Consider the following 115,343-nt stretch of genomic DNA (forward strand, 5'->3'; position numbering starts at 1 on the left):
ATACTCGCCGCTAATTGCCTAGCCAACATCCATTTGGCTCCCCCTGAATCCATTCCCCCGGATACAGGCGTACCTGAGGATGTAGAAGAATCAAATGAAGATGTTGAAGTTCTTGCGTTCATAGATGCAGAACAATCCACATAGATGCTGACCATCAGCTCCTGCTCATCCATGAATTGTCGTACAAATGCTTTGCCTGTTCTGGAATAGACACCCCAATCAAACCTGCGCACATCATCACCGGGTGCATAAAGACGATAATCTGCGAACTCAAGCGATGAACCGAGACGGCGGGAACGCCGCTTTCCTTGCAGCGTGCCGGCCACTCTGGTTCTTGCCCCCAGGCTGAGCCGCTCTAGGCGAGTCAGCCACTCGGGCGGAAGCAGATGTCCGGCCCCGCTCACGCTGATCCCTCCAGCTTATCCAACACGGCCTGAATGACATTGTCTGTCGTGATGCCCATCGCTTGCCCTTCAAAGTTTAGGAACAACCGATGGCGAAGCGCAGGCAGCGCGGCAGCGCGAATATCGCCTGTAGATAGATGCATTCTTCCGCTGAGCAGTGCACGTACCTTGCCAACGGATATAATGGATTGAACTCCCCGCGGACCAGATCCGAAGCGGACATATTTACGCACCTCCTCAGGTGCGGATGTTTCTTCCGGATGGGTCATCATTAACAGTCTGACTGCATAATCGAGAATTTCCTCAGCGACCAGAACCTCTTTAGCGCCGTGCTGAATTTCCAGAAGCTCTTCGGCGGACATCTGTTTCTGAACTTCTGCCTCGTGCGAAGACGTTGTTCGTTTGACGATTTCCTTCAACTCATCCGCACTTGGATACGAAACTTCAATCTTCAGCAGGAACCGGTCGAGCTGTGCTTCCGGCAGCGGATAGGTCCCCTCGTTCTCAAGAGGGTTCTGGGTTGCCAATACGAAGAATGGCTTTGGCAGCCGATGCGTCTCACTGCCTACGGTAACCGTCTTTTCCTGCATCGCCTCAAGCAGCGCACTCTGTGTCTTTGGTGTGGCACGGTTAATCTCGTCAGCAAGCACGATGCTTGCGAATAAAGGCCCTTTTTGGAATGACATTCCTGTGCTTCCCTGTTGGCCGAAAGAGAGAATATTCGTCCCTGTAATATCGCTCGGCATCAGGTCTGGTGTAAATTGAATACGTGAGAATGACAGATCAAGTGCTTCAGACACCGTCCGCACGAGCATCGTCTTACCCAGTCCAGGGATACCTTCGAGCAAAGCATGACCTCCGGCAAAAATACACCAAAGCATCTGCTCCACAACTTCCTGCTGGCCGACGATAACTTCACCGATCTGCTCTCTCAGCTTTGATATTTTCTCCACCCATTCCTGCGGTTTAACTGTGATTTCAGACATGGACCATCCTACCTCTCTTTAAATGATTCTAAAATTAATGAAGTTACGGATTAGGATTGATCTGAGTGAAGTAATCCTCCACCAGTCCCTGCATCTGTTCCGGCAGCTGATTTCGACCCAGAGATTTCCGGGCTTCAGCGGCATAATCCTTATATACCTCTTCATAAGGCCGGGAGGCTCCCGGTACGGTCGGTGAAACACCGCCCTTCTGAATTTCGCCGCCTTTGCCGTTCAGGGCACCGGAATCATTTTTCACGTTTCCACTCCCCTCATACTCACGAGGGGTCGTTACCAGCTCACGGCCTCCGGAGCCTAATCCAGCACCGGGACCTTGACCAGATCCCGAACCACTTCCTGATCCAGAACCGCCGGAACCCTGTCCGCTGCCAGCTCCCTGACCTCCTGCTCCTTGTCCCGAGCCCTTCCCATTACCTGTACCTTGGCCTTCCCCGGAAGAATCTTCGCCGTCACTGTCTTCCCCGTCATCCGATCCTTCGCCAAGTCCTGCCTGAGCCAGTGCTTCCGCAGTTCCTCCTGTGCTCCATGTGTCTGACACAGACATTCCTGCAGCGGCCATTTGATCAGCAAGACTCAAGCCCTGAGAAGCCAGTGCGGCTGCCAAATCCGATGCTTTTTTTGAAGCTCCGTCCGAAGCATTTTTGGCTTCCGCCGCTTTGGCAAGCTCCTCGGCAAGTTTTTGAAGCGCTTCTTCCTGCTCTTTTGTCAATTTGCCATTCTTTAGCGAATCCGCCGCTTTTTGAAGAGCTTCCTTCAATTTGTCCGCATCTATGTTTTTAGCCACTTCATCGGCCATTTTCTTTAAAGCGTCGGAAAGCTGTTTCTTTTCATCCTCTGACATCTTCTTGACCTGCTCCGTCAGCTTCTTCATTTCCTGCTTCAGTTGCTCCGAATTGCCTTCCTGAAGACTTTTTCCTGCGTTCGATAACGACTTATTATTCTTCATCTGCTTCGCAAGCTCAGAGATGGCTTTTGCCTGTTCTTCTTGTTTCTTTACCGTTTTCTCCAGCTGCTTCATAACCTCTTCCAGCTTTTCAAGAGCCTTCTCTGGGTTCTTCTCATTCTCCAACTGCTTCTTCAGTGCATCAATCTGTTCCTGTAGTTTTTGCTTATCCTCCGGCCTGAGAAGATCTTTCTTCAGCTCCTCGGCCAGCTTTTCCGTTTCTTTCACTTGTTCCTTAACCCAGCTTCGCTGCTCTTTGGCAGCTTCGACCTTCTTATCCATCGGATTAGGAATGAACACCATAATCAGTACAGCAGCGAGGCCCGCCAAACATATCAGCAGCTGCTTTTTGCGCTTAGGTGCAGGCAGCCGCTGTTTAAGCGCTGCTATGAAACGACCACCGTAACTTTCCGCTTGTGCCCGCTGAAATTGTGCAGCAGGTGACTTATCCTCCTTGAAGGAAAGAGCGGTAACCATCATATCGCTACGCTCTGCCCCTTCGGGAACACTATCCATGACGGAAGCGGCGTCTTTAACGGGTACACGGCGAAGCAGTCCCCACAGTAGCCCAGCTGCAGCACTAGCTACTGGAAGGGATGCGGCTGCGATATCAAGCCACGGGATAGGCACAAACCTTCCTATAATTAGCAGCAGCACAGCAGCTGTGAAACCGGCAGTGAGCCCATACAGCATAAAGGCAACCATGCGGAACCGTTGCAGTCTGCGACGGGCCGTTTCAATGAAGCGCATAATATTTTCCATCTAGTACTACCCTCCGGTCTTTTACGGCTTAAACGCCTGAATCCTCCGACATGACCTCCCTAGGCTTCGATGCCTTCGGCTTGCCGAACAGCTTCCCTCTGCGCACAGGACGGATTCGGCGGATGGCTATCCATAACGAGACGACAATGACGACCGAATAAACGATAACGAACTCTTGCCACAGCTCAATCGGAGCCTTGCTGTTTAACGTCCCTCCCTGCACCATGAACATTTCCTTGGAGAATGAAGGCTCGAACAGACTGATCATCGCTCCCGCAGGATTCAGACCGAGCAAATAGCCTATCCATGAATAACTTTGGGTTATTGGCGGCGTGCCTGTCGAATACATATTCCGCACTTCAATTCCTACAAAGAATATATACAATAGACCCGTAACCAGGAAAATGACCAATCCAACTCCATACGTTACGATAATCGCTATGATTGTCCGTTTAAACAAGGTAGAGAACAATACCCCCAGCGATCCGAGCAGCAGCATAACAAATAGATAGAATAAAAATACCGATATGAGCTGTTTAGGCGAAATACCTCCATAAAGAAACACAATGCTATAAATCGGAAGCGTAGCAAGCACGATCAGTGTCATAAAGCTGAGAGACGATACCAGCTTGCTGAGAACGATGGTTGACGAGCTCTGCTGAGTTGTAAGCAGCATGCTGAGCGTCTGCTTTTCACGTTCACTGCTGATTACTCCCGCAGTCAGTGCCGGCGCCATAAATGCAATCAGTATCAGCTGGGCAAAGCTAAGCACATAAAACATCATCTGGCTTCTTGTGGGATCGAAACGCTGGGAACCATTCTGGCCCAAATACAAAAAGATATAAATAAAACCCATTGCCACAGCACCGAGTGCCAGTACATAAAACAGGACTGACAGCATGGAGCGGGGCGACCGCATACGCAATCGGAATTCCTTATCCATTACAGGATTGATCCATTTTCTGCTCCAATTCATGCTCTTGGTCCCCCTTTGGTTATTTCCAGGAACACATCTTCAAGATTACTTTGCGCTTCCTGGAAGGATACAACGGGCACATCCCAAGAGATAACCTGACGCAGCAGAGCACTCTGCTGAATATCATCACCGCTGAAATGGACGTGAACGCCTGTATTATCCGTCAAGACGGACGTGACAAACGGCTCGTCTCGCAGTTTCTGGGCAAGCTGTTCCTCATGCTCTAGAGTACGAATATGAATGATCTTTTTGACCCTCAGCCGGTTTTGGATATCGGATACTTTTCCTTGAGCAATCATCTCGCCGTGTTCGATAACGCCGATCTCATCCACCATCTCTGCGAGCTCCGGCAGGATGTGTGATGAGATGATAATCGTTTTACCCATCAGCTTTAATTCCTTCAAGATTTCACGCATTTCAATACGTGCTCTCGGGTCAAGACCAGAAGCCGGTTCATCCAGAATCAGAACATCCGGGTCATGGACCAAGGACCGTGCAAGACAGAGACGCTGCTTCATTCCCCGAGAAAGGCTGTCGACATACGCATCCGCTTTATCGCTTAAATTCACCAGCTCCAGCAACTGGGGAATCAATTTTTCCCGCTCCTGCCGGGTGATGCCGTAACTCGCTCCATAGAAATGGAGATACTCTGTCGCCTTCAGCTGATCATAGACACCAAAGAAGTCTGGCATATAGCCGATCCGCTTTCGCACTTCTTTCGGATACTCCGTCACTTCATATCCGCCCACCTTAGCTGTACCTGAGCTCGGAAGCGCAAGTGTTGCCAATATAGACATCGTTGTGGATTTCCCAGCGCCATTCGGTCCTACAAATCCAAACACGGTTCCTTTATCGATATCAAGGCTGATGCCTTTCAGCGCTTCAAAGGTTCCGTAATGCTTGCTTAAATCTCTGATTTCGATCATTCTATAACTTCCCCCTTCAGCGACAGCTCCGGCATCTGGAACATGGCCTGATCCTTAGCGGTAACGGAGAACCGGATCCGCTTATCCACAATATATTTTTCAGTATTGCCCTTCACCGTAAAGACATTGTTATTATCAGGTATCGGTTCCCATGCATTGTCGGCAGCATTCCATATTTCCATGGTCATTCCTCCGCCCAGCTTGGTCCCTTTAATAGAGAACTCAGAATATTTTGCATCCGTCTCTGACATCAGCGGAAACTCGGCAATCATCGTTCCCTGTGCAATCTCCACTCCGTGCGGACTCACATAGAACGTCGGAGCGTTCGACTGCGTTACCTGAGGAACCAGGAAACCGTATGGAATGTTTACCGTACCATTCTGGTTCCAATCGATACTCACAGGTTGTGTCCAGAAATTCAGCTGGTCACTCTGCACTTCCTTGCCCTTTAGCTTATAATTCGTCATGGTGTCATCGCTCCAGCCGAATATAAAAGCATCTTTGACCGTGTTACTCCTTCTGTAGCTGTAGGTGGATAATATTTCCCGCTGTCGACTATACTGATCATTTGAGCTATAAGGATACAGAATATTGCTCAAATCCCCAGCCATAACCTTCACAACCGATTTTCCAGAGACCGGAACATCTGCCGAGCTCTTGCGGGCAATATCCCCCATCTTGTGAGCCTTACCACCGATGACGAGTACAACTTCTTTAAGGTCATTCGTCGTTTCATTGATCACTTTACCTGCCAACTGCCCCTTGTCATCCAGCTTCAGATCTACTTTTAATTGACCCGTCTCTTCATTTACCGGATTCTCAGCCCACATTTTAGCTAGTGACCACTGCGGCATATTTTTTAGCTCCAGCTTGGTTTGTTCCTCTCCAACACGGATATAGCTATTATTGTCTGCCGATCCCCTGCCAAAAGCACCGTTGGAGTTTTGGGTCTTCAAATAAGTGTTCTTAGGAAATTCAAGCTCATAATCACCGCTTCTTGGTGTGAAGAAAGCAGAAGCTGTTGATTTAACCGCACTTCCCTTTCCGTCCAGCTCCATAATATTTATCGTATGTGCCATTTCTTCGGTCTTATCGGATGAACCGATCATATATACGGTACCGCTGGCAATGATTGCGATAAGAGGGATCAGAAACCAGGCCCATTCGCGCTTATCAGTCTTTTTCAAAATGTAATAGAGAATCGGCGCCACAATCAGCGCATAAACAATGAGCAGCCACATCAGCACTTGAAATGAAGGCATTTTCAGTGATGGAAAATAATCCAATACATAGCTCAAATTATCGATCATGGATCCGTAATACACGTTGTTAGACAGCGGGAGATCACTACGTAAAATTGAAGCCCAGACATCGCTGTGTCCCCCCCAGGAACTAACGGGCTCCATTGCTACATCATAAGCCGCATACCACACTTTCCCCTGTTCCACATTACGTGAAGCGAAGAGCGGAACTCCTGAAGTCTGGCTTTCAACAACAGCATCTTTCACTGGTTCAGCCGTAGAAATCGTAAATTCATCTTCCAGCTTCAGCGGCTTCCCTCCAAGCTTTTGCAGCTCGGGCAGTGACTCCACTGTTGTGGTCCCGTTCAGCTTAACCGGAGCGATATTTTCGAATGGAGCTGCTGTCTTGGCGTATCCTGCTCCGCCAGATAATACTAACGTTCCACCGGACTTAACCCAATTCGTAATCGACTCTTGTTTTGGCTGGGAGAGGGTATCGGATGCAAAATTGTTAATAACCAACACATCCAGCCCGTTCAGAAGCATGGAATCATTCGAAATGTCCTCTTCTTTCAAAGGGATAACGATTAAACTGCTTCCCTTACCGTTCAAAGCACTGAGGAAATTCATCGTGTCCTGATCATCGGACAGAACCCCGACCAAGCCACCCATCATTGCTGATTTCTGTATATAGTTCTTCCCTGTGGAAAAAGATATCGGTTTTCCATTCTTGTACGAGCCTTCATAGAACGTAATTTCGTTATTGTCTTTACTGTAAGAAAATCCGGGGATGCCTACGGTAATTTCTTTTGGCGTATCCTTGGGCAGCTCCACATGCTGTACATAAGCTGCCTCCTGCCCCATTCCGTTCGTGTTGTTTACTCGCAACACGATATCTCCTGAAATGTCGCGGTCGCTTGTGAGTATCAGCTTCAGCGGGTTCCACTTATCCTGCTTGATATTTCCTTTATAGCCCAGCTCTGTCTTAATTCCGATTTGCGGACCATCGGCATAAGCCGTATCACCCTGGAACGGATACGGAAGCACTGCTGTAAGCAGCAGCACTATAGATAACACCATAATCCCCGTTAGTTTTTTATAAAACGACAAATGATGATTCCCCTCTCCCTTAAATAATAGCCATCTAAACATAACGTTTTTCCCTTTGGCTTGTTTACCGTTTCTTTAACAATCTCCTATTAATGACGAGCCTTAGGAATTAAAAGTTTGCCGTAAAGACCTTTTTTGACAAAAAAAACCCCACTCCAAAAGTGGAGCGGGATGTATAATCCTAATTGCAGCAATTTCGGCTGCTCCAGTAAACTCATATGAATATCACAGAAATACTTATATTTTAAAAAACTACGGTTTTGTTGTTATGGACGAGAATACGGTCCTCGATATGCCATTTGACTGCTCTCGCAAGAACAACCCGTTCAATAGTGCGCCCGATGCGTTTCAACTCATTAACGTCATCACGGTGGCTGACCCGCTGTACGTCCTGCTCAATGATTGGTCCACCGTCCAGCTCCTCTGTCACGTAATGCGCCGTAGCGCCGATGATCTTCACACCGCGCTGATAAGCCTGGGCATAAGGTTTACCTCCGACAAACGCCGGGAGGAAGGAATGATGGATATTGATAATCCGGTTCCGATAATGCTTGATGAAGGTTGGCGATATGATCTGCATATAACGAGCCAATATGATGACATCGATGTCATCGCCGATCACTTCGAGCTGACGCTGTTCGGCTTCCGGTTTCGTATCAGCCGTGACCGGAATATGATGGTACGGAATACCAAAGGATTCGACATATTCCTTCATATCGAGATGGTTGCTGACCACAAGGGCGATATCTGCATCCAGATCTCCAGCCTGCCACTGCCAGAGCAATTCTACCAGGCAGTGATCCTCCTTCGATACGAAAATAGCAAGCCGCTTCTTACGAGCGACATGATGTATGTTCCATTCCATCTGGAATTTATCGGCTATATCGCGGAAAGACTTCTGCAGCTCAGGAAGTTTGTTAGCAAGCTCAGGCAAATCGAATTCGATCCGCATGAAAAACATACCGCCTGACGGATCCATCGTATACTGATCCGACTGAACGATATTTGCACCATGCTGATGCAGAAATTGCGATACCGCTGCTACAATCCCTGGTCCATCTGGACAGGCAATGAGCATACGAGCCCGATTTAGATGTTGATCTGCCGCGGAAGGCAGGTTTTTTTTCGTGTGAATATCCATACGCGTACAAACTCCCCCTCATTAACTGCTTATTCTTGCGTCTAAGCCTTCTGCCCTTTGCCGGCCAGCCAGGCGATAATACGCTGGTTGATTTGTTCTTCAGTGCAATCCTGCAGCAGGCCTGCAGCTACGACCATGTCGTAAAGGCGCTCCATAGGCTCGCGAGGATCTGCCTTTTTCGCTTTGGCATCATTCTTCAATATAGCCCATGTGTCCAGTACGAATGACCGCCCTTCAATTTCCTCTTTTGCAAAAAACTGTCCCAGTTCCTCAACCTGAGCTATAAACTCAGAACCATAACGCGCCTCTACCTCATCACGCAGCAGCGCAATTTCGATCTCGTACATAGGCCGCTGGGTTTTTGCATCCTTACCGATCCAAGGCGTCTCCAAAATGAATGGACGGCCCTGCAGGCGGTCGTTATGAACGATGTTATTGATCGTTTCGAATCCGATCCAGCCTGTTCCAAGCGGGGTGTGACGGTCTTTCGCCGCACCGCGAGGATTTTTGCTGTCGTTGATATGAACAACTGTAAGACGATCCAACCCGATCAGCCTGTCAAACTCGTCCAGTACGCCATCGAGGTCACTGACAATATCATAACCCGCGTCGTGAATGTGACAAGTGTCCAGACAGATTGCGAGACGGTCGTTATATTTAACCTTGTCGATGATTTGGGCAATCTCCTCAAAGCTGCGGCCCATTTCTGTGCCTTTGCCTGCCATCGTCTCCAGCGCAATTTTGACTTCCGTCTCGTCCGTACCGCCGAGAACCTCATTCAGCCCTTCAGCGATCCGTTCGATTCCGTACACCGCATCCTTATCTGTATATGCACCCGGATGCAGCACAATATTCTTCACACCAACAGCATGGGTACGGCGGATCTCCTCCTGGAGAAAGCTTACCCCAAGCTCATAGGTATTGGGCTTGTACGATCCCAGGTTGATAATATATGGTGCGTGAACGACAATTTCGTCGATCCCACACTCTTGCATCATTACTTTACCTTCTTCCAAAAACATCGTGTCAATTGGCTTGCGGCGCGTATTTTGCGGTGCGCCGGTATATATCATAAACGAACTGGAGCCATAGGATTTGGCTTCCGTCGCTGCACTCAGCAGCCCCTGTCCTGAAAAGGACACATGGGAACCGATTTTCAGCATGTGGCATCCCCCTCTTTCACACAATTATCACTTATTTTAGCGTGTATATCGAAATAAATCTAGGCGGGATGGAAAGCGGAGGATGATTTTAGAGAAAAGAGAGAAATAATATGACAAAGACCCTACCGATGTGTGCTGATAGGGTATTCGTATCTTTAACAATAACGGGGTCTTCACCCGCTAAACGCAAGTCAGCCCAGTTAAAGTAGCGGTATAGGGATTTTCCATTTGCAGAGATTCGGGAGTTCCCTCTTTAATATCCACGAGATCGGGCATTTCAAATAAATTACACATGCCTTACACAACGGTCTGACGTTTAGGGTTGTACCGCTTCGGGCTCAGGCAAAACCGATGTACATTGGGAGCAGCGGGTAGCAGCTTTGGGAATTTCAGAGAGACAGTAAGGACATTCCTTCGTAGTCTTCTCTGGCGCAGGCTCTTCGGTGCGCTCTCTATTTTTTACCCAATTGATGCCCTTAACAAGCATGAAGATACAGAATGCAATGATCAGAAAATCAATCATTGTGTTAATGAATTGTCCAATAGCAAGGACAGGAGCGCCTACCGCATTAGCGTCTGCTAAAGTGGAGATCTCACTTCCATCCGGCATCTGCATATCCGGCTTTAACTTAATGATGAGATCTTTAAAGTTAACGCCACCGAGTAATACCCCAATCGGAGGCATGATGATATCGTTCACGATGGAAGTGACAATCTTTCCAAATGCTCCCCCAATAACAACACCGATGGCCAGATCGATGACGTTACCTCGCATCGCAAATTCCTTAAACTCTTTAATAAAACCTTTCAATAAATATCCTCCTCATATGGACTCATTCATTCTATCTACCCATATTAGAGAGTCCTATAATTTGTCCTTTCACATTATATCCACACTAAACAAACAGCTACAAGTCTTTTTTGATGAAAAAGCTTGGAAATATTCATAACCTTTCAGAAATCCATAGTATATTTCATAGGTTTTATATTTGCTGCACTCTCGAAATAAATCTGGAATTGCGTTATAATTCTCATGAACGTATCCTGTGATAAAAATCATTGAGGTGATATAAAGATGCTGAACACTGCGGTCGTCCTTAAGACTTTGACATCCAGTGCGCCACCGTCATGGTTCATGAACTCCATTGCTTTTTGGGGATGGGTCATGCTTGGGCTGATGTGCATCGGCGGATTTTTCATGTTCCGCAAGTTTCTAAAGGTACTGCCTAAGGCTGACGGTAAGTCCAAGCTGGACTGGCAGAATTATTGGGTGGAGAAGAGCCGTCCGCTCTGGACAGAAGACTCCAAGCAGTTTCTGGGTGAGCTTGTTATGCCGGTACCCGGTCCATTCCGGGACATCGCCAAACACTCGATCGCAGCCGAAATCGGTAAGATTGCAGTGGAAACCGGATCCAGCGAGGTAACCAGAGATCACTGCATCAAGGGTTATATCATAGCAACCCCTAAACGCGATTATCAGTTCCTGATGGCCTTTCTTCACAAGAAAGGCATCGATTATACGCCTTACGAACATTTAATTAATAAGTAATAACACATCATTATGTTCCTACATAATAAATCTAGCTTCTCCGTGTAATAAAAATAGCCCCTTGCCTTCCAGCGTAATTGTCCGCCGGATTCTTGGCAAGGGGCTATTTATCTCTGCGATGCCTGTCTGTTACATGGTTACTCATTACAGTTACTACGACAGACATCTGGCCAACCGTTATCCAAAAATCTAACGACTCAATACCCTGCCCAAATATCATGAAGCGCGAAACGTATACCTTCCGCCTGCGATCAGGAAGGTATCACCTTCCTGCAGCGGATATTCCTTATAAGGAACCATGGGTTCGCCTTTCAAGATGGTTCCGTTTTTGGAGCCCAGATCTTTGATGATGTACCCCTTCGGTCCACGGGACAATTCCACATGTGCACGTGAGGTGCCAACGACCTGGGCTACGAACTGGGAGACCTCGGCCGACCGGCCAATAATAAAATGCGATTGATTCAGTTCCACCCGTTCCGGCACTCCGTCATTGTTCACTCCAATCACTTCCAGGAAAGCACTCGGAACAGGAGCAGCTCTTTCGGATCCATACTTCAGTGTATCCGTCTTAGGTTGAAGAAGCACGGTTCCTCCGTCTCCAGCTGAAGACAATACTTCGGTCCGGCTTGGCAATTGATTGTAATAATCTCCGGCAGACGGTATCTCCGCCTCGTCCTCCTGGACATGCCGACTTATGATATGCTCCCTTGGAGGTTGTTGTCTCTCACGGGTTGAAGTTGGAGGTTTCGCCCATCGCCAATCCTCACTAGGCGCATCTTCCTCTTCGTGAGTTTTATCTTTGGCCCTACCTGCAAACCATCCGGTCAATTTGTCCGCCTGAAACCCGAGTGATTTAGGATTCCGTGGCTTTTTATGTTCTAGCTCAACCGAATCAAACATAGGCAAAGAATCTGAATAATCTTCCGACTGATCAGCCGATTTACCGATCTTCCCCTTCCAGCCCATCAGTGACAATGCGCCGAGTGCTACCGTACATACAATTGAAGCTGCCATCATTACTCCGGTCGGGTTGTTCAAATAAAGGAATCTCCATACTACGGCCGCTGCAAGAAGCCCTCCCAACAACCAATAGGTTCTTAACGAGGAACTCCCTCTCCCTTCCTCTAATTCCGAATCCGGCGGCATATCCCATTCCGGCTGGCTTCTTGAAGGAAACAGTGGCTTTAAAGACTTTCCTTCCAATGACTCGGGGCTATTGGTAATCCCTCCTCGCTTATTGTGTTCGCCATGCCCAGCGTTAAGTTGTACACCTCCCGCTTCTGCAAGCCCTCCCTGAAGGAAAGAGTTTGAATCCGCTTTCGCAATATTATTTCCTATGCCAATCACACGGTGGCTCAACCGATTTACAGATTCCATTGCCCCATGTCCTGCCGGAGTACTTGATGTACTTGAGCGAGTTTCTTGGGCTCTATCGTCACTCCTGCCTACAGGGTTCATCTTGGCTTCGCCAGCTTTTGAGACCATAGAAACAGAACCTGTCTGGCAGCCGTTCAACTGACCTGATGCTCCTTGCTCCCGGTGACCATCGTCCTCCTCACCCGCTAACAAATCAATGAGCAGCCGTTTGAGTCCGGCCAGACTAAAGCCCTCATCATTGCAGTAGTGCATCATGGCCTGTACACCGCCGCCTCTCAGTTCAGAGACGGAGGACATTAGACGAGTCATCAGATCCTTGACCGACGTCCTTATTTGTTCAGGCACAGCTTCGGCCTTATCAAGTGGTACATAAGTCAGGTGCAGCTTTCCCAGATGAAGAGGGCCTTCAATGAACATATAGTTCTCATCCAAAATATACTGCTCCGGTCGAAGCATATACATAAAGCTGTCATTCAAAGCCGTGGCGATTTGCAGCAGCAAACTATAAAACTCCGTAAGAGACAGCTTTTCACTTTTCAGTGCCTGTGACAGCATTTTCTTGCCTGTAATGTTGTATTCCAACGTAATGCGAAAATCCACTTCCTTCGTATGGAGCGGTAAAAAATGGGGGATCCGGGAGGAGCGGATCATTCCCATCTGAACCTGGCTGAGATGGCTGGTCATCAGACCTTCCGGCCGGTCCAGAATCATAAAAGTTCCCCCACTTTGAACAAAATCTCGTGTTAGGCCGTACAAACTCCATCCCTCCTACAGGTGATAATAAATATAAGTACAGATTACACCGGGCAGAACAGCGATCATAAAAGGAAATCTCAAGTGTTCCTCTTTACTATTGCTCCATGGAGAAAGACTTCTAAGTATGAATACACCTGCAGCGTTGCCTGCCATTCTTCTCAGCCTTTTGAATGTTTCTCTGCGCCAGATCAGAATGAACAAGCCGATCAAGCCAGCGAATAATACCGAGTAAACCACTGCCTGGAGTGTAAAGCCTAGCCCGCACCAAGCTCCTATGCCTCCAAATAATTTGACGTCTCCCGCGCCCACTGCTCCTATAAAATACATAACCAGCACAACAAGGAATCCGCCGACCAACCCTTTAACTGAAAAAAGAATCCCTTCCCATCCGCTCGTCATTCCGTGATAAGCCAAGCCGATTATCATCGCCGGCATTGTAAGTAGGTTCGATATTTTCATGGAGCGAATATCGGTATAAAATGCTGCAGCCAAAAAGACCGCACATACTGCATAGGCAAAATCCATCAATCCTATCTCCTTCATTAACACGTGTACAGTTCTTACTGCCGCTCTACCACCGTAAACATCACTTCCAAACGTTCGCCATCAGCGGTTTCAATAATAAATGGCCAAGTGCCCGGAGTTGTATTAAAGCCCACGTTCCACTCCCATTCGATATAACCATTCTCATCTGCTGTCTTCCAGCCCAAATACTTCGCCGTGCTTTTTCCGGTTTTGTAGTACACTGACATATTGGCGGAAGCTCCAGGCTCCACTTTCACCTTAACTTTTGCCTGTTTACTTGCAATTGCCGGATCAGGTTTTTCCAGCAACTGGATGCTTCCTTCCTTTCCCTCGCCTTCATTTGAGCCGTTGCCCCCACCCTCGCCGGTGTCTCCAATCCAAAGCCTTTCCTGTGATTTAGCTTGTAGTACGATCTTCTTATTCATAAATGGAACACGGATTGGTAGCTCATAGCTGACCTCAATTCCAAAGTATGGGTTTTCCCCACTCTTTAGATTGGGAACCGAGACATTGGATACATGAATGCGGTCGTAATCCAAAAGGCCTTTGGGCATAAACGGCTTTAAAATCGGCTTGATGACGGGATCAAGTATTGCCTCTGCAGCCTGATTTTTTAGCTGCTGAAGCGGTTCGTCACCAGCTGCGGCTGCATCTGCTACCCATTGATTTAGGGGTGATGGAAGGGAAGAACTGTACTGTGAAACCCAGTCCTTAAGAGACAACTTCGGAATCTCCCAATGTGAAGCTTGACCTTCCTTTCCTTCCGCTCCGCTGTCCTCGTTCCCCTTATTAACAGCTAGAGATACAGGATATATATGGGATGTAACTGTTTTAACGGCATCCGACACTGTACTCTGCAGCGCTGTTGAAATGAGTGTCATCTGAACAATATAAATGAGAAATATAACAAAAAACATGAACAAGGGCAGTACAATCGATGCTTCAACAACCATACTGCCCTGTTCAGACGCAGGAACCTCCCGCCTCCTCTTTAATTTCATAAGCATGGTTCGTTTCATTTATGAACTCCTAATAGGAAAAATCAGCATTACGGGTTACAAAGTATCGGTTGCCCTCCACTTGGTCGGTGCCGCTGTCAAACACGGAGCCAAGCGCTTTCGTAATCCCTGGCAGGAACCACAGCCGTATTCCCGTAACGATTTCACCGGATGCATAAGTTCCCCTGTCGGCCGGATTCACTCCTGTATTTAGCCGGATTAGCGCCAGCATACGGGACATCTTTTTCTCATTATTGCTGTGGATAAACAGAAACATTCTCAAGTGGTCCCTGTACGTTATCTCTACAGGTACGTACTTCGATAGCTGAATTGAACCTTTCTGACAGAGCAGGATCATATCCTCTATAGCCTTTTCAATGCCGTATAGAATAGCTGCCGCTAAAATGAGCAATGGGTTGCCCATTTTACTGTTCACCACAAAGCCTTCCATAGTACGTATTGCAAGCCTTGATGCGAAAATTTCAGCATAAGCAGCTGCAACATTACCTGCAGGATTATGAAATCCGTATAGTATATACTCCACTTCCTGTTTACCTACTGCAAACTCCTCACTTAATTGGTCAACGGCTGAAGGATTTCTAACGATCTCTTCCAGCCGGGTAATATCAAAATGCTGAAAATAATGGACCGCATATTCATTTTGAAATAGCTCATCCCTTATACCGTTTAACATATTCCCCATCGAGCCATAAGCGCCGTCCATTTCATCCATTGATGATTTCCCCGCATCATAAGGATCATTGTCCAGCCCTTTGCCTTTAAACGGAGCCTCACCAGATCCTCCTTGTCCTTCGTTAAACGTGAGGCTTTCATCGTAATAACGCTGAAGTTTACGAAACTGCTCCTGTACTTCATTACTCTGCTGACTTGATCCACTGATCGCATCGATAACCTTGGCGGCCTCTTTCAGTTTCACTTGAGCCTTCTTCTCCGTCGCTTTCCGCTCTTTATCCGATGACCGAAACTGCTCCAGCATAGCAAGCTCACGATCCAGAATATTGTCATTTCCCGGTATGCCGTACTTCCGAAGATAATCCTGAACGCTGCTGCTGGCGCTTATTGTGCTCCCCTTCATACCGCTTCCACCCATTGATGCGAGAAGTCCTGAAACTTGGCTATCTACCGCATCCCATCGGCTTTTCTGCGCTGAAATTTCACTCTTCAAACCGTTCAACAACTCTTCCGAATGAATGAGCTTTTCCGCCTGCTGTCGTATCGACATAATCATCTCCGCATCACCGGCACTCGAACCATCTGACCCAGGGGTGTTATCCCTTGTCACTTGATCATATCCTTCGGTTTCGGAACGGTTTTCCGCATCTTTAATAACCTGTTTCATTTCTTCATTTAATTGCCGGGCTTCTTCCCACCGTTCGTTCGCATCATTCAACAGCTTGTCCTGTTCCTTACGGATCTTCTCCACTTTGAGTGAGATGGTAATACTCATGAAAGAAACTCCATCTAAGTAGGACTGAATGAGATCAGTGTACAATTTCTCTTCATCTGGTGGGCGTGCAGCATCCTCCTCAGATTTGATCACGTAATCGTTATATTGTGCCGCAGCATCCGCAGCTGTACGGATACTCCCCCCCAAAGAGGTATCCGTAATAGATGAACCCGGCGGATTCATGATCAACTTTGACAATGCCTCTGCAATTTCACCTGCTTTTCGCTGTTTCGCCAGCATGTCATCGAGTGCTTCTTCCCTTTTGTCATACAACTTCCTAAGCTTTTTCAAGACGTCCACCGCGTTAGATGCCTCTTTCATTGACTGTGACAGCGGTTTGAATTTATTCACTAGCTCCAGCGTAAAATCTATGGGTGCTTTGTACTTCATATCCTCACTGATTTGACGGTTAAAAATGTTATACTTCCCTAACGGGCGCTCTAATGAAAGGCCCGAGCTGTCGAGTTCCAGCGGCAGCAGATGGAAGGCATCGCCTCTTTTTCCTGGGCTCAGGCTTTCGTTAAGCATCTTACCCATAATAAAATCTCCGCTGCTATCCCCGAACGCATATAGACCATACTCCTGCTGCAGCTGGGGATCATAGGATGACATGACGGACCGTACAGCGGCACGGGCCAAACGCTCACTTTGGACCTTCATTGCTGCTACCCGCGCGTAATCAATAAATACAGCGACGAACATAAACACCATGGACAGAGCAATGATTAAAAATATAGAGACAGATCCATCAGAAGATCTTAATCTGCCCATTATCCTATTTTTCTTGTTGCGCCGTTTCATTGCTATCGACGCCTCCCATACTTCTGAATTACTTCGGAAGCACTACCGGGATCGGTTCGGCTTCCACCCGCACCCTTAAATTTCGAGCCGTAATAGCGCATAAGCTCAACGGTTCGGATAAACTCGACCGGATCCACAATAACAGACTGTGAGCTGACCTGAAGATCAGTTCCGCCGGACATCACCTTTTCCAGTGGGGAGATCGTTACAGGCCAAGATAGTTCTGTGTTCACTTTTCGTAAGAGCACTTTATTGTCATACATCATCTCCCCCTGCATCCCATCCGGTACAGCAGAGGCTCCTTTGGTCATTTTCACCTCCGGTAGTTCAGTCTGATCTCCTCCAGGGATGGTAATGGCCCCGGCCGATCCTCCATTTCCTAGACCAAATAAAGAGCTAAGCAAACGATCATCCGTCAACCGCCAATATAGCGGATCATACTGCCCTTCCTCTGCCGCTCCGCTAACCGCATCCTTATGGCTGTTATCCCAAATAAAGGCCGTGCGTTCAGATGCAGCGGATGAAGCCTGAACGAGAAAAGATCTCTGATAAATATACAGACATAGGAACAGAAGCAGTGCCGTCACCAGCAGCACTATAGGCAGAACAAGAGAGGCTTCAATCGTGAAGTTCCCCTCGTCATTCTTCCAGAACCGGCGCCTATTTCGAGTTGATGAATTCATCTGTTCTAGTGTTAACATTGCTAAACAGTCGCGTAACTAAAGTTTTAAGCTGATCCTTGAATATAAGAGCAATGATCAGAATCACCACAATAATGAGGATCATTTCAAGCGTACCAATTCCTTTTTCATCCTTCCAAAAAACCCTAACCTGATTACGTAGTACAGACAGCATCCTTATCACCAAACCCTTCTACATATTCATCATCATAAAAGCCGGCGCACCGACCAACACAATCACAACCATAAAAATAACGACCATTGGAAATACCAGCTTGGATGAAGCCTGTTCACCTCTTGTCCGTGCGATCGCCTTCCGTTTCTCCCACAACACCCGGGACAGATCACGGAGCGCCAGAACAAAATCATTCCCTCCGCGCCTGAAGTTCAGCAGTACGGTTGTAGTAAAGATCGATACCTCTTGCACGGCACAGCGCTTGCTGAACTGCTCAAACGCCTGTTGAAAGGAATGTCCACCTTCCCAATCGCCAACCATTTTCCTAAGCTCCGAATACAACGGATGCTGATCATCACATTTCCGTTCTACACAATGAACGATCGCTTTTTGAACAGTCTCTCCGGCTCCAACAAGCAAAATCATCTTGTTTAACAGCTCGGGAAGCTCCATCACGATATCTTGATCACGAAGCAGCACCTTCTTATTCAGATCCTTCACCATGGAAACCGGCATAAGTATACTGAGAAAGCCACCTACAAGCACTCCAATGGGTTCACCTGTCCCGATCGACCATAAACAGCCACCAATAAGAATCAACCAGCTGTAAGCAAGAGAATCTGCCATGAAGAGCAAGCTCATCTCCGCACTGTGGCGAAGGCCGTGAATTTTTTGCACGGATCTCTGTATCCGGAAGAAGAGGATGGGGAATCGGGTATTCACCTTACTCTTATCCAAAACGAATAACAAAGGCGGCGTAAGCTTCGTAAGCCTGAGCCCTTCCATGGGCAGCCTGCTGAAGCGCCGATATCGTTCACCTCCCATTTGATTCAGCACCACCCAGCCACCCACCAGCAGAATCAGCAGAGCACCACATAGCCATCCCAACACAGCTCACTCACCTCCTACACCTTAATGTTCATCATTTTCGTAATCCACCAGAAACAGCCCCCAAGAACTAAAAGTGCTAAGGTAGAGATTATGAATCCGGCCGCACTACCGTGCATAGGTTTCATATAATCCGAAGCTGACATGTTCATAAAAAGCAACAACAGAAAAGGAGCCGCCAGCAATGCTTTGGATTCAAACTTTTTTTGAGCGATCATGACCGATATTTCCTGCTGGATATCCAGCTTCTCTCCAATGACGGAAGATGTCCGACGGATGACCTCCACCAGATCGCCTCCGGTTCTTTTGCAGGTCGTAAACACGTCAGCAAAATTCGTTATATCATCCATCCCTGCTCTCAGGGCAAAATCCTGCAGTGCTGCTTCGATGGGTTCGCCAAACTCCAGTCGTGAAACAATGACCTTTAATTCGAATATCAGATCATTTTGAGCTCCGGGATCCAGCATCAGCAGATCCTCCACCGCATCACGGAATCCATTCTCAACTGAGCGCCCTGCAGATAGAGAAGAGGATAGAGAATATAGCGCCTGCTTAAAGTGAAGATTCAGCATAGCTCTTCTGCGGTCCAGAAGATGACGCCGCCAAAACGGCGGAATGATCAACCCTCCGGCACTCAGTATCAGAGACATGATCACATTTTGATAAAACAGATAGCCCATCCCGAAAAATAATACTCCGCTCAACGTAACACAGCGGATCCGCTGTCCCTTCGATAGGTTATAAACCCTGTAATCCGGAAGTATGTTTCTTTGTGGTCTCATTTCACCACCTCAAAGTTCTGAAGCGGCCAAGTAGCAATCCCCGCCATTCGCAACTTATCTATATTTACAAGCGGGTTACCACAAGGCTCAAGCCTTCCCATCACACGTCCTCCGGCTTCGCCCGTCTCACAGAACTTATAAAGGGGGTTAATCATAACGACATCTCCGTACATACCGATAACCTCACTAATTTCTGTTACACGACGCGAGCGGTCTCGCAGCCTGGACAGGTGTACAAAAATATCAATCGCCGAGCTGATCTGCTGCCTGACAACCGTGACCGGTAGCTCAGCCCCGCTCAATACCATCGTTTCCAGACGGCTGATCATATCCCGAGTACTGTTGGCATGTCCGGTTGACAAACTCCCATCGTGTCCTGTGTTCATCGCCTGCAGCATATCCAGCGCTTCACTCCCCCGTACCTCTCCGACCACAATCCGGTTAGGCCTCATCCGAAGGGACGAGCGTATCAAATCACGTATAGATACTTCACCCCGCCCTTCGGTGTTGGCGTTTCTCGTCTCCAGTGACACAAGGTTCGGCACCGTAACGATCTTCAATTCAGCTGAATCTTCAATCGTAATCACTCTCTCATCGGCCGGTATAAACTGGGATAAGGCATTCAGAAAAGTTGTTTTTCCTGAACCTGTTCCTCCACCAATAAAAATGTTATATTTTCCGACTACCAGCGTCCGGAGCAGATCTGCCGCTTCCTGACTTAGCGCCTCCCTGGCCACCAGGTTTTCCATCGTCATCGGGGACTCGGGAAATTTACGGATCGTCATTGTCGGCCCCTTTAGCGCTATGGGAGGAAGAACAATATTAACCCGTGACCCATCTTTCAGACGGGCATCAACGATCGGTGAAGATTCGTTTACAACCCTGTTCACCGTGCCCACTATAGTCTGAATGATATCCTCCAGCCTGCCTTGGGATTCGAACTGGACCTGCAGACGCTTTACTTCACCTTCCTGTTCAATGAACACATCCTTATGACTGTTAATCATAATTTCCGTAATCGCGGGATTATCGACCAGAGGCTGCAACACATCCAGGCCACGAAAGGAATCGAAAATTCTCCGCACCAGTGTGCGCCTTACCGCTGCAGTCAGTTCACTCAGCTCTTGACGCGCCCATACCACCTCCTCGATATACAACATCAGTTCACGATTCCCGACAGCTGCTGTAATATCTAGTCCCGCCCGTACTTCGTTTCGTATAGAGATAAAAATTTCTTCATCCATAGGCACGCTCACCACTGGTGCTTCTCATGCCAAACCATCCGGTCTCCCCAAGCAAATCACTGCAAAGCTTCAATATTTCCCTCTGAAAAATCGGTGAGCACAACAGCAAGTCCTCCTGCTGCACCTGCTTCCATGAAGGAATGTAAGGCAGCATACCATCCATCCTCATATCCTTGCGGGGAAGCGGATTACCCAGACTGCCAGTAAACCGATTAACGATAAACCTGCTCTTGCCCATGATCTGTCCGAACCAATCGGAATTCTCCTTCTCCATGTGACTAAGCCATATACCGTTCTTATACATACTGATAAGGTCATCCAGTAAGATCCACAGAAGAAAGTGACAATTCTCCATCACAGCATGCAGACGTTCCCTTGACTGGTTGTCCGTGTCAATGACGATCACATCGTATTGGCCGCTCTTGGAAATCAGATCAATCAGTACCTTTACATCCTCAGCCGTCATTTCCATCAGCTCTTTCAGATGATCACTCGGTTCAAACACATCACACTTCAAGGCATCGTGCACCATCACATAACGGGCTAGAGACAACTCGTTTCTCTCACCATTTTCTTGTGAGGATTTAATCTCATAGAGCAGCCGCGAGAAGGTACCTTCTCTTCGGTTACCGTCCGAGAACAAAGCACTGGAGTTTACCGTCTCCAAATTCAAATAAAACACCTTCAAGCCCATTACACCCAATTGTCTCGCCATATTTACAGCTGCCGTAGTCCGTCCGCTCCCTCCAAGAACCGACACAAGACCAATGATCTGGGTGCTTCCGGAGTGAAACTCGTTCTTTCTTGTACGGTTTCCTCCGGCATGACTCATCCACAAATCCAGCAGCTGTGGCAAAGGCTGATACTTCGCGGCAGTCAGTCCTTCACCAGCCAGATTTGGCTCTTCTCCCCCTTCAGCAAGAACGATCCACGGCACGGATAACATCTCTTCTGACAACCAAGCTTCCAGCATGTTTGCCTCACCTACAATAAGGTCCGGTATGTCTCTATACTGCAGCAGTGCTTCAACCCGAGTGAACGCCGTTACCTGCATCTTCTTCACATACTCACTTCCGTGTATATATTGAAGTAGCGGTTCGACATACTCGGAATCCTGAACAGCCAGCACAACCCTGACCGGTAACATGTCTATAGATCCCTTCTTTCAATAGACAACGCAAAAAAGCACCGTCCAAGCCGCATTTAAGCGATCATTGAACGGTGCTTCCGTTGTCTTGTTATAATTTGACATAAGAATAGCATAAGTTACGGTATGTCTTCAAGCGATTTTTTTATAATCCCAATAAAACGGTCCAACATACCCTTGCCAAAAAGATGAAATACCGTCATAATGGACTCGGCAGGAACAGATGTTCCTAGCAGGAATCTCTCTATTTATCGTCATCCTATATAGAGTCTCCTATACCTACCTTAATTACAAGGCATCTTAGCCAGGAGAGTGACAACTTATGAAAAGACGCATTTTACCAATCATCATTACAGGCCTGCTTTTATTGTCCGGCTGCAGCGATCCACTTACCACTGCATCGTCAGAGCAGTCAAACACAGACATTAATACGGCTGCACCGAACAATTCCAAACCCACAACTTCAAAGCCTGACGATAAATCCTATCCGACCGATGATCTCAACATCCCAAGAGTCCCCGTCGAACTTGTGAAGACCGTGGACGGCGATACAATCAGTGTTAAATATGAAGGTAAAACGGAAAAAGTCCGCTTTTTGCTGATCGATACACCAGAAACGAGCCATCCACGACTTGGTGTGCAGCCCTTTGGCCCGGAAGCAAAAGCATTTACTAAAGAAATTGTGGAAAAAGCAGAGAAACTTGAGCTCGAATTCGACATCGGACCGAACCGGGATAAATACTCCAGATTGCTTGCGTACGTGTACGCAGACGGCCAGATGGTTCAGGAGCTCCTTCTGGAACAAGGGCTTGCCCGAGTAGCCTATATTTATCAGCCCAATGTACGTTATGTCGATAAATTTAACGATCTTCAGACCATCAGCCGCAATAAGTCGCTGGGAATTTGGAGTGTCGAGAATTATGCACAGGATGATGGCTTTCATCCTGAAGAACAGAAGAGTGAAAAGAAAGGTACTACCGCAAACACAAGTTCCAATACGGATAAACCTAAAAGTGGATGCAACATTAAAGGCAACATCAATTCGAAAGGTGAAAAAATATATCATACTCCGGAATCCCCTTACTACGAAAGGACCAAGCAGGAGCAGTGGTTCTGCAGCGAAAACGAGGCTAAACAAGCCGGTTTCCGCGCCCCACGTTAGTATGTCTAAAGAAACCGGCGCCGGATTTCCGGCGTTGGTATCATGCATTGCTCGTCTTGCCCGAACCAGCGATATCGGTTTTTTGCTACCCACTTGTACAATACATCGCGGAGTGCCCGCGGCACGATGATAAATCCATATAGCAGCCGCCACGGAAAAGTAAGACGACGTACAATGCGCAGAGCAGCCGCAGAGCGGATATAGTAAGTACCATTCTCCACAACAACAACGGTGTCGACCGTTTCTTCAGGCAATCCCCCTTGCCGAAGAATATCTTTTCCGATATCGGACTGAAGTGAAGCGAACTTGAACATTCCTGGAGGATCACGCTTTATGATAAACTTCGTAAGCCCTTGGCACATATGACACACCCCGTCAATCAGCACGATCGCATGCTGTGACTGTTCAAGATGTTTGTCCATCATCTCTTCCCTCCCTTGTATGTATAGCTCCAATGATACTATACAACCACATCCCCTGATTCAATTACTTCCGTTTCTAATATAAAAGAAAAAAAGCGCAGGAGGATTCTCCCGCGCTTTATCGTAGCAAGTTCTATTATTCTGCAGCTGCTTTACTCAGCCATTCGCCATCTCTCATCTGTTGATCAAAATCAGTGGAGAACTTCTCCATGCATTTGCAGATGAAATCTTTACGGCAAACCGGACAAGGTGTTTTTCCAAGTCGGCTTACATTAGTCATTTTCCATTCCGGAAAACGGTTGTAGAACACGCGGCAATCCGTTCCATCAGCTAAGCTGATAATGAACTCGTAAAGCCCTTCTTTGTCGTTGCTTCCGGCTTTGATCACGTTAGAAATCTGTGGTCTGTATGACACATGCATCACCCATCTATTTAAGTTTCGTCTAGATTACCTTGTACTTTCTGGTACTTAGACATATTAAAGAATTTTAAGGGTGATGTCAACCAAAGAACACGTCGAGTATAGAGCCTAGCTGTCCGCGTTTCTTGCCTTCTAGAATATCCGGATTAAATACTTCTACATATCCGCAATTGGTACAGGAAACGAACAGGAAATGATTGTGCTGAATATCAAACATTTTGCTTAGCCCTGATCCAGACATCGCTACTTCCTTCGTTGCACAATGGGTTCCTCCGCATTTGGAGCATCTAAAGCGTTCCTCTATCATTTCTTCAATACGCATATTAAATATCCCCTTTCATAACAATCCATACATATTTCTTACGGATCATCTGGGGTTGCAGTTGCATATTTTTATATCAAGAGATGAAACGTTGTACGCCTGAAAACAAAAAAGAACAACCCCTTGCTCAGCAAGGAGTTGTTCTTCTGTTGTATGATGCGGTAGAGAGGACTCGAACCTCCACGGGTATACACCCACTACCCCCTCAAGATAGCGTGTCTGCCATTCCACCACTACCGCATATTGTAAGGGAAGTTCTACAAGAGAACATTCCCTATTATATAGATCTCTTGCTAAGAAGTAAAGAGGCAATTACTCCCTATCCCGATACTTCCTGTATTCCGTAAACTCTAGATACTCCCTAATAAAGTCCTTCTCATCATCCGTAAGGCTTGATGCTTGAATCTGTTCAGCCGTCTCCTGCATATGATCAGTCCCGTAATTTTCACGAACTTCCATCACACTTGTAGAAGGACTCCCCCTACCGACAATAAGCCAGTCCAGACTAACTTCGAAATAGCCGGCGATCTCAATCAGTTTATTGGTGCTTGGGGTTGTCTTACCTCTTTTCCAGTCACCAAAATTTCCTGTGCTGATCCCGAGGTTTTCACAAAACGCTTTTTTAGTCATACCCCGGCTTTCAATGAGATGTTCGATTCGTTGGTATATTGACTGCATGAAACAACCGCCTTTCCCAATCTTCTAAAAAAATAAATACTTATTTACGTTATTTTTTACTTGAACAATGACTTAATTAAGTGTATAATGAGAAAATACACGTCTAAATTATACCATTTCTTCATGCCCGTTGTCTCTTATCCAAAGTTTCTATACCAGGGGAGCGAGTAATTTGCGACAATCTTTATCCACATCTTGGAGTTGTGCAATCCATTTCCTGAAACCTGGACTGATGATTATCCGTCCAGATGGCACAATAGATCAAATTAACGACTCATGGAGGCTGATGGCTCCAAAGTATGGTGCCTCTCCCAATTTTGAATGGCCTGGAACCCCTTTTTTTGAAATGCCTCCACAGATCTTTGGCAAGCCCTCCTTCGGGGAGTTTTATAAAACGATATATCTCACCTCATTGAAGGATGTACTAACAGGAAAAAATTCTAGTTATACTGTGGAGTATTCCATAGACTGGAGCGGTAGGATCGCTTGGATTTTGTGCGAGGCTTATTCTCTTACAATAGATAAAAACAACCCCAATGGAATGATTGTTTCGTTCTCCGATATTACGCGATATAAACAAAAAGAGATCCGTCTCGAACGGGCGCTTGCTCAGACATGCTCGCTTCACGGACATGTTCCGATCTGCGCCGTATGTAAGCATGTCCGAACTGCGAAAGTCTGGGAACCCGTCGAAAACTATCTAGAAAGCCGTATGCCTATCGAATTTACACACGATATTTGCCCTAGCTGTATCAAAAGATTATATCCTAAATACTCATCTGTGTTAGAGGATCCTCATTTTTCGTCAGAAGAGTAGCTACGAGTTAAATGGCCACCTTAATGATCAGATCCTTGATGATACATCCTTTACCATCTCTAAGTTCCCAGCATAAAGAGCCTTCGCTCATAAGCGAAGGCTCTTTATCTCTTATTTATTTTGTGATGAAACGAAGTAGCGGGCTGATTAGCGAAGGTATAACCGAAACATGCCCCTCGCCCTCCACTTCTTGAAATATCGGATGTATTCCTTTTGGGGACGCTTTAAGAACCTCGTATAACTCCTTCGCATCTTTTACCATAGACGGCTTCTCATTACTTCCTACGAAAATAAGCAGTTCCCCAGATTGTTCATGCTGCCCCAAGTTTTCCTCTCTCTCGTTCCATATCTGATAAAGAACATGATTTTTCCACCAAACAGAAGGACTGGCCGCGATATAACGCTGAAAAGTCCCACATCGAGTAAACAAAGAATACAGCGACAAAAATCCTCCAAGAGAATGGCCGAACAGTGACTGCCTCGAATGATCGATGGAGAAGCACTCCTCAACCTTCGGTTTCAACTCTTCCTCAATAAATGTGAGGAATTCCTCGGCTCCCCCGGTTTTAGGCCATGGAGACCCATCAGGACGGGCAGGCAGTTCAGTTTCGTCAGCATGAACAGTGTAGTCATAAAAACGTTCATTCGTTACGATCGGATTGTCGGAATCGTAGCCGATTCCAACGATAAGTGCCGGCGAAATCCCATGTGGGCGCCTCGATTGCATCCGTATGGACTCAGCCAGAGAACCAAACGAAGCATTTGCGTCCAACGCATACAGGACAGGGTATCCCTCTTCAGGGGGCGGTTCTACCGGCTTAGCGATACTAATTCGATACCAACGCCCCGTACGATTCGATTGCACATTCCACACTTGGGTTCCTGGTATACTAAATTCTCTTGTACTTTCTTTTACGAGGCACTTTGCTTCAGGACGTTGGTTAAACAGCCACTGTAGCGCTTCAGGGAACCGCTGAATCATGAATATACCATCATGTGTTCCTTGTGGATCCAAAACCAAACGGAGCGAGTCTTCAGGAAAACCTTTTTCGATAAATAATGAAGCTGCGGCTTTGGTATTTGGCACCATTTGCTTCTGTGCATTCTGTTTATATTTCCCTTCGCATAAGCCCACGGACATGAACATTCGCAAGTCTTTGTTCATGCCTTCATTTTGGCGGATGTAATCCATAACCCCCTCATACCAGAAGGACGCTGACAGTAGGCCGATCCGGCCAAATGTATCCGGGCGCCAATACCCGGCAAACAGTGAAATTAATCCTCCAAAAGAACCACCGATGATCGCCGTATTTTCAGCTTCTTTATGTGTCCGATAGTGATTGTCTATGTAAGGCTTGAGTACATCCGCGACCTCATCTACATATACCTTCCCCTTGCCACCGAAGGCGTTCATGTTTTTCAGAAGTGCTTCTGCAGGCCATGGGGTATATTCATCATTTCGGTTTGGACTCGTGATGCCAACCAGAATCAGTTCCTCCAGTGCTCCTGTAGCAAATAAATGCTCCAAATAGTTCAAGCACTCGGTAAAAAGGTAGCCATCGTCCTGGACATAAGCAACGGGATAGTGCCGGTCGGATTGTTCATAGGAAGGTGGCAGATATAATATGACTTCTCTTTGTTCCACTTTTAAATGATGAAAGTGATTCATTCCACTCCTCCAGTCTTTTTATTTCCTCGTTCGAATGAGCAAATAAACAAAGTAGGGCACACCGATGATGGATACCACAATACCAACAGCCAGTTCAGCAGGTGCAAATATCGTTTTTCCAATAAAATCACCGATAAGAACGATCGCCATGCCAGCCACACCACTGACAGGAATGATATTTTTGTGCCGCAGTCCTACCAATTGTCTGGCCATATGAGGAGCGATCAGGCCCACGAAACCGATACTGCCTGAGACAGCAACACTGGCACTCACCAATCCAACGCTGCACAACAGAAAAATATTTTTTTCCCTTTCAACAGATACGCCAAGCCCTTTCGCACTTTCCTCACTCAACTGAAACAAATCCAGAACATGAGCGCGCAGCCAAATTATTAGTGGAAGAAGCAGTATCCAAGGCAGCATGGTAATAACAAACTTCCAGTTCGCGCTGTGAAGGCTGCCCGCGAGCCATACAACTGCCATCTCAAAATCATTCGGATTCATTTTGAGAGAGACATACATGGTCACAGCGCCGAATCCGGAAGCAATAGCAATCCCGACCAATATAAGCCGCTGCGGATCGAGCGTTCCGCCTTGTCTGGCAAATAAATAAATCGCCGCTGTGGCAGCCATCCCGCCGACCACACCGAACATTGGCATCATCATTACGCCAAGCCATCCCGTCATTGTTATATTCCCTTGAAACAGGAACATAAACAGCACAACAGCCATTCCCGCACCTGCGTTAATTCCAAGTATCCCGGGGTCCGCAAGTCCATTTCTCGTTACGCCTTGGATCACGGCACCGGCTATTCCCAAGGAGAAGCCAACCAGGGCACCAAGAACGATACGTGGAAGGCGAAAATCAAACACAACAAGATTATAGTCTGGCTGAGGGTCGATTCTTAGCAATGTTTTGATTAGATCCATAACTGATATGTCAAAGGTTCCGCTCGTCAAACTGAAATAAGCAGCCGTAAACACAATGACGGTTCCTATAACTAATACAGTACTCACACGTGCATAAGATGTGTTACGCATGCTGCCCTCCCCCTCTCGTCTTAATCAAATACAAGAAGAAGGGAACACCAATCAAAGCCGTAACAACACCTACCGGAGTTTCAAAAGGAAAATTGATAAACCGCGCAAGAATATCGCACAAAGCCAGAAACACTCCACCTAGCACCCCGGATACGGGAACGATCCAGCGGTAATCAGAACCCGACAAAAATCTGGCGATATGGGGAATGATCAATCCTACGAAGGCAACTTTTCCAGCTAGTGCCACAGAGACACCGGTCAAAATAACGACGGCCAGTATCGCGAGCGATTTAACAAGCACTGTACGTATTCCCAGTCCCTTCGCAATCTCTTCGCCGAGTGAAAGGACAGATACAGATTTAGACAGACCAAGAGCCAGTGACAAACCCACAACGGCAAACGGAATACTTAACTTAATCAATTCCGGATCCATCTGATGCAGCCTGGCGTTATACCAAAAACTAAGATTCTGGGAAATCTGATAATAAGTCGCAATGGCATTAGCTGTTCCGCTTAGAAATGTTCCGATAATTGTACCGAGTATTGCCAGACGAACTGGACTAAGTCCATGAGGAATCATCCAGGCAAGACCGAAAACAATGCCTGCACCGACGGCAGATCCGATCAAGGAACATACAATATACCAGGTGGAATTCGCGTTTGGCATAAATACCATAAATAGAGTAACCGCAAAAACAGAACCGTCCGATACGCCCATGATGGAGGGCGATGCAAGGTAATTTCTTGTCATTCCTTGCATGAGTGCTCCTGATATAGCCAGAAAAGCACCAATCAGCATCGCTCCAATGACACGCGGCAGCCTAGAAGTCATAATGATCTGATGGTCTACACTGTCTGCATCAAATGCGAATACGGAATCCCAAATCACATCAACTGTAATATTTTTAGCTCCATATAAAATAGAAGCAATGATGAGCAATATAACTGCTGCCGGGGCTATCACAAGGATAGCCGCCGGCAGCGAACATCTGAACCGCATATACAACACGCCTTATACTGATCTATTTTGTGAGATGACTTACCGCTTCCTTCAGAAACTGAATTTTGCTGTAGGCTGTTCCGCCTTGAGCCAAGGGATCGACAACATTAACAAAAACGTGGTCGTCCTTGAAAGCCTTAATGTTCTTCATGATCGGATCGTTCTTGAATTTCTCAAGCGCATCCGGTGTTTCTTTGTTCTCTTCCGGAGAGAACTGGATGAACAGATAGTCTGGATTCATGTCTGCAAATTTCTCTTTGGAGATCAATTCCTGTGCTTTTGCTGCTTTCACTTCCTCAGGAACTACGATCCCAAGATCTTCATACAATACCGGATTAAAGAATACAGCTTCCGGATAAATGTACTGCTCTCCACCCCGGATCCTTAACGCAACAACCTTTTTATCCTTAAGGGAATCTCCAAGCTGAGATTTGGCCGCATCCAGGTCAGTTTTGTACTGGGCAATTTCTTTCTCCGCCTGCTCCTGTTTGCCACTTAACTCCCCAAGCAGTCTTAAGTTACTCTCCCAGTTCGTTGAGATATGGGAATACGGAATTGTCGGTGCAATTTTGTTCAACTGCTCAATAACCTCCGGTTTGGCTTTGGAAGATGCCAGAATGACATCTGGTTTCAATGACAAAATGGTTTCGAAATTCGGTTCCATTTTTTCTCCAACGGATTGAGCATCTTTCGTTATGGATTGAAACAAAGGAGGGAACTCCCCTGCAAAAGTAATAGCTCCAACAGGATTAACTTCCAAAACAATGGAATCCTCCATGGCTTCGACAGCACCTGTGATAACAATTCGCTCTGTCTTAGTTGGCAGTGTGTACTCTTGGTCCAGATATTTCACAACTTTGGTATCTGCAGTCTGAGGAGCATCTGCTTTTTTCTCTGTGGATTCGTTCTGCGAAGCATTGTTTTGGGATTCATTATTAACGGCCTGCTCTTTTCCTTGCTTATCTCCACCACAAGCCGATAAAATCATGGCCATCACCATGAATAACCCCAGCATAAACTTCATTTTTTTCATCTCTTTCTTGTTCCCCTTTCAACGGTCACCCTGTAATTGATAATGATTATCATTATTAATAATGGTAAGGGATGAACGTTCATTACACCATGGACAAATCACCGAATCTATCATGGACAATTTCCGGAAAAGATTTTAGCAGCCTCTTCAGCCATTAGTTCCAGTGCAATCGGTGAATATTCTCGCCAGGGATAGGAGGATATCTGATGAAACCTTCCTTCTCTAACAGCAGGTATCGTCATCCAATCCGGAGAAGATTGCAGTTCTCGCCAATATTCAAGCGTTTCCGAATCCTGACGGACCAAAAGAAAAATATGATCTGCCTCCATTGTCTTTATCTTGTCAACAGTTAAGGGGACATCGTCAGTCATTTTTCCTATAAGGGAAGGTGAAAGAAAATCCAGATTGTTAAACAACACTTCTCTTATACCGTGGCTTCTATATGAGACCAGTTCATGATCATGAAGACGTGCGGTCAAAAGCGTTGGCCGATCTTTGATTTCCCTGAAAATCTCATGCCGGAAGGAGCGTAATTTACTATAAAATGACTCTATCCACTGCTGTGCCTCTACATTTTTATCAAGTAAATGTGCCATCCACAGTAGCTGCTCCTCCCACCCAACACTTTCCTCTGGAAGTTCATAAACAGGGGCAATCTGCTGCAACCGCTCCTTCTCCCATAATTCCAGATCCTGTGAACAGATAATAAGCTCCGGCTGTGATAATTCAAGCTTTTCCAGATTACCTGTTTTGTTATGATTTTGGCGGAACGCATTCAAGTGTACAGGGATATCCGGACCAAGGTTATGGTAGTAATTCCAAGACCATTTGGGATGCAACGGCGCTGCATATGGAATGATATTAAGCGGTAGTAAATAACCTAATAGGGAGGTTGAACCATAGACGGCTAGTTTGTTTTTTCGTTTTTTTATGTAGGCCGACGGAGATAGACCAAATTCTTTTTTGAACTTTCGACTGAAATAAAATTCGTCTTTATACCCCACCATGTGCGCGACTTCCTTAAGAATGCGTCCTGAACCCAACATTAATTGTTTCGCCTTATTCATTCTGACCTGAGCCAGATATTCCATCGCACTAAGACTATACGTTTTTTTAAACATATCCATATAATATTTGGGACTGAGTTCGGCCATACCGGCAAGCTGGTCAATCGTCAATTCTTCATGATAGTGATTGTCCATGTATTCTCTGCTCCGTTCCAATCCCTGAGTTTTATCGCTCTTGACATTCAAATTGCCCAAAAATAACATCTCTTGCAGTAATTCTTGAAAATCCAGCTGAGCCCGCCATTGTTTAAAATCATCATCACTTCGAAAATGCTCATATATGGATCGACAGAACAAACTCAATCGATCTGCTGAGCTTAGCGTCAATGCACCATTGTACTGAAGTATTTTTTCGGCATCAGCCTCCTCCAGCTGTCTCCTGCATAATGATTCTTTATAGAAGTTAAAATAAATGACGGCAACAGACACCGATTCCACACCATGCCTGTTTATTCCGAAAGTTGTACCACCCGGGCAAAAGTAAGCAAATTCTTTTCCCATCCGATTTTTACGATCTTCTCTTTCCAGAGAAGCCTCTCCTCCGAGCAAAACAACGAGTGCTGGTTGAAGCGTAAGCCGCTGTTCCAGATGCATGCCTTCCAGAGTGAACACTTCTATATTCCACAATTTGATTGTCAAAGAGTTGAATGTTGTGTGCTGCTTTCCTTTGCCGTTACTGTCTTTCCTTATATTCAATATCAAAACAAATTCCGCCCTTATGTGAGAATGGTTATCATTATCATATAAATAACATATTCCTAGTCACTCTGTCCAGAAAGCTACTGCTATTCTTCTGTAGCCTGTACAGTAAGAAATAAAACAGCCATAGCCGGGTTCAGCCCCAGACTATGGCTATTCCTAATTACTTATGAAGGTTCTATTTTGCAAAATTTGTTAATAAAACTCTTTACCCTAGGAGTCAGAAGTAGCTTCTCCGCCCTTCCTGCCAATTTCCTGATAGAACTGTCTACTGTGAGAATTTGACGTTGCCTTGCCACCCTTGCGGCCGATCTCCTGATAAAATTCTTTATTATGGTTCTTGGCTGTTGCTACTCCACCTAACCGTCCTGCTTCTTCACGGCTCATTTTACCAGTGTTGTTTCTAGCCATTACGAATCACTCCTTATAGGTTTTTGGGAAGTTGCCTGTCCATGGTATCCTATTAACCGCTGGACCAAATATGAAACATCATTTACTTCTCAAGGAAGCCCCTGCTAACCCCTCGTTCGGACCGTTAAAAGACCCATTTCCAAATGAAATTGGAAATGGGTCCTAATAATTAAAAACCTATAAAGTATTGCCGATATTCAGCAATTGTTTTTTCAAATCGAAATCCTTAGGTTCGCGATAACGCCATTTCGCCCCTTTTTTAATCCACTCTTCAAGATATGCTATATAGGTATATCCTAAATCATCATCATGATATCCAAATTGAAAGCCGCAACATGAGCAACGTATATAGGTCTTATAACCATATTCGTCTATCGGTGGTTCATCAAGCTTGTCGTATCCGCATACTAAACAAGTATAATATTTCATTGTTTTAGCTCCTTTAATTATTGTCTTCTCCAATAAGCAATTACTTGTTTAGGCTTATAGTAAGTTTTAATTACGTCCTTTTTAGAAAGAATACCAAATTCATTGGTTCGTGGGTTATAAAATAATTTATCACCATTGGGCCTGCTTTAGTTGAATAAGCCCCTATCAAGCTGGTGGAGGATAAACGGAAAAAGGAGCAACTAAGCAGGAAACATCTCCTGCATAAACGCCAAAAAAAGCTCCTGCAAAAATGCAGGAGCTTTTTAGTATGCGGTAGAGAGGACTCGAACCTCCACGGGTATACACCCACTACCCCCTCAAGATAGCGTGTCTGCCATTCCACCACTACCGCATATTAAAAGGGTTAAATCTGTAAAAAAATGGTGAGCCATGAAGGACTCGAACCTTCGACACCCTGATTAAAAGTCAGGTGCTCTACCAACTGAGCTAATGGCTCTCGATGACAATCAAAGTGGCTGCCATAAAAGTTAATTTGTGCTTCGACGAACCGTTGGGGTTCTCAAAGTAAAATATGGTGACCCGTAGGGGATTCGAACCCCTGTTACCTCCGTGAAAGGGAGGTGTCTTAACCCCTTGACCAACGGGCCTTATTTTCAACATCGCCGTGACGACAAGATTGAGTATAGCATAAATAGAAAACTTATGACAAGCTTTTTTTATATGTTTTTCAAAAAAATTTTAGGTTTAATCCTTCATCAAATTTAGCCCAAAAATTTCGTTGCTATCGATTCCTCTATCACGGTATTCCCTTTACTTTAAGTAATATCTTGAACTTATAACATCAAATTATTGACCATCTATAATGAATTTCTGCTCCATCTTCTACGAGATCGGAATATTTATCAATCGCCACCTATAGCTCTAAAACACGTTTAATTTGTTGAAAATGGTGAGTATCATGTTTTACTAGACCGTTATAATAATCGAATAAATTCAAACGCGTTTGACCAATATTGAATTCTTTACACCAATCTGTAAGGGGCATTTTATCTATTGCACCAATAAGTTCTTTTCTTACCGCAACAAATTTATTTACTAACATTTGTTTTTCATATGTTCTTGCTTCTGCTGCAGCTTGTGAGTTCATAGCTTCTACATCTGGAACCTTTGGTAGGACCCCTTCCGAAAATAAATGAGGAATTCGTTTATGTACAACTTCATCCCAAAATACTAAATGTCCTATTATTTCCGCTATCGACCATTTCCCAGTATCTATTGGACTCCTCCATTGATTTTCAGTGATACAACTTAAACTCTCAACAAATTCAATCGAATTAGAATAATGGTCAATAATTTTCGATTTCTCTTTAGTCATACACCAGACCTCCTTCTCTAAAAAACTCATTATATTATTAATTATACTTTCGTTGATGGCTTGAATTAGTTAAAGTAATGAGTTATCTATGTCGCGCACAGGATATTCGAGCTTTCTACTGCGAAGTATTAAAGAATCTATTATTCGTTGTTAAATGAAATATAATTCAAGAAATCAAACGATGTCAACGATGGAGATGGATACTCTCCCGTTGGTCGAGACTGCGAAGCGTTTCCTAAGGATGTGAACGCGCCGACGCCCCCTCTTTTGAGGGTTCTCATCCCTTTACATACAAAAATGACCCATCGTATATGCTATAGGTCATTTTCTAATCGATGTCATTCAGAACGGAGAGAGAGGGGTACTCTCACTTCGTTCGAGACTGCGATGCTGATCCTACCGATGCCTATGCTCCGACGAACCCTTAAAAGGGTTCTCATCCCTGTACATACAAAAATGACCCATCGCATATGCTACAGGTCATTTTCTAATCGATGTTATTTCTAAACGGAGAGAGAGGGATTCGAACCCTCGCACCGCTTACGCAGTCTAACCCCTTAGCAGAGGGTCCCCTTATAGCCACTTGGGTATCTCTCCAAATGAATGGCTCCCCGAACAGGACTCGAACCTGTGACAACTCGATTAACAGTCGAGTGCTCTACCAACTGAGCTATCAGGGAACGTTATGATGTAACTGAATATTAATTTACCATGATGTGCGCTTTCAGTCAAGCGGCAGAAGACGAAGACGACCACTGCAGCGACCACAGCGGTAACGTGCTGGATCCATTTTTCGTTTGCGCTTGTATTCTGTTCCACAATCCACACACCGCAGCACATAGCGATAGGGCTCTGGTTTTCGTTGTTTATCGCGCGGTTTTACAATTGCTTTACAGAAGCGGCTGCCACCTACAGCCTTAAGCAGTGTTTTGAAATCGGAATCACGATGCTTATATCCCCGTCCTGCCAGATGTAGATGATAATGGCATAACTCGTGCTTTATGATCTTCTCCACTTCTTCTCGCCCATGAATCTCAAGCTGGTGAGGATTAATTTCTATATTGTGGCTCTTCATAAAATACCGCCCGCCTGTGGTGGAAAGCCTACGGTTAAACAAAGCACGGTGTTTAAATGGAACACGAAAACTTTTAATCGAGATCTCCTCCACCCAAGCCTGAAGCTCTTCGTTGCTCATCTCATGCATAACGTCTGCCTTCTCCCTTTCCGCATTTCTTTATTCGTGCACACGACACGCGAAGGATACTACTTGAATTTTAACTTCTCTCTAAGCTACACTGTCAAGTAAGGATGATGCAAATGAACGGCTTTCGTCAAACGATCAGAATGAATTTTGCAAATAATCTGAAGCAGGAAAGTATGGAGGGAGAACTTACAATCATGCCGAACATGCGTTATGTAATTTTACAGCTGAACGATAAACTGCAATACGTGGAAATGCCTTCGGATTACGCTTACCAGCTTAGCGCGCTCAATCTGCGGCTCAATAAGGAAATCAGCAAGCTGACTACACCGGACAAGCCGGATCTGCCGCTCGCCGTAGCTGAATGTGATAACTTGGACTTGCTTCAGGAATCTGCGGAAACGGTCAGTGGTCTTGACTACATAAATGAATTGGAACGCACCTTTGCTTCCCTGGATGAGATTCATTATCCGCTCATATCTCTGCTCACTGAAATTCGCGCCTTACAGGCACAGCTGGAGCAGTGGTATGAAGAAGAAGCCGTTTAAAAGTAGGTAGACCTGCACGCTTTGGGCGTCTTCCCCATATGCTATCCATAACAGACGGATCGCAAGAGGAGGAGATACCCTTGCCGCAATGGCTCTGCAATCAACTGACACGTGCCTTTCGCAAAAAGGACAGACGCCAAATAAAACTACTGAACGAGTGCTGGTTCTTTTACCGAAACTCCCCGGGTGAGAGCTCGGATGCCCAATAAAGGGTGTGCACCATATTATCCAAATCAGGTATGCGAACAAGCCAGACCAAGGATCTGGCTTGTTTTAGTTTGTTGCGAGATATTTTCAAGTTTATTCCCGCTCATTCAAAACTACACGTTGAAGGCCAATCTCTTAACAAGAAGCCCCAATCCAGCACTGGATTGGGGCTTCTTGTCATTCTTATTGGTCCTTCGGCTTACGCATGGTCAAACCGACGCGGCCTTTTTTCAAATCTACATTCAATACCCATACGGTCACATTGTCACCGACTGATACAACATCCATTGGATGTTTGACATATCCATCGCTAAGCTGTGAAATATGAACTAATCCATCACTCTTGATACCGATATCAACAAAGGCACCAAAGTCGATCACGTTGCGGACGGTCCCCTGAAGCTCCATACCTGGCAGCAAATCTTCAATCTTTAACACATCCGTGCGGAAGATCGGAAGCGGCAGCTCCTCCCGTGGATCACGGCCAGGGCGCTGGAGGCTATCCAGGATATCCCGCAGAGTCGGTACACCGACATCCAGCTTCACAGCCAGATTTTCGGTCGCTTGTCCATCCAGGAGTTCAGCCAACTCTTTCGTTCCAACTTTGTCCGAGCTAACATTGAGCTCTTTGAACAACCGGTCCACTACAGGATATGATTCCGGGTGAATTGGCGTACTGTCTAGCGTATTATCCCCGCCAGAAATCCGCATGAAGCCCACACATTGTTCAAAGGTCTTAGCCCCAAGACGAGGCACCTTCTGAAGCTGCTTCCGGCTGACAAACTTTCCGTTCTCTTCCCGGTATTTCACAATGTTCTTGGCGATTGTCGCATTTATACCCGCCACATAAGACAGCAAGGATGGAGAAGCCGTATTAACATCAACACCGACATGGTTAACCGCAGACTCTACAACCGCCTTCAGGCTTTCCTCCAAATGCTTTTGCGATACATCGTGCTGATACTGTCCCACACCGATCGATTTCGGATCAATCTTCACCAGCTCAGCTAGCGGATCTTGAACACGACGGGCAATCGAGGCTGCGCTGCGCTCTGCTACATCGAGATCAGGGAACTCCTCTTGGGCTAGCTTGGAGGCTGAATACACACTTGCTCCCGCTTCATTAACGATCAAATACGCCAGATCAGGATCGCCGATGTCAGAAATAACCTCAGCAACAAACTGCTCCGTCTCCCTGGATCCGGTACCGTTTCCGATAACAATTAGCTGGATTCCATATTTGGTAATGAGCTCTTTAAATTTGGCGGCTGCCTCCCGCTTTTTATTGTTCGGAGGCGTAGGGTACGTCACAGCTACTTCAAGCAGTTTACCTGTATCATCCACCACAGCCAGCTTACAGCCCGTACGGTAAGCCGGGTCAACCCCAAGCACACAGCGTCCCTTCACCGGCGGCTGCAGCAGCAGACTGCGCAAATTCCCCGCAAAAATAGAGATAGCCTGGTTCTCACCTTTCTCCGTCAGCTCACCTCGAACTTCCCGTTCAATGGAAGGGGCTATCAGGCGCTTGTAAGCATCCTCAATAACCGCATTCAAAATATCGGATACCACAGATGTGCCGCTTAATACCTGTTTGCCAATATATCCGTGAATCGACTCGGGCGGAACCTCCAGACCAACCTTGAGGATATTCTCACGTTCCCCACGGTTGATAGCGAGGATACGGTGAGGCGGCATTTTTTTGGCCAACTCACGGTATTCATAATAGTTCTCGTAGACGGACTCTACTTCCTTATCCTTGGCTTCGGAGGTCAATATGCCGTGATCCATACTATAGCGGCGCACCCAGGAACGTATTGCTGCATCATCAGCGATATTTTCCGCTAAAATGTCCATTGCGCCTTGAAGCGCTTCTTCCGCCGTAGCCACTCCTTTTTCTTCATCTACATAGTTCGCGGCTTCCATCAGGGCGTCCCCTTGCTTCGGCTGATTCCAAATCCAGGAAGCCAAAGGCTCAAGCCCTTTCTCCTTCGCCACACTAGCGCGTGTCTTCCGCTTTTGCTTGTACGGACGGTACAAATCTTCCACTTCCTGAAGCTTCACCGCTTGATCAATCGACGATCTAAGTTCGTCGGTCAGTTTGCCCTGCTCATCTATAATCCGGATGACTTCCCGCTTGCGAACCTCCAGATTACGCAAATAGTTGGTACGGTCTTCGATATCACGAAGGCGGTTCTCATCCAGTTCCCCTGTCATCTCTTTGCGGTAACGTGCGATAAACGGTATCGTATTTCCTTCATCCAGCAGCTCAACGGTCGTACGGACCTGCTTGACTGACAACTGAAGCTCCTTGGCGATTTGTTTGACGATCCTCTCATACTCTTCTTTGCGGATCTGTTCCTCATTCACTTCCACGACAGCTTCTAATTCAGACAATGTTTATCCCTCTCTCTTCAAAAAACTATACAACCATTATCCCAAATCTTCGCCTGCATTTCCAGCTTGCCCAACTTGTCCCCTCTTTTAAGTAAACCTTAATCTGCTTTTCATCTGTTTTTAAGATTCTATATATACAATTATTAAACAAGCATTAAACTAGATTATTCTGTCGTACCATTATATTGGAGGTAATACGGATGAACAACAAGAATGCATGGGCGTGGTCGGTAGTTTGTTTTGCTACCTTTATTGCAATCACAACTACTGCCTACGTCTTAATACCCGATGGCAGTACCCTTCAACATACAGATTCCAGCAATTCCCCATATCACATGTCTGCAACTAACGAGCAATAACCCGCCGGGATACTTCCCGGCGGGTTATTGCTCCCTATAGGGCTGCTATGTTTAAACGTTAACACTAGAAATCAATCAAACCCAAACTGATCTGCAGGGAATCATCCACCTTGCTCATCGTTTCCTCGTCCAGATGGGTGATCTTATCGGTTAACCGCTGCTTATCAATCGTTCGGATCTGCTCCAGCAAAATTACGGAATCTCGGTCAAATCCATGGGCCGCCGCGTCTATTTCAACGTGGGTCGGAAGTTTAGCTTTCTGAATTTGTGCGGTTATAGCCGCAACAATTACCGTAGGACTGAACCGGTTACCGATATCGTTCTGAATGACGAGGACCGGTCTTACACCGCCCTGCTCGGAACCGACAACGGGTGAAAGATCCGCAAAAAATACGTCGCCGCGTTTTACGATCACTGTCTACACCCCGCTTACTAAGCGGTCCAGAGTGCTGTCTGCATCTTCCTCCGCGTGAAACGCTTCAGACGCCATAGTCAGGTTAATCTTAGCCATTTCCATGTAACCCCGCTGCATAGACTCACGAATGTAACGCTTCTTGCGTTCATTCAAATACAGCTTCATGGCCTGCCTGATAAGCTCACTACGGTTGGAATTTTCCAGCTGAGCAATCCCGTCCACTTCCTGCAAAAGATGATCCGGTAAACTGATCATGATTCGTTTGGTGTTCTGCATGTTGGCCACCTTCTATTCCACCCCCACAACCTTCTTGCCCTGTGCACCAGTATTACGTTATTCAAGGAAATTTATACAAAAGAATATATATGCCGAAGATATATCAAGTATGCTGCATCTCATTATAAACTACAATCGGCACTTTCGTACAGACTAACTGTCATATTCATAGTTCGTGAAAGTCTGTACTTATTCCTTCTTTCCCGAATAAAATAATGAATAATGCTATCAAAAAAGAAGTGCTACCAAAGGGGGTTCGCCCTTTTAACGGGTATGCCTCCGCGTATATACGCACGCGGCACCCGACGGGCGATCATGCAGACTAATTCATAGTGGATGGTACCCAGCTTAGACGCCAGCTCATCTGCCGTTATACACGTTCCAGACTGCTGGCCGATGAGTACAACCTCTTCACCGACTTTGATTTGTTCCGCCTCCTCGGCGAAAGTTTTCAACGATACCATACACTGGTCCATACAAATATTACCGACAACAGGAACGCGGCGTCCGCGTATCAGTACTTCCGCTTTACCGCTCAGCATACGGGAATATCCGTCAGCATAACCGATGGGAAGGGTTCCTATCACTTCTTCCTCCTCAGTTACATACTTGCTGCCATAGCTGATACAATAGTTCGGCGGAAGCTTTTTGACATAGATGAGTTGCGTCTTTAACGTCATGACCGGGCTCAAGCTTACCGTTGTTCGATTCACCTCATCCGATGGATACAATCCATATAAACTGATGCCTATCCGCACCATATTATAGGATAGATCAGGAGTATCGATGGCAGCGGCACTATTGCCCGTATGTATGATCGGGATGGTGTAACCCAAATCCCGCAGGGCGTCCGCCACGCTTTTGAATCGCCGGTACTGTTCCAGTGTGTAGTCTTTATTCTCTTCATCTGCTCTTGCAAAATGGGTATACATACCTTCGACAATTACCTGCGGCAGCGAAAAAATCTCTTCCATAAAAGATATGGCAGCTTCGCCCGGAAGCAGACCCAATCGGCCCATTCCACTGTCAATTTTGATGTGCACTTTCAGCCGACGCCCTCCCGCTTCCGGCAGGGCCTTGATCGCTTCGAGCACTTCTGGACTGAACAGGGTCACGGCAATATCATACTTCCATGCCGTCTCGATCCCTTCTGGAGGCGTGTATCCTAACACAAGAATCGGCATGTGTATCCCCGCCTGACGAAGCTCCAGCGCTTCATCCAAAAAGGCGACGCTTAAATAGTCCGCGCCCAGTTCCTCCATCTCTCGTGCAACCTCTACTGCCCCATGTCCGTATGCATTCGCTTTGACACAGGCCAGAAGCTTCATTTGCTCCGGAAGAGAGCTTCGGAAGCTGTTGTAATTGTTACGCAGATGGTCCAGATTGATTTCCGCTTGGGTAGGTCGATATATCACTTGCAATTCCAGTCACCTTCTTACCATTTTGAAAAACATCATGTTCTACAATAGACTAATGGTAATGTTCCTTAAGGCAACTGTCAATTCAGCTGCTGCCGCCAGATTAGTTCAATAGCTTCCTCAGCCCCGCGAACATGCAGAAATGGATCGTTCCTGCTTGAAATATAAGGAAAAATGGAGCTGTGAACCGCACATCCTTACATTTTGAAGAAAGAGGCGAATGGCCTTTATTGCAGAGATTTAACCCTTCTACAATACTCGGTATCCGCCTTCATCGTATTATTTACCCGATTGTTCCTTCATGGAAGCAGCGATTTCAACCATTTCAGAAGTTGGAAGGTTTGCACTCGTGATCCGGAATTCAATCCCTTCCGTCATCCAGGTCAGTGTTTTTTGCTCATCGCCTGTCAGCACGCCCATAGTAAAGCCTAAATCTATCGCGCTGCCTGGTGCCAGCGACACCGCGCGATCCAGCGGACGGGACTCCATGATTGTGTATTGATACACACCGTCATAACGGAGAACAACCGCATGGTCCTTGCTATCTGCAATTTCCTGTGTATCTTTGATCATGACCCCAGCCGGAGTGTATTCAGGCTCAATGATTCCGAATGATCCGAGCTGTTGGGCTGCAGTAGGTTCTGCTTCCGGCCCTTGGGCTTCTCCCGTTCCGTCGGTAGAGGCCACTGGCACTCCATTCTCATCCACTTCAGCCATCGTTTGTTTCTCCGGCTGATTCATCGTGCTGAGGTTACGGTTCGTGTCGAACGATTCTTTTGTCAGATTCGTATCAAAGGTAAATGAGTTGAATTTTACATCCACAACCACTTTAGCCTCAGAGTCAGATACTTGAACCTGCTTTGGTGTGTAGGTGTCTTTGGCAAGCCAAATCTTTTGACGCACGAGGGAATGGCTATGATATTTGGCGGCAACATCAAATACGTAGCTGTCTTTATCCTCCGCGAACTGACGAGTATTATCACTTAAAATGCTACCGAGCATCGTCTGGTACAGGTACACCTGTCCTTGATTCTCCGGCCAGTCGCTTTTGAAGCGGAAGCTCTTGTTAAGGCTTGGTGTCAGAACAAACACCCCATCATCATTGCGTAGTACAATTTGTGTAATGTCCTTCTGTCCGTTGGTCAAGCTGATTCGGTAATAGCTCGGGGATTGATACCATACCTCCACCTGATACTGCTGAGGAGTCGAACCTGTATGTATGGTCATCACTCCAGCACCCTGATAAGCTCCATTAGCACTCTCCAGCTTATCAGCGACCTTGCCCAGATCCTTTATAACTCCGTCGGCATCCTTCTTCCCACATCCCGATAACACCAAGGTAAAACTTAATACAACAGCGAGCAGCACCCATGAAATCCGGCGCATGTCATCATCCCCTTCAGCACATGTTTTGAATTGATTGATACATGTCTATGAGGGACTTGGTCACATTATGCAGACGGGCATGACAAGCCGGGAGTTGTCTAACAAAAAAACGGCATCACATCAACGATGCAGGGCCGCTTTGTAAAAGAAGTTATTTTGTGAATCTGCTATTGATATGGCTTAATTTTAGCTGACTTCATGGACCGTCCCAGGCTTGGGCGGGCTGGCATCGCCATTGAAATAACTAAACAATGATCCGTGTATCTGCTCCGAAGCCGGAAGACGCCGGGTGACAGGGTCAAACCTCCAGTACAGACTGACCATAAGAATCGCAATCCCGCAGCACACGATTACGCCGCTTCCGCCTATCCATATGCCGAGCGTTCCGCCGATCAGACTGCCTACAGGCATAGCAATTCCACTCATTCCCGAAGCAGCTGCGAATACAGAACCTAAATTTTGGGGTGGTATTCCTCTTTGAATGACGGTGTTAATCATCACATTCGTCACTCCTCCAGGAACCCAAGCCAAACCGTAAACGATAACCGTAAGCCAAGGCCAAGGAATAAATATGCATAGGCTCCAGGCCAAACCGCAAATCATAAACGCTCCCGAATACAAATTCCCCAAGGTGATACGTTCCAGCTTCAAGTACGGAGCAGCAATCGCACCGGCCAAACTACCGAGTGCCTGCGCCATTAACAGCACACCGTAAATACCGGCACCACCAAGACGGTCGCTAAATGCAGGCAAGACAGTAAATGTCGCTCCCCCTGCTGCATTGACCATAATAACGCCGAACAGCAGCCTTGATAGCGGTGTAGCTATGAGAAGTCTGATTCCTTCTTTCATATCGGATAAATATCGTTTCATAAAGCTCCGCTCTGCCCGAGTTGAATCAGAAGAAGCCTCCGCATTATCTTCAATCTCGGGTTGAGAAGCAATGGGTGGGATGCGTATTTGTGCAAACAACAATGCTCCGATGAAGAAACCTAAGGCATTCCACAAATATAATGATACTGCCCCTAGAACAACAATTAACACGCCGGATATGGCATTGCATGCAACATCAATCCCTTGATAAGCAATAGAGAACAGAGAATTGCCCTGCGTTAACGATTTCTGATCCAGTATTTTCGGGAGCGCCGTCATCTGTGCCGGATACACCCACATATTACATGTCGATAAAATGGGTGTAATCGTAAGCACCAGTCCAACAGTAAGAAATTCAAAATAGTAGGCAATAGGAACAAGGAGCAGAACCAAGCCTTGGAAGAGTTGAGTGAATACGAGAATACTTCTTACCGGAATACGGTCAATCAGCGGTCCTGACAGGAGCTGAATAATCCTGGGGATAATAGACAAGAATCCTGCTAATCCGGTATACCATGTGGAGCCGCCCAAATCATACACCAGCCACATCGCTGCCACTGCATACAGACTGTCTCCGATATTAGTCAGAATGCGGCCTGCAAACATTATCGAGAAATTTCTGTTTCTGAAAATCTCCATCATCGAATCCCCCATCCGAATCTATATTCGATTAAGAACCGGATTTCTTCTCTGCAGATATCAGCTTAAAGCCGATTGCAAATTCTTCTCCTTCCTCCTTTGATGCCGAGGTAAGGGCCACCCATTTTTCCATCAGTGATTTAAATTCCGCTGTCAGTTCTTCTCTCTGGTCTGGTGTCAGAGCTAGCCTAAGGTTAATCTTCGTGGAGCTTGAAGATACAAAATCATCCGCCAAGATGGGATCGGGAAACTGTTCACCGTCGGAATCGAACCATTTCGCTTTAGATATATAGTATTTCTCCACGATTCCGCCCATTGTTCTCGTCTCCACCAGATCAATCAAGCCTCCATCATGCAGCTTCTGGATATGGTAATGCGTACTGCCTGGAGACTGTCCAAGCTCATCGGCCACCTGTTTTGCTGTTTTGGCCTCGTCCGCAATAGCGCCAATAATTTTCACCCGCTGTGCACTACCCAACAGTTTAGACTGTTCAACCGATATCGGAATAGAGCTGCTTTGCTTCCGATTCATCCCCATCATCTCCTTCATCATCAATTACCGATCTGTTTTATTAGTTCATCCTATAATATTTATTCATTCTATTTTTTTTAGATCGACTGTACGATCAATCATAATCCATGTTTTCCCTTTTGCAAATAGACAGTATTAAATTGGCACAGTAAAACTTTATTTAAATGGCTCTTAATAACCCCTATTGATCATGTTAGGATAACAGCTAGATTGTATGTTCTGATATATGTTGAAGAAAGAAGATGAAACTAAGATGAAAATATTTGTGGCTGGGGCAACCGGAGTTATTGGACGTCTGCTGCTACCTACATTGGTACAAGCAGGTCATGAGGTTATTGGAATGACACATAACAAAGATCGCATTGACATGATTCAAAGCTTGGGGGCACAAGCTGTTATTGCGGATGCGTTAGATCGGGATTCAATCATTTCAACCGTAGCAAGTGTACAGCCCGAGGTGATCATACATCAATTGACTTCTTTGAATAATTGGAATGTATCAGACAATGCCAGAATAAGAGAAATTGGAACACGAAATCTGGTTGATGCTGGTAAAGCGGCAAATGTTTCTCGTTTTATCGCACAAAGTATTTCGTGGGCTTATGAACCTGGTGAGGGTTACGCTTCAGAAGAGATTCCTTTAGATTTGAACGCTCCGTACCCGCGGAAAACAACGGTTGATGGAATAATATCGCTGGAACGTGCAGTTGCTGAGATATCTAATCATGTCATTCTCAGGTACGGTATGCTCTATGGTCGTGACACTTGGTACGACCATAAAGGAGTTATAGCTGAAAAAGTAATCACTAAACAAATGCAGGCATCCGAAGGGATCACTTCCTTCCTTCATGTGGAAGATGCGGCTAATGCAGCCTTGCTCGCTCTGGATTGGCCATCAGGCCCGATTAACATTGTGGATGATGAACCCGCAGCCGGAACCGAATGGCTTCCTGTATACGCGGAGGCATTAGGTGCACCTAAGCCCATTCACAACGAGGGCAGCAACCGTGGTGAGCGCGGAGCATCGAATGCCAAAGCCCGAATCGAATACGGTTGGAAACCACTTCACCCAACATGGAGAACTGGGTTTTATCAAAGTTTGTCATCCGAATAGCAGGAAAGCAAAAAAGAAACCGGCCTGAAAAAAATCAGACCGGCTTCTTGCTGTTTAATAAGCATGCGCTAGTGTCCCAGTTGGCAACCTCTTAAAGGTGTTTAACCATATGGTAATAGACATGATGATTAATGATGATTTCTTTATCAACCTCATACCCGCTTCTAAGATATAATGAATACGCTCTTTTATTGTCCGTTACTACGGCTAATGCAATTTTATTGTAACCACGTTCCTTTGCCCGTTCCTCTGCCGCATGCATCAGAGCTGAACCTATGCCCTGCCCTTTAAACTGAGGGGAAACGGATAGAGTATCAATATAGAATTCATCTTCATCCGCTTCTTTATCTAGCGAAATAGATGGATCATTCTTCAGTTTCCGCAGCCGTTCCACAATCGGACGGTCCAACCTTTCTGCTTCATCACCGGCATAAGTGACAATAATTCCGGCTGTCTTGCCTTCAACCTCGCTTACCAATGACTGATGATAACTAAGACGCCCTTCCTCATCTTTCAAAAACTGCTCCAGAATCGTAACTGCGTCTTCTTCGCTTTCCTGCCCAGTCAGCTGATGGGCAACATCGTGCAGTGCATCATAAAGCAGCCGAGCTGCCGCAACTGCATCTTCTTTTACTGCTGGTCTGATGTTCATATGCTCCTCCAAATTTCTCCGTGTTGAATTATGTTACACACTTAAGTATATGCCTAACATGCCAGAGGAACAAATCAGCAGTCAGTCTTCCCACGCCTGCACGCAATAATAAAGATCCAAGTTCTTAAGAGCCGTAAAAGATCTGCTTCTCATGGGACTGCCATCTTTATTTTTTTCATGCTGACCGAAGCCTCTTGCGATTTTGAAAGTAAACGTAAGTCCCCGGGGGATCTGCGCACTGCCTTCATACGTATATTCACCTGCTCTTAGCAGTTCTATCCCGGCATAAATACTCCGGTATGAAGGCGTATCATCCGGCACATCCACACGTATGGACACTTTTACGTACTCTTGTACCTTCTCCACAATGGTTATTTTTTTATGAGCCTTTACCCCGTTATACTCAAAAATAATCGTCGTTACCCCGGGTGCTTTAGCCTTCAACGTTCCGTCCGGCAAAACGTCAAGCAGCTCGGGATGTTTCACCGTATACTCCCCTGTCATAGGGGTGTGCATAAAACCGCTGTCGTAATGAACGACCGGGTAAAGAATAGCGTCCGGGCCCTGAATCCCGATCACCTCATCCCCATAAATGACAGCCGTCTCCGTTTGTCCAAGTGTGCCAAAAAAATAAAGAAGAGGAGCATGAACTCTTGCAGCCCAATCTTTTTGACTATGACCTGCACCATGATGTATCAGCAGCATCAGATCATCGTCCGGAACAAACCCGTCCCGAATCAGAGCCACGGCTTCTTCTGACGCATATTTGGGCATAAATAATCCTTCGGCATCCCCCATGTCCATCCATACTTTAAGATTTGGATGTGAGTCATATCGTTGATAAAATGGCTGCTCTTTTAGAGTCCCTTCCTCAAAAACCGTATGTACAAAGTAAGGTGACAACACGGCTATTTTCCCGAATATTTGCGGATTACGAAATCCAATGTTATACGTAACAATTCCCCCGGCAGAAGACCCCATCATTGCTGTATGTTCTGGGCCGGTTAATGTCCTGAAGTTTTCATTTATATACGGTATGATCTCTTGAATTACACATTGTTCATAAAGTTCACCTGAAAAGGGTGGATCAAAAACTTGGCGAATCCCCGGACCATCGTGGAAATATTCATTAAGCCTTTGATGCGGAGCGATTGCAATGCCGACAACAATAATCTCCTCTATCTTACCTTCTAGAGCAAGGCGATCGGCCGTTTGATGCATTTCCCAAGAAGCTCCTGCCGCATCCGCCTGAAATACATGCTGTCCATCATGCATATACAGAACAGGATATCTCCGATCCTTGTTATGTCGATAACTTGGAGGAAGATAAATATACAGTTTCCTTTTATTATCCAGCCATGATGACTCAAACTCAGTTACAACGATCAGCCGATCCATAGATTTACCCATTTCGAGAACCTCCCTTATACTATTCAAGACAACAAAAAAGGCACAACCCGCTATAACAGGTTGTACCTCTTAAGGTAAGCATTGCCTTTAATGTTAGTATAAGAAGTTACAATCTCATTTACAATATGTTTATTCATCCATTGATGGCTCTTTAGGTACCAGATTGAAAATTTCCCCGCTAACAAACGTATCAATTAACCTGTCAAGCCATTTGTAGTATGTGACGGCTTCTTTCATCTTGGCCTGGTCTTCCAGCAGCACGGCGGTTATGATTTCATCATCTTCATGCTGTTTCAGCAGCTTACTGGTTTCATCCAGTGCTCTTCGAAAAATCAAAATATTGCTCTCCACCGATTTTCTCCACTTAATATCAAAAAAATCAGCAAACGTCTGATACCAGTCATATTCGACCTCATACAGATCTTTTCGAGAACCCTTTTCCCATACCTTATTAACCATCTTGTAATCAAGCAAAGTCCGTACACCTGTACTCATGCTGGTCTTGCTCATCTTCATTTCCTGTCCCATCTCATCGAGGTTCATCGGCTTGTCCGCAAAAAATAACAGACCGTATAAATGTCCCGTCGATATCGAAATTCCATATAAATCCATATTACGTCCGATATTCTCAATAACACGTTTACGGATTTTATGCACGGCGGCCTGCCGTTCTTCATCTAAATGGTACAAGCCCATGCTTGCAGCCTCCTCTTTCTGTAACCATCCCCGCTTTGTGCCAAGTTTACTCAATACAAGCGAAAATTAATATCATGCTGCTCCAGGAAAAAACCGCCTAGGTTAATCCTTCACACATTCTCTCGTCTATTGTAGGGAAAGCTATTTTAAAAGTAAAGAACCTCACTCCGAAGTATTATGGAGCATCTGGGAGCATACAGCAGAATAACTTTGTACAGTTTTTACTGTACGTTCTATACGTACGGATATAACGTTTGATACAATACGTATAATATTGTTACAATGTTACACATGGGTTTAAACATCATAACCACTGTGCGCTCGGCGAATTTATCTTTACTTCTACTATAAAAGGAGGAATATCTTTGAGCATTATGCAAGTCAACAACGTAAGCAAATTGTTCGGTCCTCATGCTGAGCAAGGAATTGAGCTTCTTCAACAGGGATGGAGCAAAGAACGTATCGCCAAAGAAAAAAATACTACGGTTGGCGTCAACCGTGCCACCTTTGACATTCGCCAAGGCGAAATCTTTGTCATCATGGGGTTATCCGGCAGCGGCAAGTCCACGCTTGTACGTTTGCTAAATCGGTTGATTGAGCCGACGTCGGGAGAAATTCTGATTCATGGTCAGGATTTAAGAAAAATGAATAAGGAGCAGCTTCGTAATGTGCGCCGTAAAACAATCAGCATGGTGTTCCAAAAGTTCGCACTATTTCCGCACCGCACGGTTGTCGAGAATGCCGAATACGGTCTGGAAATCCAAAACGCCGATAAGAAAAAACGCCGGGAAGCTGCAATACAGGCTCTGGAGCTTGTCGGTCTAAAAGGCTGGGAAAACAAAATGCCGGACCAGCTGAGCGGCGGTATGCAGCAACGTGTCGGTCTGGCCCGTGCGCTCGCAAACGATCCCGAAATCCTGCTCATGGATGAAGCCTTCAGCGCACTTGATCCGCTGATTCGCCGTGATATGCAGGACGAATTGATTGAGCTGCAGGACAAAATGAAAAAAACGATCGTGTTTATTACTCACGATCTGGATGAAGCACTCCGTATCGGGGACCGCATCGCACTGATGAAAGACGGCTCAATTGTGCAGATCGGCACACCGGAGGAAATTTTAACACAGCCTGCCAATGACTACGTTGAACGTTTTGTAGAGGATGTGGACTTGTCCAAGGTATTAACCGCCGCACATGTCATGCGTCGTCCCGAGGCCATTACAACAGACCGGGGACCACGGGTTGCGCTGGAGCTTATGCGCGAACGCGGCATCTCCAATCTTTTTGTTATTGACCGTACCAAGCGACTGCTTGGTGTCATAACGGCGGAGGATGCCATTAACGCTCTTCGAAATAACCAAAAATTAGAAGATATTATCATTAAGGATGGCCCTCGTGTAGGTCCTGATACACTTCTTAATGAGTTGTTTGAAATTACAAGTTTATCGAAGGTTCCGCTCGCCGTCGTTGATGATGCTAATAAGTTGCTCGGTGTAATCGTTCGTGGAGCAGTTTTGGGTGCGCTCGCTGGAGAAAGCAAAGGCGAGGAGGTGAAGACAGATGCCTAAAATCCCACTCGCCGAATGGATTGAATCTTTGGTTAGCTGGATGGAGGACTATTTGTCAGGCTTCTTTGATGCAGTCGCAACCGTTATCGAAGGTATCGTAAATGCGTTCAGCGATCTGTTCATGCTGCCCCATCCGCTAATTTTCATCGTTATTCTGGGTATACTCGCTTTCCTCGCGGGGCGTTTATCACTGACCCTGTTCACAGTTATCGGATTCCTCATTATCGATAACCTGGGCTACTGGGCACAAACGATGGACACATTGAGCCTCGTTCTAACCTCGGCGCTCATTTCTGTCTTGCTCGGTGTACCGATCGGTATATGGTGTGCATACAGCAAAACAGCTTCGCGGATTATTATTCCACTGCTGGACTTCATGCAGACGATGCCCGCGTTCGTTTACCTGCTTCCTGCCGTCACTTTCTTTAGTCTGGGTGTGGTTCCGGGCGTTATCGCATCGGTTATTTTCGCTATTCCGCCGACGATTCGCCTGACTCAACTCGGCATCAAACAGGTATCCGGTGAACTGACGGAAGCTGCGGACGCATTCGGTTCTACCTCTGCTCAAAAACTGCTTAAAGTACAGCTTCCACTCGCTATGCCTACATTGATGGCTGGTATAAACCAGACAATCATGCTTTCCCTCTCCATGGTCGTCATAGCTTCCATGATTGGAGCACAGGGCATTGGAGCCGAGGTGTATCGTGCAGTAACCCAACTGCAGATTGGTAAAGGGTTTGAAGCTGGTCTTGCTGTCGTCATCCTGGCGATTGTACTCGACCGCTTTACACAAAACATATTTAAATCGAAAAAAAGGGGTGCATAACATGAAGAAAACAAAACTATTCGCAACGCTTAGTTTGGCGGCTGTACTTGTCTTGTCTGCCTGCGGTAACACCGGCGGAGACGGTAAGAATGGAGAAGCTGCAGCAAAAACGGTCGGCGAACAAGTTAATCATGAGATCATCGGTATCGATCCGGGTGCCGGCATTATGAAAGCTGCTGCTAAAGCCATAGAGGATTACGGCTTGACGGATTGGAAATTGATTGAAGGTTCCGGTGCGGCCATGACCGCCACCTTGGCCAAAGCAATAAAAAAAGAAGAGCCTATTATTATTACTGGCTGGACTCCACACTGGATGTTCTCCAAGTATGATCTTAAATATTTGGAAGACCCGAAAAAAACATTCGGTGAGGCCGAGGAAATTCACACAATAGCTAGAAAGGGCCTGAAAGAGGATCACCCTGAGGCGTATCAATTCCTGCAAAATTTCAAATGGACCTCTGATGAAATGGGTGAGATCATGATCGCAATCCAGGATGGTAAAACGCCTGTAGCTGCGGCTAAAGAATGGGCTGACAGCCACCCTGACCGTGTGGACGAGTGGACAAAGGACATCAAGCCAGTTAGCAACAAAGAAATGAAGCTTGGCTATGTAGCTTGGGATTCCGAAATCGCAAGTACCCACTTGGTGATGCACATTCTTGAGAATAAGCTTGGCTATAAAGTCACTGCTCTTCAAGTTGAAGCTGGTCCGATGTGGACAGGTGTTGCCAAAGGTGATGTAGATGCTACGGTATCTGCTTGGCTTCCACTAACTCATGCAGATTACTGGAATAAGTTCAAAGATCAGGTAGAGGATCTGGGAGCGAACATGGAAGGTGTTAAAACCGGATTGGTAGTTCCAACTTATATGAACATTAATTCGATTGAGGATTTGAAGACTAAATAATTCATCTACTATTCATGAAGCCGCCCATGTGGGCGGCTTTTTTTGCTTTAGTTTTTATCTCGTTGAAAGACTAGAAGGCCTGTATCTGACTCAAACATTAATCCATACCGGACAGCTGTCATTTACGCATTATATCGGTCATGTACTGCTTGGATTGGGTGGTCCACTTGAATTGTTGATGCGTAAATGGAGTTTAAACGTGTAGTGTAATATAAAAAAACCCGCTTTTCGTGACGTAGCTTAAACGTCTAAAAGGCGGATTTATATATTGAATACAGGATCTCTATTCCTTAATCGTGACAGTCACTGGTGAATACTCCGCAATTACGGTCTGGCCGTGAACCGATACGCTGCCTTCCGGTGTCAAATCTTTCTCGGTCATGATGCCAAGAGCAATCGTGAACTTATTGAATTTGATCGGAATGTTCTTCTCACGACGAATCTCTTCTCCATTTACATAGAAAATCGCTTCGTCATTACCACGGTTGTACGTAATTTTGTAGGTGTTGAATTCACGCGGCTTAAAGTTCGTGTCTTCCTTGAAGATGCAGAAATAACGGGTCTTGTCCGACTGGGGAACCTCTACGCCCGGGAATGGAAGCACGGCATAAACACTTGCGTACTTGTCATTGGAAGCGAAGAAATCCAGTGCCGCACCGGTTGAAAAATCAAGCAGGTTCAAAGACACATAGCCGTCGTACAAGTCACCAGGTACTGTTCCCTGTGACCGTGCGCGGATTTGAAGCTCAAAGCTGACTTCACCCGCTTCCGGCACCTTCACATCTTCAACGGAGTAATACATATGTTTGGCATTATCAAGGATTTGCACCTGGTTGTTCTGACGACTCAGCGGAGCGCGTACATACAGAATCCCATTACGAACGATGACAACAGCATTCGGTTCACGGTATTCCCAGAACGTGCCGTCTGGCAATGGGAATCCTCCTATTTTCCAAACTTCGCCCTCCGATAAAATGGTATGAAAATCACCAAAAATACGTTCCTGTTCCATTCTAGTACCTTCTTTCTTACAAAGTTTGAATTAAGCCCTGTATGATAAGGGATAAAATTAGAACTCCGCCGCAGCGCAAAGTTGATTTCATGGAAGCCCCCATAAGCGGCAGATAAGCCTCGGAACGATTGCTGTCCTGCAAACGTCCATACACCATGTAGAGCGGAATAACCGTTATTACTGCCAGAAGTGCGTAAGGCGGCAACGCCCCTGTAGCCACACAAGCAATGAGAGACAAGCAAGCTAACAACAGCAGCACCCGCGAGAAGCGAAGCGCTCTTTTCTCCCCCCACACGACAACAAGTGTCTTTTTCCCAGCCAAACGGTCCGCCTGCCAGTGCAAAAAGTGATGGTTAAACAAAATTAATGTGGTCAAAAGACCGATAGGCAGTGAAAGCATCAATGCGCGAACGTCCATGTGAGAAGTCTGCACATAGTATGCACCCATGACCGGCAGAATACCGAAGGAGAGCAGTATTGCCACTTCGCTGTACCCCTTACCGCGGTATCCGAATCGGATCGGCGGGGCCACATAGAAAAAAGCGATCAATCCACCCAGTGCGCCAAATATGAAAGCCCACCAACCGCTGAACAGGCTGAGAACAACGCCGCACAGCGTAGCAATCGCAAATAGCATCCAGGTGACGGTCTCAAATTTACGCATTGACCATTTTTCCTGAGTCAAAAAACCAGAGTTAGTGGATATGGCGTCGACGTTATTTTTCGCTTCGTCATCGGTTCCATTTTTATAATCCCACAGATCATTGACCATATTGGAAAATAAATGGGCCGTCCCTGCTCCGATCAATGTTAATATGAAAAGCCACGGATGAAATTCGCCAGTCCATACATTTGCACCGATCGCGCCAAGAGCTACCGGGATCAACATAACCGGAATGACCTGCATCCGTGAAGCTTTTTTAAATTGTGTCCATAAGCTCACTAAGCCTGCTCCTTTCTTTCATACTAAAGATAACGCCTGCAATAGTCATTGCAGACGTGAGTTGTGAAACAATGAACTTGCATATTAAGAATATCACACTTGTCGAAGTTTGTAATCCATTCGTTAGAGTTCTTTCACATGACTTCAAACCGATGATCGCTCGATCAGCTCAAAGTCAAGCTCCCTTTGAACAGACTCCTGATTGGGCTCTTGTATGTGGCTATACAGAATCCGGAACGCCTCTGCCCCCATTTCGTACAGCCGGTTATCGATGGTTGTCAGCCCGAGCATTTTGCCGATCGGCTGGTTATCAAAACCGATAACTGCCAATTCCTCCGGAATAGAAACACCGCGTCTTCCTGCTTCCCATACTAATCCTGCTGCGACATGATCACCTGTAACAAGCATCGCGCTCGGTCTTTCGGGCATATCCCATAGCCGCTGCATGATGGCTGCCCCCTCTTCCATACCCAGGCATCCGTCCAGTATCCACTCTTCCCGCAGTGGTTCACCCAGCTCAGCCAATATTTTTCGGTATACATCGATACGGGCTCTCGTACTTGGGCTATCCATTCGGCCTACCGTGAAGCCAATATGACGGTGACCTTTGGCAATGAGACACTCCATGGCTGAGCGGAACGCACATGAATGATCTATATAAACGGATGAAAAAGCCCTCTTCCCCGCTTCCTGACAACAGACAATCGGCCCATAACTACAGTATTCTTCAATCCTTTCTACCGGTGTCGCTGTGGACAGGACGATAATACCGTCAATCTCCCTGTTTCGCAGCATTTCCAGCACTTCACGTTCCTTATCCGGTTCGTATCCGGTCTGACATAGAACCAGCCGGTAATGATTGGCAAGAGCTTCCCCACCTATTCCTTCCATTAACAGAGAAAAATAGGCATGGTTTATAAAAGGCAGCATGATTGCAACGTTTTTTGTTTTACCTGTAATAAGATGAACGGCATTCATATTGCGGGCGTATTTTAACTGCTTCATGGTTTCAATTACTCTGGCTCTTTTATCCTCACTCACATAGGGATGATCGTTCAGTACACGGGATACCGTGGACACCGACACCCCCGCAAGCTTGGCTATTTCTTTAATGTTCGCCATGTTCCATGCTCCCCTATCTGAGATATTGTTCCTATGCTGAATAGTAGCATGTTTTGTATCGGGAATCATCTTTGGTGACGGAATGAATCATATGTAAGAAAGAGCTTGCTCTGGTATGCTTTTCATACTTTACAATGATATTGAAAGAGCAGAACCAAGGCCGGCGTGACCGAAAGGGCGTGACGGGGTGTTCGGCTCTTTTGTGTCCATAGAGCAATGCACACAAATAACCCTTGATGAACAGGTCCATCAAGGGTTATTTGTATGTGTTATCCGCGGAGTCATTGACCCTCACGCATTAATTTCTGCCATCAGAGCTTTCAGTTGGCCCGGGTAATCGGTAATAATGCCATCCACGCCCGCTTCTAATGCAAATCGCATTTGATGTTCGTTATTGATGGTCCATATATAAACACGCAGATTGGCCGCCTGTATGCGATGGATATCATGTGAATCCAACTTTTCGCCATTGGGATGAAGTGAGTATACGTTCGTTCCGGCGGCTTCCGGCAGTTTATCATGGTGATCCAAACACAGGTTATAAAGGAGGCCTACCTTTATTTGCGGCTCAAGTTCTTTAAGATAGCGCAAGCTTTTCCAATCAAATGATGAGATGACAACGGTATCCATTCGATTTTTCTTTTTTAGCAATTCGATGAGGGCAGGCTCCAGCTGTTGGTTGTAAGAGCCTTTGACCTCAATATTGATCAAGATATGAGCAGGGGTGTGATCGAACACCTCTTCAAGAAGAGGGATCCGCTCTCCAGTATACTCCTTATTAAACCATGAGCCCGCGTCAAATGCTTTCAACTCATCTACCGTTAACTCGTTAATAGCCCCACTTCCATCCGTTGTACGGTCAATTGTCCCATCGTGAATGACAACAAGTTGGCCGTCTTTGGACAAATGAACGTCAAGCTCGAAAGCATCGCAGCCCTTGTCCAATCCCAGCTTGAAAGCGGCCATAGTATTCTCTGGCGCTTCTCCGGAAGCACCGCGATGTGAAATAATAAGAGGCTGTTTGGTGTGAGACATGACAATACACTCCTTAATGAGGGCTCCATCGAAACAAAGTTCACTTACAACAATCTATTGCATTGTTATCATTCTTTCGGTGGTCTATCATTACTTAAATGTCGAGTTAGACATAGCGGTAATGATATGTTTTTGGGCAAAGATGAAGATAAGAACAATCGGCAGAATGATCATAACACTCGCCGCCATAATCAGATGGAAATTAAGTGCTTCATCCCCTGCAACAGAGTCCCTCATCATGGCTATACCTACGGTAAGTACACGCATGTCATTCGAGTTGGTCATAATGAGCGGCCAGAAGTACGAGTTCCAGCTGCTGATAAAGCTTAGAATACCCATCGTTGCGATTGTAGGAAGAGCCATAGGAGTCAGAATACGGTACAACACCTGAAAACGGTTCGCACCATCGACTTTGCCGGCTTCAATGACATCATTGTTAATAGATTTAAATGTTTGGCGCAGCAGGAAAATGGTATAGGCTGACACCGCATGCGGAACGATCAAAGCGTAGAACGAGTCGATCCATCCCACACCCGACATCATTACATACACGGGTACGAATGTAACCTGATCCGGCACGATCAGTGCAGCAAGGACCAGGAGAAAAAGCTTGTCTCTACCCGGAAAGTTCCCCTTGGCAAAAGCATAAGCCGCCATGATACCGAGGTTAATCTGAAGAAAGAGAATGCCGACAGTCTGAACGACAGTGTTGATGGCATAACGCCCAAAGGGTGCAGCATTAAATGCCTCGATATAGTTACCCCACATAAATTTATCCGGCCAAAACGTTGGGATTGCAAGCCGCAGCTCGTTCGACGTTTTCAACGATGTAATGAACATCCAGTACACCGGAAAAACCATGATGAGGGTTACTAGGATCGCAGCTATGAGTCTAATGGTTTTCCAAACCGGTTTTGACATCAAACGAACCTACCCTTCATAATGAACTTTCTTCTTGGATACCAGCATCTGTACTGCAGTCAGAATGATGATAATAAAGAAGAAGATAATAACTAGTGCGGAAGCACGGCCTGTCCTGAAGTTTACAAATGCCATTTCGTAAATCCAGTACACAATCGCTTTCGTTGAGTCAAGCGGGCCGCCGTTCGTCATAATATCAACGGATTGGAATACCTGCATCGAAGAGATAAAATTGGTAATGACAAGAAACAAAGTCGTTGGCGACAGTAGTGGAAGCGTAATATGTAGGAACTGCCAGAACTTGTTCGCTCCGTCAAGGCTGGAAGCCTCGTAATATTCAAGTGGAATACTGCGCAGACCTGCCATGAAGATGAGCATCGTAAAGCCGACACCCTTCCAGATGGATACAGCTAGCAGCGTCCAGAGCGCCGTATCCGGATCCTGAAGCCAGTTTATAGGCTCCAAGCCGAATACGCCGGTGATTTTGTTCAATAAGCCATACTGGTTGTTGAAAATCCACAAAAAGATCATGGATGCGATAACCATCGAAATATAATACGGCATAAAGATGCCTGAACGCATAAAATTGTAGACTCTGTTAGATACATTCAACAGAAGAGCAAGTCCAAGTCCCAGAGCGAGCGTAAGTAAAACATCAAGAATCGTATAAGTGAACGTAATACGTAGCACCTTGTAGAATAAATCGTCGCTTAACAGCTTATCGTAGTTGTCCAAGCCGATGAATTTCTTCACCGGCTTGGTCATATTCCAATTCGTAAAACTAATATAGAAAGAAAAAAGAAGCGGATAGTAGATAAATATACCAAGAACCAGTAAGGCTGGGGCTGCGAATGCAAAATCCTTCAGACTTTCCATTCTGCGGCGCAGACCTTTATTCTTAGGCGTTTTAGGTACTGAGACGACTGTGGGTGCCTGATTCATTCTAGTTCCTCACTTCCGTTATGATTAATAATCAGACAGAATGTCGTTCATTTTCTGAATGTTCTCTTTGATCAATGGAACTGGGTCTTTTCCATTCAGAGCCATTTCGCCGACAATGTCTTTGTACACATTGCTCATTTCCGGATAAGCCGGGTGCTGAGGACGAGGTCCCACGTTATCGAAGTTATCAAATACAGCTTTATATTGAGGCCATTTCTCAAAATATTTTTTGCCTTCATCCGTATCGATCACGGATTTGTGCGTTGGCAGGTAACCTGTTTCGTCTGCCCATCTGATATTGTTCTCGGCAGAGGTCATGAACTGAATGAATTTCCAAGCTGCTTCTTTCTGGTCATCCTTCGCGCCTTTCATCATGACGATACCTGCGCCGCCGATATGAGATTTACGCTCTTTATCACCAGGGATAAAAGATACACCGACTTCAAACTTAGCATTTTCAACATAGGTTTTAATAATTGCCGAGGAGTGCTGCACCATGCCGATCTTTTCTTCTAAAAACATCTGACGCATCGTGTCGGAAGCACCTTTACCAAAGCCGACCGTTAATGAACCGTCATCGAACCATTTTTTGAAATTTTCTGCCCAACGCTGACTTTCTGGCATATCCAATGAAGTTTTCGTTCCGTCATCATTCAGGATCGATCCGCCACCGTTGGAAACCCATGGATCGTAGTACCACGTATCCCAACCGGGAACGGAGAATGCGTAACGACTCGTTTTACCGCCTTCTTTAACCGTAACCTTTTTGTTAAATTCCTCAATTTCGTCCCACTTTTGCGGAGGCTGTACGCCAAGTTTGTCAAACATCGTTTTGTTATAAATCATTACGCTTGTGCTAACGATCAACGGAAATCCATACTGCTTATCTTTATAAGCGTAAGCTTGAAGCATACCTTTAGAGAAGTCTTCCATATCCACTTTATCGCGTTTGATATAAGGCGTCAGTTCTTCAAATAATCCGCCATCGGCAAAGTTTGGTACAACCGAAACTTCCACGTTAGTAACTGCAGGAACATCATTAGCTGCTACAGCCGCACTGAGTTTCTTTTGAAGGTCTGTGTAACCGCCCTGGAAGACCGGCTCTACTGTTATGTGTGGATATTTCTTTTGGAATTCCGAAATCATGTAATTCACGCCGCCCATTTGAGCTTCAGCATGGGAATGCCAATACTGAATCGTAACCGGAGTGGTATCGTTTGGATCGCCTTTAGGCATCTCCTCAGATCCACCGCTTTTAGAGCAGCCGACAAGGGATGCAGCCGTAAATAAAGCAACCATTGCCGTGCTAAGCCATTTTTTCTTAATCATTAATAAATTCCCCTTTCATAATTGAAAAAGCATTTTTTAGACAACAAAAAATGGAGACATCGAGATACAGCATGTCCAATGTTTAATACTCGCATAGCGAATAAACATAGCACATGGGTATTCTCGTCATCTCCACCCAATGAAAGTATTCAATTAAGCGCTTTCAGGATTTTATTATGACATTCATCACATTTGGTGTCAACTACCGATAACATTGAAATAAAGAGTTTTTTCAGAAGTAATTCAAAATATGGATTATTCTGTGCAGCCAAAACCTTGATTAGCTTCTTCTATTTAAACCATGAAGGATATAACCAATGGTTGTCGAAAATATGTAACATGATGACGAAAAGAAAAGTATTTATCACCTTGGCATTGTTTCTGGTTTCTCTCACATTATTGCGTATTGGTTGGCTCTCTTTCTATAACACGCCGGATCATCCGAAAGCGGTTCAGGGTAAGCTGGATTTACGAGACTGGGATATTTCGTCGAATCGTCCTATCTCATTGGATGGCGAGTGGGAATTCTACCCGAATAGATTTCTCCTTCATGAGGAGACACACCACAACATATCCACTCAAGATACAGATCTTATCCAGGTTCCAGGAAACTGGAAAGCCAAGCTCTCAACGGATCATAAAACCGCCGAAGGTTATGGATCATATCGTTTGCGTATTTTGGTTAATCCAGACAAGCACCAAACCTATAGTCTCTATCTGTCTAATATTCAAACCTCATTCGAACTGTTTGTAAACAGCCATTCATTAACAAATTCAGGTCATCCAGCTTCGACAAGAGAACAGTACACAGCCAAGAATGCTCCATCTACTGTAACTTTCTCTTCAGATCAGAGTGAGATCGAACTTGTTATCCATGTGGCTAACTTTGATAATATCCTTGAAGGCGGTGTGCTTAATCCGATCCGATTCGGAACTGGAGCAACAGTAGGCAGTGAACAATCCTTTACGATAAGTCTGCAAATCATGATGGTCATTGTTTTTCTGTTACACGCCATTTATGCAGGTATTTTATTTATTATTGGATACCGCCAGAAATCGTTGATCTTTCTGTCTCTCTCCCTGATATTTGGTGTTTTTTCTATACTTATCGACGACAGTCAATTGCTGCTTTCCTGGCTACCTTTGAACTACGAATGGAATGTAAAAATATTTTTACTCTCGTATATGGGTACCGCCCTATTTTTGCTTAATTGTGTTAGATTTGCAATGCACGAATACACAGCTGTCAGATCTTTTAGTTGGCTCACCATATTGAACCTGATGTATATGATGTATATGATGTTCATTTTGCTGGCACCAGCGAAATATATACTGTTTTCGGTACCGTTTTTTTATCTCTTATATTTTCCAACCTATCTTGTTATGCCAGTACTCGCTGTGAGAATAGCTTTAAGAACCAGTAAAGACGCGTTGTTATTAGTACTAGTTGCTTCCGCACTCACCACCAATGTTTTTTGGGGCATTGTTAAGAATCTCGGTTTTATTGATATGATGTATTATCCTTTTGATTTGATTATTACTTTAATTACATTAGCTTCATTCTGGTTTAAACGTTTTATTCAGACTGCCAATCAAACCAAACAACTTGCGAAAAAACTCCAGATGACTGACAAGCTAAAGGATGACTTCTTGGCGAATACCTCTCATGAATTGCGAACACCTCTTCATGGAATGATTAATATTGCTCAACATGTATTAGATGAAGAGAAAGAATCTTTGAACAAACAAAACGCTCAAAATTTAGAATTGCTCCTAACGGTTGGTCAACGCATGTCGCACACGCTTAATGACTTGCTCGATTTATCACAGCTTAAAGAGGGCCGAATTCATCTGGAACTCGATAGCATTCGAGTACAATCGGCTGCTTCTGGCGTTGTTGATATGCTCAAATTTATGACCGAGGGCAAGATGATCACCTTGTCCATGGACATACCTGATTCCTTCCCTCGTGTCATTGCTGATGAGAAAAGACTCGTTCAGATTCTATACAATCTTGTTCATAACGCGATTAAATTTACGTACGAAGGAACGATATCCATTAACGCTGAATTACGTAATGGGCAGGCATTTATTCATGTTTCAGACTCAGGAGTCGGAATGGATGAAGAATTAAAGAACAGGGCTTTTCAGGCGTATGAGCAAGGAGATACAGGCACTTCAACAACCATTGGCGGAATAGGGCTGGGACTTAGTATCTGCCAGCAGATGGTCAAACTGCATGGTGGCACATTGACCGTAAGATCTACACCCGGTCAGGGCTCTGTATTCACCTTCACACTCCGGCTGTCTGATCGTGAAGAGATGGATTCTATTGCGATGATAGAGACTTCAGCTCCGTATGTAGCAGCCAGTGACAACGACAGTAAATCCGATCTGCCGCCTCTAAAACCAATTCCAGCATCAGACAGACCCAAAATACTGGCAGTTGATGATGATACAGTGAACTTAAAGATTCTTGGAGACATCCTGTCGTCAGATCAATATGATGTTGTAAAAGTAACGAACGGCAAGGACGCTATTCTCAAACTAGATTCAGCTCAGTGGGATTTGATTATTGCGGACGTCATGATGCCCCAAATGTCAGGTTATGAATTAACCCAGCTTATTCGTGAACGGTATACCGTCTCAGAACTTCCGATTCTGCTTCTGACCGCACGCAGCCAGCCGGAAGATATTAACTCCGGATTTTTGTCAGGAGCGAATGATTATATAACAAAACCGATTAATGCGTTTGAATTGAAGCCAAGGGTTAAGGCTTTAACCGATTTAAAACGTTCGGTAGGCCAACGTATGCGATTGGAGGCCGCCTACCTGCAAGCCCAAATAAAACCTCATTTCTTATTTAATACATTGAATTCCATCACTGCGTTAAGTGAATTTGACCTGCCTAAGATGAATGATCTGATTGATGCGTTTAGTTCTTACTTGAGAATTAGCTTCGATTTCTGGAATTCTCAACAATTAGTCCCGATTAGGCATGAGCTTGAGCTCGTTCATTCATATCTGTACATAGAGAAACAACGTTTTGAGAACAGATTGAATTTCATATGGGATGTACAGCCCGATATCCATGTCATGTTACCACCGCTAAGCATTCAGCCTCTTGTCGAAAATGCGGTAAGACACGGGGTTCTCAGTCTATCTAAAGGCGGAACTGTTCAACTTCGGGTGGAACGGCGGGATCATTGTATTGAAATTTTAGTTGAGGATAATGGTGTGGGTATGAAGGAAGATAAGTTAACCCCACTGCTTCACTTCCAAGCTTCGGAAAAAAGAGGGATTGGATTGCTTAATACAGACAGACGCTTGAAGCAATTGTATGGCGAGGGCCTCAAGATTTGGAGCCAACCGAATCAGGGCACAAAGGTTTCTTTTAAAATTCCATTGGATTGAAGTGGTGTGTCTTAATCGAAATGAAGAAATGACGGCGCAGGAATAACTCCTTGCGCCGCCATTTTTCATGTTCTACATAATATTTTATTTATGAAGTACTTGTTTCTTTCTGAGAACCAGCAATGCCAGTCCTAACACGATGGAGCCAAACCCAGCCAATTGTAACGGAAGTGGGCTATCTTCTCCTGTCTTTGGCAGTACACTGCCTGGTTTTTGTGGCTTTGTACTTTCAATTGGAGTTTTTCCATTGCCCCCGTTTGTCGGCTTTGTGCCTTGATTTGAATTTTCACCTGAATTGTCTGAACCGCCCGACTCAGTCCCTCCATCGACAGGAGGATTTGTGTCTGTACCGTCACCTGGATCTGTTGGGTCAGTTGGATTTGTAGGTTCAACCGGATCAACCGTTTCACCCGGTTCAGTTGGATCTACAGGTTTTTCCGGATCAGGTTTGACCGGTTTTTCCGGATCAGGATTAACGGGAGGATTTGGACCGACAGGAGGATTCGGGTTGTTTTCTCCGCCGCCTCCAGTAACAGGTATGCGGATATTTTCCACGGTTACCACTGTCTCTTTCCCGCCAATCACTTCGATCTCAGTCAGTTTGTCCTTTATGCTATAACCGTATGGTGCTCTGGTCTCTTCAACATAATATTTACCTGGTCGGAGCTCTGGAATCTGCAGTTCTCCCTTACTATCCGTAGTAAGCCCTGCGATTTCCTTACCCTCTCTGTTCTTGACCGGAACCTTATTGGCGTCCAGAATTCGGAACTCTGCGCCGGATAATTTGATTGCTGGTCGGCCTAGTTCAATCTTGGTCAGCTTCACCGAACCCGTCTCTAGCTTGTTCTTGAACACAACCTGAACTTTAGTATCATCAATAATTTCAAACTTCAGTGGTTCAAGATTCAATATATAGCCTTCAGGAGACTTCGTTTCAACAAATTGATAGCTGCCTGCTTTCAGTTGGTCTACGAACAGTTTGCCGTCTTGATCTGTAATCAAGTCACGTTTCAGAACATGCCCTTCTGTATCCCAAAGTTCGAACTCGGCACCTACGAGAGTGCTTCCTGTATCCGTATCTTCTTTCAACAACTCAACAGCACCGACATAAATTTCATTCAGTGCAACCAACACTTTAGGTGATGTTTGGTTAGGTTCTATTGTAAAAGGAATCGGATTTGCATTCAGCTTGTAGCCTTTGGGCGCTTTGATCTCTATGAACTGATAGCTGCCTGGATCCAGTTTGGTGAGTTGGATTTTTCCGTTTGAATCGGTTGTGAGTTCCGTTTTTCCAGGTACATCACTGTATTTTCCACCCTCAAGGAACTGAAGTTTGAAGACAGCGCCCTCTAGTGACCAGGTCTGCTCGTCTTTATCCACTTTCGTTAACTCCACAGCCCAGTTGCCTTTTACATTTTCGACCGTAAACTCGACCGTAGAATCTGGTTTGTCAGCTTTAAACTTAATGATCTTTCCGGTCTTGTACTCTTCATCGATCAGATAACCGGCTGGGGCGGATAATTCTTTAAGCATGTAATCTTTATATTTGTAATCCTTAAATACCGCTAACCCATTCTCATCTGTAACAAGTTCCTCCAGAAGATTGCTTCCTGATTTGTCATAGAGTCCGAACTTAGCTCCCGCTAACGGCTTCTTGCTAGCAACGTCTACCTTAACAACTTTCAAATTGCCTTTACCTGGGGAGTTCGCTCCGCCCCCTGCTCCGGAAAACTTCACTATGACTTGATTTTCATTTTTCTCATCAACAGTACCAGAAGATTGTCCTTGAAAGGTGACGTTATTGGTTATAGTCTCGCCATTATCGGCATTAATGAACGACTGATATTCCAACACAAACGAGGTCTCAATCTTATTTACAAACACGAGTTTGAAAGAATTTCCCTGAATATCCAATGTATATTCTGACTCGTCTACCAGGCCGCCCTTGCTCAAGTTACCACTTGCATCAGCTTTATTTTCATACAGCTTAAAGGAATCCTTAACGAGTATCTGATTAGAGGACAATGTGTCCGTTAATGTAGCACCCGCATCGATATGAGACAAGCTGCGATTAATGTTCACTTCCCAATAAGCAAAATCCTGCTCCGCACCTGTTCCTTGTCTGCCTGTTTTGATTACATATTCTCCGCCGAATTTAGGAGTAACAGAAGTCCCTTTTTCGAATATCACTGTATTCGGTGTCTCTGCATCATACAATGTAGCCTTGTTGCTGTACACAGCCGCTACAGGATGACCTTTCAGACTCGTTTTATATGTTATTCGATAAGCAGAGTCAATCGAGCCAAGCTTCAATTCAAAGCCATTTTTATCATTTTCCGTTTTCGGCTCAAAGCTATATTTGTCAGCCGGTACCTCTGCCCCAACATCTACTCCATTGGAGCTCCCTCTGAGGGTTAAATGATGTACGGTCAATGAATCCGGAAGGAAAGTCTGCTCACCTGTATAGAAATCGCGAACCATTGCATCTTGAATCTTGTGAAGATTGTAGTTTACATCGATGGTCCAGGTGATTTCCTTCGTTTCCGCGTTATAAATGCCCATTTTATTACCGTTATCTTTCGTGTAGTTATCCGGGTCTACTGTGGCCCATTTGTTGATGGACGGCTGAGGTTTCCCATTTTCTTTCCAGTCCAGCACAGCATTATTTTTATAAGGTACTTTATTGACACGTGTAGAGTCAAAGTAAGTCTTATAAGTGATGAAATGGTTGGTCGAAGTCGGTTCTTTAAATTCAAGAATAAAACCTTCATCATAAGTCGGATCTGGCTGTATGGTGTAATCCCCATTTCCATCTCCATTATCTAGCTTGAGCCCACTGACAACCAACGTCTCTGGCAGAAATGTCAGGCCTTGACCAGCAAAGCTGTCACGGATGACGACTTCTTCCATTGTTTTTTTGTCGTCGTTCAGACTGAGGTTCCATTCAATCGTTTTTGCTGCGTAGTCCACTTTCTTTGGATCTGCAGACTTCCAAAAGATTACTTGGTTAATGTCACGGCTTGCTGTTTCTTCTGTTCCGTCTATCTCAACTTTATTTTCAACCGTATACTTATCATCATGAACGCGTTCTTTGGCAGAAGTTTTATAGATGATTTCGTACGCTGCTCTAACCCCGTTTTGAAACGCTAAGGTAAATCCTTCCGCCGTATCATTGACAGTGTAGTCCGTGCCCTTTACGAGCGGCGTTCCTGTTTTTCGTGAAGCACTGCCATTATCGTTTATTGTCATCTCGTATACTTCAAAAGAATCTTTATCTAGTTGTTGATGATTCTTATCAAATTTATCCTTAATCAATGCTTTCGATTGCTCGATTACCTGTTCATTATAATTATACTGAATAGCCCAGGTAATCGTTTGAGTGGCGGAATCATAATGCGTCGACTTTTTATCCAGCGGTTTGCTGAATTTCACATTAACACTGGCTGATTCCTTCATGATTTCCCCGGTGCTTCCGGAAAGTGTCGCCTTGTTAGTGTATGTTTCGTCGGAAGTACCGGTGATCTCAGTTATGTACTCCACTCGATAGGCGCTGTCTATATTCCCAAGTTTTAACTCAAACCCGTTCCCATTGAGCTGGGGCGTAACTGTAGTAAGTTGCGAACCTGGAATTACATTTCCATCTAATTGAACCTTTAATGGATACACCTTAATGGAATTCTCTTTGATTTTTAATCCATCTGGTAGTTCATCTTTAAAGACTGCACCATCAATCTTCTTTTCACCAATATTAAAATCAACTTCCCAGCTGATTTCGTTAGGATTCATACCTTTATTGGTTGTTCCACTCTTCTTTATTTCACGGTCATTCTTACTTTTGAAATGGACAGGAATAGTGACTTTATCCGTTTCTGTGAACTCAAAGACAACCTCTTGTTGAGTTCCTCCCTCGAATTTGCTTTCTTCAAATTCTCTCCATACAAAAAAGTATCCTGTTAGCTCTTCATTATCCTCAATCGAATCATTAAATGTGAAAGTGACTTTGCCTTCCGGAGTCACTTCATACTCCCCTACCCCACCGTCCAGATCGCCAGTCAATACTCTGTCTACTTTAAATTTATCTGGCAGATTGAAAGTAAAGGTCGCACCGTCCTTATATCCGTGATTTTCAGGAAGCCTCCAGTCAAAATAAATCGTAACACGCGACCCTTGGTCTGGACGAATATCCTCAATATTATTCGCGTTATCCCCTTCACCATCTTTCATTACCACTTTGGTAATAAGATTTTCGGTTATAATGATAGGGGTTTTCGTGTCTTTCTCAGCTTTATAAACACTTTCTGTGACAGTCTTATCTGTGGTACTCTCATCTGTCACATTCTCCTTAGTGACACTTTCGTCTGTGACAATCTCATCCGTGACAGTCTCGTCAGTAACAATCTGCCCTTCTTCACTAACTACCGGGTTTACTAATTCATCAGCAGCACTGGTAATTGAAGTAGGTATCAAGAGATTGATCATTAAAGCTGCAATTAAGAATAAATAAATTGTTTTACTAAATTTCCTCATAACTAAAAACGTTCACCTCGTATTTCATACAAATTTAGTTTAACTGCCTTAAGGTGCATAACAATTTGACATAGGCCTGATTTTTTAAGCAATATCTGTTAGGCCGGTCACTATCGCCTCCTTATGATTTTTCATTCCATTTTCAAATTCCTTCAACCCCTGGCTTAAGCAGGCTGTATAAAAAGCTATTTAAACTGCTCCCCTTGATCTAGGCCAAGGCAATGATAATTTATATAGACTATACAGCAACATGTTGAATAATTTCTGAATATGATGAAAACTTGCGAAAAACCGCGAAAAACTATAATAACACAAAAAATAAAACACCGCTCTCCTTAGAGAGACGATGTTGTCCGTTTATCCTTCTATTTTTCCTTTAACGATAATACGATGTGTAGGGTTAACCATAGGGTGACAAGTGATCAGCGTTATTTCTTTATCTTTACCATTGGGATCCAGCACCCACACTTCCTCAGGCTTTACATATAACTTTTCTGTAACGGTATATTCAAATAATCCCTCTCCGTTGTTAACCTGAATTTTATCACCTTTTTCGATTTCATCGAGCCTGTTGAAATTTCTTCCGTATGTACGATTCCTGTGACCTGCCACGGCATAGTTCCCAATTTCGCCGGCTCTTCCCGTATTCTCAACACTTGCCACGGTAGTATTCAGATTCTTTTGCGTCGCCCCGTGAAGGATAGGCTGGAGCAAATCAATCTTTTCTATCATTAGAATACCTTCTGCATTGGGATAACTGCTTAATTTTGAACTTGCATTTTCCTTGGACTCTGAATCATCCTCCGAGCTTTCGCTTTCATTCGCCGTACTTGTGTTGCTAACGGATATTCGTGATTTCTGACTCTCTTCCACAGCCTCATCACCATTACTAATGTTTTGCATGCTGTTTTGCCATTCTCTCACAATCTTTTCTTGCTGATTATCATGATACTTTTCTGCAAGTGTCGGATAAAAAAGAATAAAAATTCCAGAAACAATAAGCAGAACAGCTGTTATTTTTATTTTCATGTTACATTCGTCCTATCTTCAAGTTTAATCTTTGTATGTCGTTGTTCCATTGCTCGTACCAATCCGTTAACTCTTTACTGGGAGGAACATCAAATTCCTCTTTAAATATGTTCGAGATGAGTTGGAATTGTTTCCGAACTTCAGCCTGGTGGTTGAGTAACGCATGTACCTTCATTAAGCCAAAATAGCCCTCTTCCATATCAGGTACCTTTTCTTTCATTTCTTGATACAGCAGTATTGCTTCCGTATATTGACCTTGGGATATGTAGCATTCTGCAATTTGCTTCACATGGTCCAGCCAAATCAAACGAATTCGGTCTTGCTCGTACTCCGCCCACAAATAGCGATGCTCTTCCAGAAAGTCACCTGTGTAACGTGCTTTTATGGATAGGTGATTGTCGAGTGTATCAGGAGTAACCTCAGCAGCTTGACGAACATCATTCTCCCAATCATCCACATCCAGCCCCAGCGTTCCCCATACCATTCGGTAGCCTTCATCTTTATATTTAATCTCCAGATCAAGTCCGGCAGCTTTAATAATTTTTCGAATTTGGTAGATTGCTGTATACAACTGAGCTGTTGCTCTTTCAGCATCGTACCCTGGCCATAACAAATCAATCAGCATTTGCTTGCTCACAGTTTTATTTCGATAATATACAAGGTAAGCAAATAGTTCGGGGGCCTTTAATGTTTTCCAGGGAAAAAATCGGGCATTTCCTAATGTATCGACATAATGCAGGCTTTGCAAACAACAGAGTGTGAGTGGAGCTGCATCCTTCGGTATTGGCTTACTTGTCATGTTCGACTCAACAGCGCGCTTTAATGTCGTTGCCAGTCTGGTCTGGTGTACCGGTTTCAGCAAATAATCGAGTGCGTTCATCTCAAACGCTTTTACAGCATATTCTTGATAAGCCGTAACGAAAATAATCCGAATATGCGGTTGAATCTGCTGAAATCTTTCAGCCAATTCAAATCCGTCAATCTCCGGCATCTGTACATCCAGAAATGCTATATCAACCTTTTCCTGCTGAGCCAATTCTAAAGCTTGGTATGGATCATTAAAAATCCCGACCAACTCAACCTTAACATCTAATTCGGATCTCTCTACTAACAGCTTTTCCATCTTTTTCAGAGCGAGCCACTCATCGTCAACAACGATCACCTTCAAGTCCATTTTCCCTCGTCGGCCTCCTTCTCTTCCATCGTCTGATTCTATTTTACCAAGAAAAGGGGCCCAAATGTTCCGAAGTTTGAACATAGGGATCATTGTTTTACTAACCTTCCTTACGTTTTCGAGTGTCATGATACTGTTCATCCTTTATCAAAGAGCAGCTATCAAAATTGTCCATGATCATACAACCCCGCCGTACCAAAGCGAAGATTGTATTTGTTGTACAATACCATTCTGAGGTGACCATTCCATGCCAATTTTCCCCTGTGGATGAAGCCCCTTCAACTGTCCAAAGGCCCCCCTTACCTCTAAAAAGCCTTCCACCATTATGTTCTGCATGCTCAAGAGCTTCCTGTTGCTTAATAGATAACTTCATATTCATATTCCAAGTCTCACCACTCATTTTTTTTGTAAAATGTCTATGCAGAAAAGCATATCATTTCAATTGAATCATAAGCTTCTGAATAATTTTTGAATATTAAAGCAATCAGTATTTTTATGCACTCACAAAATAAAGAAAACCCCGTTCATCTTTGCCAGATGAATCAGGGGCTTTCAGGTGGTCTATATTATTGAAATGCGGATCCTCTTAATCTGTCGATAAGCATGCGGTTTCCTGTTACGCTGTTTTAGTATTTTTCTTGTCCTTGCCTATAAACCCCAACACGATCGTTAGCAATGGAGCTGCGAAACAAAATACTGTATAAGGTAAATACTCCAATGTAGAAACACCCAACGTACCTGTAATAAAAACACCGCTAACCCCCCACGGAATTAACGCATTGAAGGCTGCTCCACCATTAGCTACTGTCGACGACAGATGTTTTGAAGCAAGATGCAGCTTGTTAAATTGATGTTTAAAAGCCTTGCCTGGTAAAATGATCGACAAATATTGTTCACCCAGTAGAAGGTTAATGCCCATACAGCTTAACGCAGTCATAAGAATTAGCTTTCCTTTACTGCTAACGAAAGCGGAGATTTTATCGATTAACGTATTAATAATATTTAACTCCACTAGCAACCCTCCTAACGCGAGAGCCAAGAGAATCAGGGAGACAGACCACATCATACTTTGAATTCCTCCGCGTGTAAGCAGCTCATCGACACTGGTTACACCTGTATTCGATACGAATCCGTCCTGCATCAGATTTGATAGATCAAGAAAGCTTGTCTGTGGCGCATATAAGAAAATGACACCGACCGTAATGGCAATGCTCAATAGCAAGGTCGGGATGGCAGGAACCTTTTTCCACGCACACAAGAACAGCGTCAAAACAGGAAGTAGCGTCCAAACTGTGATGGTGAATGAAGAACGCAATGTATTGACCAGCTCATTAATCTGATTGCCTGTAGTTAAAGAATTCGAGCGACCGATAATGACGAAAAAGACGAGCGAAATCAGGAAAGCAGGAATCATCGTTCGTATCATGTTGCGTATATGCTCGAACAAATCCACTTCTGCTATGGCGGAAGCTAAGTTCGTTGTATCCGATAAAGGAGAAATGTTATTCCCTAAAAAGGCACCAGATACAATAGCTCCTGTCGTAATAGCAGCAGGATAGCCCATAATCTGACCCATTCCGAACAAAGCAATACCGATGGTTGATATCGTCGTGAAGGAACTTCCAACCGTAATCCCTACAACGGCACAAATAATAAAGACCGAAGGCAGGAAGAATTGTGGAAGCATAATGTTGAATCCATATACCATAATCGTAGGGATCGTGCCTGCCGCAATCCAGACACTGATCAAGGCCCCAATTAGCATAAAGATAAGAATAGGAATTAAACCTGGAGTAATTCCGTTCTGAATGCCTTTATGAATCCTATCCCAGGAAATCCCTTTCAATTTCCCAAAGACGATAAGAACACCTATAGATAGTAAAATAGGCACCTGAGGAGCCATGCCTAATCCAATAATACACACACCTATAATGGCTAGTATTCCAATAAGAAGGAAAATACTCTCTTTTAGAGACACTTCTTTTTTCATGGTAAAACTCCTTGTCCTTAAATAATGCTCTAAGGTGAAATGGTGATAAGGAATGCGCAACCAATTAGCATGTTATGCATTCCTTTTTTTAATTATGCTTGTTGATAGTCGTTATAAATGGTTTCAAGCTTTGTCTGAATAGCAGCTTCAATCTTCACCGCGTATTCATCAAATACTTCCTTATCATTTACATACGGCGACATTGCACTTGCTCTGAGTACAGTAACTTTCTGTTCACGTGCCCACTCTTCCTCACTGAATCCGAGTGATTTTACGAATGGCAGCGGACTGTTTCCATAGTCTGGAACAGCAAAGTCAGTATGTGACGTAAGGAACTCATTGTAATACAAGCCACCTTTAGCATAAGATGCGTGCCCAAAGAAATCGTGGTTCAACTTGTTCATCACACCGAGATCCGTATTGCCAATTTCATTAAACACATAATCAATCATATTGAAGTCAGGTTTGGTTAATGGGTAAATCTTAATGGTTTTCCCGTTCACATGGAACTCTCGATCCTTCAAGAAGTGATAGAAATGAAAAGCACCTTCAATACTCGCCCCCATTAATTTGCCGTAGCCCATTACATTTAGCGGAAGTACTTTGTGAGCTGTCCATACCGCTGCGGCAGTTGCACCCGCTTTGGATCCCTCGAGAATATAAGCCCCTAGCAATGCAGGAATATCAGCACCCTTCTCAAATACATAAGTTGCGAAGTAGGAAATCGCATCGCGCATTCTGCTGTCTTTTACTGTGATTGCTCCGGCAGAATACGGAATGTAGCCCATTTTGTGTGGATCGACTGTTATCGTCTCCACTTGACTCATTGCTTTAAAGGAGTTGTAAATATCCTCTGTAAGCCATTCGTTCTTTTCTTGGAATACGCCGTATTTTTTGTACACTTTATCAAGCTTGTCATAATCTATAAATTCATTGTTCTCATCTATGAAGATAGCACGTGCATATCCGCCATAAGCTGCATCAATATGAATGTAGAAATAGATGCCCTCTTTTGCCAGTTTGTCGCGTAGATTAACTATTTTGTCGACACGGTCAATTTGACCTTCTTCTGTTGTACCGATAACACCGACCACACCAAGTACAGGAATTTCCTGCGCAGCAAGCTCGCGAATTTTCGCCTCAAGTTTGTCAATGTCCATGCGGTAATTATGATCTACATCAATTGATACGACATTATCAAGACCAATACCGATAATGTCGGCAGCTTTCAGCCAAGAGTAGTGTTTTGTTTGCGGTATAATCCATTTTCCTAGTTTTTGTAGATGCCTACCGCTACGAGCGGAGTGAGCTTTTACCTCATCCAGCTTATCCGGTATTTTGTCCATAATTTCCAATATTTCCTTAGTTGACATGTTTAGCAGCTGCCACTCGGACTTGCCCTCCACATGCTCTGGAGCAACTTCTTTAATGGCAAGCGGAAGTGACTTCAAATTTCGTGCATACCATAATCCTTCCAGATTCGCGATCGATCCATCAGCACAGATATGTCCCCAGCCCTTGTCTTCCTGATAGCCCATCAGTGTTGCCAGTTCATGGCCCACCTCTTCTTCCATCTCAGAAGTACCAGGGGAGGACTCATAAGCGACGTTGTTGCCGTTCCATAACGTAGCCGCTGTATAAGCAATAATAGCCGGCATCAACGTTTCGGAGTTCATATGCCCCCAGAAGCGACCCGCTGTATGCCAAGGCAGCGATTTTGAGCGAAGCTTGGAAGATAATTCATTAAATACACTGCGAACATGATCAACTGTATTGTTGAAGCTCTCTGAGCTTTTATCAAATGGCGAGATCACAGGAGTATCTTGCGGCTGATAATTTTGACGCCAACCGACATGTTCGTCGATCATTTTAAGCAATAGTTCTTTAAAAATGTCGACATTTTCACCTTTATCACCTAAAAATAACGCTTTTAAATTTATATCTGTAATTTCAATTTTCATTGTCATTTCCTCCATTATTTATTCATGATTGATATGGTTTGGCTGCTATTTATTTTTCTTTTTTCCACTCTGGTTTTTTGAATTTGTAGATAATCAAAGCGATAGCCACCATAATTATCGTCGCTCCAACTTGAAAAATAATGTAGCCCGTATATTGGCTCGGCTGAAGAATGGATGGTGGTATAAGGCTGACGATCATCGTAATAGCAACACTTATCAGAGACAGAAGTGAAATGAACCAGATTAATCCATTGCCCTTATTGCCCAATCGAAATGGTCTTTCGATGTCCGGCAACGTGTAGCGAAGCTTAATGGCCGAAATGCCAATTAAGGCGTATACGACACAATATAAAATCGTTGTTGTAATTGTAATAATCAGGAACGCACTATTAACGTCAGGCACAATGACATACAGCAGCGCTACTAATGAAATGACCGACGCCTGAATCAAAACAAACGTGATCGGGATATTTCTTTTGGTTCTTTTTTGAAAAAACTTTGGCAAGTTACCTTCATCAGCAACCTTAATCATGGATTTGCTTGGCCCAAGCACCCATGCGCTTAACTGCACCAATACTCCGATAAGGATCATGGCCGAAATAACGTTGACAAGAATCATGGGCAGGCCTAAATCTTTACAAAAAATAAGATATGGTTGCGTAATATTTGCTAGCTCCATTTCACCCAATGGCACGGCGTTCGATACGGTTAGTCCAGCCACAAGGTTAAAAATGACTAACAAAATAACCGAAGTAATAACCGCTATCGGGTAGTTGCGCTTCGGATTTTCGATATTATTCGCATGTACGGACGATATCTCAACCCCGGCGAATATGAAGATAATGCCCGATAAGTAAGTTAAGCTACCCAAATGACTAAAATTCGGTACCAAATCCTTGGCTTTAAAATTACCCAGGTAGCTGTTTTGCTGAATGCCATTTTTAAAAAAGAACCAAAGACCGAGAATAACAAGGACTACAAATGGAATGTACACCCCAATGATCGCTCCCCAGTTCCCACCAATTTTAACCATGTCGAACTTGATATTTAATAAAGTAACTCCCCAATACGAAATGAGAATTACCGCAAAAATAAAAATGTTATTGGAAGATAGCTGCGGTCTGTTAATGACATATCCAAATAGAACGCCCACTGTCGAAGATACCATAACCATTCCAAAAAACATTTGAACCCATAGCAGCCAAGAAGTAACGAATCCCCATTTTTCTCCCAGCGCCTTCTTCACCCATACTTGAGGCCCACCTTCTTCTCCAGGAAATCCAGTGGAAAGTTCGGCAGACATCAATGCAATTGGAAGTGCAAATAATAACGCTGCAACAAGCATGTAGAATATCTGCGTCCAACCTGTTATGGATAACGTCGGAACACTCCGCACTGTTCCAAAAAAAGCCATCGTAATCCCGATCAATCCAAAAAGTGATAATTGTTTTGATTTGACCATTTATCTGTCCTTCTTTCTGTCATTCAAGTCGTATTTGGTCGAGATTGTCATTGATTGGCTTATGATGTCTAACTATATTAAATTGTATTCGAACTATTTTTATTTTTTGAATATACAATTACGGGAGGCTTGGAGGAGAAAACTGACCGAGTCGACAAAAGGTAGACGAAAAAAAGGATTTTTCTACAGCCGCATTGGGCTGTAGAAAAATCCTTTACATATTGATATGGTTATCGATCATGCACTACTTAACTAGCTTCATCAGGCTGTATGTTTTCTTACCTTTATGGATAATAATAAATTTCCCATCAAACGAGTTATCAGCTGTTACATCCATATCAACATCGTTTACTCGCTCACCATTCGTGATATCTTCTCTAGCTTTACGCTTGAAGAAGGTTCAATACCTATAGGGACGATTTATTAACCGTGTTACCAGCCAGCTTGTACTATTAGCCGCTACAATTACTAATAATACCTCTTGAACGAAAACGCACGAAACCCCTCCAACCAAAGTTAGAGGGGTTTCACTATATAAAGAAAATGTATAAGGGGTACTATTATAATAAGCTGCGAATCTTAATGAGGGATTAAATTTATATTAAGGACACATAAATCTTCTGCGATATTGTCTACTCTTCTTCGATTAATAACATTAAATTTTCATTGAAGGCTTTATGATACCGTAGTAAAATAGGCAGTTATAGAAACAGACTATTTATTCATGGTTACGAGAAATATTATATAATCTGCAAGGTGGTTTTAATATGGAATTTAAAACAAATGTAATGAGAATATTAGATAAAATGATAGTGAAATACAGAAGTCATAGCTACGTAAACACAGATGCTATCAGCGGCATTGATGTGGCCGATGCTTTAAATCAAAATCCTAATCAGGTGTTTAAAACACTTGTAACGATAGGAAAATCTAAGAAATATTATGTTTTTCTTATTCCTGTTGCCAATGAACTGGATTTAAAAAAAGCGGCTAATAGTGTTAATGAAAAATCAATTGAAATGTTAAAAGCGAAAGATTTATTAGCTATTACAGGATATATACACGGAGGATGTTCACCCATTGGCATGAAAAAAAGTTTTATTACTACAATTGATGATTCAGCAACTAATTTTGAGACAATCATATTTAGTGCTGGAAAGATTGGATACCAGGTCGAGATGAATCTTGAAGAATTGAAAAAAGTTATCCCGTTTAATTTATCAAATATTGTTATTTAATTGTGGGCTCAAATCCAAAATCAGTGCTTGCTTAAGCAATGAAGCCGCTACGTGGATGGATCATTCTTACGATCGCTGTTGTTCCCAAATTTCTTATGAATCAACTTATACAATGGATGAAATTCGGGGACAAAGGCGAACGCTTCGCTTCTTCAGATCGATTCCATCCCCTCCGCTACTTTGCTTTTTATGTAAAGAACTGATTATAAGATTGAACCTTAATACGTTTTTAAAAGTCATAACAATAAGTATGCTTTAATTTAAACAGGCGACATTTCGTTGGATTTTGAACGAAAGGTCGCCTTCTCTTGATACTTTTCACTTCGATTATTTTATCACATATGATTGTGTAACAGCACTAGCATAAGCAAAGCTACCACTTCAAGTAACTCATTAAGAGCTCCGTAGGTATCGCCCGTTAATCCACCTAATGTAGCGCTCAATCTTCGTGCCAGCCAAGTTCCTGCACCCCACGCTGCTAGAGGAAGCGTAATGAAACCAAGCAGCGCTAACCTCAATGAATGGTTGTCCATATAGATCAACGGTGCTATTGATGCGGCAACTCCTGACAAAACGATCGCAATTATTAACGCTGCCCATATCTGCCCTTTATCCAAACCATTAAATTTCCCAGCCAATCCATCCTTACCACGGGCCATCGGCCATGTAGCCATCGCATGAACCATGAACCAGCGACTCCAAATCAAAGGAAGGAGTAGGAGTCCTAAGTAGTTGAAACCATTAATTAGTAGTGAATAGATTAAAGAGAGCTTCAACATAAGGAGCAGCGTGCTTGCTAGCACACCCATAGCTCCTACGCGGCTATCTTTCATGATGTCTAACATCTGTTCACGAGAACGGTAGCTCAAAATGCCATCCGCCGTATCCATCCAACCATCCAAATGAAGTCCTCCTGTGAGCCCAACCCACAAGATGAGGGTCAACACTGCTGCCGGTAGTGGTGGCAGTAAATACGTAAATCCTGCAGCGCCTCCCCATACAACCAGTCCAATAGTAGCTCCTACAAACGGATAAAACTTCACACTTTGACGAAACAGTGTTGGCGAGTAATCAATATTGGCATTCACAGGAAAGCGTGATAGAAATTGAAAAGCGGCCGCAGCCGCTTGTCCCCATTTCGTCATAGTTTATACTCCATACTCTTCAGCTCAACAGGAATGCCTGCGGTGACCAGGAAAACCTCAGAACTGCTTCTAGAGACAGCCTGATTCATATACCCTGCTAAATCCCGATACATTCTGCCAAGAGGATATTCCGGTACAATACCACTGCCAACTTCATTAGTTACCATGATCAAATGTCCAGGGTATTGCTGTGCTTGGTCTACAAGACAAAGAATTTCAGACTTTACCTTCTCTTGCATATCCTCCTGTCCTTCATAGGATAGGAGAATATTAGATAGCCATAGCGTAAGGCAGTCCACTAGAACCGTAGGAGCATCAGCACCCTGACTGTTCTCACGCATATCACTCAGGAGCTTCACAAGTTGAAACGGTTCTTCTACATTTCGCCACGAATAGTTCGCTTGACTGCGCTGAAGCTTATGAAGAGCAATTCGCTCCTTCATCTCATCATCGAAAGCTTGAGCCGTAGCGACATATATGGCTTCCTGTGACTTCGACATACATAACCTCTCAGCAAAGCTGCTTTTCCCGCTTCTTGCTCCACCTGTGACGAGTACGATCATTTCGTCTGCTCCTTGGTTTCACCCGAGACACCCGCACTTTCGAAGGTTGCCATTTCGCTAACAATACGACACGCTGCATCCACAAGATGTAGACACAATACCCCACCTGTACCTTCACCAATACGAAGGTCTAATTCCAGTGCAGGACGAAGATTCAATTCATGTAATAGCTGCCGATGTCCCTGTTCATGAGAAACATGCGATACAATCATGTAATCAGCAGATGTTGGACAGATCGCTTTGGCAAGCAACGCCGCTGCGCTAGAAATAAATCCATCGATTATAACCGGGCAACCGTTTACTGCTGATCCAAGAATTACACCTACTAAACCACCAATTTCAAGACCGCCTACCTTAGCTAGTACATCTATAGGATCAAGCGCGTCAGGAGCATTGACCTTCAACGCTTGTTCAACAACGGCAATCTTATGCTGTAGACGAGAATCATCAATTCCTGTCCCTCTTCCAACCGCATCGCTGACTGGAATATTAGAAAGTGCACAGGTTACCGCTGAGCTTGCCGTCGTGTTTCCAATTCCCATTTCGCCAGTAATAAATAGTTGAACGCCACGTCTGACAGCATCTTCAACTACCTTCACACCAACAAGAATAGACTGAATCGCTTCTTCATAAGTCATTGCAGGACCTTGTGCCATATTAGCTGTACCATACCGAATTTTACGCGATAGGAGTTCAGGATGGGACAACTCACTATTCACACCGATATCCACACATACAACTTCTGCACCTGCTTGTCTGGCAAGAACGTTAACAGCTGCACCACCCGCAAGGAAATTATGAATCATTTGAGGTGTAACTTCTTGTGGAAAGGCACTCACGCCCTCTTCACATACACCATGATCTCCTGCCATAATAATAACTTCTCTACGGTCAAAAGAAGGCTTTACTACTCCAGTGATCCCAGCAAGCTGTATTGCCATTGCCTCCAACTTACCCAAGCTTCCCGGAGGGACAGTAAGGTTACTTATATGTGATTTTGCAGCCTGAATCGCAGCTTGATCAAGACCGCGAATTTCTCCGATACGTTCCATGATTCCTTGTCTCATACATCATTGCTCCTTTAATTGCTCTTAGTTGTGACTACTTATGGCTTCAACAGCTCAGGATAGATCGCTTTTGCTATTTCTTTGAGACCTTCTGTCACACGTGGACCAGGTCGACTAACCAGGTTATCGTCTAATCCATAAACAGCATCATTCTTAACAGCCGTTATTTGATCCCACCCACTACGTGCTTTAATCATTTGGTCTAACGTTTTCTGTGTTTTGTCATCAATAACATTCTTTGAGAACAGAATCACATCAGGATTATCTTTAATGATTTTCTCTTCACTGATTTCATACCATCCCGCTGTATCAGCAGCAACGTTAACTCCACCAGCTAGAGTGATTAATTCATCCATAAACTCACCACTACCTACCGTCCAACCAGGGGAAAACTCGATATATACTTTCTTTTTCTGTTCAGGTGTAAGTGATTTAACCGCTTCTGTTACTTCATTCTGCTCTTGTTTCATTTTGTCTATAACCGTCTTTGCTTCTTCTTGATGATCCGATATTTGTCCAAACAATTCAATATTTGCAATAACATCATTCACCGTTTTCGGATCTGTCTTGAAGATAGTGATACCCAGATCACGCAAATGCTGTGCAGCTTCTGCACTCATAGAGATACCTGTTACTACGAGGTCAGGTTGTGCTGCAATAATTGCTTCCTCGTTAGGATTATACAAACCACCCATTTTTGGCTTGGTTGTTGCTGCTTCCGGATAATCATCATAGTCAGAAACACCGATAATCTGCTCATCTAACCCTAGCGCAAACAAGCTTTCTGTCTCTGCAGGCGAGATGGATATAATCTTCTTTGGCGCCTCTTTAAATGTAAGAGTCTCACCTGTAGCATCCTTTACAGTTAGAGGATACTCTGTTTTCAGTACACTTGTCTCTTCAGCGGGGGGATTCACTTGTTCTGTTGCTGCCGGTGCCGGTTCTGTCCCTTGTTTCGGTTCATTATTGCTTCCGCAAGCTGCGAGCGCTAGTACCAGCATGATCGTAATAGCACCCGTAGTCCAACTCTTCCACATTTGTTTCATTGTGATTTCTCTCCTCTATCTTCGTTTTCATGTTCTGCGAGATGCTCCCCTTGTTATTTCAATGAATGATCTCAACGATAGTCTGTGCAACAAAAAAAACCTGATCTTCTTTTACAAGAAAGAATCAGGGATTACGTCATACGGGGTTCATAGTAATTGCCATGAGTCCCGCGGCTATGTACCGGGTTAAAATCGCAGTACTTCCACAAGCCAAACGTAATCCTTTCCTCGAAGGACCGTCGTACTACTCATAAGGCAGGTCTCCTGACTCACAGGTTCGCTAATATCCTCACCTTCCCATTCTGCTTGTCGCAGAACAGTGGTAAATCGAGAATATCCCTGTTTACAGTGGCGGGACCGTGCCGGAATTTCACCGGCTTCCCCATTAACTAGGTAATAAAAGCACATATTTTGCGCTTCTAATCTAGACCTCACAAGTTTTTTATATTCATTTAGATACAAGACTTACTTCTCAATTTAAAATTATAGGTTAGATAGGGACACCTTACAACCCCTTGCTCTAATGGCTCACTCACAAGTGTCCTATCCATTTGCCCTTATCACATGTCAACTTCAACGTTAACAAGCTCCCCGGATCTGCAGAGAAATCCCAGAAGGTCGAACCTGGAATGGTCATAGTGGCTAGTTGTCTTATCACTCCTCCATGAGTCACCATTAGCACGTGGTTATCCTTACCCTCTTCCTTCACCCAACAGGTCAGACTGTTCATAAAATCTGCCAGCCTCCCCTGAAAATGCTTCCAGGCTTCACCTCCTGGAGGAGTCACGGATTGAGGATTGTCCAGCCATTCCCGGTAGATCCTAGAATGCTTTAACTGACCGTATGTCTTCCCCTCCCAATCTCCAAAATCCATTTCTCGCAAACGGTTATCGAAGACCACTCTATCTGTTGAAGCAGAATAAATCCAATCGAGCGTTTCCCTACACCTCTTTAAGTCACTACAGAATATCTTATGAAACGTTCTTCCTTCAAGGGCATTTTTCACAGGTAAGAGCTCCGTCAATGATTCTTGGAGAATTCCTATATCTGTATGACCTAAATATCGTTTATCCTTATTCCACTGCGTTTTCCCATGACGAATACATACCAACTCTAACCCCATAGTGTACCACCTATACTCCATATAGTAAGTATGCTCAGGAGCAGGAATAATAATGATGCAGCCAGCATCAATCTTACGGTTGACTGAATATCCCCTTTATCCATCGGACGGGAATATTCGCCCATATATGCACGAAAAGATACCACACCGTTATAGGCGTTCTCGCCTCCGAGCCGAATCCCTAAAGCTCCAGCTACAGCTGATTCAGGAAATCCACTGTTGGGACTTGGATGGAGACGGGCATCGTGTCTTATGGTACGATAAGATTTTTTGTAATCCAGACGCATGATCCAACTGCTAACGACCAGTAATAAAGCTGTTATTCGTGCTGGAATGAAGTTAGCAATATCATCCAAACGGGCCGAAGCCCACCCCAGGTTAATATATTTCTCATTCTTGTATCCAACCATAGAATCTAGGGTATTCACAGCCCGATAAGCCATTGCAAGTGGAGCTCCTCCAATAAGTGCGTAGAATAGCGGAGACACTATGGCATCAACAATATTTTCTGCGACCGTCTCAACCGTTCCACGAACAACCTCAGGCTCGTCTAAGTGCGCTGTATCACGTCCAACAATCATCCCTAGTGCTTTCCGAGCAGCAGGTAAATCCCCACGGTTAAGATGATTGTACACTTCCATACCCGCATCCTTAAGCCCTTTCGTAGCAATGGTCGTAGCGATTAATATGACCTCCGCTCCCGTTGCAAGCCATGGATGAATCATATAAAGGCCTCTCAAAAATGCCCAGGTTATAAGCAGCGAACCTCCCACGATAATAACCGGGAGTAGAATTCCGGCCTTTTTCAGTTGGTCCGGTTGAATGACATGACTACGAATCCTCTTCTCTAACCGTTTGATCGAATTTCCCATACCTATCACAGGGTGAGGAAGCCAGCGCGGGTCTCCAATGATGAGATCTAATAGGTATGCAGCGCATATTATGAATATTGTTGCCCACTCCATCATGATGGATTCACTCCCGCAGCCTTCAAGCTTTCTTTTACCGTTCCATAAACTAGCCGCCCAATCGCAGCTCCCAGATCAGTTGCCGTTCCGCAATATCGATGTTCAATAGGATAGGAAGTGGATTGACTAACTCCTAACACGATAGCATCCGTTGTGGTTCCTGTAGCGATTAAACCATTCTCTGCATCACGAATTCCCAAATCAGCCAGAGCAGCTACCTTCGCTTCTACAGCAGTTGTAACAGCATTCACCATCGCTGCTTGAGTCATTCTGGCATCAATGATGAGCATGATATTAATCGTACCTGGTTGATAAACTGGAAATGTAGTCCGCTCAGATCCAGCACGTGCGCCGTTCGATACTCCCGCCGTAGTACAACAGAATAGGGAAGCGTCCTCCCCGGTTTCTTCGAGAACAGCAGCATGTTTGAGCCGAACAGCTGTCAATAATCCTGCCGTCGATTGCTGTGTATAGCCCCACTCTTGGAATAGCTTCTCCACATCTTTTTCCGGATGATTACAATCATAGAACCGATCTACATAAATATTGGCTACCCGGTCGATCCTCCCCATACCTCCTCCATGTATAGCGCTGCTAAGACAATCCATATGGACAGGGGAGTGGAGCAGCAAATGACGTTCATGCCGCGTAAGCGTTAGACCGGGCCAAGCCACAGATTTATAATGGGTACTCTCATCATTCAAAAAAGGCGTTGTCATTTTAAAACTCCTATTCTCATCCTACACTCTCTATCACACTCTGTATCTCTTTTAGAAATACTTGATTTGCTTCCGAGCTTTTAACGGCGATCCGAATATGTCCTTGTCCAAGTCCAGGATACATCGCACAACTTCGAATTAATATCCCCCGGATTCCAAGTTTCTGCTGCATATCTATCGCACGCCATGGATCAGGGAGTCTTACCAATAAGAAATTCGCTTCCCCTGGACTTACCTCACATCCTAATTTTCGAAGCCCTTGGACCAGCACTTCACGCTCCCTCGTTATCAGTTCCATGGTGCTTCTCTCGAATTCTTTATCGCAATCAAGTGACGCCTCGCCCGCTAACAATGCCAGTCCATTCACACTCCAAGTTACCTGCTTTCTTGTCATGGATCTGATGACATCTGGGTGTGCCAACGTATAGCCCAATCGCAGACCTGGTATAGCATAAAACTTCGTCATGGACCGTACTAGCAGCGTACGGGGATACTTTTCAAGCTCCGTCAATAACGACGCTTGCTGTTGTTCTGGAATGAAATCAATAAAAGCTTCGTCTACAACGAGATAGGTCTGCGATTGCTCAGCCAACTCAGCTAATATATGCAGCTCTTGAAGTGTATACTGTACACCATTCGGATTGTTAGGCTGTCCAATAAACACCAGATCCACCTGTTGTATCAATTCTCCAATGTCCTCAATCGTTGCTTTCCAATCCTTGTCTTGTCTACCGCGTACCGAATTCACTTCAATATCAAATTGTTCTGATAGCTGCCGGTACTCCGAGAAACAAGGTTCAATAATGCCTACCTTCTGTGGATGAAGCCCGAGTAGAATAAGGGACATACACTCTGCTGCACCATTTCCTACACAGATGTTATCTTCGTTAACTCTCAGCTTACGACCAAGGATATGTTTAAATTGCCGATGGCCTGGATCAGGATATCGAATGATTGACGATAGAGCCAGCTCCAATTGCTTTAGTACTTGCCCAGGTGGACCAAGAGGATTAATGTTAGCACTGAAATCTAGGAATACACTCTCTTCAATTCCATATGCCTTTGCAGCACTTTCCAAATCCCCTCCATGTCCGTATTGCTCTAACATACCGATTACTCCTCTGCCTAAATTTATTCAATGTTTCCATTATCGCGTGGGTTCTTCGGATGCGTCAATTCATAAGTCTATTTTAAACATAATATAGAAGGCTTCCCGAAAGTTCTGTGAACTTATGAAAGCCTTCTTTATCTTCTGCCTAAAGTGAATGGTGATGACATTACTTTGTTGACGTCACAGGGATGCTCCGGTAATTGCTTCATTTCTCGCTATTTTCAATACTTATTTTGGTAGCCCAATTTATCTAGGTCAAGTGTCACTAATCAATCGCAGACATAATATGAATTAGTTCAAGACGAAGGGAGAAAATCAATGAGTCAAGAAAACTATAGCGTTCAAGGAACTCAACAAAGGGATCCCCAATCCCATCATCATCACGGACATGAGGGTACACATCATCATCATCCTCATCATCCCCATTTTCATCCATATAGTCATCCACAAGGTGCCCATTTTATCCATCATCATCACCACCATCATTTTCACCACATGATGAGAGAACAAAATACTCAACAATAATATTAGAATAGAATAACGAAAATATAAGGCGAGAAGATTTACACCCACATTCACATGCTGCATGAATGCAGCCGTGGGTGTCATTCTCGCCTTTTCTAGGCTACATCCTAAATGGAACGGAAAAACCTGACTTGAATTTTGAAACTAATGAGGTACGAATCACTAAAACACTTCATAACCCTGAAAATGTGATTTTATAGAAAGAGAATCCCTCTCGGGATCCTTTTAAATACTGGTATTACAGGGTTTTTGGCCCCTTTGCCGTTACTTTGTCTTTTATTGATCTATCGTTTCCCGTTAGTTAAGTTCTTGAAGCATTAGTTCCCCACTCTAGGTTTGGCAGGATCACAATCAGGGTGGGGCACGCCTACAGCAGCTTGAGAGAGTTTAGTCAAATAATAGCACTCTTCCCGGTACATATGATCGGGCATCAGCTGTGCTAACGTGCCCAGTAGTTCTTTTCCAGTCGTGAGCTCCTCCACTTCGGATAGAAATTTCATGAAAAGAAGCATAACGGCATTGGCTTCCTGATTGAACCTTCGCAGAGCAGGGAAATCGGTCAAACCAGTACGCATATAACCCGCAAGCTCAATCGCTTTAAGATAAAAGTTTTCAAAATAGCGCTCGAATTCCTCGCTCTTGTTTTTCCAGCTACGCTCTACCAGATCAAATTGGCCTGACAAGCTGCCCGCGTGGCCGACTGCGTCTTGAAGCCATAGTAAATGCTGATGAACCTCCGGTCCTGAAGGAGGTAGTTGGACACTTGTCAGTGTCGCAAAAACACGCATTGCTTCCTCGATCTCATTGACCATATGATTCAAAAACGTCTGGGACAAATGAAAGGTAATATTACCCGTAAGCGACCGTTGCAGCAAATGAAGCTTAAAGGTGCGCAATTGTGAAGTCCAGGGATTGACAGATTGAAGCAGGACAGCGATGCCCTCGCGATTCAGGTCCTGCCGCGCTGAACCCAACAACTTGTCAAAGCCTTGAACGAACTGCTGTGCAGTGGATATTTCCGCAGCCTCTCCTGGAGCCAGCCCATCCCGAATAAACCTCGCATGATCGCCCAAAACCTGCAGCCAAAATCGGAGCTCAAAGAGAGCGCCGTTCTCAAAGCTCATTTCCGCCATTTTCTACAACTCCCTTTTCAGATGACTTCCCAATCTTTTATCACCCTATGTGAGAGCGCATTTTCATATGCCTATCTAGTACACGGCGTACGTGAGCACTTCCTTAGAGCCATCCTCACGAATTCCTACGGCAAAATAGACCGTTCCTTCGATACCGTTTCACTCTTAACGGCGATATAGGTCGCATCAATATAGACGCACACATAGCGCTTCTCAAGTGGTCGTTTCATAAATACATCGACATGCTCGACCATCACTTTTGTCATGTTCGATACGATTGGTGGCGTGTAGTAGTGACCGTACATTTTCTCGATTAGATCCGCAATCTCCTTCATCGTGATTCTCTCGATCGAAGCAGAGGCCTGTCGGCCGTGTTGCCCAATATTTAGGTATGTTCATTATTGATTACTGAAGTCATGAATTATTAATTTTTGGACAAACTGAATTTTGGCAGTGCTAAAATTGTCATTTGTGTTTTTTAACAAAAGGAGGAATCAACGATGTCTAGTGCAAAGGATCTTTCTATACAAAATAAAATGGAAAATATTTTCAATCACACTTGTGGAACATGGCAAAACTGTACGGAGTCAAACATCCAATCATTCTTAGAACAGTGCCAAGAACATAGTATAGACTCACAATATTGTATGAGTTGGGTGGAACAACATAAATCACAAATACCTGACTGGCAAGTTGTTTCAAAAGTCTCTCTTGACTGGGTTAATCAGCATACTTCAACTGGATCTCCCATTTCATTTACTGAATAGTATCTTCATTAATAGTGGAAATGAGAGGTGAGCTTCAGAATCTCGGGAATATACGCCAACTCTTTTGATTCAATTATCCGGCGTAGTATTTGCAGTTCCTCTAGTTGCTGAAGTTATTTATTCACGGTATTTCCTCTTCATTATTACCCACAGCCCCATCCACCAATGCGGCTGCGGGTACTCTTTTCAAATCGCTAATTTTAGCTGATTGCTCAATCAATCTACAGCTACAGCGCTGCTTCTGCCCGGGTAACGCTTCCGGCTGGCTTGAACAGCCCAGCTCCCATGCCTTCCATCAAGCGGCTGGCTGCTGCTTGCGCTACTTAGGATTGCGCCCACACTGGTATTTGCTCTGCATCACGGAATTTGCTCAACTGCCCGCTTCCCACTACATCACCCTGTGTCGTACGTGCCAGCACCGCTGCCAGTTCCACCCGCGTAATGCCTTCCTGCGGCCTGAAGCTGCCGTCGCTATAGCCTGTAATCCATCCAACCTGCATAGCAGACTTCACTGCATCAGCTGCCCATTTATCAATTCTCGCTTCATCTGTGAAGCTTGGGGCTTCAGCGCCCGTGCCAATATCCCGATCAGCTCCTGACGGGGTCACGACCTGATCGGGACGATACGTATGATCAGCAAAGCCTGTAACAATACCCGCTTGCATCGCTTTTTCAATCCAGGATTGTACGTAAACTATGATTTCAGCCTTTATGAGAAGCGGATCAAAGCGGGGAACGCGCTTGATCTGAGCGCTTCGCTGACTACGGTGTGGACGAAAAAATGGGCGAAGGCGCGCCTTGTGGAAGGTGGACGACAAGTATTACGGCGTTCCTACTCAGAAGGGCTTGTCTTTTGTCTGGCTGAACAAGGATATGCTCGATGCCAAGGGACTGCCGGTTCCCACGGAATGGGGGCTGGACGAACTCATCCTTTTACCATGATATTCTCGAAATTTCTAACTCTTTTGATTTTCAAAATAAACAATGGAAAGGCGAGAAGATTTACGCCCCGGTCATATGCTGCATTCATGCAGCTGTGCGTGTCATTCTCGCCTTTTTCTATGGTTACAACCTATCATGGGAAAACCGTCATGTGGTGCTCAACTTTGGTTTAAGTTACAGTCTGATTGTGCTCATATAAGGGTCAAAAATCTACTGTATATTCTATATTCGAACAGTGAAGTTTGACTAAAAGATAATTCGTTTGTTACAATCTCACCAACAAATAGGAAAAGGATGAGGGCGATGGTTCGTCGTTTGATAAGGTTTAAAAATGTCGCTACTGCATTAAGCTTCTAAGTATAAAATGATTTATTCTACTTAGAAGCGAGGGAACAGAATGAAACAACATCAATTTGAACACTGGTCCGAAATTAAGTATTTAAAGGATATTGTCAAGAACCCAATGATTAAAGTAGGGGAATACTCATACTATTCTGGTTATTACGATAATCATGATTTCGAAGATGGGTGTGTTAGATACCTATGGGGGGATGAAAAATCCAGAAAGTTGTTTAACCCCATCGAAGACCATGGTTGGCATATAGATAAATTGATTATTGGAAATTACGTATGCATTGCAAGTGGTGTAATTATTTTAATGGGTGGAAATCACAATCATCATCCTGAATGGATAACCGTGTATCCGTTTGTGGAGCAGATTGAAAATTCTTACGCACCAAAAGGCGATACAGTCATCGAAAGTGATGCATGGATTGGAATGAATGCAATGATTATGCCAGGTGTGACAATAGGTGAGGGCGCCATTGTTGCGGCTGGTTCGGTTGTAACAAAAGATGTCCCACCATATACTATCGTAGGCGGTAACCCTGCTCAACAGATAAAGAAACGCTTTACAGACGAAGAAATTGAAAAGTTAAAAGAAATGCGTTGGTTCGATTGGGAACGCGAGAAAATTGAGCAGGTCAGTCATATCTTGTCAAGTTCTTCCGTTAATCAATTATATGACTTTTATCAAAAAGAAATAAAACCATAACGTTTAATTTCAGACCTTCTCATTAGAATAAAAAACTAATAAGTTTAAAAAGCAATAGTCCCTTCTTCAATTCAAGAAGGGACTATTTTTTTTGACACCTTCAAAACTCTGAATCATCCTGTTCAAAGAAACCCATTAACTTTAAACTATTGGCTGTGCTCTCAGTACCTTCAGTAAGCTTCCGTCGGATCGTGCTATCGCTTAATCCATGCCGGAAGAACAGTATCGTTTCCTTATATGAATACCCCTGCATGAGAATCGTCATCTCTTTATATTTTCCGAGCAGGAATTTTGTTCGCTGGATCTCTGTTTCACTCGCTGTGGAAAGAGTTCCCCTTGCCCCCATGCCATCGCCATTCCCCTCAATCCCCTTTATGCTATAATTATCGAGAGGAATATATAACCGATTGATTGACCCCCGCCCCGGCCAAGGATGTGGGGGTCTTTGCGTTCACCAATTCCTTGCATTTTTTCTTATGCTTCGCACTCCCTTGAAAGGGACACGACTAATTGCATTTGAATCAACACTTTTTCAAGGATCTCTAAAGGGTCATCAGTGTCTTTCATGCCTTCACAAATTTCAATGGCTTCTTTTACTGCTTTATCGAGTTTATCTGCACGTTTTTTCTCAGTTGCTGCTTGCTGGAGCCAGTGCTTTAAAACTTTAGGCCAAACTAAATACTGTCCTCCGTCATCAAACCTATTACAATATTCCATATCTTCTTGCCAGTCTCTATTCATTCCACACCTCCTAAATCCTCTGATTCATTTTACCTCCTATTTACCGGAACTTCCATTTAGTTCCTGCGTATTTAACAGTAAGGGGTTGATCTTATGTTTTTACTAATACTCGATGTTCTGATCATATCGATCAACGTTCTGATCATTTTGTTCGGTATGTATGTCTTCACTTATCCAGATAATGATTGGTTACGAATGTTCAATGGAATTCCTGATGATGTAGAACAAGATGATATTGACTTATTGAAAATTAAATTTAGGGCTGTAATCGCAATAATGCTCGGTGTGATAATGGGTTCGTTTTCGGCATTGCAGGCCATCGTTACACATATTGGGTAGGGAGGTAGAACTTTTGTTTCTAATGTTAGTTGGTGCCATTAATATCTGGCTTGGCACATCTGTATTCAGAAATCCCGAAGAAATGGCGATCAGAATGAACCGGGATGAGTATCATGAAATAGATGATACTGATGTATTAAAAATGCAATTTCTTGGAGTATTCGTTGTTAGTCCTGGTTTAATATTGGTCTTGGTAGGACTATCAACTCTGATTTAATTTGGAGGTAATGATATGTCATGGTTTACACTTTTTCTTTTATCTATTATTTTCATAGGTATTGGTGTCCTTTCTAGAAAGTATCCGACATTCGGATGGAGAATGAATGAAGGATGGAAAGTCAAAGGTGACTCCGAACCAAGCGATACCTATATTGATTCGGTGAAATTCGGTGGATTAATCTCCATTTGCCTGGGCTCCATTTTTTTAGTGCTTGGAATGATGACTATATTGCTTTAGTGATACCCCTTAAAGAACCCCCACTACTCAAATTGTAAGAACTAACGTTCTATCAGATAAATGTAGTTAGTCACCCCGGTCTGAATCGACCGGGGTTCTACTTCTTATATCAGTGTGGACTATGCCACTCCGCTGCTTTGCATTTCCTTCTTCACAGCTTCCTTATACTTACTGAGTTTGCTGCTGAGTTGACCTGATGTCATACCTGTTGGCAATTTCGCGCCAGGTCACATCCTGATCACGTTTCTGTTCGTACAGTTTCGGAAAATCGAGGGGTAAATCCGTGAAAGATGGACGCTCTCACAAAATGTATTGCTCCAGTTCGTCCCTGCTGATATCTGCCGATTCTGAACTAGCTTCCTCCTCACCTTCTTGATCTGCTACTTCGCTTCGATCGTCTTCCTCAAAGTTCATTTCATATGACTCGTTGGTCCGACTGCTGTGAGTCAGATTCGCTCTGCTGCATCCACTCCGGAAGGTCTGATTGAATACTGTTTCCTTCTTGATTGTCGAGCTGCTTCTCTTCCTCTACTGGTTTTCATATTTGTCACTACACCAGAACTATCAGTTGTTACACGACGGCCAAATGCCTTTACTCCGAAAGAATACGATGTTCCCGCTCTCAGGTCAGTGTAAGTATACAAGCCACTTAAACCATAAATCGAACGATAATAACTACCATCTAGATAAAGCTTACTCCACTGCTGTCAGATGCATCTACAAGTTGTGCTAAAAAATTTTTATACGTAAAATTAATTTGATAAGACTATCAGCAGGAAAGCGTTCTGGAGGGGGATTGAGTATGTACAATCTTTATTTGATTACTGAATCTAGTCAACGATAAGAAATATGTCGGTTTTACCTCAAAGGGGTAATTTAAAGCATTGATCGATATATTATCCTATTTATAGTTGAAAATTTCATTGAACGCACCCTCATGTTTATTCTCCTCCATAAAAAAACACCCTCTACTTATGCTTAAATAAGCTTTGAGCCAGAACGGTGCTTCTGTTAAATTTATGATGAAATACATTTTTCACAGCAGTTTTTCATCAATCTTGATTTCTATATATCGTTGAACCAATTTTAATTTCTTCAGGTGAAATCGCCTTACCTACACATATTCCGATATTCTTTTTATCAGCCATTGAAGTTGAAATTTGTACTGAACTTACTTGGAGTGGAATTTCTCGATTATCCGTTCGTTTAACAAGTATTTTCTCACCTATCATTTTTTTTATCTCTGGATGAGTTAGTTGATCTAGTTCTTTGTCTGTACCGACCATAACAGTACCTTCCTCTTTTGATTCAAATACTAAACTGATAGTCATAATCTTCTCCATTAATTATCCTCCACTATCTTTCATTAATATATAGTTCATCTCTAACATCACGTATACGTAAATCAGCATTTTTCAGCCTAGCAATAGCATCTCGTAATAACGTCATTCTCTCCGTTGATGTCAGATCAGGAGCAAATCTCGCAGCTCTTATACTAGCTTGAGCTTCATCTAAAGCATAATTCTTTTTAAAGGTTTCTGCATCAACATCATATAATTCAAAAGCCCTTCCTGCCTTGTAGGCTTCATAATGGCCAACAATTTCATGGGCAATAGTAGCTTTTCCTGTAACACGAGAATTAGCAGTTAATGTACCAATTCCTGTTTGCTCTGCTGGGAGCACGTCCGTATTGATAATGAACCTGTCGTACATCATCCCTGTATTCCATTCATCATAAAAACCAGGCCTAGATACTATAATGTTCTCCTCTGGAAAATTCAACGATTTAGTGTAATCCACTATTTCAGCTTTTTGAGTATCAGTTAGTGGAAACTCATTTCGCAATCCCCCAGAGGATATTTGTCTTAGTTCACTTGCTCCCTCATATTTTACAGATGAACTCAATACATTTTTCGGCTTAATAAGGGAACCTGTTACACCACCTGTTACAAGTCCGGCTGTTCCAATCACGCTGGCAAGATGTTCTGTAGACCAAGCCCTTGTAGGAAAAACAGCTTCTCTAACTGTTCCATGTATTCCAAAAGTCATTCCGTTAGCAAAATCATTAGGAGATTCAAAAAGCTTGTCCGCCCTTTCAATATACCCTTGATAAGCACCTTTGGGTATACCTGCTGTCCAGTAATCCAAAAAACTCCACACCGAACTATATCGCCTTTCATACCTCTCGTTAGAAGCATCCATTATTCCGCTACCCAGCTCTTTCAAGCTGTCAACAGATTTCTCAAATCCATTACGTGAGTCAATAGGAGGGGCGGGACAAGTATTTGGTGGAGGCGGTAAACAACTCGGATCAATGTTTCCTGTATCCAAGTAGTCCGCTAGTTTGAACTTATTCGCAATTTGGCTTAATTCGACAGAAATTGATGAAGATAACGATACAAAAAACTCCATATCTTTTTTGGCAGCATGAAAATCATAATAGAACCGCTGTTTAGTTGTACCATCCCATAAAGATTCCATAAGCAATATTTGATTAACTAGTTGGTCATTCATTTGTTCAATCATTTTACTAGATTTATCAAATTGAGCTGAGACTACATAAACTTGTTCAGGAGTTATATTAATTGTCGTCATAAGATACCTCATTAATAGTATTACACATTATTCTACTATTATTTACCATACTTATAGTGTCTTTAACAAAAAAGAGTACTGTTTTCATTTTTAGTAAATGAAATCTCCCCCAGAAGGATGAACTATTAGGGAATACATCTTAATAGACAGAAGGTGTGGCTTTTCACCTAGAACGGCAGATGCAATACTAGAGCGAATAGACTAGGCTTACCCGGAATTTTAAAAACTGAACAATGGAGGAAGATATTTTTCCATATATTCGACGCAACTTGCCCCCTATAAAAAAAGGAGGTGAAAAGATGCCTTGAAGAACGATTTACAAAAGTTTACTGAAATAATTCCTGATAAACAAATTTTAATAAAATGTCTATATGCACGTTACAAAGACAATGAAAAAAGAAGCTTCCCACAAGTTCAGTGAACTCATGAGAAGCCTCTAATCATGTTACCCTATGTGGGGAAAATGTGGGGAAACGGCCTTCCCCACACTCACAAACCCTTATAAATCAAGGGGTCAGACCCCATTTTACATCATGCCGCCCATTCCACCCATGCCGCCCATATCAGGCATGCCTGGCTTTTCTGGTTCTGGCTTGTCAGCGATAACCGCCTCTGTTGTCAGGAACATAGCTGCAACGGAAGCCGCATTTTGAAGAGCGGAACGTGTTACTTTCGCAGGGTCAACGATACCTGCTTCGAACATGTTCACCCACTGATCAGTAGCAGCATTGTAGCCGATGCCGATCTCTTCTTTTTTCAGACGCTCAACGATAACTGAACCTTCTTGACCAGCGTTTGCTGCAATCGTGCGGATTGGCTCTTCCAGAGCGCGCAGAACGATGTTCACGCCTGTTTTCTCGTCGCCTTCTACTTTTACAGCAGCAACAGCGTTGTATACGTTAACGAGCGCAGTACCACCACCGGATACCATACCTTCTTCAACCGCAGCACGGGTTGCGTTCAGGGCATCTTCGATGCGTAATTTGCGTTCTTTCAATTCAGTTTCAGTAGCCGCACCGACTTTGATTACTGCTACGCCACCAGCCAGTTTAGCCAGACGCTCTTGCAGTTTCTCTTTGTCGAACTCGGAAGTAGTCTCTTCCAGTTGGTTGCGGATTTGCTTAACGCGAGCTTCGATATCGTCTTTGTTGCCAGCGCCGTCAACGATGATCGTGTTTTCTTTAGTAACACGTACTTGACGAGCTGTACCCAATTGATCGATGGAAGCGGATTTCAGGTCGAGACCAAGCTCTTCCGTAATCACTTGACCACCAGTCAATGCAGCGATGTCTTGCAGCATTGCTTTACGACGATCACCGAAGCCTGGAGCTTTAACAGCAACCGCGTTGAATGTTCCACGCAACTTGTTCACGATCAGCATCGCTTGAGCTTCGCCTTCGATGTCTTCTGCGATCAGAACGAGCGGTTTGCCTTGTTGTACGATTTTCTCAAGGATCGGCAGGATTTCTTGAGTGTTAGTTACTTTTTTATCCGTGATCAGGATGTATGGATTTTCAAGAACAGCTTCCATTTTATCCGTATCTGTGATCATGTATGGGGAGATGTAGCCACGGTCAAACTGCATACCTTCTACAACTTCCAGCTCAGTCAAGAAGCCGCGGGATTCTTCAACAGTGATAACACCGTCTTTACCCACTTTATCCATAGCTTCTGCGATCAGTTGACCTACTTCTTCATCGTCTGCGGATACGGAAGCAACCTGAGCGATTTCCTGATGGTTTTTAACTTCCTTCGCAATGTTTTGAAGCTCTTCTACAGCAGCTCTAACCGCTTTATCGATACCCTTGCGGATGATCATTGGGTTAGCGCCTGCAGTTACGTTTTTCAGACCTTCACGGATCATCGCTTGAGCGAGAACCGTTGCAGTTGTTGTACCGTCACCGGCAACATCGTTTGTTTTTGTAGCTACTTCTTTAACGAGCTGAGCACCCATGTTCTCGAATGCATCTTCCAGCTCGATTTCTTTAGCAATCGTAACACCGTCATTTGTGATGAGCGGGCTTCCGAATTTCTTTTCCAAAACAACGTTACGGCCTTTCGGTCCGAGTGTTACTTTTACTGCGTTAGCCAATGCATCAACACCGCGGAGCATTGCGCGGCGGGCGTCTTCACTAAACTTAATATCTTTAGCCATGGTATTACATACCTCCCTAATGGATTATGAATATTTCAGCACTCTTATATTCAGGTTGTGAATTAACCCAAGATCGCGTGGATGTCGCTTTCTTTCATAATCAAATATTCTTTACCTTCGTATTTGATTTCTGTTCCGGCATATTTGGAGAAAATGACACGGTCGCCTTCTTTAACTTCCAACGCTACACGAACACCATCTTTCAAAGAACCGCTGCCTACAGCGATAACTTTTCCTTCTTGCGGCTTTTCCTTAGCGGAGTCCGGAAGCACGATCCCGAATGCCGTGGTTTCTTCTTGTTCGATTGGTTCTACCAATACGCGTTCACCTAAAGGTCTGATCATGAAAAAATAGCCTCCTTTAAAAATATGTTGTGGTGCTCTGTTTCAAAGCTTTATGTATTAGCACTCAACCATCGTCAGTGCTAACAACCAATTTTATGATACTTCAAGTTGCCTGAAGATTTCAAGTCCTTTGCGCTATTTTTTACTCATTTTTTGATATAAGCGCAGGAACAGGTTGTCCTCAAGACTCCTCTTTCCATTCTATCCACGACTTTTCAATTTATGCCTGCGTTTATCTTTCTAATAAACCAAAAAAAGAGCGTCCTGATCAGGACACTCTTTAACGAAGAAGTATATACAGTTGACCGGGCCTAATCTTCTTCATCAACACGTATGTAGTGGCTTTCCATATCCATATCCGCCTGCAATTGCTTGCGATACACAAAAGCTGAAAGAAATACGCTTAATTCGTATAGAAGCAGCAGAGGGATCGCCACCAGAAAATCGGAGATAAAGTCTGGCGGTGTAATGACAACAGCCACAAACACAAGTCCGAAATAGGCTACACGGCGCATCTTCTTCAGCCTCAGCGGATTCAGAATCCGAATTTTGGTTAAGAACATCACAATCAGGGGAAGTTCAAATAGCAATGCCAGCGGCAGCACCAGGTTGAACATAAAGTTAAAATAATTCGTGATGCCGTATGTCTCCTGAAGCCCCATACTCTTTGTAATGGTCGTCGTAAAAGACAGTGTCATTGGAAATACGATGTAATATCCAAATGCAATACCCAAAATAAGCAGTAAAAAAGCATATGGAATATAACGAACTGTCGCCTTCTGCTCATTTTTCCGTAGCCCTGGCTTTACAAAAGCCCAAAGCTGATAAAATATAAACGGAACCGATATAACAAGCGAGAAAAGGGCAGCAATTTTCATATAGATCCCGATACCATCCCAAAAAGAGAAGGCATTCAGTTCAAACGACTTGGCCTGCTCCGTTCCCGTCAAATACCGGTAAATCGGCTCAGCGATAAACAGACCGGCAATCAATCCGCCCACAAACACGACAAGCACAATAATAATCCGCTTGCGAAGCTCACTAAGATGCTCTACAAGCGCCATCTCTTCCATTTTTTCCGACATGCTAGATATCACCTCATCTGTATCCCGGCAGCACAAGAAGAAACGGCTGAATCCTCGCGTGGGAAGGGGTCCGTTTCTCATAATAAGTGCGAAAAATCCCTCCCGTAGGAGGGGATTTCACTTTACGAAACCGTTCTTATTCCGGAAGACGTCTATCTTCAACGTTGGCCTGTGCTGCGGCTGGCTGTGGTGCTTCTTCCTTCTTCTTCGAAGCCGGCTCATCGTCAATGATCTCACGTGCTCCTTCCTTAAACTCGCGGAACGTTCTGCCTACAGCGCGCCCCAGTTCAGGAAGCTTGTTCGGTCCGAATAGCAGCAGAGCTAAGATGACGAGTAGAATAATACCTGGTACTCCGATTGAACTCATACCTTTCTCCTCCTAATTACACGAAATCAGCCTATATGATATTTATACCGCCATCATACCATAACAAAAATCACATAAACAATGAGGATTTATGATATTTTTTACATAATTCTTCCTAAATCCGTTGCAAAATCCGCTATTCGTGGTACTGTCCCGTAACCATAAGCAGTGCCTCAGGCAGCTGATCCATAACGGCTGCAAGATTCTCATGCACACCTTTTGGCGACCCAGGTAAATTGAGAACCAGCGTTCGGCCACGAATGCCGCACACCCCACGGAACAGCATGGCACTTCGATTCTTCTGCATTACCGTAGCCCGCATCGCTTCGACAATACCCGGCACTTCCCGCTCGACGACCCGTTTAGTCGCTTCCGGCGTTACATCCCTCACTGCTAATTCCGTCCCCCCGGTTGTAAGCACCAGATCCACTTGAAAATAATCCGTCAATTCAATCAACGCGGCAATAATTTCATCTTCTTCATCAGGAACAATACGGTATTCGATAATTTCGCCGCCCAATTCCTCTTCAATCAGTTCCCGGATAACCTGGGCGCTCGTATCCTCGCGTTCCCCGCGTGAGCCTTTATCGCTCGCCGTCAGGATCGCCGTTTTCCACAACATGAGTACCCTCCCCTTCCCTCTGCCGAATCTTTCTTCTATATTCAATAATGAAATGAATCCCGTTTAATTACTTTCGTTCATGTAATTTCCGCTCTTGCCTCCGGTCTTGCTGAGTAGCTTTGTTGGACCAATCTCCATATCCTTTTGCATTGCTTTACACATATCATAAACGGTCAGAGCAGCGGCAGAAACAGCTGTTAGAGCCTCCATTTCAACCCCGGTCTTTCCTGTCGTCTTCACAGTTGCTTCTATATATAATTCATCCCGGCCATTATCGCCGAATTCCACATTAATACCCGTAAGGGGAAGCGGATGGCACATTGGAATCCAATCCGATGTCTTCTTGGCAGCCATTATACCGGCCACCTGCGCTACCGCAAGCACGTCGCCTTTTTCAATACCGCCCTCTTTAATACGTCGGAGCGTATCTGGATGCATCTTCACGGTTGTTCGTGCAGTGGCTGTCCGGGATGTTATGTTCTTATCACTCACATCCACCATCTTCGCTCTGCCCTGCTCATTAAAATGACTAAGCTCCATTCCATCACCTTCCGCTAGAATCCAGTCTTTATGTATCCATTTTCAGTTATAAGCCCGTCCAGACGCAAATCGTGACATTCCATCGGCACCTGATCTGTAACCTGAGCTTCAAATCCAAGCCCGATCCATAAGGGAGTCTTCTTACCACCCGCTACAGCCGATAACATGCGGTCCCGAAGACGGTCATAATATCCGCCTCCATAACCAAGCCGTCCACCTTTCCCATCGAATGCCAGACCCGGAACCCATATGACATCCGGAACAACATCCTTTCGGCATTTCTCTGCGCGCACAGGATCCGGTTCAGGAATACCATAAGCACCTTGAATCAGTTCATTCCAACTGCGGAATAGGTATAGCTCCATCATGCCGCTTCCCCGAAGGCTTCTCGGCACCATGACTTCAATTCCATTCTCCCATGCCCACGTTATCAGCGGCCGGGTATCGAGCTCCGAACGAAATGGAACATACACTAGCATACTGCCCACGTGACTGGCTATCAGCAGATCGGTCGCATGACGGCAGACCTGTCCGGATCGCTCTTCACGATCGCTATCCGATATCGAATCTCTAAGAGAAACCTTAAGCGCCCGAAGTTCAGTTTTGGAAGCAGAAATGTTCAATCCGCTCTTTCCCTTCATGCTTATAATTAAGATTAGTTTACCATTGTTCCTCCCTTTCGCCAAGAATGCCGTAAGTCACCATGAATCGGTCGCTTGTTTACCTTTTTTCATGTAAACTTACCTTATCATCATCTGAATTCTACCAATGAATCAGGAACTACATATAGATGGAGGTTTTATCTCACATGCTACTGCAAGCCAATGGCATTACGAAATTATTTGGGGTCACTCCGGTGCTTGAGGGCATCAACCTGCAAATTCTTGAACGGGAGCGGATTGGACTCGTTGGCGTAAACGGTGCCGGTAAATCGACGCTGCTTCAGATTTTGGCTGGAGATATGTCATATGACGGGGGACAAATATTTAAAGCAAAAGAAACAACGATTGGTTATTTGGCGCAAAATAGCGGCCTGCAGTCGAACCGTACCATTTGGGAGGAAATGCTGGACGTATTTACACCGCTCATTGAAACGGAACGCGAGCTTCGCCAAATGGAGCAGCAGATCGCCGATCCCGCCTCTAGCGAAGATTCGAAACGTTATCAGGATTTGCTTGACCGGTATGCCGTCCGTTCCGACTGGTTCAAGGATCACGGCGGCTATGAAATGGAAACGCGCATCCGCAGCATTCTCCACGGAATGGGCTTCGGAAGTTTTTCACCGGACACCTCTATCGCCACTTTAAGCGGTGGTCAGAAAACCCGTCTGGCGCTGGCACGTATACTTCTTCAAGCCCCTGACCTACTCATGCTAGACGAACCTACGAACCACCTGGATATCGCAACGCTGACCTGGCTTGAGGATTACCTGCGCGGTTATTCGGGAGCACTGCTTGTTGTATCCCATGACCGATATTTTCTGGATCGTCTCGTAACAACCATTGTTGAAATTGAACGCCATCAATCGAAACGATACACAGGCAATTACAGCAAATATATCGAACTGAAAGCAGCGGAATACGAATCGCAACTGAAGCAGTACGAGAAACAACAGGATGAGATTGCTCGGATGGAAACCTTTATCCAGCGCAACCTCGTACGTGCCTCTACTACGAAGCGTGCACAGAGCCGGCGTAAAGCTCTTGACCGAATGGATCGGCTGGACAGGCCCATGGGCGATTTGAAAAAAGCTCACTTCTCCTTCGAGGTAGAGTACATGTCCGGTAAAGAGGTGCTTCAGGTGAAAGACCTGTCCGTCGCTTTTCAGCCTGGAGAAACATTGTTCCGAAATGTATCCTTCGATCTCCGGAGAGGAGAAACCGTCGCCCTGATCGGACCGAACGGGATCGGCAAGTCTACGCTGCTCAAATGTCTCATTGACGATATGAAGCCGGCTTCCGGATCCCTACAGTGGGGAACCAAAGTCAAGATCGGCTATTATGATCAGGAACAATCCGAGCTCAATCCGAAAAATACTGTACTGGAAGAGCTGTGGAGCGCTTATCCCCATATGGAAGAAGCACGAATACGGACCGTTCTTGGCAATTTTTTGTTCAGTGGTGAAGACGTCCTGAAGAAGATCAGCTCTTTAAGTGGGGGCGAAAAAGCGCGTGTGTCTCTTGCGAAACTGATGCTTCTAGAAGCCAATATGCTTATCTTAGATGAACCAACCAACCATCTGGATTTGTTCAGCAAAGAAGTGCTGGAATCCGCACTGATTGATTATGAAGGCACCCTGTTCTTTATTTCTCACGACCGCTACTTTCTTAACAAAATGGCGGAACGCATCGTAGAGCTGCATCCAGACAGCGTTCAACATTTCCTGGGTAATTACGACGATTACACAGATAAACAGCAAGAGATCGTTGAAATGAACAACGAGCCTTCTGAACCATTCTCCCGCACAGGAACCAAGCAGGAGACCGTCACGGAAACTCCAACTGACAAACCAGGCGCCTCTTCCTTCGAAGCAGATAAGCAAGCGAAGCGTGAAGAAAGAAACCGACAGCGCAAGCTTGCCAGCCTGGAAGAACAGATTCATTCATTGGAGACGGAAGTTGCGCAGCTGGAAGCGGAAATGGCCCTCCCGGAAATATATCAGGACTATATGGCTCTGCAAGAACGCCAACAGATCACGGATACCAAAAAAGCTTTGTTGGAACAAATTTTTACGGAGTGGGAAAGCTTGCTGGAGGCTTAAACAGTCCGATTTTATAAAAAAACAAAAAAAGTTCACAAATATGCTTCAAAATCGCTTTATCACTTATGCACAGCCTTATCCCCAATTTCCGTGCATAAGTATGACTTGAAAATGGCCTAAACGGCCATTTTTTTGCTTTTAAACAAGCTTTTTAGCGACGACACCCAAGATTATCCACTAAGTTATGCACATTATCCACAATTTCAACAAGTAATTTTGAAAATGATGTCCCCTTTTTTCAGCCTCTTCCAAACCTTTAATTTATCGGTGTTTTCTGAATTTGCGCACATTTTCGAAGGGAAATGTGGATAACCTTGTCCACAACTTGACAGAACTATTGATTCATTTATATGAATCCCGTTTACTTATATAAATTAGGCCCTCTCCTTCGAAACGAAGAAGAAGGCCTTTTTCTTATAGAGGTTGTTCAAAAAGTCCGCTTTAGATCACGAAGTGAATCAGGAAGTGGGCTCGGCATCGAATCTTGAATTCAGCTAAAATGTTTCCTCCGGAAACATCTTAGGTGCTCACGTACCCAAAACAGCTGATGCTTACGAAGACGTTTTCTACGAAAACGTGCAGCTCCGCTCCTCAGTCCCTAGCTTCATCCAACTGAAGCGTTTTGAAAAAACGCACATCGGAAGCATATGCCTCGGTGCTGAAAACCGACCTTTTTGAACACGCACTTATATGGTAATCGTCGTTAAACGGACAAGAGCGCCGAGTTGCATGCTGCCACATATGCAAGCCCTGCCGCCATGACTATATCCTGGTGAACTGCTGTTCCGCGGAATACCTTACCATCTCTTTCAACGGTAACGGCCGCCTCTGCATGCGCGTCTTCCCCGCTACTCAGAGAATGAAGTTCCAGATCAACGAAGGAAATACTACCACTGATTCCTTGGCTGATTGCGGATATGACAGCTTGCACCGGTCCATCGGCTACGCTCGAATAGGACACCTCACGCTCCTCATGCAAGTGGCGCAGTCTGACTGCCGCCACCCGGCTTACTCCGCTACCGGATATCACCTGGACCTCACCCAACTCATACACCTGAGCCGGTTTACCAAGCGTGCTACTCACCATTTGCAGCAGTTGATCATCACTGACCACCTTTTGCCGGTCTGCGGTCTCTTTGAAGGTATTGTATAGCTTCTCCACCTCTTGTTCCTGAATGGATACACCATACCGGGCAAGCCTGTCTTTCAATGCATGTCGTCCGGAATGCTTGCCTAGAATAATCATGCTGCGCGGAATGCCCAGATCCTCAGGGTTCATAATCTCATAGGTGCTTCGGTCCTTCAGAAGGCCATCCTGATGAATACCCGATTCATGCTGAAATGCATTACGGCCAACAACCGGCTTATTGAATGCAATCGGAAAATGCATCGCACCACTGATCAGTCGAGACGTTTCATACAGCTTCTCAGCTGAGATACCTGTCTCTGCTCTTAGCACATCACCCCGGGTAGCCAGTGCCATCACAAGCTCTTCCAAGGCACAGTTTCCTGTACGTTCACCTACACCATTAACCGTTACCTCGATTTGACTAGCTCCGTTGCGAATGGCTTCCAGACTGTTCGCCACAGCTAAGCCCAGATCATTATGACAATGGGCGCTGTACTCCACACTTCTGCCTCCCCGTGCCCCTTCGCGCACCCGGCGAAACATCTCTCCATACTCTTGTGGCAGCGCATATCCAACCGTGTCAGGCAGGTTGATAATATTTGCCCCTTCCTCAATTACTGCCTCTACCATTTCAATCAAGTCATCTATGTTCGTACGTGATGCGTCCATCGCGGTAAATTCCACCCGGTCGCAAAACTGTTTGGCGTACGCCGTCATTTCCCGTGCAGTCGCAACGACCTCTTTCCGGCTCTTGCGGAGCTGATGCTTTATATGGATGTCGGACGAAGAGATAAACAAATGTATGCGCCGATTGGCTGCATCTTGTGTCGCCCGGACAGCTGCGTCAATGTCTCCTTTTACCGCTCTCGCAAAGCCGCATATTTCCACATTTTGAAGCTGGCGGGATATCGTTTCAACTGCGGCAAACTCGCCTGGACTGGACACAGGGAACCCCGGCTCCAGCACATCTACACCCAGCTCCGCTAGTTTGGCAGCAAGCATGATCTTCTGCTCAGGCTGCAGACTTGCTCCAGGGGCCTGTTCTCCGTCACGTAATGTTGTATCCATCAAACGAATTCTTCGAATTTCTTGTACCATCGTGGGTTCCTCCCTTGTTTTTACGAGATGTGCCAGATTGATCTTACTTGTCATGATTACACCTGCGTCCGCACGTCGACTTGCGTCCGCAGTCCCACCCAACTGCTGCCGGCAGCAAGAAGAAACGGCTTCGGGGTCCTTTATAAAGGACTTCGGCGTTTCTTCGAGAAATATAAGACAAGTATGCAATTTGAAATTCATACTTTCTTAAATTTCAAAAAGCCCGCCATCTCCTTATAAGAGACGACGGGCTTTAAACCCTCCGTGGTACCACTCTACTTGACGCATTGATCTCGGCATCATACCGAAACGTGCGTCCGCTTAGTGTCCGATAAAATTACGCCGGCCGGGCGAAATATTTATCGAACTCCTGTTCACGGGGGATCCCGTAAGAGAGTACATATTAGAGGTTGTTCAAAAAGTCCGCTTTTGATCACGAAGTGAATCAGGAAGTGGGCTCGGCATCGAATCTTGATTTCAGCCGGTCCTTCCGGTGCTCACGTACCCAAAACGTACGCTCCGCTCCTCAGTCCCTAGCTTCATCCAACCTTCTCGGTGCTGAAAACCGACCTTTTTGAACACGCACTATTAGGACTTTTGCTGCCAGCAAATCTATACCGTATCTGCAGCAGCGTCATGTCTATGTTCCCCTCTTCCGCTCCCGGGCGAGATTCAAAGGCTCCTGCCGCCGCGTCGCACCAAACCCGCGGCTCTCTGTAGACAGTACCCCTTTTACTTGCTCCCGTTCATTGCGTTTATTACTATTCGGTTTGTTTGGACAAAAAAAGCCCGCCATCTCTTTATTCAAGAGACGACAGGCTTGCCTATCGCGGTACCACTCTTGTTGACTTGCCGGATCTACCGATCATCTTATCGGTCCTAAGCAAGCCCCCTCCATCGCCAAACGTCACATCCATATCCATGGACTGCGTATGCCGTGCCTTCTGACGGTGGCTAACCGTAACGATGTAATACCGGACAACATCCGGCCAGCGCATCATGCGCTGTGTTCCAACGTTCCGCTCCCAGGCGAGTTTCAGGTCTCTTTCCACTGCGTCGCACCGTCCCGCAGCTCTCTTGATTCCGGAGATCCTTACTGTTCCTGTTCTTTGCGTTTCTTCATTCTGGAATTTGAGGATGATTATACGTTCTTTAATTGCACCCGTCAAGAGGGCATTTGCCTAGCTTTTCATTTAGCCCATTCTTCCAGAGAAAACTGGGGATCTGCCTTCATATCGAGAGGCGTCAGGTCTCCCTGCTTCCATTTCAGATGAGCGGCAGCAGCAATCATAGCAGCATTATCGGTACAGTATTGATGAGGTGGAATGGTTAGAGGAATTCCCTCCGTCTCACAGCGTTCCGAGAGCAGATGCCGTAATCCACGGTTCGCAGCAACTCCTCCGCAGAGCAGCAGCTGCACAACTCCATATGCCTTCACGGCGCGCACCGCTTTTTCCACGAGCACCTCGGTAACCGATTCCTGAAAGCCCCGGGCAATCGCACCGGTTCGAATCTCTTCTCCACGCATTTTGCTCTGATTGACGACATTTAATACAGCCGACTTCAATCCGCTAAAGCTAAAGTCATAGGAATCCGGCTCCAGCCATACGCGGGGAAGCTGTACGGCATCCTCCGCTTCCAAGGCTAGCCGGTCCACATGTGGTCCGCCCGGATAAGGGAATCCGAGCGCACGCGCCACTTTATCATAGGCTTCACCTACAGCGTCATCACGTGTGCAGCCGATAAGTTCAAAGCTGCCCTCGGACTTCATGTACACAAGTTCTGTGTGCCCGCCCGAAACAACGAGCGACATGCACGGGTATTCTATCGGGCCAACGATACGATTGGCATAGATATGACCAGCGATATGGTGTGTACCGATCAGCGGTTTTCCGAGTGCGTACGCTAAGCTTTTGGCCGCCACAACACCAACCAATAATGCTCCGACCAGACCCGGTCCCTGGGTGACAGCGATAGCCGACAAATCCCGCATATCAATACCCGCTTCGTAGACAGCTTCCTCCAGAATCATCGTAATGCTCTCCACATGCTTGCGCGATGCCACCTCAGGTACCACACCCCCAAAGGCTTTGTGGGTTTCGATCTGACTCGCAATAACGCTCGACAATACTTCATGCCCATCTCTAACCACTGCAACTGATGTTTCATCACAGCTTGTCTCAATGGCTAAGATCAGACTGTGCTTCTCTGTATTCTGTTCATTCATAACAAACCTTCGCTTCCTTCCTCGCCTCCGTATTCACGGTAAGGGGGCAAATCCGCCCACATAATCAGTGCATCCTCTCCATTGTCGGAATAGTAGCCTTTACGGATGCCTGCAGGCTTAAATCCTTTTTTCATATACAAACGCTTGGCCACCTCATTGCTCACCCGGACCTCAAGCGTAATTCGTTCCATCCGTAGAAAGGAGGCCGTCTTCATTAGCTCACTAAGAAGCCGCTCTCCCCATTTTCGCCCACGATATGTTCCGAGCAGTGCAATGTTGGTTATATGTGCCTCGTCGACAATCGTCCACATCCCTGCGTAACCGATCGTCCGCCTTTCATACTCCATCACCATATAATGTGCAAAATGATTCAGCTTAAGTTCATTGTGAAAGGCTTCCTCGGTCCAAGGGAGAGTAAACGCATCGTGCTCTACGACCATGACGTTCGGTATGTCCTCCAGTGTCATCAACCGGAAAGACAAACCTTCGTCATGAGCCGGTGCTTTGTATTCATGTTCCATGATCCAATCCTACGCTCCCTTCACCGCTTGCGCAGCAGGTTCGCTTCCGCTTCCGAAAGCTGTGTATAGTTAGGTACCAGTGCATGCATCTCGTCCGATTCCCCCTGAAGCAGCCGCATGGCTCCCAAAAATCCGACCCAGCGACCCTCCAGTTCATAAGGGAGAATGTTCAGTGGCCCGCTGTACACCTCACGAAGACGTTCAGCTGCTTCTGCATGTACTGTAACGTCACCTGTAAACCAAATCGATACAGGAAGATCTTCTTCTTGAAGCGCGTTTAGTCGATCTGCAAGGATATCAATCCATGTCGCCATCAATCGAATGGCATCAGGCTCAAGCCGTTGTGGTGCAGTACCTGTTCCGCCAGCGAACAGCGCTGTATACGCCTGTCCCCGTCTCGCATCCAGCAGCGGGATCACCCAGTGCAGTTCATTCTCCGTCGAATGATCCTTCAGGCCAGACGAAAGTCCTCCCCACGCGATGGCGTGAAGGCTGGACACCCCGGCTACCGGTATACTTTTCGCCCAGGAAAGCGTTTTGGCCGCCGTAACAGCCATACGAACGCCTGTGTAAGATCCCGGACCGACACCAACGGCGATGCCGTCGATTTCATCCACAGTCAAACCAGCTTCTTCTATTACTTGTGCTATGACCGGATGCATGTGGACGGAGTGGTTACGTTCGCCGCTCGCATTGATTTCCTTTAGCAGTTCATTATTTTCCATCGCAGCCACTGCCAGCGAGGCCGTAGACGAATCCAGCGCCAAAAACCGCTGACGCGGCGTTGTGTTATGATTATTCATCGATATTTACCCCATTTTCATTCAATTCCCGACACCACTGGCCGTAAGGCTCACCCAAGCTCTTTATGATAATTACTCGCTCCGATATGTTTGTTGTTTCAATCGATATATGAAGATGTTTTTCAGGAAGAAGCTCGCTTATAAGACTGCTCCATTCCACGAGACAGACACCTTCTCCGAAAAAATACTCGTCTAATCCAAGCTCGTCCGCTTCATCCAAAGACAGACGATACACATCCATATGATAAAGAGGCAGACGCCCCTCATATTCCTTAATAATCGTAAATGTGGGACTGTTCACAACACCGCTGATACCTATATGCTTCGCGAACCCTTGGGAAAATGCTGTCTTCCCTGCTCCCAAATCCCCATCAAGACCGATGACTGTTCCCGGTATTGAACGCCGGGCCAGCCAGGCGGCTAGCCGTTCCGTGTCGGCCGGACTTTTGGAAATGTAACGGAACTGCTCTTCATAACCGCTTTCTATCACCTGTATACCCACCTTTTGACGTAACTGCTGAGTGATTTAACTTGTCCTTAATTATATCGGTCTCCACAGCATGCCGCAAGGGAGGCAGAAGAGCTTGAAATATATCATATTTGGATCATCCACCTCCATATCTAACAGATGCATAATCCATTAACCCGCTGCGTATGTTCTCAAAGGACAATTTTGAACCTTCTCCATAAGAAAAATACTTTACTCCGAAGTTTATACTTTCTTAGCTGTAAAAAAACACCTTTCCCCCGGGTGATCCGCTAAGGGCAATCATCCGAAAAAAAGGTGTTTCTTACGCCGCTCGAATGCACGTTATAGTTCCCTATTACTCGCCTTCTTCCAAGCGTTCCACATTCACCGTCACGGTATCCGTCGGTCGCGAGCCGACTTGAACCGTCGCCATGCCGTTAGCCTGATCGATATGTTCAATCCATACCGGCTCACCTTCCAGCTTCACCTTAAACGTATCATCAGACTTAAAAATACTCCAAGCGCGATCCAGTTCCATCTCTATTCCCCTTTCTCCGTATTTCCCGGTGTTTCATCCACCGTCTTCGTCGTATCTGTTGTTGTAAAACCTATCATCCCGTTATCTTCTGTCACATTGCCGCCAGCAAGACCCTCATTGACCATCCGGTCGATATCAAGCATCGTGGACTCGCGAGTCATCTCACTATCACTTGAAGTCAAGCTGTTCCAGTTCAGTATTTCACCGTCCACCGGTTCCACGGTAAAATCCGCCTCCGATAATGTCTTGTGATCGCGTTCCGTTACTTTACTCTCTCCGTGCTCCATGGTCATTCATACACCTCCTCACACAAAGGTAGAGTCCACTGTGTTTCCAACGTCAATATGCCTCAATGTTCAGGCCTTTATACATCAACTTATATAGAGTCTTTTTTTGGGCAAACTAATCAAGTAGAAACGGCTTTGCCGTCCTTCAAAAAATGATAGGGAGGAATCATAGATGCATACCGTCTGGAAAGGCGCCATCAGCTTCGGACTTGTTCACGTTCCCGTCAAAATGTTCTCCGCCACCGAGGACAAAGATATCTCTATGAGATATGTCCATAAGGTTTGCGGAAGTCCACTCTCTTATGTTCGTAAATGTCCGGTCTGCGAGGAAGAGGTCGGCTGGGAGGAGATCAACAAGGGATACGAATATGAAAAGGGAAAGTTCGTTCTTTTTGAAAAAGAAGAACTGGAGCAGCTTTCGGAACAGAACAGTAAAAATATTACGATTCTTGATTTTGTTGATTTAACGGAAATTGATCCGATCTATTTTCAGAAGACCTATTACCTGTCACCCGATCAGGCAGGAGCCAATGCGTATCGGCTGCTTCTTGAAGCCATGAGACAATCCGGCAAAATCGGCATTGCCAAAATCGCGATCCGCTCCAAGAGCAGTATGGCTGCCATCAGAGTCATCGATGAGTGTCTGGCGATTGAGACGATTTTTTACCCCGATGAGATCCGTCCGATCTCCCAGGTGCCAAACCTGCCGGAAAACGCAGTGGTAAATGACAAAGAGCTCACCATGGCACGCATGCTAATTGAACAACTATCCTCCCCCTTTGATCCACAAAAATATAATGATGATTACCGCGAGCGTCTGCAGGGCATGATCTCCAGCAAAGTTGCCGGTGAAGAAGTGAAGATCGCTCCTGCACGTCAGGAAACGAATGTGGTTGATCTGATGGCTGCGCTTCAAGCAAGTATTGAGGCCGTCAAGCCGCCGATTGCTACGGATCCGGGAACGACACCGAAACCACGGAAAACGACCCGAAAGACCGCTGCCAAAGAAGCGACAGCCAAAGTCAGCGGTGAAGGACCGGAACTCGAAGGACCTAAACCGAAACGCCGTACAACGAAGTCCAAGAAGACCGATACAGGTTCCTGAGCATGAACGGTTTAAAGGATTATCTTCCTAAAGAGCCCATGGCGCCTATCGTGACGGAAACCATTCCATCAGGAAGCGAATGGGGATATCAATTGAAATGGGACGGTGTTCGTATCCTGTCACTCCTTAATGGGGGTGAAGTATCACTGGTTTCCCGTAAACTGCTGAACAAGACAGCGCTGTACCCCGAAGTTGCCCGATCCCTATCAGAGCTGAAGGAGCACCGTCTGATTCTGGACGGCGAGGTCGTCTATTTCCATCCGGAGCTTGGCCGTCCGGTCTTCCAAAAAGTTCTGCAGAGGGAGCGCTCGCGTGCCATCAGCACGAACGCTCCCCTGTTTACGTATGTTCTGTTTGACATACTACTTGACGGTGACCGCGACATGCGGCAATTGCCTTACATTGAACGCCATCAGCGGCTGCAGCAAATTGTCTCCAACAAGCCGGGTCTTCTCGTCGCAGATCTGTTCAATGATGGTGAGAATTTATGGAAGTGGGCGGAGGACCGGGGCTGGGAGGGGATTGTAATCAAGCGTCTATCCTCCCCTTATCGTGAAGGAAAGAAACATCAGGACTGGTACAAGAAAAAAATTGCCGTACGATTGAAAACGGAGGCGATTGCGATGATTATCCGGGAAGGGCGTGTCGCCAGTCTTGTCTTGGCAGGCGATGACGGCTCCTACATCGGCAGAGCCTCACTAGGTCTGAACGAGCAGACCAAGCGGCAGCTGCTGCACTACGCCGGATTACATTCAGGCAGTGCACGCTGGAAGGAATTGCACACCGATTTAAAAAAAGAAAAGCTCGTTTGGCTCAGCAAACCGTTGACCGTTGAAGTAACGTTCCTGGAGTGGAGCCAGGACGGAATGATGCGTCATCCCAAACTGCTTGGAATTCAAGGGCTGGGTTAACGATGAGAAAACAGATCAAAGGCACACTAACCATTGAAGGCCAAGAAATCCAAATTACGAATCCCGACAAACCGCTGTGGCCCGAGGTTGGAATTACGAAGGCGATGTATTTGCAGAAGCTTGCCGCGCTGTCCCCATACTTGCTCCGCTACTGTCGCGGAAGACTTCTCACAACGATCCGCTATCCGCATGGGGTACCAGGTGAGTTCTTCTATCAAAAAAATGCACCAGAGCCGACCCCTCCATTTGTCAAAACAGCCCTGCATGAAAATATCAATTATGTTCTGCTGGACGGGCTTCCCGAGTTGTTGTGGCTTGGCAATCTGGCCGCGCTTGAGTTTCATCCGTCCCTGCATTATGCCAATAGCACACTTCCATGTGAATGGATGATCGATCTCGATCCCTCACAGCCGGAAGAGCCCAGAATCATGGAAGCTGCAGCTATCGTCGGCAATGTACTCCGTTCACTTGGTATTTCATCCGTACCGAAGACATCAGGTGCCACGGGCGTGCAGATCATCGTACCGATCCCGGAAGGAATGACATTTGACGAGCTTCGCACCATTGGACAATTCGTCGCCCAATATGTCACCGAGGAGCATCCGAAGCTGTTCACGATTGAAAGGCTGAAGAAAAACCGCGGCGATAATATCTATTTTGATTACCTTCAGCATTACAGCGGAAGAACGCTTGCAGCACCCTATACACCGAGGGCCCGGCCACTTGCTACCGTCTCCACCCCGCTGACCTGGGAAGAGGTGTCTCAGAATGTTTCACCTTCAGACTTTCATCTTCTCAATATCGTGGAGCGGCTTCAAGAGAAGGGTGATTTGCTAACGCTTTTGCCTCCTCAGCCGCTCGAGCCCATACTGCGTCACTTGTCGTCCAAACGAAAATAGTTCTAGAAGTGCGTGTTCAAAAAGGTCGGTTTTCAGCACCGAGAAGGTTGGATGAAGCTAGGAACTGAGGAGCGGAGCGTACGTTTTGGGTACGTGAGCACTGGAAGGACCGGCTGAATTCAAGATTCGATGCCGAGCCCACTTCCTGATTCACTTCGTGATCAAAAGCGGACTTTTTGAACAACCTCTATAAAGGATATCTAAAAAGGAAACGACAACTGCTCGATCTCCGGCATAAGTTCCTCTTGCTCTACCGGGCTCGACGGAACCGGAAGTTTGCCCTTGCGCTTGACTTCTGTCGGTGTCGGGGCAGAGCAAGCCGTGTTCTTGTTATAGCTGTTTTCACACAAAGTTTCAAAGTCACCAGGTTTCTCCAAGACAGACAAGCTTGAACCAGATCGTTGACCTTCCCCGGCCTTTGATAGCTGATCCTCCCCTGTCTTAATTGCCGAAACTGCCCAAGGTGCCTCATTCTCTGCAATGGGGCCAAACTGATTGGAAGCCCTGCCCCCAGGTCCACTGGACATACCGGTCAGATCATACTTCATCAGCAATTTCTGTGCCAGATCTTTGAACGAGGTAACATAGCTATCTTCGGCGTAAGCCGATCCACTATACAACTTGGCATACAACGAAACGACCTCTGGAAATTGATGTCTTAGAGTCTGCATGTACCACTCCTTCACATCGCGAGACAAACGCAATAAAGAAATCATCGCAAAATCCGCACCTGCCTCCTTGGCAGCATAAAGCAGTTGATTCATCTGCTCCTCACGATCCGTCAGAAACGGCAGCACCGGCGCTGCGAAAATCCTTGTCCGAATCCCATGCTGTGATAAACGCTGAACGGTCTCCATTCGTTTAGCCGGATGCGGCGAAGCCGGCTCCAATTTATGAATTACATTGTTATCCATTGTGTTAATGCTGATATTGACCGAGACTTGATCCATCCGGGTCAAAATGTCCAGATCCCGGAGCACAAGCGGCGATCGGGTCGTAATGCTTGTGGATATGCGGTATTTGGCTAACAATTTAAGGCACTCCCTGGTAATCTCCGTCTTGCTCTCAACAGGTTGATATGGGTCTGTAGCTGTGCCAATTGTCACCTGACCGATATGTCGGCGGACCGCCTCAATATCATGACAGAATTTCCCCGCGATAACGGCCAGCTGTGCCTCCAACGCCTCAACAGCATTATTTTTTATGAAAATATGGTGCTGAAACTCATCCTGTGCCCCCATTCCAATGAACGATTGAAACGCCCTGGCATAACAAAAGCTGCAGCCATGCGCGCACCCACGATAAGGATTGATCGACCAATCAAAAGGCATCTTCTTCTCTTTCACCCGGTTCAGTGTCTGTTTGGCCGTTATTTCTTCATATATCGTTTTGGTCATGAGCTCATCCCTCCTAATTTGCCCCCTTTAACAACATCAAAATACTGGTCCAAGTGTATTAGATATGATTATAACAAACACTTGTTCCTATACACAAGTTTATATGGATTAAAAAGGATATCAAATGTGGGAATTTCCGATCATTTTTTACATTTATGTTAGATTGATCACAACTTTGGGATGACAGTTTTTGTATGAAACTTATAATTTCTTATCATGGAAATGAAATCCTTTCACTCATTTTGTCCTATTTCCAAGAAACACAATGTTACAAATGACCCTATTCAACGGGAAGATGAGTATATTTATGAAACTTCCCATCATTTTATCCAGATATAGTCTATAACTGTAAGCTGTGATATGATGTGCAATGTTGTTTTGGGTTGACCTATTATAGATATTGGAGGATGTATTGGTGAAACGAATTTTTAGCTTATTGATTGTACTGATGTTAGCACTCCCTACCGTCGCAGGAGCTACCGGAAGCGGTATTACCCCGGTAGAAGGCGGGGATGGTGTTAAGGTCGAGATCGGAACTGTAGGAACGCTTGATCTCGGTAAAGATTTCTTCTACCTGAATAAAGAAGACGTTAAAAAGTTCTCAACAATGCAAGGAAACATCCTGTCAGGGCAGGAGATTGCCGGTATTGGTCCGATCGAAAATCAAGACTGGTTTGTATATTTTGACTATGTTGATTCGGGTCATATCAAAAACGCAGAGAAGGAAAAGATCAAGCCGGACAAACTTCTTAAGCAGATTAAAGAGGGCACCGAGGCACAGAACGAAGAAAAAGCTGCCAGCGACCATATTTTTGTTACGGGATGGGATGTTGAACCATTCTATGACCATAGTACAAAAAACTTGACCTGGTCTCTTTTGCTGGAGAATGCTGAGAAAAAAACATTTGTAAATTATGAGGTAAGGCTGCTTACCCGTGAAGGTTATATTAGCGTTGTGCTCGTTAGCGATTCCGAAAACCGCAAAGAAGCTGCAGCAATTCTGTCCAATGAGATTTTACCGAAATTTTCAGCTGTTCAAGGAGAGCGTTATGAGGATTTCGATGAGTCCACCGATAAGGTTGCCGAGATGGGCTTAACCGGTTTGATTCTCGGAGGTGCAGGTTTGGCTGTTGCCAAGAAGGTCGGCCTCCTGCTATTGCTCAAAAAGTTTTGGTATGTAATCGTTGCTGTCATTGTCGGAGTATTCAATTGGCTACGTAAGAAGACACGCCGCAGCAAGGACGAGACCCAAGAGACTTCTTCTACAACGCAGGAAACGCAAGGTCCTGATCACCCAGTCTCATAAATCTCATTCAACAACAAACCGCTCCGTAATACCGGAGCGGTTTGTTTATTATCCCCTTATAGATTGAGCTAAAGCGCTTGAAGAGCTTCAGCGGAGAAGACGGAATTATTCTGGAGAAGCTTGAGCGTTCGCCTTTGTCCCCGGATTTCAACGATGTATAAATATATGAAAGAAATCTGGGGGCAACAGCGATCGTAAGAATAATCCGCATTCGTAGTGATGCTTCGGCTAATAATTTTAAGTCTCATTCTTCTATAGCACTTTAGTGAATATCTTTCTTCTTGAAACGGCCGCCCTTCACATCGTGAATGTTACCAACCGCAAGAAACGCTTGGGAGTCCCAGTCTTCAACGATGGATTTCAGCTTCGCTTCCTCAAGCCGGGTAATGACTACAAAAATAACCTTCTTGCTGTCACCGGTATAAGCACCTTCCCCATCCAGATAAGTTACACCGCGACCCAGACGCTGAGTGAGCGCATCGCCAATTTCCTTATACTTCTCGCTTATAATCCATACCGATTTGGATTGATCAATACCTTCGATCGTAATATCAATCAATTTGAAAGCCAAGTAATACGCAATGAGGGAGTACATCGCATGATCCCAACCAAAGATGAAGCCTGCACTGCCGAGAATAAAGAAGTTAATGAACATGACGATTTCACCGACAGAGAACGGTGCTTTTTTGTTAATCAAGATGGCTACGATCTCTGTGCCGTCAAGTGACCCGCCCGAGCGGATAACCAAACCGACGCCGATCCCGAGTATAACGCCACCAAAAACAGCAGCCAGAAGCGGATCAATGGTAAGCGGGGACACCGGATGAAGAAAGTAAGTCCCTACCGACATAACCAAAACGGCGAAAAGTGTGGACAACGCAAACGTTTTGCCGATTTGCTTATACCCCATAAATAAGAAAGGAAGATTGAAGAGTGTGAGGAAAACGCCAAGTGGTATTTGGGTGATATGCGAAACCATAATCGAGATTCCAGTAATTCCACCGTCGATAATACGGTTCGGCACGAGAAATATCTCCAGACCGACGGCCATCAATGTTGCTCCAAGCGTCAAAAATATAAACCGGCGGAGAAGTCTTGCTTGGAGTGATCTCGAGGTTGGCTTTTCCGGCTGTGGCTGTTGTGTTGGTTGCATTTGTGGCTGAGACTGCTGTTGAGATTGCGATGACTGCGGCGGTTGTGATAGAACATTTAATTCACTGGACATAAAATTCCCCCGATCATTTTGCAATAAAGCCAAGTGTATATTTATAAGCTTTATTTATATATTTATTTTAACACAAAATGAAAGGGGCGATATACGGAATTCCAAGATTAAACAGATTGCAACGCTTAATCATTTATTTTTCACCGTTTTAAACATCGTTTATAGCAATGGAGACAGCATTCTGCTTAATATTTCTGTAACCTTCTGCAGCCTTCCCCGTTCGTGAAATTTCTGGGTATCAATCAAACTACTGTTGCGCAGATCCTCCTCAAAATCGGAAACTAAACGCTTAATCGGCTCCTTATCGAACAGAACAGCAGTCAGCTCGAAATTACAAAAAAAGCTTCGCATATCCATATTCGCCGTGCCAACGGAACCAATCAAATCATCAACGATCAGCACTTTTGCATGAATAAACCCTTTTTTGTATTCGTAAAATCTTACCCCTGCCGTCAGTAGATCTTCCACGTAAGACAGTGAAGCCAGCTTAACAAGACGGGAATCCGCCTTGTCCGGAATAATAATGCGCACATCCACACCGCTGACAGCCGCCGTCTTGATTGCTTCGTATAATCCTTCGTCCGGAATAAAGTACGGTGTAGTAATCCAAATCCGTTCCTTAGCCACCGAGATGGAGCCGAAGCACATTTCCTGAATCGCGTTCCAGGTCATATCAGGTCCGCTGCTCAATATCTGTACCTGTTCTTCACCCGTACAATGGTGTTTGGGAAACAGCCTCAGGTCTACAATCTTCTCCCCTGCAGCAAGCTTCCAGTCCTGAAGAAAAACGTTCTGCAAAAAATAAACCGCGTCCCCCTCCACTTCCAGATGCGTATCCCGCCAGTAGCCCATATTCGGATATTTCCCCAAATAATCGTCACCGACATTAATACCACCGAGAAAGCCGACGGTTCCGTCAACGACTACGATTTTCCGGTGGTTCCGGTAATTGATTCTACGATTTAACACCGAAATCATCGCTGGAAGGAAAAAATGAACCTCCACCCCCGACTCTTTAAACCGGCGTACAAACGAATTTTTTAGCTTGTAGCTGCCCAGTCCGTCGCAAATAAGGCGTACCTTGACGCCTTCCTTAGCTTTACGGATCATCACATCCTGAAACTTCGTCCCGATCGTGTCATGACGAAAAATATAAAACTCAACGTGGATAT

The 115,343-nt window shown here is 45.0% G+C and carries 110 protein-coding genes, 6 tRNA genes, 2 pseudogenes, 1 riboswitch and 1 other annotated feature (2 of these 120 only partly in view); of the genes and pseudogenes, 21 read left to right on the forward strand and 97 right to left on the reverse strand.

Annotated elements, in window-relative coordinates; genetic code table 11:
- From MNQ98_RS24090 to mscL, 9 genes are all read right to left on the reverse strand, one after another.
- Positions 1 to 404, reverse strand: partial view of a DUF58 domain-containing protein gene (locus MNQ98_RS24090; protein WP_241930511.1) — the beginning only. 562 nt of this gene lie to the left of the window's left edge; 404 of the gene's 966 nt are visible here — the first part of the coding sequence; it begins with the start codon at positions 402 to 404; the stop codon falls past the left edge of the window.
- The gene (locus MNQ98_RS24095) at positions 401 to 1,390 is read right to left on the reverse strand and encodes an AAA family ATPase (RefSeq protein WP_241930512.1); all 990 of its coding nucleotides are present in this window, start codon (positions 1,388 to 1,390) and stop codon (positions 401 to 403) included. Before MNQ98_RS24095 ends, MNQ98_RS24090 begins: the two co-directional genes overlap by 4 nt.
- 43 nt (positions 1,391 to 1,433) lie before the next feature.
- The gene (locus tag MNQ98_RS24100) at positions 1,434 to 3,113 is read right to left on the reverse strand and encodes a phage tail tape measure protein (protein WP_241930513.1); all 1,680 of its coding nucleotides are present in this window, start codon (positions 3,111 to 3,113) and stop codon (positions 1,434 to 1,436) included.
- Positions 3,114 to 3,141: 28 nt separating this feature from the next.
- Positions 3,142 to 4,089, reverse strand: a complete 948-nt coding sequence (locus MNQ98_RS24105; protein ID WP_241930514.1) for an ABC transporter permease — start codon at positions 4,087 to 4,089, stop codon at positions 3,142 to 3,144.
- Positions 4,086 to 5,015, reverse strand: a complete 930-nt coding sequence (locus MNQ98_RS24110) for an ABC transporter ATP-binding protein (RefSeq protein ID WP_241930515.1) — start codon at positions 5,013 to 5,015, stop codon at positions 4,086 to 4,088. Before MNQ98_RS24110 ends, MNQ98_RS24105 begins: the two co-directional genes overlap by 4 nt.
- A complete protein-coding gene (locus MNQ98_RS24115; RefSeq protein WP_241930516.1) occupies positions 5,012 to 7,366 on the reverse strand; it encodes a DUF7408 domain-containing protein in 2,355 nt (784 codons plus the stop codon). Before MNQ98_RS24115 ends, MNQ98_RS24110 begins: the two co-directional genes overlap by 4 nt.
- A 244-nt stretch (positions 7,367 to 7,610) precedes the next feature.
- Positions 7,611 to 8,507: a formyltetrahydrofolate deformylase gene (gene purU / locus MNQ98_RS24120; protein ID WP_241930517.1), complete on the reverse strand. Its 897-nt coding sequence runs from the start codon at positions 8,505 to 8,507 to the stop codon at positions 7,611 to 7,613.
- Between the two features lie 41 nt (positions 8,508 to 8,548).
- Entirely contained in the window at positions 8,549 to 9,670 is a 1,122-nt protein-coding gene (locus MNQ98_RS24125; RefSeq protein ID WP_241930518.1) for a deoxyribonuclease IV, read from the reverse strand.
- Between the two features lie 316 nt (positions 9,671 to 9,986).
- Positions 9,987 to 10,445 carry a large conductance mechanosensitive channel protein MscL gene (gene mscL / locus MNQ98_RS24130; RefSeq protein WP_241934025.1) on the reverse strand — a complete coding sequence of 153 codons (459 nt, stop codon included), beginning with the start codon at positions 10,443 to 10,445 and terminating at the stop codon, positions 9,987 to 9,989.
- 300 nt (positions 10,446 to 10,745) lie between these two features.
- Here mscL and MNQ98_RS24135 point away from each other — a divergent pair, with 300 nt between their 5' ends.
- A complete protein-coding gene (locus tag MNQ98_RS24135) occupies positions 10,746 to 11,219 on the forward strand; it encodes a DUF2621 domain-containing protein (protein ID WP_241930519.1) in 474 nt (157 codons plus the stop codon).
- 216 nt (positions 11,220 to 11,435) lie between these two features.
- On the opposite strand, the gene MNQ98_RS24140 is transcribed toward MNQ98_RS24135, so the two are convergent.
- The 10 genes from MNQ98_RS24140 to MNQ98_RS24185 are packed head-to-tail and all read right to left on the reverse strand — an operon-like array spanning position 11,436 to position 22,060.
- Entirely contained in the window at positions 11,436 to 13,352 is a 1,917-nt protein-coding gene (locus MNQ98_RS24140; RefSeq protein WP_241930520.1) for a DUF6382 and FHA domain-containing protein, read from the reverse strand.
- 12 nt (positions 13,353 to 13,364) lie between these two features.
- Positions 13,365 to 13,877 carry an A24 family peptidase gene (locus tag MNQ98_RS24145; protein ID WP_241930521.1) on the reverse strand — a complete coding sequence of 171 codons (513 nt, stop codon included), beginning with the start codon at positions 13,875 to 13,877 and terminating at the stop codon, positions 13,365 to 13,367.
- A gap of 35 nt (positions 13,878 to 13,912) precedes the next feature.
- Complete coding sequence (locus tag MNQ98_RS24150; protein WP_241930522.1) at positions 13,913 to 14,896, reverse strand: TadE/TadG family type IV pilus assembly protein; 984 nt, start codon at positions 14,894 to 14,896, stop codon at positions 13,913 to 13,915.
- A gap of 10 nt (positions 14,897 to 14,906) precedes the next feature.
- Positions 14,907 to 17,144, reverse strand: a complete 2,238-nt coding sequence (locus MNQ98_RS24155) for a hypothetical protein (protein WP_241930523.1) — start codon at positions 17,142 to 17,144, stop codon at positions 14,907 to 14,909.
- A 2-nt stretch (positions 17,145 to 17,146) separates the two neighbouring features.
- Complete coding sequence (locus MNQ98_RS24160; protein WP_241930524.1) at positions 17,147 to 17,845, reverse strand: TadE/TadG family type IV pilus assembly protein; 699 nt, start codon at positions 17,843 to 17,845, stop codon at positions 17,147 to 17,149.
- Complete coding sequence (locus MNQ98_RS29780; RefSeq protein ID WP_347272270.1) at positions 17,805 to 17,999, reverse strand: Flp1 family type IVb pilin; 195 nt, start codon at positions 17,997 to 17,999, stop codon at positions 17,805 to 17,807. Before MNQ98_RS29780 ends, MNQ98_RS24160 begins: the two co-directional genes overlap by 41 nt.
- An 18-nt stretch (positions 18,000 to 18,017) precedes the next feature.
- Positions 18,018 to 18,890: a type II secretion system F family protein gene (locus tag MNQ98_RS24170; RefSeq protein WP_241930525.1), complete on the reverse strand. Its 873-nt coding sequence runs from the start codon at positions 18,888 to 18,890 to the stop codon at positions 18,018 to 18,020.
- A 14-nt stretch (positions 18,891 to 18,904) separates the two neighbouring features.
- Positions 18,905 to 19,669, reverse strand: coding sequence for a type II secretion system F family protein (locus MNQ98_RS24175; protein WP_241930526.1), 765 nt, complete (start codon positions 19,667 to 19,669; stop codon positions 18,905 to 18,907).
- Positions 19,666 to 20,913, reverse strand: a complete 1,248-nt coding sequence (locus tag MNQ98_RS24180) for a TadA family conjugal transfer-associated ATPase (protein ID WP_241930527.1) — start codon at positions 20,911 to 20,913, stop codon at positions 19,666 to 19,668. The genes MNQ98_RS24175 and MNQ98_RS24180 overlap by 4 nt, the downstream gene beginning before the upstream one ends.
- A complete protein-coding gene (locus tag MNQ98_RS24185; protein WP_241930528.1) occupies positions 20,906 to 22,060 on the reverse strand; it encodes a P-loop NTPase family protein in 1,155 nt (384 codons plus the stop codon). The genes MNQ98_RS24180 and MNQ98_RS24185 overlap by 8 nt, the downstream gene beginning before the upstream one ends.
- 322 nt (positions 22,061 to 22,382) lie before the next feature.
- Between MNQ98_RS24185 and MNQ98_RS24190 the strand changes: the two genes are divergently transcribed.
- Complete coding sequence (locus tag MNQ98_RS24190; RefSeq protein ID WP_241930529.1) at positions 22,383 to 23,222, forward strand: thermonuclease family protein; 840 nt, start codon at positions 22,383 to 22,385, stop codon at positions 23,220 to 23,222.
- A gap of 5 nt (positions 23,223 to 23,227) precedes the next feature.
- Here the strand turns inward: MNQ98_RS24190 and MNQ98_RS24195 are convergent, their stop codons facing one another.
- The 19 genes from MNQ98_RS24195 to MNQ98_RS24285 all read right to left on the reverse strand — a co-directional run bounded on the left by MNQ98_RS24195 (position 23,228) and on the right by MNQ98_RS24285 (position 35,762).
- Positions 23,228 to 23,647: a thiol-disulfide oxidoreductase DCC family protein gene (locus MNQ98_RS24195; protein WP_241930530.1), complete on the reverse strand. Its 420-nt coding sequence runs from the start codon at positions 23,645 to 23,647 to the stop codon at positions 23,228 to 23,230.
- 133 nt (positions 23,648 to 23,780) lie between these two features.
- Positions 23,781 to 24,059: a hypothetical protein gene (locus MNQ98_RS24200; RefSeq protein WP_241930531.1), complete on the reverse strand. Its 279-nt coding sequence runs from the start codon at positions 24,057 to 24,059 to the stop codon at positions 23,781 to 23,783.
- Positions 24,060 to 24,144: 85 nt separating this feature from the next.
- A complete protein-coding gene (locus MNQ98_RS24205; RefSeq protein ID WP_208918022.1) occupies positions 24,145 to 24,387 on the reverse strand; it encodes a zinc ribbon domain-containing protein in 243 nt (80 codons plus the stop codon).
- A gap of 157 nt (positions 24,388 to 24,544) precedes the next feature.
- Positions 24,545 to 24,627: transfer RNA gene (locus tag MNQ98_RS24210), tRNA-Leu, on the reverse strand.
- Between the two features lie 72 nt (positions 24,628 to 24,699).
- Positions 24,700 to 25,065 (reverse strand): helix-turn-helix domain-containing protein, encoded by a 366-nt coding sequence (locus MNQ98_RS24215; protein ID WP_241930532.1) that lies wholly within the window; start codon positions 25,063 to 25,065, stop codon positions 24,700 to 24,702.
- 932 nt (positions 25,066 to 25,997) lie between these two features.
- Positions 25,998 to 27,551 carry an alpha/beta hydrolase gene (locus MNQ98_RS24220; RefSeq protein WP_241930533.1) on the reverse strand — a complete coding sequence of 518 codons (1,554 nt, stop codon included), beginning with the start codon at positions 27,549 to 27,551 and terminating at the stop codon, positions 25,998 to 26,000.
- An 18-nt stretch (positions 27,552 to 27,569) separates the two neighbouring features.
- Entirely contained in the window at positions 27,570 to 28,592 is a 1,023-nt protein-coding gene (locus MNQ98_RS24225; RefSeq protein ID WP_241930534.1) for a FecCD family ABC transporter permease, read from the reverse strand.
- Positions 28,585 to 29,592: a FecCD family ABC transporter permease gene (locus MNQ98_RS24230; protein ID WP_208918017.1), complete on the reverse strand. Its 1,008-nt coding sequence runs from the start codon at positions 29,590 to 29,592 to the stop codon at positions 28,585 to 28,587. Before MNQ98_RS24230 ends, MNQ98_RS24225 begins: the two co-directional genes overlap by 8 nt.
- A gap of 22 nt (positions 29,593 to 29,614) precedes the next feature.
- Positions 29,615 to 30,625 carry an ABC transporter substrate-binding protein gene (locus tag MNQ98_RS24235; RefSeq protein WP_241930535.1) on the reverse strand — a complete coding sequence of 337 codons (1,011 nt, stop codon included), beginning with the start codon at positions 30,623 to 30,625 and terminating at the stop codon, positions 29,615 to 29,617.
- 110 nt (positions 30,626 to 30,735) lie between these two features.
- On the reverse strand, positions 30,736 to 32,394 hold the full coding sequence (locus tag MNQ98_RS24240) for an AraC family transcriptional regulator (protein WP_241930536.1): 1,659 nt from the start codon (positions 32,392 to 32,394) through the stop codon (positions 30,736 to 30,738).
- Between the two features lie 210 nt (positions 32,395 to 32,604).
- Positions 32,605 to 32,802, reverse strand: a complete 198-nt coding sequence (locus tag MNQ98_RS24245; protein ID WP_481856671.1) for a KGG domain-containing protein — start codon at positions 32,800 to 32,802, stop codon at positions 32,605 to 32,607.
- 177 nt (positions 32,803 to 32,979) lie between these two features.
- Positions 32,980 to 33,231 (reverse strand): hypothetical protein, encoded by a 252-nt coding sequence (locus MNQ98_RS24250; protein WP_241930537.1) that lies wholly within the window; start codon positions 33,229 to 33,231, stop codon positions 32,980 to 32,982.
- Positions 33,232 to 33,500: 269 nt separating this feature from the next.
- Positions 33,501 to 33,583 (reverse strand) — tRNA-Leu (locus tag MNQ98_RS24255).
- A gap of 29 nt (positions 33,584 to 33,612) precedes the next feature.
- A tRNA-Lys gene (locus MNQ98_RS24260) sits at positions 33,613 to 33,688 on the reverse strand.
- Positions 33,689 to 33,764: 76 nt separating this feature from the next.
- A tRNA-Glu gene (locus MNQ98_RS24265) sits at positions 33,765 to 33,839 on the reverse strand.
- A 266-nt stretch (positions 33,840 to 34,105) separates the two neighbouring features.
- Positions 34,106 to 34,567 (reverse strand): DinB family protein, encoded by a 462-nt coding sequence (locus tag MNQ98_RS24270; RefSeq protein WP_241930538.1) that lies wholly within the window; start codon positions 34,565 to 34,567, stop codon positions 34,106 to 34,108.
- A gap of 508 nt (positions 34,568 to 35,075) precedes the next feature.
- A tRNA-Ser gene (locus MNQ98_RS24275) sits at positions 35,076 to 35,164 on the reverse strand.
- A gap of 7 nt (positions 35,165 to 35,171) precedes the next feature.
- A tRNA-Asn gene (locus MNQ98_RS24280) sits at positions 35,172 to 35,247 on the reverse strand.
- Positions 35,248 to 35,291: 44 nt separating this feature from the next.
- Positions 35,292 to 35,762 carry a SprT family protein gene (locus MNQ98_RS24285; RefSeq protein ID WP_241934027.1) on the reverse strand — a complete coding sequence of 157 codons (471 nt, stop codon included), beginning with the start codon at positions 35,760 to 35,762 and terminating at the stop codon, positions 35,292 to 35,294.
- 203 nt (positions 35,763 to 35,965) lie between these two features.
- On the opposite strand from MNQ98_RS24285, the gene MNQ98_RS24290 reads away from it, so the two are divergent.
- Both MNQ98_RS24290 and cmpA read left to right on the forward strand, forming a co-directional pair.
- A complete protein-coding gene (locus MNQ98_RS24290) occupies positions 35,966 to 36,316 on the forward strand; it encodes a hydrolase/acyltransferase (protein ID WP_241934028.1) in 351 nt (116 codons plus the stop codon).
- An 80-nt stretch (positions 36,317 to 36,396) separates the two neighbouring features.
- Positions 36,397 to 36,525 (forward strand): cortex morphogenetic protein CmpA, encoded by a 129-nt coding sequence (cmpA, locus tag MNQ98_RS24295; protein ID WP_208918012.1) that lies wholly within the window; start codon positions 36,397 to 36,399, stop codon positions 36,523 to 36,525.
- Positions 36,526 to 36,706: 181 nt separating this feature from the next.
- Here the strand turns inward: cmpA and MNQ98_RS24300 are convergent, their stop codons facing one another.
- The 7 genes from MNQ98_RS24300 to MNQ98_RS24330 form a co-directional block, all read right to left on the reverse strand.
- A complete protein-coding gene (locus MNQ98_RS24300) occupies positions 36,707 to 38,917 on the reverse strand; it encodes a Tex family protein (protein WP_277883692.1) in 2,211 nt (736 codons plus the stop codon).
- Positions 38,918 to 39,340: 423 nt separating this feature from the next.
- Positions 39,341 to 39,691, reverse strand: coding sequence for a type II toxin-antitoxin system PemK/MazF family toxin (locus MNQ98_RS24305; RefSeq protein ID WP_208918011.1), 351 nt, complete (start codon positions 39,689 to 39,691; stop codon positions 39,341 to 39,343).
- A 3-nt stretch (positions 39,692 to 39,694) separates the two neighbouring features.
- Positions 39,695 to 39,976 (reverse strand): CopG family ribbon-helix-helix protein, encoded by a 282-nt coding sequence (locus tag MNQ98_RS24310; RefSeq protein WP_046681343.1) that lies wholly within the window; start codon positions 39,974 to 39,976, stop codon positions 39,695 to 39,697.
- A 233-nt stretch (positions 39,977 to 40,209) separates the two neighbouring features.
- Positions 40,210 to 41,388: an alanine racemase gene (alr, locus tag MNQ98_RS24315; RefSeq protein WP_241930539.1), complete on the reverse strand. Its 1,179-nt coding sequence runs from the start codon at positions 41,386 to 41,388 to the stop codon at positions 40,210 to 40,212.
- A gap of 276 nt (positions 41,389 to 41,664) precedes the next feature.
- Positions 41,665 to 42,771, reverse strand: coding sequence for a LolA family protein (locus MNQ98_RS24320; RefSeq protein WP_241930540.1), 1,107 nt, complete (start codon positions 42,769 to 42,771; stop codon positions 41,665 to 41,667).
- Between the two features lie 186 nt (positions 42,772 to 42,957).
- On the reverse strand, positions 42,958 to 44,283 hold the full coding sequence (locus MNQ98_RS24325; protein WP_241934030.1) for an MFS transporter: 1,326 nt from the start codon (positions 44,281 to 44,283) through the stop codon (positions 42,958 to 42,960).
- Positions 44,284 to 44,314: 31 nt separating this feature from the next.
- Positions 44,315 to 44,815 (reverse strand): ArsR/SmtB family transcription factor, encoded by a 501-nt coding sequence (locus MNQ98_RS24330; protein WP_241930541.1) that lies wholly within the window; start codon positions 44,813 to 44,815, stop codon positions 44,315 to 44,317.
- A gap of 253 nt (positions 44,816 to 45,068) precedes the next feature.
- On the opposite strand from MNQ98_RS24330, the gene MNQ98_RS24335 reads away from it, so the two are divergent.
- The gene (locus MNQ98_RS24335) at positions 45,069 to 45,929 is read left to right on the forward strand and encodes an NAD-dependent epimerase/dehydratase family protein (RefSeq protein ID WP_241930542.1); all 861 of its coding nucleotides are present in this window, start codon (positions 45,069 to 45,071) and stop codon (positions 45,927 to 45,929) included.
- A gap of 91 nt (positions 45,930 to 46,020) precedes the next feature.
- Here MNQ98_RS24335 and MNQ98_RS24340 read toward each other — a convergent pair whose 3' ends face one another.
- From MNQ98_RS24340 to MNQ98_RS24350, 3 genes are all read right to left on the reverse strand, one after another.
- Positions 46,021 to 46,581 carry a GNAT family N-acetyltransferase gene (locus tag MNQ98_RS24340; protein WP_208918006.1) on the reverse strand — a complete coding sequence of 187 codons (561 nt, stop codon included), beginning with the start codon at positions 46,579 to 46,581 and terminating at the stop codon, positions 46,021 to 46,023.
- An 81-nt stretch (positions 46,582 to 46,662) separates the two neighbouring features.
- Positions 46,663 to 47,991 carry an alpha/beta hydrolase gene (locus MNQ98_RS24345; RefSeq protein ID WP_241930543.1) on the reverse strand — a complete coding sequence of 443 codons (1,329 nt, stop codon included), beginning with the start codon at positions 47,989 to 47,991 and terminating at the stop codon, positions 46,663 to 46,665.
- Between the two features lie 129 nt (positions 47,992 to 48,120).
- Positions 48,121 to 48,687 carry a GbsR/MarR family transcriptional regulator gene (locus MNQ98_RS24350; protein ID WP_241930544.1) on the reverse strand — a complete coding sequence of 189 codons (567 nt, stop codon included), beginning with the start codon at positions 48,685 to 48,687 and terminating at the stop codon, positions 48,121 to 48,123.
- Positions 48,688 to 49,061: 374 nt separating this feature from the next.
- Between MNQ98_RS24350 and MNQ98_RS24355 the strand changes: the two genes are divergently transcribed.
- The 3 genes from MNQ98_RS24355 to MNQ98_RS24365 are packed head-to-tail and all read left to right on the forward strand — an operon-like array spanning position 49,062 to position 51,988.
- Positions 49,062 to 50,255 (forward strand): quaternary amine ABC transporter ATP-binding protein, encoded by a 1,194-nt coding sequence (locus tag MNQ98_RS24355; protein WP_241934031.1) that lies wholly within the window; start codon positions 49,062 to 49,064, stop codon positions 50,253 to 50,255.
- Positions 50,248 to 51,081 carry an ABC transporter permease gene (locus MNQ98_RS24360; RefSeq protein ID WP_241930545.1) on the forward strand — a complete coding sequence of 278 codons (834 nt, stop codon included), beginning with the start codon at positions 50,248 to 50,250 and terminating at the stop codon, positions 51,079 to 51,081. Before MNQ98_RS24355 ends, MNQ98_RS24360 begins: the two co-directional genes overlap by 8 nt.
- Before the next feature lies 1 nt (position 51,082).
- Positions 51,083 to 51,988 carry a glycine betaine ABC transporter substrate-binding protein gene (locus tag MNQ98_RS24365; RefSeq protein WP_241930546.1) on the forward strand — a complete coding sequence of 302 codons (906 nt, stop codon included), beginning with the start codon at positions 51,083 to 51,085 and terminating at the stop codon, positions 51,986 to 51,988.
- A gap of 283 nt (positions 51,989 to 52,271) precedes the next feature.
- Here MNQ98_RS24365 and MNQ98_RS24370 read toward each other — a convergent pair whose 3' ends face one another.
- From MNQ98_RS24370 to MNQ98_RS24400, 7 genes are all read right to left on the reverse strand, one after another.
- Complete coding sequence (locus MNQ98_RS24370) at positions 52,272 to 53,000, reverse strand: DUF6081 family protein (RefSeq protein ID WP_241930547.1); 729 nt, start codon at positions 52,998 to 53,000, stop codon at positions 52,272 to 52,274.
- Positions 53,001 to 53,016: 16 nt separating this feature from the next.
- Positions 53,017 to 53,943 (reverse strand): prenyltransferase, encoded by a 927-nt coding sequence (locus tag MNQ98_RS24375; protein WP_241930548.1) that lies wholly within the window; start codon positions 53,941 to 53,943, stop codon positions 53,017 to 53,019.
- A 144-nt stretch (positions 53,944 to 54,087) separates the two neighbouring features.
- Positions 54,088 to 55,065: a LacI family DNA-binding transcriptional regulator gene (locus tag MNQ98_RS24380; protein ID WP_241930549.1), complete on the reverse strand. Its 978-nt coding sequence runs from the start codon at positions 55,063 to 55,065 to the stop codon at positions 54,088 to 54,090.
- A gap of 291 nt (positions 55,066 to 55,356) precedes the next feature.
- On the reverse strand, positions 55,357 to 56,100 hold the full coding sequence (locus tag MNQ98_RS24385; protein WP_241930550.1) for a glycerophosphodiester phosphodiesterase: 744 nt from the start codon (positions 56,098 to 56,100) through the stop codon (positions 55,357 to 55,359).
- Between the two features lie 90 nt (positions 56,101 to 56,190).
- The gene (locus MNQ98_RS24390; RefSeq protein ID WP_208917997.1) at positions 56,191 to 57,021 is read right to left on the reverse strand and encodes a carbohydrate ABC transporter permease; all 831 of its coding nucleotides are present in this window, start codon (positions 57,019 to 57,021) and stop codon (positions 56,191 to 56,193) included.
- Positions 57,022 to 57,030: 9 nt separating this feature from the next.
- A complete protein-coding gene (locus tag MNQ98_RS24395; protein WP_481856673.1) occupies positions 57,031 to 57,963 on the reverse strand; it encodes a carbohydrate ABC transporter permease in 933 nt (310 codons plus the stop codon).
- Positions 57,964 to 57,987: 24 nt separating this feature from the next.
- Positions 57,988 to 59,292 carry an ABC transporter substrate-binding protein gene (locus MNQ98_RS24400; protein WP_241930551.1) on the reverse strand — a complete coding sequence of 435 codons (1,305 nt, stop codon included), beginning with the start codon at positions 59,290 to 59,292 and terminating at the stop codon, positions 57,988 to 57,990.
- A gap of 339 nt (positions 59,293 to 59,631) precedes the next feature.
- On the opposite strand from MNQ98_RS24400, the gene MNQ98_RS24405 reads away from it, so the two are divergent.
- On the forward strand, positions 59,632 to 62,706 hold the full coding sequence (locus MNQ98_RS24405) for a hybrid sensor histidine kinase/response regulator (protein WP_241930552.1): 3,075 nt from the start codon (positions 59,632 to 59,634) through the stop codon (positions 62,704 to 62,706).
- A gap of 84 nt (positions 62,707 to 62,790) precedes the next feature.
- Here MNQ98_RS24405 and MNQ98_RS24410 read toward each other — a convergent pair whose 3' ends face one another.
- The 8 genes and pseudogenes from MNQ98_RS24410 to MNQ98_RS24445 all read right to left on the reverse strand — a co-directional run.
- Positions 62,791 to 67,233, reverse strand: a complete 4,443-nt coding sequence (locus MNQ98_RS24410) for a collagen binding domain-containing protein (RefSeq protein ID WP_241930553.1) — start codon at positions 67,231 to 67,233, stop codon at positions 62,791 to 62,793.
- Positions 67,234 to 67,590: 357 nt separating this feature from the next.
- Positions 67,591 to 68,262 carry a class D sortase gene (locus tag MNQ98_RS24415; RefSeq protein ID WP_241930554.1) on the reverse strand — a complete coding sequence of 224 codons (672 nt, stop codon included), beginning with the start codon at positions 68,260 to 68,262 and terminating at the stop codon, positions 67,591 to 67,593.
- Between the two features lies 1 nt (position 68,263).
- On the reverse strand, positions 68,264 to 69,436 hold the full coding sequence (locus MNQ98_RS24420) for a response regulator (protein WP_241930555.1): 1,173 nt from the start codon (positions 69,434 to 69,436) through the stop codon (positions 68,264 to 68,266).
- 177 nt (positions 69,437 to 69,613) lie between these two features.
- Positions 69,614 to 69,772 carry a hypothetical protein gene (locus MNQ98_RS24425; RefSeq protein ID WP_241930556.1) on the reverse strand — a complete coding sequence of 53 codons (159 nt, stop codon included), beginning with the start codon at positions 69,770 to 69,772 and terminating at the stop codon, positions 69,614 to 69,616.
- Between the two features lie 280 nt (positions 69,773 to 70,052).
- Complete coding sequence (gene nhaC, locus MNQ98_RS24430; RefSeq protein WP_241930557.1) at positions 70,053 to 71,426, reverse strand: Na+/H+ antiporter NhaC; 1,374 nt, start codon at positions 71,424 to 71,426, stop codon at positions 70,053 to 70,055.
- Between the two features lie 92 nt (positions 71,427 to 71,518).
- A complete protein-coding gene (tdc, locus tag MNQ98_RS24435) occupies positions 71,519 to 73,387 on the reverse strand; it encodes a tyrosine decarboxylase (protein ID WP_241930558.1) in 1,869 nt (622 codons plus the stop codon).
- Positions 73,388 to 73,436: 49 nt separating this feature from the next.
- Positions 73,437 to 74,849 (reverse strand): tyrosine-tyramine antiporter, encoded by a 1,413-nt coding sequence (tyrP, locus tag MNQ98_RS24440; protein ID WP_241930559.1) that lies wholly within the window; start codon positions 74,847 to 74,849, stop codon positions 73,437 to 73,439.
- 244 nt (positions 74,850 to 75,093) lie between these two features.
- Positions 75,094 to 75,269, reverse strand: a pseudogene (locus tag MNQ98_RS24445) (tyrosine--tRNA ligase); the annotation flags it as partial.
- A gap of 347 nt (positions 75,270 to 75,616) precedes the next feature.
- Here MNQ98_RS24445 and ybaK point away from each other — a divergent pair.
- Positions 75,617 to 76,087 (forward strand): Cys-tRNA(Pro) deacylase, encoded by a 471-nt coding sequence (gene ybaK / locus MNQ98_RS24450; protein WP_241930560.1) that lies wholly within the window; start codon positions 75,617 to 75,619, stop codon positions 76,085 to 76,087.
- Between the two features lie 335 nt (positions 76,088 to 76,422).
- Here the strand turns inward: ybaK and MNQ98_RS24455 are convergent, their stop codons facing one another.
- From MNQ98_RS24455 to MNQ98_RS24505, 11 genes and pseudogenes are all read right to left on the reverse strand, one after another.
- On the reverse strand, positions 76,423 to 77,232 hold the full coding sequence (locus MNQ98_RS24455; RefSeq protein WP_241930561.1) for an adenosylcobinamide-GDP ribazoletransferase: 810 nt from the start codon (positions 77,230 to 77,232) through the stop codon (positions 76,423 to 76,425).
- Entirely contained in the window at positions 77,229 to 77,795 is a 567-nt protein-coding gene (gene cobU, locus MNQ98_RS24460) for a bifunctional adenosylcobinamide kinase/adenosylcobinamide-phosphate guanylyltransferase (protein ID WP_241930562.1), read from the reverse strand. The genes MNQ98_RS24455 and cobU overlap by 4 nt, the downstream gene beginning before the upstream one ends.
- Complete coding sequence (cobT, locus tag MNQ98_RS24465) at positions 77,792 to 78,862, reverse strand: nicotinate-nucleotide--dimethylbenzimidazole phosphoribosyltransferase (protein ID WP_241930563.1); 1,071 nt, start codon at positions 78,860 to 78,862, stop codon at positions 77,792 to 77,794. Before cobT ends, cobU begins: the two co-directional genes overlap by 4 nt.
- 38 nt (positions 78,863 to 78,900) lie before the next feature.
- Positions 78,901 to 79,908: an ABC transporter substrate-binding protein gene (locus MNQ98_RS24470; protein ID WP_241930564.1), complete on the reverse strand. Its 1,008-nt coding sequence runs from the start codon at positions 79,906 to 79,908 to the stop codon at positions 78,901 to 78,903.
- Positions 79,909 to 80,145: 237 nt separating this feature from the next.
- Positions 80,146 to 80,357, reverse strand: a riboswitch (cobalamin riboswitch).
- Positions 80,358 to 80,440: 83 nt separating this feature from the next.
- Positions 80,441 to 81,031, reverse strand: a complete 591-nt coding sequence (locus tag MNQ98_RS24475; protein WP_241930565.1) for a histidine phosphatase family protein — start codon at positions 81,029 to 81,031, stop codon at positions 80,441 to 80,443.
- Positions 81,022 to 81,999, reverse strand: a complete 978-nt coding sequence (gene cbiB / locus MNQ98_RS24480) for an adenosylcobinamide-phosphate synthase CbiB (RefSeq protein WP_241930566.1) — start codon at positions 81,997 to 81,999, stop codon at positions 81,022 to 81,024. Before cbiB ends, MNQ98_RS24475 begins: the two co-directional genes overlap by 10 nt.
- Entirely contained in the window at positions 81,996 to 82,718 is a 723-nt protein-coding gene (locus MNQ98_RS24485; RefSeq protein WP_241930567.1) for an adenosylcobinamide amidohydrolase, read from the reverse strand. The genes cbiB and MNQ98_RS24485 overlap by 4 nt, the downstream gene beginning before the upstream one ends.
- A 16-nt stretch (positions 82,719 to 82,734) precedes the next feature.
- Positions 82,735 to 83,826 (reverse strand): threonine-phosphate decarboxylase CobD, encoded by a 1,092-nt coding sequence (gene cobD / locus MNQ98_RS24490; protein ID WP_241930568.1) that lies wholly within the window; start codon positions 83,824 to 83,826, stop codon positions 82,735 to 82,737.
- 268 nt (positions 83,827 to 84,094) lie between these two features.
- Entirely contained in the window at positions 84,095 to 84,265 is a 171-nt protein-coding gene (locus tag MNQ98_RS24495) for a hypothetical protein (protein WP_241930569.1), read from the reverse strand.
- A gap of 406 nt (positions 84,266 to 84,671) precedes the next feature.
- Entirely contained in the window at positions 84,672 to 85,487 is an 816-nt protein-coding gene (locus tag MNQ98_RS24500; RefSeq protein WP_241930570.1) for a DUF2935 domain-containing protein, read from the reverse strand.
- 81 nt (positions 85,488 to 85,568) lie between these two features.
- Positions 85,569 to 85,828: pseudogene (locus MNQ98_RS24505) on the reverse strand (transposase); the annotation flags it as partial.
- A gap of 159 nt (positions 85,829 to 85,987) precedes the next feature.
- On the opposite strand from MNQ98_RS24505, the gene MNQ98_RS24510 reads away from it, so the two are divergent.
- Complete coding sequence (locus MNQ98_RS24510; RefSeq protein ID WP_241930571.1) at positions 85,988 to 86,254, forward strand: hypothetical protein; 267 nt, start codon at positions 85,988 to 85,990, stop codon at positions 86,252 to 86,254.
- Between the two features lie 227 nt (positions 86,255 to 86,481).
- On the opposite strand, the gene MNQ98_RS29955 is transcribed toward MNQ98_RS24510, so the two are convergent.
- Positions 86,482 to 86,550, reverse strand: a complete 69-nt coding sequence (locus MNQ98_RS29955) for an S-layer homology domain-containing protein (protein ID WP_481856792.1) — start codon at positions 86,548 to 86,550, stop codon at positions 86,482 to 86,484.
- 27 nt (positions 86,551 to 86,577) lie between these two features.
- The gene (locus MNQ98_RS24515) at positions 86,578 to 87,072 is read right to left on the reverse strand and encodes an S-layer homology domain-containing protein (RefSeq protein WP_241930572.1); all 495 of its coding nucleotides are present in this window, start codon (positions 87,070 to 87,072) and stop codon (positions 86,578 to 86,580) included.
- 62 nt (positions 87,073 to 87,134) lie between these two features.
- Between MNQ98_RS24515 and MNQ98_RS24520 the strand changes: the two genes are divergently transcribed.
- Positions 87,135 to 87,395 (forward strand): hypothetical protein, encoded by a 261-nt coding sequence (locus MNQ98_RS24520; RefSeq protein WP_241930573.1) that lies wholly within the window; start codon positions 87,135 to 87,137, stop codon positions 87,393 to 87,395.
- A gap of 198 nt (positions 87,396 to 87,593) precedes the next feature.
- Complete coding sequence (locus MNQ98_RS24525) at positions 87,594 to 88,250, forward strand: CatB-related O-acetyltransferase (protein ID WP_241930574.1); 657 nt, start codon at positions 87,594 to 87,596, stop codon at positions 88,248 to 88,250.
- 100 nt (positions 88,251 to 88,350) lie between these two features.
- Here MNQ98_RS24525 and MNQ98_RS24530 read toward each other — a convergent pair whose 3' ends face one another.
- Both MNQ98_RS24530 and MNQ98_RS24535 read right to left on the reverse strand, forming a co-directional pair.
- Complete coding sequence (locus MNQ98_RS24530) at positions 88,351 to 88,596, reverse strand: hypothetical protein (protein WP_241930575.1); 246 nt, start codon at positions 88,594 to 88,596, stop codon at positions 88,351 to 88,353.
- Positions 88,597 to 88,724: 128 nt separating this feature from the next.
- Positions 88,725 to 88,991: a hypothetical protein gene (locus tag MNQ98_RS24535; RefSeq protein ID WP_241930576.1), complete on the reverse strand. Its 267-nt coding sequence runs from the start codon at positions 88,989 to 88,991 to the stop codon at positions 88,725 to 88,727.
- A gap of 93 nt (positions 88,992 to 89,084) precedes the next feature.
- Here MNQ98_RS24535 and MNQ98_RS24540 point away from each other — a divergent pair, with 93 nt between their 5' ends.
- The 3 genes from MNQ98_RS24540 to MNQ98_RS24550 are packed head-to-tail and all read left to right on the forward strand — an operon-like array spanning position 89,085 to position 89,787.
- A complete protein-coding gene (locus MNQ98_RS24540; protein WP_241930577.1) occupies positions 89,085 to 89,330 on the forward strand; it encodes a hypothetical protein in 246 nt (81 codons plus the stop codon).
- A 13-nt stretch (positions 89,331 to 89,343) separates the two neighbouring features.
- Positions 89,344 to 89,547: a hypothetical protein gene (locus tag MNQ98_RS24545; RefSeq protein ID WP_241930578.1), complete on the forward strand. Its 204-nt coding sequence runs from the start codon at positions 89,344 to 89,346 to the stop codon at positions 89,545 to 89,547.
- A 15-nt stretch (positions 89,548 to 89,562) separates the two neighbouring features.
- Positions 89,563 to 89,787 (forward strand): DUF6199 family natural product biosynthesis protein, encoded by a 225-nt coding sequence (locus MNQ98_RS24550; RefSeq protein WP_241930579.1) that lies wholly within the window; start codon positions 89,563 to 89,565, stop codon positions 89,785 to 89,787.
- 1,052 nt (positions 89,788 to 90,839) lie between these two features.
- On the opposite strand, the gene MNQ98_RS24555 is transcribed toward MNQ98_RS24550, so the two are convergent.
- The 9 genes from MNQ98_RS24555 to MNQ98_RS24595 all read right to left on the reverse strand — a co-directional run bounded on the left by MNQ98_RS24555 (position 90,840) and on the right by MNQ98_RS24595 (position 98,118).
- A complete protein-coding gene (locus MNQ98_RS24555; protein ID WP_241930580.1) occupies positions 90,840 to 91,130 on the reverse strand; it encodes a hypothetical protein in 291 nt (96 codons plus the stop codon).
- 13 nt (positions 91,131 to 91,143) lie between these two features.
- Entirely contained in the window at positions 91,144 to 92,382 is a 1,239-nt protein-coding gene (locus MNQ98_RS24560; protein ID WP_241930581.1) for a WXG100 family type VII secretion target, read from the reverse strand.
- A 526-nt stretch (positions 92,383 to 92,908) separates the two neighbouring features.
- A complete protein-coding gene (gene groL, locus MNQ98_RS24565; protein WP_208917967.1) occupies positions 92,909 to 94,537 on the reverse strand; it encodes a chaperonin GroEL in 1,629 nt (542 codons plus the stop codon).
- A gap of 62 nt (positions 94,538 to 94,599) precedes the next feature.
- Entirely contained in the window at positions 94,600 to 94,881 is a 282-nt protein-coding gene (gene groES / locus MNQ98_RS24570) for a co-chaperone GroES (protein ID WP_054956559.1), read from the reverse strand.
- 311 nt (positions 94,882 to 95,192) lie between these two features.
- Positions 95,193 to 95,966 carry a twin-arginine translocase subunit TatC gene (tatC, locus tag MNQ98_RS24575; protein WP_241930582.1) on the reverse strand — a complete coding sequence of 258 codons (774 nt, stop codon included), beginning with the start codon at positions 95,964 to 95,966 and terminating at the stop codon, positions 95,193 to 95,195.
- Between the two features lie 136 nt (positions 95,967 to 96,102).
- Positions 96,103 to 96,333 carry a twin-arginine translocase TatA/TatE family subunit gene (gene tatA, locus MNQ98_RS24580; RefSeq protein ID WP_241930583.1) on the reverse strand — a complete coding sequence of 77 codons (231 nt, stop codon included), beginning with the start codon at positions 96,331 to 96,333 and terminating at the stop codon, positions 96,103 to 96,105.
- A 136-nt stretch (positions 96,334 to 96,469) separates the two neighbouring features.
- Positions 96,470 to 96,955: a MogA/MoaB family molybdenum cofactor biosynthesis protein gene (locus tag MNQ98_RS24585; RefSeq protein WP_241930584.1), complete on the reverse strand. Its 486-nt coding sequence runs from the start codon at positions 96,953 to 96,955 to the stop codon at positions 96,470 to 96,472.
- A gap of 63 nt (positions 96,956 to 97,018) precedes the next feature.
- Positions 97,019 to 97,495: a cyclic pyranopterin monophosphate synthase MoaC gene (gene moaC, locus MNQ98_RS24590; protein ID WP_241930585.1), complete on the reverse strand. Its 477-nt coding sequence runs from the start codon at positions 97,493 to 97,495 to the stop codon at positions 97,019 to 97,021.
- A 14-nt stretch (positions 97,496 to 97,509) separates the two neighbouring features.
- On the reverse strand, positions 97,510 to 98,118 hold the full coding sequence (locus MNQ98_RS24595) for a 5-formyltetrahydrofolate cyclo-ligase (RefSeq protein ID WP_241930586.1): 609 nt from the start codon (positions 98,116 to 98,118) through the stop codon (positions 97,510 to 97,512).
- Between the two features lie 185 nt (positions 98,119 to 98,303).
- Here MNQ98_RS24595 and MNQ98_RS24600 point away from each other — a divergent pair, with 185 nt between their 5' ends.
- Positions 98,304 to 100,256 (forward strand): ABC-F family ATP-binding cassette domain-containing protein, encoded by a 1,953-nt coding sequence (locus MNQ98_RS24600; RefSeq protein WP_241930587.1) that lies wholly within the window; start codon positions 98,304 to 98,306, stop codon positions 100,254 to 100,256.
- A 703-nt stretch (positions 100,257 to 100,959) separates the two neighbouring features.
- Here MNQ98_RS24600 and MNQ98_RS24605 read toward each other — a convergent pair.
- From MNQ98_RS24605 to MNQ98_RS24635, 7 genes are all read right to left on the reverse strand, one after another.
- Entirely contained in the window at positions 100,960 to 102,483 is a 1,524-nt protein-coding gene (locus tag MNQ98_RS24605) for a 2-isopropylmalate synthase (RefSeq protein ID WP_241930588.1), read from the reverse strand.
- An 804-nt stretch (positions 102,484 to 103,287) separates the two neighbouring features.
- Positions 103,288 to 103,602, reverse strand: a binding site (T-box leader).
- Between the two features lie 70 nt (positions 103,603 to 103,672).
- A complete protein-coding gene (tsaD, locus tag MNQ98_RS24610; protein ID WP_241930589.1) occupies positions 103,673 to 104,710 on the reverse strand; it encodes a tRNA (adenosine(37)-N6)-threonylcarbamoyltransferase complex transferase subunit TsaD in 1,038 nt (345 codons plus the stop codon).
- The gene (rimI, locus tag MNQ98_RS24615) at positions 104,707 to 105,231 is read right to left on the reverse strand and encodes a ribosomal protein S18-alanine N-acetyltransferase (protein WP_241930590.1); all 525 of its coding nucleotides are present in this window, start codon (positions 105,229 to 105,231) and stop codon (positions 104,707 to 104,709) included. Before rimI ends, tsaD begins: the two co-directional genes overlap by 4 nt.
- A 20-nt stretch (positions 105,232 to 105,251) precedes the next feature.
- The gene (tsaB, locus tag MNQ98_RS24620; protein ID WP_241930591.1) at positions 105,252 to 106,034 is read right to left on the reverse strand and encodes a tRNA (adenosine(37)-N6)-threonylcarbamoyltransferase complex dimerization subunit type 1 TsaB; all 783 of its coding nucleotides are present in this window, start codon (positions 106,032 to 106,034) and stop codon (positions 105,252 to 105,254) included.
- Positions 106,027 to 106,530 (reverse strand): tRNA (adenosine(37)-N6)-threonylcarbamoyltransferase complex ATPase subunit type 1 TsaE, encoded by a 504-nt coding sequence (tsaE, locus tag MNQ98_RS24625; RefSeq protein WP_481856793.1) that lies wholly within the window; start codon positions 106,528 to 106,530, stop codon positions 106,027 to 106,029. The genes tsaB and tsaE overlap by 8 nt, the downstream gene beginning before the upstream one ends.
- A gap of 328 nt (positions 106,531 to 106,858) precedes the next feature.
- The gene (locus tag MNQ98_RS24630; protein WP_208917957.1) at positions 106,859 to 107,041 is read right to left on the reverse strand and encodes an H-type small acid-soluble spore protein; all 183 of its coding nucleotides are present in this window, start codon (positions 107,039 to 107,041) and stop codon (positions 106,859 to 106,861) included.
- A 2-nt stretch (positions 107,042 to 107,043) separates the two neighbouring features.
- The gene (locus MNQ98_RS24635) at positions 107,044 to 107,334 is read right to left on the reverse strand and encodes a hypothetical protein (protein WP_241930592.1); all 291 of its coding nucleotides are present in this window, start codon (positions 107,332 to 107,334) and stop codon (positions 107,044 to 107,046) included.
- 166 nt (positions 107,335 to 107,500) lie between these two features.
- Here MNQ98_RS24635 and ku point away from each other — a divergent pair, with 166 nt between their 5' ends.
- The 3 genes from ku to ligD are packed head-to-tail and all read left to right on the forward strand — an operon-like array spanning position 107,501 to position 110,243.
- The gene (gene ku, locus MNQ98_RS24640; protein ID WP_241930593.1) at positions 107,501 to 108,433 is read left to right on the forward strand and encodes a non-homologous end joining protein Ku; all 933 of its coding nucleotides are present in this window, start codon (positions 107,501 to 107,503) and stop codon (positions 108,431 to 108,433) included.
- A gap of 2 nt (positions 108,434 to 108,435) precedes the next feature.
- The gene (locus tag MNQ98_RS24645) at positions 108,436 to 109,344 is read left to right on the forward strand and encodes an ATP-dependent DNA ligase (RefSeq protein WP_241930594.1); all 909 of its coding nucleotides are present in this window, start codon (positions 108,436 to 108,438) and stop codon (positions 109,342 to 109,344) included.
- Between the two features lie 2 nt (positions 109,345 to 109,346).
- Positions 109,347 to 110,243 carry a non-homologous end-joining DNA ligase gene (gene ligD / locus MNQ98_RS24650; protein WP_241930595.1) on the forward strand — a complete coding sequence of 299 codons (897 nt, stop codon included), beginning with the start codon at positions 109,347 to 109,349 and terminating at the stop codon, positions 110,241 to 110,243.
- A 200-nt stretch (positions 110,244 to 110,443) separates the two neighbouring features.
- On the opposite strand, the gene MNQ98_RS24655 is transcribed toward ligD, so the two are convergent.
- Positions 110,444 to 111,640: an SPL family radical SAM protein gene (locus MNQ98_RS24655; RefSeq protein WP_241930596.1), complete on the reverse strand. Its 1,197-nt coding sequence runs from the start codon at positions 111,638 to 111,640 to the stop codon at positions 110,444 to 110,446.
- A gap of 415 nt (positions 111,641 to 112,055) precedes the next feature.
- On the opposite strand from MNQ98_RS24655, the gene MNQ98_RS24660 reads away from it, so the two are divergent.
- A complete protein-coding gene (locus MNQ98_RS24660) occupies positions 112,056 to 112,946 on the forward strand; it encodes a DUF2167 domain-containing protein (protein WP_241930597.1) in 891 nt (296 codons plus the stop codon).
- A gap of 262 nt (positions 112,947 to 113,208) precedes the next feature.
- Here MNQ98_RS24660 and MNQ98_RS24665 read toward each other — a convergent pair whose 3' ends face one another.
- On the reverse strand, positions 113,209 to 114,171 hold the full coding sequence (locus MNQ98_RS24665) for a YitT family protein (protein WP_425298570.1): 963 nt from the start codon (positions 114,169 to 114,171) through the stop codon (positions 113,209 to 113,211).
- Positions 114,172 to 114,330: 159 nt separating this feature from the next.
- Positions 114,331 to 115,343: the 3' portion of a cardiolipin synthase gene (gene cls, locus MNQ98_RS24670; RefSeq protein ID WP_241930598.1), read on the reverse strand. 418 nt of this gene lie beyond the right edge of the window; only the last 1,013 of its 1,431 coding nucleotides appear in the window; its start codon lies beyond the right edge, outside the window; its stop codon occupies positions 114,331 to 114,333.

Source organism: Paenibacillus sp. N3/727 (assembly GCF_022637315.1).
Classification (GTDB): domain Bacteria; phylum Bacillota; class Bacilli; order Paenibacillales; family Paenibacillaceae; genus Paenibacillus_AQ; species Paenibacillus_AQ uliginis.

Excerpts from the sequence above, each read along its gene's own strand:
- ku (WP_241930593.1), top strand. The coding sequence starts at position 107,501 with ATGCATACCGTCTGGAAAGGCGCCATCAGCTTCGGACTTGTTCACGTT.
- MNQ98_RS24175 (WP_241930526.1), bottom strand. The coding sequence starts at position 19,669 with ATGAGACCACAAAGAAACATACTTCCGGATTACAGGGTTTATAACCTA.
- MNQ98_RS24645 (WP_241930594.1), top strand. The coding sequence starts at position 108,436 with ATGAACGGTTTAAAGGATTATCTTCCTAAAGAGCCCATGGCGCCTATC.
- nhaC (WP_241930557.1), bottom strand. The coding sequence starts at position 71,426 with ATGAAAAAAGAAGTGTCTCTAAAAGAGAGTATTTTCCTTCTTATTGGA.
- MNQ98_RS24390 (WP_208917997.1), bottom strand. The coding sequence starts at position 57,021 with ATGTCAAAACCGGTTTGGAAAACCATTAGACTCATAGCTGCGATCCTA.
- ybaK (WP_241930560.1), top strand. The coding sequence starts at position 75,617 with ATGGAATTTAAAACAAATGTAATGAGAATATTAGATAAAATGATAGTG.
- MNQ98_RS29780 (WP_347272270.1), bottom strand. The coding sequence starts at position 17,999 with ATGCTGTCTGTACTACGTAATCAGGTTAGGGTTTTTTGGAAGGATGAA.
- MNQ98_RS24395 (WP_481856673.1), bottom strand. The coding sequence starts at position 57,963 with ATGAATCAGGCACCCACAGTCGTCTCAGTACCTAAAACGCCTAAGAAT.
- cbiB (WP_241930566.1), bottom strand. The coding sequence starts at position 81,999 with ATGATGGAGTGGGCAACAATATTCATAATATGCGCTGCATACCTATTA.
- MNQ98_RS24540 (WP_241930577.1), top strand. The coding sequence starts at position 89,085 with ATGTTTTTACTAATACTCGATGTTCTGATCATATCGATCAACGTTCTG.
- MNQ98_RS24525 (WP_241930574.1), top strand. The coding sequence starts at position 87,594 with ATGAAACAACATCAATTTGAACACTGGTCCGAAATTAAGTATTTAAAG.
- groES (WP_054956559.1), bottom strand. The coding sequence starts at position 94,881 with ATGATCAGACCTTTAGGTGAACGCGTATTGGTAGAACCAATCGAACAA.
- MNQ98_RS24455 (WP_241930561.1), bottom strand. The coding sequence starts at position 77,232 with ATGACGAAATGGGGACAAGCGGCTGCGGCCGCTTTTCAATTTCTATCA.
- MNQ98_RS24475 (WP_241930565.1), bottom strand. The coding sequence starts at position 81,031 with ATGGGGTTAGAGTTGGTATGTATTCGTCATGGGAAAACGCAGTGGAAT.
- tdc (WP_241930558.1), bottom strand. The coding sequence starts at position 73,387 with ATGAAAATTGAAATTACAGATATAAATTTAAAAGCGTTATTTTTAGGT.
- MNQ98_RS24500 (WP_241930570.1), bottom strand. The coding sequence starts at position 85,487 with ATGGCGGAAATGAGCTTTGAGAACGGCGCTCTCTTTGAGCTCCGATTT.
- cobU (WP_241930562.1), bottom strand. The coding sequence starts at position 77,795 with ATGATCGTACTCGTCACAGGTGGAGCAAGAAGCGGGAAAAGCAGCTTT.
- MNQ98_RS24230 (WP_208918017.1), bottom strand. The coding sequence starts at position 29,592 with ATGCGGTTCAGATGTTCGCTGCCGGCGGCTATCCTTGTGATAGCCCCG.
- MNQ98_RS24100 (WP_241930513.1), bottom strand. The coding sequence starts at position 3,113 with ATGGAAAATATTATGCGCTTCATTGAAACGGCCCGTCGCAGACTGCAA.
- MNQ98_RS24285 (WP_241934027.1), bottom strand. The coding sequence starts at position 35,762 with ATGAGCAACGAAGAGCTTCAGGCTTGGGTGGAGGAGATCTCGATTAAA.
- MNQ98_RS24555 (WP_241930580.1), bottom strand. The coding sequence starts at position 91,130 with ATGGAGAAGATTATGACTATCAGTTTAGTATTTGAATCAAAAGAGGAA.
- MNQ98_RS24630 (WP_208917957.1), bottom strand. The coding sequence starts at position 107,041 with ATGGAACTGGATCGCGCTTGGAGTATTTTTAAGTCTGATGATACGTTT.
- tyrP (WP_241930559.1), bottom strand. The coding sequence starts at position 74,849 with ATGGTCAAATCAAAACAATTATCACTTTTTGGATTGATCGGGATTACG.
- MNQ98_RS24195 (WP_241930530.1), bottom strand. The coding sequence starts at position 23,647 with ATGATGGACAAACATCTTGAACAGTCACAGCATGCGATCGTGCTGATT.
- MNQ98_RS24110 (WP_241930515.1), bottom strand. The coding sequence starts at position 5,015 with ATGATCGAAATCAGAGATTTAAGCAAGCATTACGGAACCTTTGAAGCG.
- MNQ98_RS24400 (WP_241930551.1), bottom strand. The coding sequence starts at position 59,292 with ATGATTAAGAAAAAATGGCTTAGCACGGCAATGGTTGCTTTATTTACG.
- MNQ98_RS24325 (WP_241934030.1), bottom strand. The coding sequence starts at position 44,283 with ATGGAGATTTTCAGAAACAGAAATTTCTCGATAATGTTTGCAGGCCGC.
- MNQ98_RS24520 (WP_241930573.1), top strand. The coding sequence starts at position 87,135 with ATGCCAAGGGACTGCCGGTTCCCACGGAATGGGGGCTGGACGAACTCA.
- MNQ98_RS24665 (WP_425298570.1), bottom strand. The coding sequence starts at position 114,171 with ATGTCCAGTGAATTAAATGTTCTATCACAACCGCCGCAGTCATCGCAA.
- ligD (WP_241930595.1), top strand. The coding sequence starts at position 109,347 with ATGAGAAAACAGATCAAAGGCACACTAACCATTGAAGGCCAAGAAATC.
- MNQ98_RS24350 (WP_241930544.1), bottom strand. The coding sequence starts at position 48,687 with ATGGGCTTGTACCATTTAGATGAAGAACGGCAGGCCGCCGTGCATAAA.
- MNQ98_RS24410 (WP_241930553.1), bottom strand. The coding sequence starts at position 67,233 with ATGAGGAAATTTAGTAAAACAATTTATTTATTCTTAATTGCAGCTTTA.
- MNQ98_RS24600 (WP_241930587.1), top strand. The coding sequence starts at position 98,304 with ATGCTACTGCAAGCCAATGGCATTACGAAATTATTTGGGGTCACTCCG.
- MNQ98_RS24405 (WP_241930552.1), top strand. The coding sequence starts at position 59,632 with ATGATGACGAAAAGAAAAGTATTTATCACCTTGGCATTGTTTCTGGTT.
- MNQ98_RS24215 (WP_241930532.1), bottom strand. The coding sequence starts at position 25,065 with ATGCAGTCAATATACCAACGAATCGAACATCTCATTGAAAGCCGGGGT.
- tatC (WP_241930582.1), bottom strand. The coding sequence starts at position 95,966 with ATGTCGGAAAAAATGGAAGAGATGGCGCTTGTAGAGCATCTTAGTGAG.
- MNQ98_RS24205 (WP_208918022.1), bottom strand. The coding sequence starts at position 24,387 with ATGCGTATTGAAGAAATGATAGAGGAACGCTTTAGATGCTCCAAATGC.
- groL (WP_208917967.1), bottom strand. The coding sequence starts at position 94,537 with ATGGCTAAAGATATTAAGTTTAGTGAAGACGCCCGCCGCGCAATGCTC.
- MNQ98_RS24585 (WP_241930584.1), bottom strand. The coding sequence starts at position 96,955 with ATGTTGTGGAAAACGGCGATCCTGACGGCGAGCGATAAAGGCTCACGC.
- MNQ98_RS24335 (WP_241930542.1), top strand. The coding sequence starts at position 45,069 with ATGAAAATATTTGTGGCTGGGGCAACCGGAGTTATTGGACGTCTGCTG.
- MNQ98_RS24425 (WP_241930556.1), bottom strand. The coding sequence starts at position 69,772 with ATGCAGAACATAATGGTGGAAGGCTTTTTAGAGGTAAGGGGGGCCTTT.
- MNQ98_RS24380 (WP_241930549.1), bottom strand. The coding sequence starts at position 55,065 with ATGGCGAACATTAAAGAAATAGCCAAGCTTGCGGGGGTGTCGGTGTCC.
- MNQ98_RS24155 (WP_241930523.1), bottom strand. The coding sequence starts at position 17,144 with ATGAAACGGCGCAACAAGAAAAATAGGATAATGGGCAGATTAAGATCT.
- MNQ98_RS24145 (WP_241930521.1), bottom strand. The coding sequence starts at position 13,877 with ATGGATTTTGCCTATGCAGTATGTGCGGTCTTTTTGGCTGCAGCATTT.
- MNQ98_RS24185 (WP_241930528.1), bottom strand. The coding sequence starts at position 22,060 with ATGTTACCGGTCAGGGTTGTGCTGGCTGTTCAGGATTCCGAGTATGTC.
- MNQ98_RS24495 (WP_241930569.1), bottom strand. The coding sequence starts at position 84,265 with ATGGATGAAAATGGGGATGATGAGGATGATGATGATGTGTACCCTCAT.
- MNQ98_RS24550 (WP_241930579.1), top strand. The coding sequence starts at position 89,563 with ATGTCATGGTTTACACTTTTTCTTTTATCTATTATTTTCATAGGTATT.
- MNQ98_RS24510 (WP_241930571.1), top strand. The coding sequence starts at position 85,988 with ATGTCTAGTGCAAAGGATCTTTCTATACAAAATAAAATGGAAAATATT.
- MNQ98_RS24095 (WP_241930512.1), bottom strand. The coding sequence starts at position 1,390 with ATGTCTGAAATCACAGTTAAACCGCAGGAATGGGTGGAGAAAATATCA.
- MNQ98_RS24150 (WP_241930522.1), bottom strand. The coding sequence starts at position 14,896 with ATGAAACGAACCATGCTTATGAAATTAAAGAGGAGGCGGGAGGTTCCT.
- moaC (WP_241930585.1), bottom strand. The coding sequence starts at position 97,495 with ATGGAGCTTAGTCATTTTAATGAGCAGGGCAGAGCGAAGATGGTGGAT.
- MNQ98_RS24385 (WP_241930550.1), bottom strand. The coding sequence starts at position 56,100 with ATGTCTCACACCAAACAGCCTCTTATTATTTCACATCGCGGTGCTTCC.
- MNQ98_RS24345 (WP_241930543.1), bottom strand. The coding sequence starts at position 47,991 with ATGGGTAAATCTATGGATCGGCTGATCGTTGTAACTGAGTTTGAGTCA.
- MNQ98_RS24235 (WP_241930535.1), bottom strand. The coding sequence starts at position 30,625 with ATGAAAAAAATGAAGTTTATGCTGGGGTTATTCATGGTGATGGCCATG.
- MNQ98_RS24530 (WP_241930575.1), bottom strand. The coding sequence starts at position 88,596 with ATGGGGGCAAGGGGAACTCTTTCCACAGCGAGTGAAACAGAGATCCAG.
- cobD (WP_241930568.1), bottom strand. The coding sequence starts at position 83,826 with ATGTTAGAGCAATACGGACATGGAGGGGATTTGGAAAGTGCTGCAAAG.
- rimI (WP_241930590.1), bottom strand. The coding sequence starts at position 105,231 with ATGGAACATGAATACAAAGCACCGGCTCATGACGAAGGTTTGTCTTTC.
- MNQ98_RS24225 (WP_241930534.1), bottom strand. The coding sequence starts at position 28,592 with ATGCGTAACACATCTTATGCACGTGTGAGTACTGTATTAGTTATAGGA.
- MNQ98_RS24105 (WP_241930514.1), bottom strand. The coding sequence starts at position 4,089 with ATGAATTGGAGCAGAAAATGGATCAATCCTGTAATGGATAAGGAATTC.
- MNQ98_RS24470 (WP_241930564.1), bottom strand. The coding sequence starts at position 79,908 with ATGAAACAAATGTGGAAGAGTTGGACTACGGGTGCTATTACGATCATG.
- tsaD (WP_241930589.1), bottom strand. The coding sequence starts at position 104,710 with ATGAATGAACAGAATACAGAGAAGCACAGTCTGATCTTAGCCATTGAG.
- mscL (WP_241934025.1), bottom strand. The coding sequence starts at position 10,445 with ATGCGAGGTAACGTCATCGATCTGGCCATCGGTGTTGTTATTGGGGGA.
- MNQ98_RS24290 (WP_241934028.1), top strand. The coding sequence starts at position 35,966 with ATGCCGAACATGCGTTATGTAATTTTACAGCTGAACGATAAACTGCAA.
- MNQ98_RS24180 (WP_241930527.1), bottom strand. The coding sequence starts at position 20,913 with ATGGATGAAGAAATTTTTATCTCTATACGAAACGAAGTACGGGCGGGA.
- MNQ98_RS24365 (WP_241930546.1), top strand. The coding sequence starts at position 51,083 with ATGAAGAAAACAAAACTATTCGCAACGCTTAGTTTGGCGGCTGTACTT.
- tatA (WP_241930583.1), bottom strand. The coding sequence starts at position 96,333 with ATGAGTTCAATCGGAGTACCAGGTATTATTCTACTCGTCATCTTAGCT.
- MNQ98_RS24635 (WP_241930592.1), bottom strand. The coding sequence starts at position 107,334 with ATGACCATGGAGCACGGAGAGAGTAAAGTAACGGAACGCGATCACAAG.
- MNQ98_RS24330 (WP_241930541.1), bottom strand. The coding sequence starts at position 44,815 with ATGAATCGGAAGCAAAGCAGCTCTATTCCGATATCGGTTGAACAGTCT.
- MNQ98_RS24415 (WP_241930554.1), bottom strand. The coding sequence starts at position 68,262 with ATGAAAATAAAAATAACAGCTGTTCTGCTTATTGTTTCTGGAATTTTT.
- MNQ98_RS24360 (WP_241930545.1), top strand. The coding sequence starts at position 50,248 with ATGCCTAAAATCCCACTCGCCGAATGGATTGAATCTTTGGTTAGCTGG.
- MNQ98_RS24250 (WP_241930537.1), bottom strand. The coding sequence starts at position 33,231 with ATGAAATATTATACTTGTTTAGTATGCGGATACGACAAGCTTGATGAA.
- MNQ98_RS24420 (WP_241930555.1), bottom strand. The coding sequence starts at position 69,436 with ATGGACTTGAAGGTGATCGTTGTTGACGATGAGTGGCTCGCTCTGAAA.
- MNQ98_RS24245 (WP_481856671.1), bottom strand. The coding sequence starts at position 32,802 with ATGGCTAGAAACAACACTGGTAAAATGAGCCGTGAAGAAGCAGGACGG.
- MNQ98_RS24355 (WP_241934031.1), top strand. The coding sequence starts at position 49,062 with ATGCAAGTCAACAACGTAAGCAAATTGTTCGGTCCTCATGCTGAGCAA.
- MNQ98_RS24190 (WP_241930529.1), top strand. The coding sequence starts at position 22,383 with ATGAAAAGACGCATTTTACCAATCATCATTACAGGCCTGCTTTTATTG.
- purU (WP_241930517.1), bottom strand. The coding sequence starts at position 8,507 with ATGGATATTCACACGAAAAAAAACCTGCCTTCCGCGGCAGATCAACAT.
- MNQ98_RS24125 (WP_241930518.1), bottom strand. The coding sequence starts at position 9,670 with ATGCTGAAAATCGGTTCCCATGTGTCCTTTTCAGGACAGGGGCTGCTG.
- cobT (WP_241930563.1), bottom strand. The coding sequence starts at position 78,862 with ATGAGACAAGGAATCATGGAACGTATCGGAGAAATTCGCGGTCTTGAT.
- MNQ98_RS24320 (WP_241930540.1), bottom strand. The coding sequence starts at position 42,771 with ATGCGCCGGATTTCATGGGTGCTGCTCGCTGTTGTATTAAGTTTTACC.
- MNQ98_RS24560 (WP_241930581.1), bottom strand. The coding sequence starts at position 92,382 with ATGACGACAATTAATATAACTCCTGAACAAGTTTATGTAGTCTCAGCT.
- MNQ98_RS24485 (WP_241930567.1), bottom strand. The coding sequence starts at position 82,718 with ATGACAACGCCTTTTTTGAATGATGAGAGTACCCATTATAAATCTGTG.
- MNQ98_RS24535 (WP_241930576.1), bottom strand. The coding sequence starts at position 88,991 with ATGAATAGAGACTGGCAAGAAGATATGGAATATTGTAATAGGTTTGAT.
- tsaB (WP_241930591.1), bottom strand. The coding sequence starts at position 106,034 with ATGAATAATCATAACACAACGCCGCGTCAGCGGTTTTTGGCGCTGGAT.
- MNQ98_RS24370 (WP_241930547.1), bottom strand. The coding sequence starts at position 53,000 with ATGGAACAGGAACGTATTTTTGGTGATTTTCATACCATTTTATCGGAG.
- MNQ98_RS24605 (WP_241930588.1), bottom strand. The coding sequence starts at position 102,483 with ATGGTACAAGAAATTCGAAGAATTCGTTTGATGGATACAACATTACGT.
- MNQ98_RS24340 (WP_208918006.1), bottom strand. The coding sequence starts at position 46,581 with ATGAACATCAGACCAGCAGTAAAAGAAGATGCAGTTGCGGCAGCTCGG.
- MNQ98_RS24220 (WP_241930533.1), bottom strand. The coding sequence starts at position 27,551 with ATGAATCACTTTCATCATTTAAAAGTGGAACAAAGAGAAGTCATATTA.
- MNQ98_RS24270 (WP_241930538.1), bottom strand. The coding sequence starts at position 34,567 with ATGACTAAAGAGAAATCGAAAATTATTGACCATTATTCTAATTCGATT.
- MNQ98_RS24135 (WP_241930519.1), top strand. The coding sequence starts at position 10,746 with ATGCTGAACACTGCGGTCGTCCTTAAGACTTTGACATCCAGTGCGCCA.
- MNQ98_RS24160 (WP_241930524.1), bottom strand. The coding sequence starts at position 17,845 with ATGTTAACACTAGAACAGATGAATTCATCAACTCGAAATAGGCGCCGG.
- MNQ98_RS24655 (WP_241930596.1), bottom strand. The coding sequence starts at position 111,640 with ATGACCAAAACGATATATGAAGAAATAACGGCCAAACAGACACTGAAC.